The organism is Microlunatus endophyticus, assembly GCF_014646195.1.
GTDB classification, from domain to species: Bacteria; Actinomycetota; Actinomycetes; order Propionibacteriales; family Propionibacteriaceae; genus Microlunatus; species Microlunatus endophyticus.
In genome coordinates, this window is the sequence record NZ_BMMZ01000001.1 from 507,955 (window position 1) to 621,460 (window position 113,506).

The 113,506-nt window shown below is 67.0% G+C and carries 106 protein-coding genes, 1 tRNA gene and 1 pseudogene (2 of these 108 running past the window's edge); 63 read left to right on the forward strand and 45 right to left on the reverse strand.

What is annotated here, in order from left to right; all coding sequences use genetic code 11:
- Positions 1–296: the end of a diacylglycerol/lipid kinase family protein gene (locus IEY07_RS02565; RefSeq protein WP_188893578.1), read on the forward strand. It extends 637 nt beyond the left edge of the window; 296 of the gene's 933 nt are visible here — the last part of the coding sequence; the start codon falls outside the window, past its left edge; the stop codon is at positions 294–296.
- Positions 297–426: 130 nt separating this feature from the next.
- Positions 427–3,273, forward strand: coding sequence for a DEAD/DEAH box helicase (locus tag IEY07_RS02570; RefSeq protein WP_188893826.1), 2,847 nt, complete (start codon positions 427–429; stop codon positions 3,271–3,273).
- 18 nt (positions 3,274–3,291) lie between these two features.
- Here the strand turns inward: IEY07_RS02570 and IEY07_RS02575 are convergent, their stop codons facing one another.
- The 3 genes from IEY07_RS02575 to IEY07_RS02585 are packed head-to-tail and all read right to left on the reverse strand — an operon-like array spanning position 3,292 to position 5,758.
- Positions 3,292–3,729, reverse strand: coding sequence for a YdeI/OmpD-associated family protein (locus tag IEY07_RS02575; protein ID WP_188893579.1), 438 nt, complete (start codon positions 3,727–3,729; stop codon positions 3,292–3,294).
- 41 nt (positions 3,730–3,770) lie between these two features.
- Positions 3,771–5,288 (reverse strand): DUF222 domain-containing protein, encoded by a 1,518-nt coding sequence (locus IEY07_RS02580; RefSeq protein WP_188893580.1) that lies wholly within the window; start codon positions 5,286–5,288, stop codon positions 3,771–3,773.
- A gap of 59 nt (positions 5,289–5,347) precedes the next feature.
- On the reverse strand, positions 5,348–5,758 hold the full coding sequence (locus IEY07_RS02585) for a VOC family protein (RefSeq protein WP_188893581.1): 411 nt from the start codon (positions 5,756–5,758) through the stop codon (positions 5,348–5,350).
- A 63-nt stretch (positions 5,759–5,821) separates the two neighbouring features.
- On the opposite strand from IEY07_RS02585, the gene IEY07_RS02590 reads away from it, so the two are divergent.
- A complete protein-coding gene (locus IEY07_RS02590) occupies positions 5,822–7,438 on the forward strand; it encodes a polysaccharide pyruvyl transferase family protein (RefSeq protein ID WP_188893582.1) in 1,617 nt (538 codons plus the stop codon).
- A gap of 17 nt (positions 7,439–7,455) precedes the next feature.
- On the opposite strand, the gene IEY07_RS02595 is transcribed toward IEY07_RS02590, so the two are convergent.
- On the reverse strand, positions 7,456–7,917 hold the full coding sequence (locus IEY07_RS02595; protein WP_188893583.1) for a lamin tail domain-containing protein: 462 nt from the start codon (positions 7,915–7,917) through the stop codon (positions 7,456–7,458).
- 115 nt (positions 7,918–8,032) lie between these two features.
- On the opposite strand from IEY07_RS02595, the gene hisF reads away from it, so the two are divergent.
- The 7 genes from hisF to IEY07_RS02630 all read left to right on the forward strand — a co-directional run bounded on the left by hisF (position 8,033) and on the right by IEY07_RS02630 (position 15,716).
- Positions 8,033–8,794, forward strand: coding sequence for an imidazole glycerol phosphate synthase subunit HisF (gene hisF, locus IEY07_RS02600; protein ID WP_188893584.1), 762 nt, complete (start codon positions 8,033–8,035; stop codon positions 8,792–8,794).
- A 22-nt stretch (positions 8,795–8,816) separates the two neighbouring features.
- On the forward strand, positions 8,817–9,737 hold the full coding sequence (locus IEY07_RS02605; RefSeq protein ID WP_188893585.1) for a 2-hydroxyacid dehydrogenase: 921 nt from the start codon (positions 8,817–8,819) through the stop codon (positions 9,735–9,737).
- The gene (locus IEY07_RS02610) at positions 9,734–10,159 is read left to right on the forward strand and encodes an HIT family protein (protein WP_188893586.1); all 426 of its coding nucleotides are present in this window, start codon (positions 9,734–9,736) and stop codon (positions 10,157–10,159) included. Before IEY07_RS02605 ends, IEY07_RS02610 begins: the two co-directional genes overlap by 4 nt.
- Positions 10,138–11,439 carry a glycosyltransferase 87 family protein gene (locus tag IEY07_RS02615; protein ID WP_188893587.1) on the forward strand — a complete coding sequence of 434 codons (1,302 nt, stop codon included), beginning with the start codon at positions 10,138–10,140 and terminating at the stop codon, positions 11,437–11,439. Before IEY07_RS02610 ends, IEY07_RS02615 begins: the two co-directional genes overlap by 22 nt.
- A 10-nt stretch (positions 11,440–11,449) precedes the next feature.
- Positions 11,450–13,177, forward strand: coding sequence for a dihydroxy-acid dehydratase (ilvD, locus tag IEY07_RS02620; protein ID WP_188893588.1), 1,728 nt, complete (start codon positions 11,450–11,452; stop codon positions 13,175–13,177).
- A gap of 108 nt (positions 13,178–13,285) precedes the next feature.
- Positions 13,286–14,488 (forward strand): winged helix DNA-binding domain-containing protein, encoded by a 1,203-nt coding sequence (locus tag IEY07_RS02625; protein ID WP_188893589.1) that lies wholly within the window; start codon positions 13,286–13,288, stop codon positions 14,486–14,488.
- Between the two features lie 43 nt (positions 14,489–14,531).
- On the forward strand, positions 14,532–15,716 hold the full coding sequence (locus tag IEY07_RS02630; protein WP_188893590.1) for an enolase C-terminal domain-like protein: 1,185 nt from the start codon (positions 14,532–14,534) through the stop codon (positions 15,714–15,716).
- Here IEY07_RS02630 and IEY07_RS02635 read toward each other — a convergent pair whose 3' ends face one another.
- From IEY07_RS02635 to IEY07_RS02655, 5 genes are read right to left on the reverse strand one after another with little or no spacing between them, the layout of a single operon-like run.
- Positions 15,717–16,682, reverse strand: a complete 966-nt coding sequence (locus IEY07_RS02635) for an amidohydrolase family protein (protein ID WP_188893591.1) — start codon at positions 16,680–16,682, stop codon at positions 15,717–15,719. It lies immediately after the preceding gene.
- Positions 16,675–17,547: an aldo/keto reductase gene (locus IEY07_RS02640; protein WP_188893592.1), complete on the reverse strand. Its 873-nt coding sequence runs from the start codon at positions 17,545–17,547 to the stop codon at positions 16,675–16,677. Before IEY07_RS02640 ends, IEY07_RS02635 begins: the two co-directional genes overlap by 8 nt.
- Positions 17,548–17,591: 44 nt before the next feature.
- Positions 17,592–18,413, reverse strand: coding sequence for an ATP-binding cassette domain-containing protein (locus IEY07_RS02645; RefSeq protein ID WP_188893593.1), 822 nt, complete (start codon positions 18,411–18,413; stop codon positions 17,592–17,594).
- Entirely contained in the window at positions 18,413–19,435 is a 1,023-nt protein-coding gene (locus IEY07_RS02650) for an ABC transporter permease (protein ID WP_188893594.1), read from the reverse strand. Before IEY07_RS02650 ends, IEY07_RS02645 begins: the two co-directional genes overlap by 1 nt.
- Before the next feature lie 25 nt (positions 19,436–19,460).
- Positions 19,461–20,525, reverse strand: coding sequence for a substrate-binding domain-containing protein (locus tag IEY07_RS02655; protein ID WP_188893595.1), 1,065 nt, complete (start codon positions 20,523–20,525; stop codon positions 19,461–19,463).
- A 322-nt stretch (positions 20,526–20,847) separates the two neighbouring features.
- On the opposite strand from IEY07_RS02655, the gene IEY07_RS02660 reads away from it, so the two are divergent.
- From IEY07_RS02660 to ilvC, 3 genes are all read left to right on the forward strand, one after another.
- Positions 20,848–22,644: an acetolactate synthase large subunit gene (locus IEY07_RS02660; protein ID WP_188893596.1), complete on the forward strand. Its 1,797-nt coding sequence runs from the start codon at positions 20,848–20,850 to the stop codon at positions 22,642–22,644.
- Positions 22,641–23,201: an acetolactate synthase small subunit gene (gene ilvN / locus IEY07_RS02665; protein ID WP_188893597.1), complete on the forward strand. Its 561-nt coding sequence runs from the start codon at positions 22,641–22,643 to the stop codon at positions 23,199–23,201. Before IEY07_RS02660 ends, ilvN begins: the two co-directional genes overlap by 4 nt.
- A 110-nt stretch (positions 23,202–23,311) precedes the next feature.
- Positions 23,312–24,331 carry a ketol-acid reductoisomerase gene (gene ilvC / locus IEY07_RS02670; protein ID WP_188893827.1) on the forward strand — a complete coding sequence of 340 codons (1,020 nt, stop codon included), beginning with the start codon at positions 23,312–23,314 and terminating at the stop codon, positions 24,329–24,331.
- A 59-nt stretch (positions 24,332–24,390) separates the two neighbouring features.
- On the opposite strand, the gene IEY07_RS02675 is transcribed toward ilvC, so the two are convergent.
- From IEY07_RS02675 to IEY07_RS02685, 3 genes are all read right to left on the reverse strand, one after another.
- Positions 24,391–24,930: a hypothetical protein gene (locus IEY07_RS02675; protein ID WP_188893598.1), complete on the reverse strand. Its 540-nt coding sequence runs from the start codon at positions 24,928–24,930 to the stop codon at positions 24,391–24,393.
- 183 nt (positions 24,931–25,113) lie between these two features.
- On the reverse strand, positions 25,114–25,677 hold the full coding sequence (locus tag IEY07_RS02680) for an O-methyltransferase (RefSeq protein ID WP_188893599.1): 564 nt from the start codon (positions 25,675–25,677) through the stop codon (positions 25,114–25,116).
- 107 nt (positions 25,678–25,784) lie between these two features.
- Positions 25,785–26,834, reverse strand: coding sequence for a 3-isopropylmalate dehydrogenase (locus IEY07_RS02685; RefSeq protein WP_229669625.1), 1,050 nt, complete (start codon positions 26,832–26,834; stop codon positions 25,785–25,787).
- Positions 26,835–26,948: 114 nt separating this feature from the next.
- On the opposite strand from IEY07_RS02685, the gene IEY07_RS02690 reads away from it, so the two are divergent.
- The 4 genes from IEY07_RS02690 to IEY07_RS02705 all read left to right on the forward strand — a co-directional run bounded on the left by IEY07_RS02690 (position 26,949) and on the right by IEY07_RS02705 (position 31,546).
- A complete protein-coding gene (locus IEY07_RS02690) occupies positions 26,949–28,028 on the forward strand; it encodes a branched-chain amino acid aminotransferase (RefSeq protein ID WP_188893601.1) in 1,080 nt (359 codons plus the stop codon).
- 17 nt (positions 28,029–28,045) lie between these two features.
- Positions 28,046–28,525 (forward strand): NUDIX domain-containing protein, encoded by a 480-nt coding sequence (locus IEY07_RS02695; RefSeq protein WP_229669626.1) that lies wholly within the window; start codon positions 28,046–28,048, stop codon positions 28,523–28,525.
- Between the two features lie 247 nt (positions 28,526–28,772).
- Positions 28,773–30,386 (forward strand): citramalate synthase, encoded by a 1,614-nt coding sequence (gene cimA, locus IEY07_RS02700; RefSeq protein WP_188893602.1) that lies wholly within the window; start codon positions 28,773–28,775, stop codon positions 30,384–30,386.
- 35 nt (positions 30,387–30,421) lie between these two features.
- Entirely contained in the window at positions 30,422–31,546 is a 1,125-nt protein-coding gene (locus IEY07_RS02705; RefSeq protein WP_188893603.1) for an L-talarate/galactarate dehydratase, read from the forward strand.
- Here the strand turns inward: IEY07_RS02705 and IEY07_RS02710 are convergent.
- The 4 genes from IEY07_RS02710 to IEY07_RS02725 all read right to left on the reverse strand — a co-directional run bounded on the left by IEY07_RS02710 (position 31,543) and on the right by IEY07_RS02725 (position 34,757).
- Positions 31,543–32,097 (reverse strand): P-loop nucleotide/nucleoside kinase family protein, encoded by a 555-nt coding sequence (locus IEY07_RS02710; RefSeq protein WP_188893604.1) that lies wholly within the window; start codon positions 32,095–32,097, stop codon positions 31,543–31,545. The genes IEY07_RS02705 and IEY07_RS02710 overlap by 4 nt on opposite strands.
- Positions 32,094–32,744: a GNAT family N-acetyltransferase gene (locus IEY07_RS02715; protein ID WP_188893605.1), complete on the reverse strand. Its 651-nt coding sequence runs from the start codon at positions 32,742–32,744 to the stop codon at positions 32,094–32,096. The genes IEY07_RS02710 and IEY07_RS02715 overlap by 4 nt, the downstream gene beginning before the upstream one ends.
- A 7-nt stretch (positions 32,745–32,751) precedes the next feature.
- Positions 32,752–33,396, reverse strand: coding sequence for a GNAT family N-acetyltransferase (locus IEY07_RS02720; RefSeq protein ID WP_188893606.1), 645 nt, complete (start codon positions 33,394–33,396; stop codon positions 32,752–32,754).
- A gap of 74 nt (positions 33,397–33,470) precedes the next feature.
- Complete coding sequence (locus IEY07_RS02725) at positions 33,471–34,757, reverse strand: thymidine phosphorylase (RefSeq protein WP_188893607.1); 1,287 nt, start codon at positions 34,755–34,757, stop codon at positions 33,471–33,473.
- 22 nt (positions 34,758–34,779) lie between these two features.
- Here IEY07_RS02725 and IEY07_RS02730 point away from each other — a divergent pair, with 22 nt between their 5' ends.
- From IEY07_RS02730 to IEY07_RS02745, 4 genes are all read left to right on the forward strand, one after another.
- Positions 34,780–35,580, forward strand: coding sequence for a fumarylacetoacetate hydrolase family protein (locus IEY07_RS02730; RefSeq protein WP_188893608.1), 801 nt, complete (start codon positions 34,780–34,782; stop codon positions 35,578–35,580).
- 135 nt (positions 35,581–35,715) lie between these two features.
- Positions 35,716–37,239, forward strand: coding sequence for a glutamate--tRNA ligase (gltX, locus tag IEY07_RS02735; protein ID WP_373288792.1), 1,524 nt, complete (start codon positions 35,716–35,718; stop codon positions 37,237–37,239).
- Between the two features lie 16 nt (positions 37,240–37,255).
- Entirely contained in the window at positions 37,256–38,218 is a 963-nt protein-coding gene (locus IEY07_RS02740; protein ID WP_188893609.1) for a CPBP family intramembrane glutamic endopeptidase, read from the forward strand.
- Between the two features lie 42 nt (positions 38,219–38,260).
- A tRNA-Gln gene (locus IEY07_RS02745) sits at positions 38,261–38,332 on the forward strand.
- Here IEY07_RS02745 and IEY07_RS02750 read toward each other — a convergent pair.
- Positions 38,303–39,100 carry a nucleotidyltransferase domain-containing protein gene (locus tag IEY07_RS02750; protein WP_188893610.1) on the reverse strand — a complete coding sequence of 266 codons (798 nt, stop codon included), beginning with the start codon at positions 39,098–39,100 and terminating at the stop codon, positions 38,303–38,305. The genes IEY07_RS02745 and IEY07_RS02750 overlap by 30 nt on opposite strands.
- Before the next feature lie 204 nt (positions 39,101–39,304).
- Positions 39,305–40,027 carry an IclR family transcriptional regulator gene (locus IEY07_RS02755; protein ID WP_188893611.1) on the reverse strand — a complete coding sequence of 241 codons (723 nt, stop codon included), beginning with the start codon at positions 40,025–40,027 and terminating at the stop codon, positions 39,305–39,307.
- A 161-nt stretch (positions 40,028–40,188) separates the two neighbouring features.
- Between IEY07_RS02755 and leuC the strand changes: the two genes are divergently transcribed.
- The 3 genes from leuC (at position 40,189) to IEY07_RS02770 (ending at position 43,151) form a co-directional block, all read left to right on the forward strand.
- Complete coding sequence (gene leuC, locus IEY07_RS02760) at positions 40,189–41,601, forward strand: 3-isopropylmalate dehydratase large subunit (RefSeq protein WP_188893612.1); 1,413 nt, start codon at positions 40,189–40,191, stop codon at positions 41,599–41,601.
- A gap of 63 nt (positions 41,602–41,664) precedes the next feature.
- The gene (leuD, locus tag IEY07_RS02765; protein ID WP_188893613.1) at positions 41,665–42,273 is read left to right on the forward strand and encodes a 3-isopropylmalate dehydratase small subunit; all 609 of its coding nucleotides are present in this window, start codon (positions 41,665–41,667) and stop codon (positions 42,271–42,273) included.
- 167 nt (positions 42,274–42,440) lie between these two features.
- Entirely contained in the window at positions 42,441–43,151 is a 711-nt protein-coding gene (locus tag IEY07_RS02770) for an HU family DNA-binding protein (protein WP_188893614.1), read from the forward strand.
- Positions 43,152–43,252: 101 nt separating this feature from the next.
- Here IEY07_RS02770 and cofC read toward each other — a convergent pair whose 3' ends face one another.
- Positions 43,253–44,071, reverse strand: a complete 819-nt coding sequence (cofC, locus tag IEY07_RS02775; protein WP_188893615.1) for a 2-phospho-L-lactate guanylyltransferase — start codon at positions 44,069–44,071, stop codon at positions 43,253–43,255.
- Between the two features lie 66 nt (positions 44,072–44,137).
- Here cofC and IEY07_RS02780 point away from each other — a divergent pair, with 66 nt between their 5' ends.
- The 3 genes from IEY07_RS02780 to IEY07_RS02790 are packed head-to-tail and all read left to right on the forward strand — an operon-like array spanning position 44,138 to position 47,351.
- Positions 44,138–44,812, forward strand: a complete 675-nt coding sequence (locus tag IEY07_RS02780; protein WP_188893616.1) for a lysophospholipid acyltransferase family protein — start codon at positions 44,138–44,140, stop codon at positions 44,810–44,812.
- Complete coding sequence (locus IEY07_RS02785) at positions 44,809–45,804, forward strand: NAD(P)H-dependent glycerol-3-phosphate dehydrogenase (RefSeq protein ID WP_188893617.1); 996 nt, start codon at positions 44,809–44,811, stop codon at positions 45,802–45,804. The genes IEY07_RS02780 and IEY07_RS02785 overlap by 4 nt, the downstream gene beginning before the upstream one ends.
- A 35-nt stretch (positions 45,805–45,839) precedes the next feature.
- A complete protein-coding gene (locus IEY07_RS02790) occupies positions 45,840–47,351 on the forward strand; it encodes a hypothetical protein (protein ID WP_188893618.1) in 1,512 nt (503 codons plus the stop codon).
- On the opposite strand, the gene IEY07_RS02795 is transcribed toward IEY07_RS02790, so the two are convergent.
- Positions 47,323–48,435 (reverse strand): trans-sulfuration enzyme family protein, encoded by a 1,113-nt coding sequence (locus tag IEY07_RS02795; RefSeq protein WP_188893619.1) that lies wholly within the window; start codon positions 48,433–48,435, stop codon positions 47,323–47,325. The two genes, IEY07_RS02790 and IEY07_RS02795, sit on opposite strands and share 29 nt — an antisense overlap.
- A gap of 96 nt (positions 48,436–48,531) precedes the next feature.
- Here IEY07_RS02795 and IEY07_RS02800 point away from each other — a divergent pair, with 96 nt between their 5' ends.
- A complete protein-coding gene (locus IEY07_RS02800; RefSeq protein WP_188893620.1) occupies positions 48,532–49,665 on the forward strand; it encodes a D-alanine--D-alanine ligase family protein in 1,134 nt (377 codons plus the stop codon).
- Positions 49,666–49,678: 13 nt separating this feature from the next.
- Here the strand turns inward: IEY07_RS02800 and IEY07_RS02805 are convergent, their stop codons facing one another.
- Together IEY07_RS02805 and IEY07_RS02810 are read right to left on the reverse strand one after the other, a co-directional pair.
- The gene (locus IEY07_RS02805; RefSeq protein ID WP_229669627.1) at positions 49,679–50,170 is read right to left on the reverse strand and encodes a DUF3515 domain-containing protein; all 492 of its coding nucleotides are present in this window, start codon (positions 50,168–50,170) and stop codon (positions 49,679–49,681) included.
- A gap of 1 nt (position 50,171) precedes the next feature.
- Entirely contained in the window at positions 50,172–50,408 is a 237-nt protein-coding gene (locus IEY07_RS02810) for an Lrp/AsnC ligand binding domain-containing protein (RefSeq protein ID WP_188893621.1), read from the reverse strand.
- A gap of 86 nt (positions 50,409–50,494) precedes the next feature.
- Here IEY07_RS02810 and IEY07_RS02815 point away from each other — a divergent pair, with 86 nt between their 5' ends.
- The 3 genes from IEY07_RS02815 (at position 50,495) to IEY07_RS02825 (ending at position 53,490) form a co-directional block, all read left to right on the forward strand.
- Positions 50,495–51,466, forward strand: coding sequence for a thiamine-phosphate kinase (locus IEY07_RS02815; RefSeq protein WP_268239185.1), 972 nt, complete (start codon positions 50,495–50,497; stop codon positions 51,464–51,466).
- A gap of 205 nt (positions 51,467–51,671) precedes the next feature.
- A complete protein-coding gene (cobT, locus tag IEY07_RS02820) occupies positions 51,672–52,724 on the forward strand; it encodes a nicotinate-nucleotide--dimethylbenzimidazole phosphoribosyltransferase (RefSeq protein ID WP_188893622.1) in 1,053 nt (350 codons plus the stop codon).
- Between the two features lies 1 nt (position 52,725).
- Positions 52,726–53,490 carry an adenosylcobinamide-GDP ribazoletransferase gene (locus IEY07_RS02825; RefSeq protein ID WP_188893623.1) on the forward strand — a complete coding sequence of 255 codons (765 nt, stop codon included), beginning with the start codon at positions 52,726–52,728 and terminating at the stop codon, positions 53,488–53,490.
- Here the strand turns inward: IEY07_RS02825 and cobU are convergent.
- Positions 53,484–54,059: a bifunctional adenosylcobinamide kinase/adenosylcobinamide-phosphate guanylyltransferase gene (cobU, locus tag IEY07_RS02830; protein WP_229669628.1), complete on the reverse strand. Its 576-nt coding sequence runs from the start codon at positions 54,057–54,059 to the stop codon at positions 53,484–53,486. The genes IEY07_RS02825 and cobU overlap by 7 nt on opposite strands.
- A gap of 60 nt (positions 54,060–54,119) precedes the next feature.
- Here cobU and IEY07_RS02835 point away from each other — a divergent pair, with 60 nt between their 5' ends.
- Both IEY07_RS02835 and IEY07_RS02840 read left to right on the forward strand, forming a co-directional pair.
- On the forward strand, positions 54,120–54,830 hold the full coding sequence (locus IEY07_RS02835; protein ID WP_188893625.1) for a class I SAM-dependent methyltransferase: 711 nt from the start codon (positions 54,120–54,122) through the stop codon (positions 54,828–54,830).
- A 67-nt stretch (positions 54,831–54,897) separates the two neighbouring features.
- Entirely contained in the window at positions 54,898–57,519 is a 2,622-nt protein-coding gene (locus IEY07_RS02840) for a DNA translocase FtsK (protein WP_188893626.1), read from the forward strand.
- Between the two features lie 12 nt (positions 57,520–57,531).
- On the opposite strand, the gene IEY07_RS02845 is transcribed toward IEY07_RS02840, so the two are convergent.
- Positions 57,532–58,101, reverse strand: coding sequence for a TetR/AcrR family transcriptional regulator (locus IEY07_RS02845; protein ID WP_188893627.1), 570 nt, complete (start codon positions 58,099–58,101; stop codon positions 57,532–57,534).
- Positions 58,102–58,197: 96 nt separating this feature from the next.
- Here IEY07_RS02845 and IEY07_RS02850 point away from each other — a divergent pair, with 96 nt between their 5' ends.
- The 4 genes from IEY07_RS02850 to IEY07_RS02865 all read left to right on the forward strand — a co-directional run bounded on the left by IEY07_RS02850 (position 58,198) and on the right by IEY07_RS02865 (position 64,169).
- Positions 58,198–59,106: an SDR family oxidoreductase gene (locus IEY07_RS02850; RefSeq protein WP_188893628.1), complete on the forward strand. Its 909-nt coding sequence runs from the start codon at positions 58,198–58,200 to the stop codon at positions 59,104–59,106.
- A 442-nt stretch (positions 59,107–59,548) separates the two neighbouring features.
- On the forward strand, positions 59,549–61,390 hold the full coding sequence (locus IEY07_RS02855) for an ATP-binding cassette domain-containing protein (protein ID WP_188893629.1): 1,842 nt from the start codon (positions 59,549–59,551) through the stop codon (positions 61,388–61,390).
- Entirely contained in the window at positions 61,387–63,186 is a 1,800-nt protein-coding gene (locus IEY07_RS02860; protein ID WP_188893630.1) for an ATP-binding cassette domain-containing protein, read from the forward strand. Before IEY07_RS02855 ends, IEY07_RS02860 begins: the two co-directional genes overlap by 4 nt.
- Positions 63,183–64,169: a phosphotransferase enzyme family protein gene (locus tag IEY07_RS02865; RefSeq protein ID WP_188893631.1), complete on the forward strand. Its 987-nt coding sequence runs from the start codon at positions 63,183–63,185 to the stop codon at positions 64,167–64,169. Before IEY07_RS02860 ends, IEY07_RS02865 begins: the two co-directional genes overlap by 4 nt.
- A 28-nt stretch (positions 64,170–64,197) precedes the next feature.
- Here IEY07_RS02865 and IEY07_RS02870 read toward each other — a convergent pair whose 3' ends face one another.
- Genes IEY07_RS02870 through IEY07_RS02880 form a run of 3 tightly spaced genes read right to left on the reverse strand, consistent with a single transcriptional unit; the run spans position 64,198 to position 66,200 of the window.
- Entirely contained in the window at positions 64,198–64,761 is a 564-nt protein-coding gene (locus IEY07_RS02870) for a hypothetical protein (protein ID WP_188893632.1), read from the reverse strand.
- On the reverse strand, positions 64,758–65,981 hold the full coding sequence (locus IEY07_RS02875) for an MFS transporter (protein ID WP_188893633.1): 1,224 nt from the start codon (positions 65,979–65,981) through the stop codon (positions 64,758–64,760). The genes IEY07_RS02870 and IEY07_RS02875 overlap by 4 nt, the downstream gene beginning before the upstream one ends.
- Positions 65,982–66,035: 54 nt before the next feature.
- Complete coding sequence (locus IEY07_RS02880; protein WP_229669629.1) at positions 66,036–66,200, reverse strand: DUF6767 domain-containing protein; 165 nt, start codon at positions 66,198–66,200, stop codon at positions 66,036–66,038.
- Positions 66,201–66,374: 174 nt separating this feature from the next.
- On the opposite strand from IEY07_RS02880, the gene rimO reads away from it, so the two are divergent.
- From rimO to IEY07_RS02900, 4 genes are all read left to right on the forward strand, one after another.
- Positions 66,375–67,829 (forward strand): 30S ribosomal protein S12 methylthiotransferase RimO, encoded by a 1,455-nt coding sequence (rimO, locus tag IEY07_RS02885; protein WP_188893634.1) that lies wholly within the window; start codon positions 66,375–66,377, stop codon positions 67,827–67,829.
- Positions 67,826–68,512 carry a CDP-diacylglycerol--glycerol-3-phosphate 3-phosphatidyltransferase gene (pgsA, locus tag IEY07_RS02890; protein ID WP_188893635.1) on the forward strand — a complete coding sequence of 229 codons (687 nt, stop codon included), beginning with the start codon at positions 67,826–67,828 and terminating at the stop codon, positions 68,510–68,512. Before rimO ends, pgsA begins: the two co-directional genes overlap by 4 nt.
- A gap of 1 nt (position 68,513) precedes the next feature.
- Positions 68,514–69,122 carry a CinA family protein gene (locus tag IEY07_RS02895; protein WP_188893636.1) on the forward strand — a complete coding sequence of 203 codons (609 nt, stop codon included), beginning with the start codon at positions 68,514–68,516 and terminating at the stop codon, positions 69,120–69,122.
- 179 nt (positions 69,123–69,301) lie between these two features.
- The gene (locus IEY07_RS02900; RefSeq protein ID WP_308422907.1) at positions 69,302–69,592 is read left to right on the forward strand and encodes a helix-turn-helix domain-containing protein; all 291 of its coding nucleotides are present in this window, start codon (positions 69,302–69,304) and stop codon (positions 69,590–69,592) included.
- Here IEY07_RS02900 and IEY07_RS02905 read toward each other — a convergent pair.
- Positions 69,549–71,024 (reverse strand): MFS transporter, encoded by a 1,476-nt coding sequence (locus tag IEY07_RS02905; RefSeq protein ID WP_229669630.1) that lies wholly within the window; start codon positions 71,022–71,024, stop codon positions 69,549–69,551. The genes IEY07_RS02900 and IEY07_RS02905 overlap by 44 nt on opposite strands.
- Before the next feature lie 23 nt (positions 71,025–71,047).
- Positions 71,048–71,176: a hypothetical protein gene (locus IEY07_RS24425; RefSeq protein WP_268239180.1), complete on the reverse strand. Its 129-nt coding sequence runs from the start codon at positions 71,174–71,176 to the stop codon at positions 71,048–71,050.
- A gap of 57 nt (positions 71,177–71,233) precedes the next feature.
- Between IEY07_RS24425 and IEY07_RS02910 the strand changes: the two genes are divergently transcribed.
- Positions 71,234–71,866, forward strand: coding sequence for a TetR/AcrR family transcriptional regulator (locus IEY07_RS02910; RefSeq protein ID WP_188893638.1), 633 nt, complete (start codon positions 71,234–71,236; stop codon positions 71,864–71,866).
- Positions 71,867–71,931: 65 nt separating this feature from the next.
- Entirely contained in the window at positions 71,932–72,840 is a 909-nt protein-coding gene (locus IEY07_RS02915; protein WP_188893639.1) for an alpha/beta hydrolase, read from the forward strand.
- On the opposite strand, the gene IEY07_RS02920 is transcribed toward IEY07_RS02915, so the two are convergent.
- Positions 72,837–77,456 (reverse strand): ATP-dependent helicase, encoded by a 4,620-nt coding sequence (locus tag IEY07_RS02920; RefSeq protein WP_229669631.1) that lies wholly within the window; start codon positions 77,454–77,456, stop codon positions 72,837–72,839. The genes IEY07_RS02915 and IEY07_RS02920 overlap by 4 nt on opposite strands.
- A 37-nt stretch (positions 77,457–77,493) precedes the next feature.
- The gene (locus IEY07_RS02925) at positions 77,494–78,648 is read right to left on the reverse strand and encodes an AGE family epimerase/isomerase (RefSeq protein WP_188893641.1); all 1,155 of its coding nucleotides are present in this window, start codon (positions 78,646–78,648) and stop codon (positions 77,494–77,496) included.
- 43 nt (positions 78,649–78,691) lie between these two features.
- Here IEY07_RS02925 and pip point away from each other — a divergent pair.
- Together pip and IEY07_RS02935 are read left to right on the forward strand one after the other, a co-directional pair.
- Positions 78,692–79,632, forward strand: a pseudogene (gene pip, locus IEY07_RS02930) (prolyl aminopeptidase).
- A 53-nt stretch (positions 79,633–79,685) separates the two neighbouring features.
- A complete protein-coding gene (locus IEY07_RS02935) occupies positions 79,686–79,880 on the forward strand; it encodes a DUF3046 domain-containing protein (RefSeq protein ID WP_188893834.1) in 195 nt (64 codons plus the stop codon).
- A gap of 2 nt (positions 79,881–79,882) precedes the next feature.
- On the opposite strand, the gene IEY07_RS02940 is transcribed toward IEY07_RS02935, so the two are convergent.
- Both IEY07_RS02940 and IEY07_RS02945 read right to left on the reverse strand, forming a co-directional pair.
- The gene (locus tag IEY07_RS02940) at positions 79,883–80,422 is read right to left on the reverse strand and encodes a type 1 glutamine amidotransferase domain-containing protein (protein ID WP_188893642.1); all 540 of its coding nucleotides are present in this window, start codon (positions 80,420–80,422) and stop codon (positions 79,883–79,885) included.
- Between the two features lie 145 nt (positions 80,423–80,567).
- A complete protein-coding gene (locus tag IEY07_RS02945; RefSeq protein WP_188893643.1) occupies positions 80,568–81,890 on the reverse strand; it encodes a C1 family peptidase in 1,323 nt (440 codons plus the stop codon).
- 255 nt (positions 81,891–82,145) lie between these two features.
- On the opposite strand from IEY07_RS02945, the gene IEY07_RS02950 reads away from it, so the two are divergent.
- From IEY07_RS02950 to IEY07_RS02975, 6 genes are all read left to right on the forward strand, one after another.
- Positions 82,146–83,771, forward strand: a complete 1,626-nt coding sequence (locus tag IEY07_RS02950; protein WP_188893644.1) for a peptide ABC transporter substrate-binding protein — start codon at positions 82,146–82,148, stop codon at positions 83,769–83,771.
- A 112-nt stretch (positions 83,772–83,883) separates the two neighbouring features.
- Positions 83,884–85,509: a peptide ABC transporter substrate-binding protein gene (locus tag IEY07_RS02955; protein ID WP_188893645.1), complete on the forward strand. Its 1,626-nt coding sequence runs from the start codon at positions 83,884–83,886 to the stop codon at positions 85,507–85,509.
- 18 nt (positions 85,510–85,527) lie between these two features.
- Positions 85,528–86,451 (forward strand): ABC transporter permease, encoded by a 924-nt coding sequence (locus tag IEY07_RS02960; protein WP_188893646.1) that lies wholly within the window; start codon positions 85,528–85,530, stop codon positions 86,449–86,451.
- Positions 86,448–87,347, forward strand: a complete 900-nt coding sequence (locus IEY07_RS02965; RefSeq protein ID WP_188893647.1) for an ABC transporter permease — start codon at positions 86,448–86,450, stop codon at positions 87,345–87,347. The genes IEY07_RS02960 and IEY07_RS02965 overlap by 4 nt, the downstream gene beginning before the upstream one ends.
- The gene (locus IEY07_RS02970) at positions 87,344–88,408 is read left to right on the forward strand and encodes an ABC transporter ATP-binding protein (protein ID WP_188893648.1); all 1,065 of its coding nucleotides are present in this window, start codon (positions 87,344–87,346) and stop codon (positions 88,406–88,408) included. Before IEY07_RS02965 ends, IEY07_RS02970 begins: the two co-directional genes overlap by 4 nt.
- Complete coding sequence (locus IEY07_RS02975) at positions 88,401–89,402, forward strand: ABC transporter ATP-binding protein (RefSeq protein ID WP_188893649.1); 1,002 nt, start codon at positions 88,401–88,403, stop codon at positions 89,400–89,402. Before IEY07_RS02970 ends, IEY07_RS02975 begins: the two co-directional genes overlap by 8 nt.
- Here the strand turns inward: IEY07_RS02975 and IEY07_RS02980 are convergent, their stop codons facing one another.
- Positions 89,403–90,422 (reverse strand): LacI family DNA-binding transcriptional regulator, encoded by a 1,020-nt coding sequence (locus IEY07_RS02980; protein WP_188893650.1) that lies wholly within the window; start codon positions 90,420–90,422, stop codon positions 89,403–89,405.
- 235 nt (positions 90,423–90,657) lie between these two features.
- On the opposite strand from IEY07_RS02980, the gene IEY07_RS02985 reads away from it, so the two are divergent.
- Positions 90,658–91,836, forward strand: coding sequence for an aminotransferase-like domain-containing protein (locus IEY07_RS02985; protein WP_188893651.1), 1,179 nt, complete (start codon positions 90,658–90,660; stop codon positions 91,834–91,836).
- Here IEY07_RS02985 and IEY07_RS02990 read toward each other — a convergent pair whose 3' ends face one another.
- Positions 91,837–93,015 (reverse strand): alcohol dehydrogenase catalytic domain-containing protein, encoded by a 1,179-nt coding sequence (locus IEY07_RS02990; protein WP_188893652.1) that lies wholly within the window; start codon positions 93,013–93,015, stop codon positions 91,837–91,839.
- Between the two features lie 165 nt (positions 93,016–93,180).
- On the opposite strand from IEY07_RS02990, the gene IEY07_RS02995 reads away from it, so the two are divergent.
- A complete protein-coding gene (locus IEY07_RS02995) occupies positions 93,181–93,768 on the forward strand; it encodes a TetR/AcrR family transcriptional regulator (protein ID WP_188893653.1) in 588 nt (195 codons plus the stop codon).
- Between the two features lie 15 nt (positions 93,769–93,783).
- Positions 93,784–94,668: an alpha/beta fold hydrolase gene (locus IEY07_RS03000; RefSeq protein WP_188893654.1), complete on the forward strand. Its 885-nt coding sequence runs from the start codon at positions 93,784–93,786 to the stop codon at positions 94,666–94,668.
- A gap of 27 nt (positions 94,669–94,695) precedes the next feature.
- Here IEY07_RS03000 and IEY07_RS03005 read toward each other — a convergent pair whose 3' ends face one another.
- From IEY07_RS03005 to IEY07_RS03015, 3 genes are all read right to left on the reverse strand, one after another.
- Positions 94,696–96,150: an NAD-dependent succinate-semialdehyde dehydrogenase gene (locus IEY07_RS03005; RefSeq protein ID WP_229669634.1), complete on the reverse strand. Its 1,455-nt coding sequence runs from the start codon at positions 96,148–96,150 to the stop codon at positions 94,696–94,698.
- A gap of 39 nt (positions 96,151–96,189) precedes the next feature.
- A complete protein-coding gene (locus IEY07_RS03010; protein WP_188893655.1) occupies positions 96,190–97,119 on the reverse strand; it encodes a sulfotransferase in 930 nt (309 codons plus the stop codon).
- A 153-nt stretch (positions 97,120–97,272) separates the two neighbouring features.
- The gene (locus IEY07_RS03015; protein WP_188893656.1) at positions 97,273–98,643 is read right to left on the reverse strand and encodes an MFS transporter; all 1,371 of its coding nucleotides are present in this window, start codon (positions 98,641–98,643) and stop codon (positions 97,273–97,275) included.
- A gap of 389 nt (positions 98,644–99,032) precedes the next feature.
- On the opposite strand from IEY07_RS03015, the gene recA reads away from it, so the two are divergent.
- The 3 genes from recA to rny all read left to right on the forward strand — a co-directional run bounded on the left by recA (position 99,033) and on the right by rny (position 102,735).
- Positions 99,033–100,079: a recombinase RecA gene (gene recA / locus IEY07_RS03020; RefSeq protein ID WP_188893657.1), complete on the forward strand. Its 1,047-nt coding sequence runs from the start codon at positions 99,033–99,035 to the stop codon at positions 100,077–100,079.
- 163 nt (positions 100,080–100,242) lie between these two features.
- The gene (locus IEY07_RS03025) at positions 100,243–100,785 is read left to right on the forward strand and encodes a regulatory protein RecX (RefSeq protein ID WP_188893658.1); all 543 of its coding nucleotides are present in this window, start codon (positions 100,243–100,245) and stop codon (positions 100,783–100,785) included.
- Positions 100,786–101,106: 321 nt separating this feature from the next.
- Positions 101,107–102,735 carry a ribonuclease Y gene (gene rny, locus IEY07_RS03030; protein ID WP_188893659.1) on the forward strand — a complete coding sequence of 543 codons (1,629 nt, stop codon included), beginning with the start codon at positions 101,107–101,109 and terminating at the stop codon, positions 102,733–102,735.
- 15 nt (positions 102,736–102,750) lie between these two features.
- On the opposite strand, the gene IEY07_RS03035 is transcribed toward rny, so the two are convergent.
- The 6 genes from IEY07_RS03035 to IEY07_RS03060 form a co-directional block, all read right to left on the reverse strand.
- Positions 102,751–103,209, reverse strand: coding sequence for a hypothetical protein (locus tag IEY07_RS03035; RefSeq protein ID WP_188893660.1), 459 nt, complete (start codon positions 103,207–103,209; stop codon positions 102,751–102,753).
- A 127-nt stretch (positions 103,210–103,336) separates the two neighbouring features.
- Positions 103,337–104,227: an amino acid ABC transporter permease gene (locus tag IEY07_RS03040; RefSeq protein ID WP_188893661.1), complete on the reverse strand. Its 891-nt coding sequence runs from the start codon at positions 104,225–104,227 to the stop codon at positions 103,337–103,339.
- Positions 104,224–104,913, reverse strand: a complete 690-nt coding sequence (locus IEY07_RS03045; protein WP_229669635.1) for an amino acid ABC transporter permease — start codon at positions 104,911–104,913, stop codon at positions 104,224–104,226. The genes IEY07_RS03040 and IEY07_RS03045 overlap by 4 nt, the downstream gene beginning before the upstream one ends.
- 126 nt (positions 104,914–105,039) lie before the next feature.
- Positions 105,040–105,870 carry a glutamate ABC transporter substrate-binding protein gene (locus IEY07_RS03050; protein ID WP_188893663.1) on the reverse strand — a complete coding sequence of 277 codons (831 nt, stop codon included), beginning with the start codon at positions 105,868–105,870 and terminating at the stop codon, positions 105,040–105,042.
- Between the two features lie 17 nt (positions 105,871–105,887).
- Positions 105,888–106,685: an amino acid ABC transporter ATP-binding protein gene (locus IEY07_RS03055; protein ID WP_188893664.1), complete on the reverse strand. Its 798-nt coding sequence runs from the start codon at positions 106,683–106,685 to the stop codon at positions 105,888–105,890.
- 161 nt (positions 106,686–106,846) lie between these two features.
- Entirely contained in the window at positions 106,847–107,764 is a 918-nt protein-coding gene (locus IEY07_RS03060) for an aldose 1-epimerase family protein (RefSeq protein ID WP_188893665.1), read from the reverse strand.
- A gap of 131 nt (positions 107,765–107,895) precedes the next feature.
- Here IEY07_RS03060 and miaB point away from each other — a divergent pair, with 131 nt between their 5' ends.
- The 3 genes from miaB to IEY07_RS03075 all read left to right on the forward strand — a co-directional run bounded on the left by miaB (position 107,896) and on the right by IEY07_RS03075 (position 111,114).
- A complete protein-coding gene (gene miaB, locus IEY07_RS03065) occupies positions 107,896–109,428 on the forward strand; it encodes a tRNA (N6-isopentenyl adenosine(37)-C2)-methylthiotransferase MiaB (RefSeq protein ID WP_188893666.1) in 1,533 nt (510 codons plus the stop codon).
- A gap of 120 nt (positions 109,429–109,548) precedes the next feature.
- Positions 109,549–110,082, forward strand: coding sequence for a hypothetical protein (locus IEY07_RS03070; RefSeq protein WP_188893667.1), 534 nt, complete (start codon positions 109,549–109,551; stop codon positions 110,080–110,082).
- Between the two features lie 60 nt (positions 110,083–110,142).
- Positions 110,143–111,114 carry a CDP-alcohol phosphatidyltransferase family protein gene (locus IEY07_RS03075; protein ID WP_188893668.1) on the forward strand — a complete coding sequence of 324 codons (972 nt, stop codon included), beginning with the start codon at positions 110,143–110,145 and terminating at the stop codon, positions 111,112–111,114.
- 24 nt (positions 111,115–111,138) lie between these two features.
- Here the strand turns inward: IEY07_RS03075 and IEY07_RS03080 are convergent, their stop codons facing one another.
- On the reverse strand, positions 111,139–111,324 hold the full coding sequence (locus tag IEY07_RS03080) for an antitoxin (protein ID WP_188893669.1): 186 nt from the start codon (positions 111,322–111,324) through the stop codon (positions 111,139–111,141).
- A gap of 104 nt (positions 111,325–111,428) precedes the next feature.
- Between IEY07_RS03080 and miaA the strand changes: the two genes are divergently transcribed.
- The 3 genes in view from miaA to IEY07_RS03095 are tightly spaced (at most 28 nt apart) and all read left to right on the forward strand, a layout consistent with a single transcriptional unit that may run on beyond the window.
- Positions 111,429–112,394: a tRNA (adenosine(37)-N6)-dimethylallyltransferase MiaA gene (gene miaA / locus IEY07_RS03085; protein WP_229669636.1), complete on the forward strand. Its 966-nt coding sequence runs from the start codon at positions 111,429–111,431 to the stop codon at positions 112,392–112,394.
- The gene (dapF, locus tag IEY07_RS03090) at positions 112,387–113,262 is read left to right on the forward strand and encodes a diaminopimelate epimerase (RefSeq protein ID WP_188893670.1); all 876 of its coding nucleotides are present in this window, start codon (positions 112,387–112,389) and stop codon (positions 113,260–113,262) included. The genes miaA and dapF overlap by 8 nt, the downstream gene beginning before the upstream one ends.
- Before the next feature lie 28 nt (positions 113,263–113,290).
- On the forward strand, positions 113,291–113,506 hold the 5' portion of the coding sequence (locus IEY07_RS03095; RefSeq protein ID WP_188893671.1) for a hypothetical protein. It continues 195 nt past the right edge of the window; 216 of the gene's 411 nt are visible here — the first part of the coding sequence; the start codon lies at positions 113,291–113,293; its stop codon lies off the right edge, out of view.

The following is a 113,506-nucleotide window of genomic DNA, read 5'->3' on the forward strand; positions in this document are numbered from 1 at the left end:
ACACCCGGTCCTACGGCGGCGGCATCCAGATCTGCCCGGACGCCGATCCGACCGACGGGCTGCTGGACGTCACGATCATCCACCCGGTCGGTCATCCCACCCTGCTGCGGCTGCTGCCCAAGCTCTACACCGGCGGCTTCGTCGGCGAACCCTGTGTCGAGCTGTTGCGGGTGCACTCGATCACGATCGACGGGCTCGGCCTGGTCGGATTCGGCGACGGCGAGATGATCGGCGCCACACCGCTGCGGGTCGAGCAGGTGCCTGCGGCGCTGCGGATCTGCCGCCCCGAACTCTGAGTCGGGCCGATACCCGGCTCGTTGTGGCTGCCGGGGTACGTTGGCAACGATGTCCGCCATTGAAGAACCCGATCCTGCTCTGGATCGACGCAGCCCGGCCGACGCGTACGCCGCCTTCCGCGCAGGGCAGATGAGCCGGTCGCTGACCAACTTCGCCGAGGCGTACGGCTTCGCCTTCGATCCCTACCAGCGTGAGGCCTGCGAATACGTCGAGGCCGGGTCCGGCGTCCTCGTCGCCGCGCCGACCGGAGCCGGCAAGACCATTGTCGGTGAGTACGCCGTCTTCCTCGCCCTCGAGCAGGGCCGCAAGGCCTTCTACACCACCCCGATCAAGGCGCTGTCCAACCAGAAGTACGCCGATCTTGTCCGCCGCCACGGGGCCGACAAGGTCGGCCTGCTGACCGGCGACTCGTCGATCAACTCCGAGGCGCCGGTGGTGGTGATGACCACCGAGGTGCTGCGGAACATGATCTACGCCGGGTCCTCGACGCTGGCCAACCTCGGCTACGTCGTGATGGACGAGGTGCACTACCTGGCCGACCGGTTCCGCGGTGCGGTCTGGGAGGAAGTGATCATCGGGCTGGCCGACTCGGTCCAGGTGGTCGCACTGTCGGCGACCGTCAGCAATGCCGAGGAATTCGGCGACTGGCTGAACGAGGTCCGCGGCGAGGTGAAGATCGTCGTCTCCGAACGCCGGCCGGTCCCGCTCTACCAGCACGTTCTGGTCGGCAAGAAGTTGTACGACCTGTTCGCCGGTGTGGCGCCGACCGCGATCACCGGCGATCGTGGCCCTTCGTCGGGCGCGGGACGCGAGCGGCGGCCGGAGGTCAATCCGGCGCTGACCAAGGTCGCCCAGCAGGAGTCGCGGTCGGTGCGGGACGACTCCCGGCGGCCGCGGGGCCGCAGCGGCAAGGGCAAGCGCTCGGTGTCCTTCGGCAGCGGCAGGTACGGCGGTGCCGCCCACCGCAGCAACTTCGAGGACCGGGGCGACCGGCGGCGGGTAACCACCAGCAGGTACGACATGGTGGACGCGCTGGAGCGGGCGAATCTGCTGCCGGCGATCGTCTTCATCTTCTCCCGGGCCGGCTGCGACGGAGCCGTACGCCAGTTGCTCAGCTCCCGGCTGACGCTCACCAACGCCACCGAGCGGGCCGAACTGTCCGAGATCGCCGAGCGGCACACGGCCGGCCTGACCTCCGCCGACAAGCAGGCACTGGGGTATGCCACCTTCACCGAGGCGCTGGTCCGCGGCATCGCCGCCCACCACGCGGGCCTGTTGCCGGCCTTCAAGGAATGCGTCGAAGAGGCATTCGTCAAAGGCCTGGTGAAGATCGTGTTCGCCACCGAGACGCTGGCGCTGGGCATCAACATGCCGGCGCGGTCGGTGGTGCTGGAGAAGCTGGTCAAGTTCAACGGCGAGACCCACGCCGACATCACGCCGGGGGAGTACACCCAGCTGACCGGCCGAGCCGGCCGGCGCGGCATCGACGTGGAGGGCCATGCGGTGGTGCTCTGGCAGCCGGGGCTGGATCCGCGCGCCGTCGCCGGGCTGGCGTCCCGGCGTACCTATCCGCTGAACTCGTCCTTCGCGCCGACCTACAACATGGCCGTCAACCTGGTCGGTGCCGTCGGCCGCGAACGGGCCAGGACCCTGCTGGAGCAGTCCTTCGCGCAGTACCAGTCGGACCGTTCGGTGGTCGGGCTGGCGCGGAAGGTGGCACGGAACAACTCCGAGATCACCGAACTCTTCGAGCGGGCGTCCTGCGACCGGGGCGATTTCGTCGAATACGCCAAGCTGCGTGACGAGATCAGCCGGGTGGAGGCCGAGGCGGCCCGGGATCGCAAGCTCAACCGACAGTCGGAGGCGATCGCAGCACTGCAGCAGGTGCAGCGTGGCGACATCATCCGCATTCCCGCCGGCCGGTCGACCGGTTGGGCGGTGGTCGTCGATCCGGGCGTTGCCGGGCACCGGCAGGCGCCGCAGCCGCAGGTGGAGACCGAGGACGGTCAGGTCCGCCGGTTGGGGATGGTCGACTTCCCGACGCCGCCGCCGGTGGTCGGGCGGATCAAGGTGCCCAAGCACTATCACCCCAAGGACAAACAGACGGTACGCAACCTGCGGGCGGCGTTGGAGTCCCGGCTTCGTGAGCTTGACCCCGATCTTGAGCTCTATCGGCCGGCCACGATGGATCCGGAGGCTGCTCGGCGAGTGGCGGAGTTACGCGCCCAGCTGGAAGCCCATCCGTGCCACAACTGCCCGGACCGTGAGACTCACGCCCGCTTTGCCGCGCAGGCGATCCGGCTGCAACGGGAGAATGATCAGGCGGACCGGCAGATGGCCCGGCGGACCTCGACGATCGCCAACCAGTTCGACAAGATCTGCCAGGTGCTGACCTCCTTCGGCTACCTGGACCAGGATCGCGACCGGGTCACCGACGAAGGCCGGATGCTGGCCAGGATCTATGCCGAACTCGATCTCGTCACCGCGGAGTGCATCCGGGCCGGTGTCTTCGACGGACTCGAAGTGCCGCAGCTGGCCGCGGTGCTCTCGACGCTGATCTACGAGTCGCGGCGCAGTGATCATGATCGCTTCCGACCGCAGCTGCCCGACCGGAGGAGCGAGGACGCGATGGTCGTGCTGCGCCGGGTCTGGCGGGAGGTGTCGCTGGCCGAGCGGGACGTACGCATCGAGCGCGGCCCGGAGCCCGATATCGGGTTCGCCCGCGCCGCGTTCAGCTGGGCCGCCGGATGGCCGCTCGGTCAGGTGCTCCAGGACAACGACCTGACAGCCGGCGATTTCGTCCGCTGGGTGCGCCAGGTGATCGACTTCGCCGGTCAGATCGCCGATGCCGCCGGGGCGGGAGCGTTGCGCGATCAGGCTCGCAGAGTGGTGTCCTCGATGCGTCGCGGGGTGATCGACTTCGTGCCGGACGAGCCGGACGGTGCACCGGACCCGTACGTGGCCGACGACCGCTGACCCGGGCCTTCGGGTGACTCAGGACCGCAGGGCTTCGACGGCCTTGGCAACCCGGCGCTCACGAGTCTCCGGCTTCTTGGCCGCTTCGATCGGTTCGGCGATCTCACGCTTGGCGGTGAAGCTGAGAGCTTCCCAGCGACCCAGCGCTGCCTTGTCCCCGCCGAGGGCCGTGGCGAGATCGGCCGGGAGTTCGACGGTCCGTTCCTCGCGGTCGGGCTCGATCTGCAGGGTGTAGGTCTCGCCGGCGGTGAGGCCTGCTTCCTCGCGGCGCGCCTTGTTGATGCCCAGCAGGTAGCGGCCACCCATCCGCGCGATGGAGGTCCGGAAGTTGCTGCCGTTGACGGCGACCGTGACCTTGGGCCTGCCGCCGGAATCCAACTGCGCCACGAATTCATCCGGAATCACGAAGGCGGCGTTGTTGCCGGCGATGATCTCGAACGTCCCCGTGTAGTCCATGACATCGACGGTAGTGGACTCCGGCGCCACGGGACCAGCGATCAGGCTACGTCCAGGGCGTGCAGGTGTTGCATGCGGTCGGCGGCGTACCAGATCTCGCTGGCGAGCTGGTTGGTGGTGATGTTGCCGAGGTCGTGGGTGCCACTGTCGTTGGTGATCAACACGCGCCCGTATCGGGACTTCCACACGTAGGTGCCCGGGTCGGGTTGCCGCAAGGACATGTGCCCGATGGTTTTCGCCCGGTGTTCTCGGCGGGTGAGGGGGCCGAGATTGTGGAGCCCGGTCTGGCCGGGTGGTCCTGCCGGTGGCGGCAGATACGGGAGGGTGTGGTCGAGGTCGTTGCGCCGGTTGAGGCTGCCGGTCCAGGGGAAGCTGCTGGCCGGGGTTCGGGCCAGGATCGCCTCGCGCATCCGATCGGGCACTTCGTAGCGGTCGACGGGGGCGATGGTGGCGGGATCGAGCACGGGCTGCAACCGGATCGTGCAGCCGTCGCCGAGCCAGGTCTTGATCGTGGACAGCAGCGCGGGTCCGATCTTCTCCAACCGAGCGATCGAGTTTTCCGGCCGGGTGAAGGCGTCTGCGTTGAGGTGGATGTGCAAGGTGCCCGACGGGATCAGTTTGCTGGCGTCGATCCGGCCGACAACTTCGGCGACCAGCCGCTCATGGACAGGATCCGGCCGATCGTCGACTACCTTTGCCCCAGCCGGATCATGGGCGTCTGGGAACCGGTCGTCGAAGAGTTGGTCGAACAGGTCGGGTTGCTGGTGCTGGAGCAGGAGTTGGTTGGCCAGGATCGGGTTGGTGGTGAACAGGGCCATCGCCACCGACCGCCAGGCTTGCCGGGTGTCGGCGCCGCGGACGGGAACTCCGGCAGGCAGGTAGTCCTTGCGGGCCTGCAGGATGGTGGCGAGTTGGTTGATCGCCGCATCGGAGCGTTGGGCGTCGTCGGCGGGCATCGCACCCCAGAACTCGGTCAGATTGTCCTGATTGGGTTTGCCGAAGCGGACGTCGCGCTCGGCGAGCGCCTTCTTGGCGGCTTTGTCGCGGGCTTCCTGGTCGACACGCAGGATCTCGGCATCGAGCAGGTTGTCCAGCCGGGTCAGCGACAGGTTGGCCAGATGGCCGGCGATGCAGCGGTCGATCGATCCGGCCTGCTCCTGGCTGAGCCGGCGAGTCTTCTGCGCGATCCGGCGGGCCTGCCAGTCGGCGACCGAGCCGGCTTCGACCCGGGCCCACAGGCAGGGGAAGCGGAAATGCAGGTCGAGCGCATCAGTGATCAACGCCAGGGCCTGGCCGACACTCATCCGCGATTCCAGCGCGAGATCAGCTGCGGCACCCTCGGCGACATCGGGCGTGCCATCGCCACCAACGACGAGGCGGCGTTGATCGGCGCCGTTGTCGAGTTTGATCTCCAAGGGCAGTCCGTCGCCGGGATGTTTGAGCGCCCACTGGTCGGCGATCCGCAGCAGGTTACAACCGACAAGCATCTGCGCTCGGGCATTGTCGGCGGCCGCGGAAGCCAGCTCCGCGATGCTCCACTCCGACAGATCCCTTGCCATACACAGAATTCTATTGGTCGGCACCGACAGGATCGAGGACCAAGTGTTGTCCGGAACGCCTAAGTGTTGTCCGTTTCAGCGGCCACGATTTCCATCTCGAAACCATGATCATTCTCGAGGTAGGCGGCGTAGTGCTGTTGCCCGCCGGCGTACGGATGTCGATCGCCGAAGAGCAACCGCCAGCCGTGACGAGCACCCTCTCGGACGATCCGATCGACGACCTCTCGGTCAGCCGCCACGGCAAGGTGGTTGATGCCCGGACGCGTACGCCGGAACGTCTCCTGATCGAGATCGGGTGACTCCTCGATGACGACGTAGCTGCCGTCGTCCGCCCGCCAGGACCTGCCGCCGTCCCACCGCTGGTAGGGCTCCCAACCCAACTCGCCGAACAGCCAGCCCCAGGCCGGAAGCTGGCTGTTCAGGTCGGGTAGCCAGAGCTCGACGTGGTGGATGGACGCGTGGCTGTTCATCACGCCATGATCGCGTGTCTAGGATCGGAAGATGTCATTACGCCGATGGGCTGAGGACCGCTGATGCCACGCATCCTCATGCGAGCCAACAAGGACCCCTTCACCGTGATCCGGCCGGAAGCGGTCCTCGGCCAGCGGTTGATCGGCAACAACACCGGCAATCTGCTCTTCTCCGACTCCGTGCACGCGACGTTGTCGGTCCCCGACGCCACCATCGTGACGACCGCGGACCTGGACAGGTCCGGCGACGACGAAGCTTTCGCTGCTCGGATCAACGAGCAGTTCGATCATCTGGTCGTGCCGCTGGCCAACGCCTTCCGGACGACGTTCCTGAATCAACTCGACAACATCACCCGGACGATCGAGCGACTCGACATCCCCGTGACAGTTGTTGGGGTCGGTGCGCAAGGCGAGATGGACGGGATCGATCTCGAGCTGACGTCCGATCCGCAAGGTAAGGAGACCGTCCGCCGCTTCTGCTCGGCGGTCCTGGACCGCTCAGCGGCTATCGGCGTCCGCGGGGAGATCACCCGGAGATTCCTTGCAGGCCTCGGTTTCGGTGGCGATCAGGTCGAGATCATCGGCTGTCCCTCCTTGTTCCGCTTCGGGCCGGGCCTGACGGTCACGCGCAAGGTGGACCGGCTGACGTCGGATTCTCCGGTCGCCGTCAACATCACCCCGCATGTGCCGGGGATCGCCGAGATCGTCAACGCGAACGCCGACCGCTACCAGCAGTTGATCTTCGTCGGACAGGAGTACCCAGAGCTGCGGCTGCTGCTGTGGGGCGATCAGGGCAACGAGGGCTGGGATCGCTCGCTGCCGATGAACCCCGGACACCGGCTCTATCGTGAAGACCGAATCCGCGTCTATCTGGATCCACGGATCTGGTACGCGGCGATGGCCCAGCAGCACTTCGCATTCGGCACTCGCATCCACGGCAACGTGGCCGCCATTCTGGCGGGCACTCCGGCGGTGGTGCTGGCCCACGACTCCCGGGTGCTGGAACTCGCGGACTATCACGGTCTGCCACGGACCACCATCGCCGAGGTTGGCACCAATGTCGATGCGGCTGAGCTCTACGAGCGGGCCGACTTCACCGAGTTCCATCGCAGCCAGCCGGAGAACTTCGCGCGTTTCACGGCATTCCTGGAGCGAAACGATCTCGAGCACATCCACCAGCCCGGTCAGGCGAATCCGGACTACGAGCGGCGACTCGCCGAGGTGTCGTTTCCTGCCGGTGTCGGCAGCCTGGTGGGGACGGATGCCGACAGTCGCCAACGGGTTGCGGAGCGGCTGAACTGGCTGCGGCAGGGCGCAACCGTGGACCGGGCGCGACGCTGGGAGAGCTACCGTCCGACCTTCACTCTCACTCCGGCACGCGCTAAGCCGTTCAACGCGGACGCATTGGATGACGTACGCAAGCGCGCGACCCATAACCAGGACCGGATCGACCGGCTAACCGAACGAGCGCGCCGGCAACAGGACCAGATCAAGGAGCTGACTCGAATCGTCCAGAGGCAGCAGACCCAGCTCGCCGACGTCAAGCGGCGGGAGGCCCGACGCGAACGGGAGCGAAAACTGCAGGCCCAGCGCGACCGCAATCGGCTACCCGCCAAGGTGTCCCGACGACTGCGCCGGGCGCTGAGATCAGCGAGTCGCCGGATCGGAGTCCGCAGCTGAGCGCGCTGGCGTTGTGATCAACAGGTGACGTAGGCCTTGGAGTGCTTGCTCGGGAAGGTGCAGCTGTCCAGCCGCTTGCCGCTCTTGACCAGATATGCGGTGTCCCCGGTGTTGTTCCAGATGTAGTTGTGCTGGCCCCAGTAGAGACTCTTCGAGGTGTTCTTCCCGGGGCCGGTGTGCACGGTGACGCTCTTGCCCGCCTTCAGCGTGAACGAGCTCGGGAAGGTGTAGACGTGGCCCGACTTGTCCTTGATCTTGTACCCGGTGAGCTTGACCTTGGCCTTGCCGCCGTTGTGCACGACGACGTATTCGGCGTTGAGCGACTTGGTGCTGCGGTTGTCGCTGCCCGGTGAATCGGCGTACAGCTTGGTGAATTTGATCTTGCCGGCAGCGGAAGCTGCAGGCGTGTGGACCGCGCTCAGGGCGACAGCCGCCAGCAGGGCGGCGAGGACAGCGGTGATCGTGCGCAAGGGCTTCATGAGTCTCCAGTTCGGGTCGGGCCGGTACGACCCTAGGGTCGGCCGACAACGCCCGTGCGCCGTTTCGGCAACTCAGGACTTCGGTCCCGAACGCGGCGCCGGATAGGGTTGCCGCATGAGTCTGGCCGTGCGGGTGATCCCGTGTCTCGATGTGCATGCCGGCCGGGTCGTCAAAGGCGTCAACTTCGAGAATCTGCGCGACGCCGGCGACCCGGTGGAGTTGGCCGCGCTCTATGACGGCGAGGGCGCCGACGAACTCACCTTCCTCGACATCTCGGCCTCCTCGGAAGGCCGCGAGACGACGGTCGACATGGTGCGCCAGACCGCAGGCAGCGTCTTCATCCCGCTGACCGTCGGCGGCGGCATCGGCTCGGTCGCCGATGTCGATCGGATGCTGCGGGCCGGTGCCGACAAGGTCGGCGTCAACACAGCCGCGATCCATCGCCCCGAGCTGATCCGCGAGATCACCCGCCGTTTCGGCAACCAGGTGCTGGTGCTGTCGCTGGACGCCCGTCGGGATCCCGAGCAGCCCTCCGGATTCGGGGTCACCACCCATGGCGGACGCAAGAACGCCGGTCTGGATGCGATCGAGTGGGCGAGGAAGGCAGTCGATCTGGGCGTGGGCGAGATCCTGCTCAACTCGATGGACGCCGACGGCACCACCGGCGGGTTCGATCTGGAGATGATCCGAGCCGTACGGGCCGTGGTCGACGTACCGCTGATCGCCTCCGGCGGCGCCGGCAAAGCGGAGGATTTCCCGCCGGCGGTGGCGGCCGGAGCCGACGCCGTGCTGGCCGCAACCGTGTTCCATTACCGCACCTTGAGCATATCTGAAGTCAAGAAGGCGCTGGAAGAGGCCGGTTACCCGGTTCGCTGACGCTTCCTGGCAAGATCGACCCATGCGTGTGTGGGTGCCCTTCGAATCAGAGGCCGAGGCCCGGGACAAGCTCGGTGAGCTGCCGGACAACATCGAGCTCGACTTCTACACCGGCGGCGACTTCCCGTCGACCGCCGACGAGGTCGAGGTCTACGTGCACCCCTACCTCGGCGCGCACGACCCGTGGGAGCGGTTCGGCGAGCTGCCGAAGCTGAAGGTGGTGCTGATCCAGTCCGCCGGCTATGAGGACATCCAGCCGCACATCCCCGAGGGCGTCACGCTGTGCAATGCCGCCGGGGTGCACGACGCCAGCACCGCCGAGATGGCGGTCGGGCTGTCGCTGGCTCTGGGCCGGCACCTGGACGCCTACGCCCGGAACCAGACCAGCGGCACCTGGGAGCCGCAGTTCGGCCGGTCCCTTGCCGACCAGCGGGTCACGATCCTCGGCTACGGCCACATCGGCCAAGCCATCGAGCGTCGGCTGACCGGCTTCGAGGTTGCCTCGATCACCCGGATCGCCCGCCGGGCTCGTACGGAGCCGATGCCGGTCCGTCCGATCACCGATCTGGACGACGTGCTGCCGGAGACGGATGTGCTGTTCCTGATCACCCCGCTCACCCCGGATACCGAGAAGATTATCGACAAGCATGCCCTGGCGTTGCTGCCCGACGGTGCCCAGGTGATCAACGTCGGCCGCGGCCGGCTGATCGACACCGACGCGCTGGTCGCCGAGACCAGCTCCGGCCGGCTCACGGCCGGTTTGGACGTCACCGAGCCCGAGCCGCTGCCGTCCGACCATCCGTTGTGGACCAGTCCCGGCGTCCTGATCTCACCGCACACCGGCGGCGCCAGCAGCGCCTTCTTCCCCCGGTCGAATGCCCTGATCGCCGCACAGTTGCGCCGGTACGCCACCGGTCAGCCCCTGGAGAACGTGATCGAATGAGCCCTTCGACAAGTTCAGAGAACTGCATCTTCTGCAAGATCATCGCCGGCGAGATACCGTCCTGGAGGATCGACGAAGATGATCAATCCGTCTCCTTCCTGGACGTCGCGCCGTTCCATCGTGGTCATACGCTGGTGGTACCGAAGCGGCACGTCGAGAGCTTCATCGCCGATCCGCCGGCGCTGGCCGAGATCACTCCGGCGATCGACCGGGTGTCCCGGCTGTTGATCACCAAACTGGGCGCCGACGGCATGAACATGTTCTCCTCCGCGGGACCCGTTGCCGGTCAGGAGGTCTTCCATCTGCACGTGCATCTGTTGCCGCGTTACGCGGACACGCCCGGTCTGCGGAATCTCTTCGGCCCCAAGCCTGTGGCGACCGATGACGAGCTGGAGACGGTATGGCGACGACTGACCAGCTAGTGGCGCCGCCGCCGATGACCACGGCGCAGCGGTTCCGGCGGATGGTTGGGGAGATGGTCCCCGCCTACGTTGTCTCGTTGATCATGCTCCCGTTGATCATCGCGGGTGGCCGCTACTGGCCCTTCCGGCCGTCGACGATGGATCTGCAGGTCTACTTCTACGCGGTCCGCGCGATGTTGCACGGCGCCAACATCATGGAGTGGACCTCGCCCGGATTCCATCTCTGGTTCATCTATCCGCCGGCGGCGGCGATCGTCATGCTGCCGCTGGCGATCGGCCCGTTCATCGTCTGGGAGCTGCTCTGGATCGCCGGGCTGGTGATCGCCCAGAACGTGGTGATGATCCGCTGCGGGGTGCCGCGCGGCCTGCCGTTGGCGCTGTTCTCGATCGCCCTGGTGATCGGGATGGAACCGATCCGGACGACCATCGGGTACGCCCAGATCAACACCTTCCTGATGGTGCTGGTGGTCATCGACCTGCTGCCATCCGATCCGCGACGCAAGCGCAGATTCCCGGCCGGCATCCTGATCGGCCTGGCTGCGGCGATCAAGTTGACGCCGGCGATCTTCGTACTGATGCTGCTGATCGTCGGCAAGAAGAAGCAGGCACTCACCGCGATCATCACCTTCGCCGTCCTGACGGCGATCGGAACCGCCGTCCAGCCGGCCGCCACGGTCTCGTACCTGAAGAGCCTGGCCGGGGGAGACACGCACACGTCCGGTCCGGTCTACGTCGGCAACCAGTCCCTGCTCGGCGTCGTGCTCCGGCTCTTCGGTGACAGCCACCTGCACACCTACATCGGGTTGCTGATCTCGGTGATCGTTGCGGTGATCGCAGCCATCGTGGGAGCGCACTGGTGGAAACAGGGCGCCCACGTGCTGGCGATCGGTTTCGTCGGGCTCGGCAGCAATCTGGCCTCGCCGCTGTCCTGGACCCACCACTTCGTCTGGATCCTGCCGCTGGCCATCGCGGTGCTGTATCAGTTGCGTCGCCGGCCCTGGCCCGATGCGCGCGCCGATCACGTACCGATGCCACGCTGGTTGTTGATCGCCTCCGGTGCGATCGTGCTCTATGTCAGTGCCTGCCTGCCCCTGGCGCTGTTGCCGTACTACGCGGGTGCCGCCGATCACTACAACGCGTTGCAGGAACTGATCGCCAACTTCGGCCCGATCCTGATCACGCTGGTGCTGATCGTCGCGGCGGGCGGCATGATCGTACGATCCCGGCGCGTCTCGGCGAACGGGCGGACCGATGCGGAGCAGCTGATCGAGCAAGGGTAGTTTGACGCCCATGTCCAGCAGCACGATCGATACCAATTCACCCGCTTCCAGCGCCGGAGGCAACGCCCCTGACATCAAGCCCCGCTCCCGTACCGTCACCGACGGCCTGGAGGCGACCGCCGCCCGTGGCATGCTCCGCGCGGTAGGGATGGGCGACGAGGACTTCGCCAAGCCGCAGATCGGCGTCGCATCCAGCTGGAACGAGATCACCCCCTGCAATCTGTCGCTGGACCGGCTGGCCAAGGCCGTCAAGTCCGGAGTGCACGCGGCCGGCGGCTACCCGCTGGAATTCGGCACCATCTCGGTCTCCGACGGCATCTCGATGGGCCACGTCGGCATGCACTACTCGCTGGTCAGCCGCGAGATCATCGCCGACTCGGTCGAGACGGTGATGGAGGCCGAACGGCTCGACGGGTCGGTGCTGCTGGCCGGTTGCGACAAGTCGCTGCCCGGCATGCTGATGGCCGCCGCGCGCCTTGATCTTGCCTCGGTCTTCCTCTACGCCGGCTCGATCATGCCCGGCCAGGTGGACGGCAAGGACGTCACGATCATCGACGCCTTCGAGGCCGTCGGCGCCTGCGTGCGTGGCCTGATCAGCCGCGACGAGGTGGACCGGATCGAACGCGCGATCTGCCCGGGCGAGGGCGCCTGCGGTGGCATGTACACCGCCAACACGATGGCCAGTGCCGCCGAGGCGCTCGGCATGTCCATCCCCGGCTCCGCCGCGCCGCCGGCCGTCGACCGGCGGCGCGACGGGTTCGCGCACCGCAGCGGTGAAGCTGTGGTGAACATGCTCAAGAAGGGGATCACCGCGCGGCAGATCATGACCCGGGACGCGTTCGAGAACGCGATCGCCGTGGTGATGGCCTTCGGCGGCTCGACCAACGCGGTGCTGCACCTGCTGGCGATCGCCAACGAGGCCGGCGTCGAGCTGACCATGGACGATTTCGCCCGGATCGGCAAGAAGGTCCCGCACCTGGGCGACCTGAAGCCGTTCGGCCGATTCGTGATGAACGACGTCGACAAGATCGGCGGCGTCCCGGTGGTGATGAAGGCGCTGCTGGAGGCCGGCCTGCTGCACGGCGACTGCCTGACCGTGACCGGCAAGACCGTCGCCGAGAACCTGGCCGACATCAACCCGCCGGACGTCGACGGCAAGATCATCCGCGCGCTGTCCGAGCCGATCCACCCGACCGGCGGCATCACCATCCTGCACGGATCGCTGGCTCCCGAGGGTGCGGTCGTCAAGAGCGCCGGTTTCGACACCACAGTGATCGAAGGCACGGCGCGGGTGTTCGACGGCGAGCGGGCGGCGATGGACGCGCTGGAGGACGGCACCATCACCTCCGGCGATGTCGTGGTGATCCGCTACGAGGGTCCCAAGGGCGGTCCGGGAATGCGCGAGATGCTCGCCATCACCGGTGCGATCAAGGGCGCGGGGCTGGGCAAGGACGTCATGTTGATCACCGACGGACGGTTCTCCGGGGGCACCACCGGCCTGTGCGTCGGCCATATCGCCCCCGAGGCCACCGAGGGCGGCCCGATCGCCCTGGTGGAGAACGGTGACAAGATCATCCTGAATGTCGCCGAGGGCACTCTGGAGGTCGACGTCCCGGCCGAGGAGTTGGACAAGCGCCGGGCTGCCTGGACACTGCCGGAGCGCCCCAAGCCGCACGGCGTGCTGGCCAAGTACGCCAAACTGGTGAAGTCGGCCAACGTGGGTGCCGTCTGCTCCTGAGTCGCCCCCGAGCCTGTCCGTCCGATCCCCGAGCTTGTCGAACGGCCCTTGATTTCCTTCGACAAGCTCAAGGCTCTGATTGTCGGAGCCGGCTGCCAGGATGGCGCCATGCAGCGGATCAGTGTGCAGCAGCGGCGCGCGATGTTGGCGCGCCGGCAGCGGTTGGCCGGCCCCGCGCCGACCGACGTTGAGGACCTGGTCCGGTCGCTGGTCTGTCTGCATGCCACCGACCCGGCCAGCATCTACCTCTCCGCCTGGGCGCGGATCCCCGGCTTCGCGCGTGCTGATCTTGATCGCGCGCTGTACGCCGACCGGACGGTGATCAAACAGCTGGCCATGCGCCGGACACTCTTCGTGATCGATCGCGACGACCTCATCGACGTGCAGCCTGCGGGCGCCGCACGGGTCGCGGGATCGGAATCCCGCAAGATGATCAAGATGGTCGAGGAGGCCGGCGTCGCCGCCGACGGTGCCCGCTGGCTCCGCCGGGCATCACAAGCGGTATTGAAGGCGCTGTCGGATGGCAGGGAGGCGACTTCGACCGAGCTGGCGGCCGAACTGCCGATCTTGCAGGGGACCGTACGGGCGGGCTCCGGCAAGTGGTCCGCTGATGTGCCGATCTCGCCGCGGATCCTGACCATCCTGGGCGCCGAAGGCCGGGTCGTCAGGGCGACCAATCGCGGGCCGTGGTACACGTCTCGGCCGCGCTGGGCGAGCATGGAGTCCTGGCTGGGCCAGTCCCGGTTGAACCAGTCCTGGCAGCCCGCCGATACTGCGACCGCGCACCGGCGGATGGTGCAGCGCTGGCTGCAGTCCTTCGGGCCGGGTACGGCAATGGATCTCAAGTGGTGGTTGGGTTCAACCGTCGCCGCCGTGAATCGGTCGCTGGCCGAACTCGACCCGGTCGAGGTCGATCTTGACGGCCGGCCTGGCTACCTGCTGGCCGACGATCTTGATCAGCTCACCGATGATCAGCCGCCCGAGCCCTGGATCGCTCTGCTGCCCGCGCTCGACCCAACGCCGATGGGCTGGACCGACCGGGACTGGTATCTGGGTGATCACAAGAAACTCGTCTACGACACCAACGGCAACGCCGGGCCCACGATCTGGTGTGACGGCCGGATCGTCGGGGGCTGGTGGCAGGATCCGGCCGGCACCGTGATCGTACGGCTGCTGGAAGAGATCGGCAGCGACGCGGCCGCAGCGGTGAACGCTGAGGCCGCCGACCTCACGGATTGGCTCGGTGGCAAGGTGGTCATGCCGCGGTTTCCCTCACCACTGGCGAAACTCGTCGGCGACCAGGCTCCTTGATCGGCCGGCCCGGATTCGGCCGCGAAGCGAAGGGAATCGAGCGTTGCGCACGCTGAAGATCACCGCTGTCGAGGTCGAAGCGGTGAAGGGACCGCATCCCGACCTGCCCGACGGGCGGCAGAAGCAAGTCAGACCGCTGACCCTGTACGCCGAGCACCGGCCACCGCAGCAGCAGCCGACTCCGGCCCGCCCCGCCGAGTTGACCTCGCTCTATCTGCGGATCAGCACCGATCAGGGCATCAGCGGTTTCTACGGTCCGATCGAGTACGACGCCGCCTGGCCGATCCTCGACCAGTTCGCCGACTTCCTGATCGGCCAGGACGCGCTCGCCGGCACCATCCTGTGGGACAAACTCGAGCGCCTCGACCGGCACGCCCGGCACGGGCACCTCAAGATCGCGATCAGTGCGATCGACAACGCGCTGTGGGACCTGCGGGGCAAGGCGTACGACGCCCCGGTCTGGCAGCTGCTCGGCGGCGCCTCCCGGCAGCGGATCCCCGCCTACGTGAGCACCCTGGGGACGTCGCTGCGGCCGGAGGATGTCCGCCGTACGGCGGCGGAACTCAAGGCGGCCGGATTCGACGGCCAGAAATGGTTCTTCGCCGACGGTCCCGGTGACGGCCCGGACGGGCTGACCCGCAATGTCGAGCTGGCCAGGATCGTACGGGAGTCGGTCGGCCCGGATTTCCCGATCATGTTCGACGCCTTCATGGGGTGGGATCTGGCCTACGCCCGGGCCTGGATCGAGCGGGTTGGTGACCTTCGGCCGACCTGGCTGGAGGAGGTCTTCCTGCCCAACCGTGTTGATGCCTTCATCGAGCTGCACCGCAGCACCGGCCAGCCGCTGAGCGCGGGGGAGCACCTCTACGACCGTCCGGACGTGCTGGGCTTCCTGCAGGCCGGGGCACTCGCGGTGTTGCAATGCGATCCGGAGTGGTGCGGCGGTGTCACCGAGCTGGTCCGGATCTGTGCGCTGGCCGACAGCTTCACCGTGCCGGTGATCCCGCACGGGCACGGACTGCACGCCGCCCTGCATGTGGTGGCGAGCCAGTCACCGGCGACCTGCCCCAAGGCCGAATACCTCTACCGCATCATGCCCAATCGTCACCACTTCGAGTTGCATCCACTGACGCCTGAGGGTGGCTCCTTCGCGCTGCCGCAGGGCCCCGGTTTCGGGATCGAGCTGGACGAATCCAAGATCACCTCGCGGGAGCTGCTGCGACGATGATCAGTCCTGGTTCTTGAGCGCCCGGTCGATAAGTGCCCCGGTGTAGTCGGCGAAGGTGCCCAGCTCGCCGTCGGTCAGCCAGGCGTGGACCAGGGCACCGGCCGTCCGCTGGTCGAGGCCGAGACCGTTGGCGAAGATCGTCGCAGGGATCACCTGCGCTCGTTCCATCGGGTCGAACGGCAGGTCAAGTGGCTGCACGTCCGGCCGGCTGTCGAAGAACAGCCGGCGCGCGTTGCCGCCGAGGAAGTCCCGGCGCTGCTCGGCCGTCGGCCCCAACACGTCCACCCAGGCCAATGCCGACGCGAGGGTCTCGTTACGCCAGGTCAGCACCGGCGACTCCGACCCCCACAGCACCCGCCGCCAGCCGCAGGACTCGATCAGCCGCTCGGCGGCGGGCAGGATGCGATCGGCGGGGTAGCCGCCCTGCCGGGAGAAGATCACCGACACCTGCGGACGGGCGAACAGCTCTCCCACCGGACCCGACCGGAGCACGGCCGGTGCGGGCAGCCCGCCGAAGTGGCCGAGCACCAGGCGGCTGTCCGGATGGTGGTCCAGATGGTCATTCAGCACGGTCGCGGTCGCTGGCTCGCCGGAATTCGCGCAGACCAGCGGGACCCGGCCGTGACCGGCGATCAGGCCCAGTAGCCAGGACCGCTCGGCGATATCGGCGCCGGACAGCCGGATGCCGCTGAAGCCCGCTGTCAGTTGAATGATCACCGATGCCTCCAGCTCGTCGCGACCACTCCCCAGCGGCACTCCGATGCCGCAGAACCGCCCGTCCGGCCGGGCCAGCCCGTCGTGGATGGCGGCCAGATCCGGGCTGCTGTCGAAGGAGCACAACGCGGCTGCCGCGATGCCCGCCGACCGCATCCGAAGCTCGTAGTCGGCCAGCGACTGGAAGCGCGGCAGACCGATATGGGCGTACGCGTCGACGATGTCGGCGACCGCCGGACCGGTCTCAGACATAGCGCTCGTGCAACGCGTCGAGATCGATCCGGCCGGCCGTGTCCGCGACCAGCGCGACGTTAGCCAGGACCTCCTGGGGCGTCCGCATCCCCACGAGCACCACGTCGACCAGCGGATTCGACAGCACGAACTGGATCAGCGCAGGCGTGTAGTCGAAGGTGTTGGCCGGATTCACTGACTGGATCCAGCGTTGCAGGATGCCCGAGGTGGTACCGCGCATGGTGATGATTCCCAGACCATGATCGTCGGCGGTGATCATCGACCCGAACGGCCGGGACGGCTCGTACGGGTGCTGGTAGATCAGGTTGTAGCAGAGCTGGACGGTGTCGAAGGCGCCACTGCGGATGAACCGGTAGACCGCCTCGTTGGAATCCTCGGAGCTGAATCCGATCCTTCCGACCAACCCCTCGTCCCGGAGCCGGGTGAGCGCCTCGACCAGACCGCCCCGGGCCAGCAGCCGCTCGGCGTCGTCGGGGGAGTAGGAGGAGCCGTGCAGTTGCAGGAGGTCGACCCGCTCCCGGCGCAATCGCTGCAGACTTTCGGTGACGCGCGCCTCTGCCTGGTCTCCCGGTGTGCCCGGATCGATCTTGGTCGCCAGGAAGATCGGATGGCCGCCGGCCGAGTCGACGCCCTGCAACGCTTCGCCGAAGACGCGCTCACCGAGTCCGGCACCGTAGCCTGGTGCGGTGTCGAAGTAGTTCACGCCGCTGTCCAGGGCAGTCTCGATCGCGGCCACCGATCGGGCGTGCACGACCGGATCAGCCGGATCGAATTCCTGGACGTAGTCGGCCAAGCCGAGCGCGGCGCCGCCGAACCCCAACCTGCTGACGACCGCACCCGTGCCGCCCATCGTCGTGTATTCCATGATCGACAGTCTGGCCGATCGGATACGGCCACCGTTGGCCGGGCTCAGCGGAGCGTCTGCTCCTGCGGATCGATGGTCTTGGCGCCGGTCATGATCGCGACAGCCTCCTCCATGCTGTGGCTCTGCGGAGTGATCACGCCCGCTACCCCGCCGAGACGCTGGATCTGGATCCGATCGGCGGTCTCGAAGACGTCCGGCATGTTGTGGCTGATCAGGATCACCGCCAGCCCCTTGTCCCGCAGGTCCCTGACCAGCTTGAGCACCTGACCGGTCTCGCGGACGCCGAGCGCTGCAGTCGGCTCGTCGAGGATCACCACCTTGCTGCCGAAGGCTGCGGCCCGGGCGACCGCGACGACTTGGCGCTGGCCGCCCGACAGCGTCTCGACCGCCTGATCGATGTTCTGCAGAGTGGTGATGCCGAGCTCGCTGATGAATTGCCTGGCCTGGTCCCGCATCGCCTTGCGGTCAAGCATCCGCAGCCCCGATCCCAGCAGGCCGCGGCGACGGATCTCCCTGCCCAGGAAGAGGTTGCTGGTCACGTCGAGGGCGGGCGCGACGGCGAGATTCTGGTAGACGGTCTCGACGCCGGCGTCGCGCGCCTCCTGGGTGCTGGTGAACCGTCGTGGGCGGCCGTCGATCATGATCGTTCCCTGGTCGGGTTGTACGGCACCGGACAGGCATTTGATCAAGGTCGACTTGCCGGCCCCGTTGTCGCCGATCACCGCCAGCACTTCACCCGGATAGAGCCGCAGATCGACGCCGCGCAGGCCGACCACCCGGCCGTACAGCTTGACCAGCCCGGTTGCCTCCAGCACCGGTCGGTCACCTGTGTCGGTGCGCTGCGCCTCGGTCGTCGTTGCGGTCATCAGCCTCGCACCCTTCTGATCCACTGGTCGATCGCGACCGCCAGGATCACCAGGATCCCGGTTGCCAGCACCTGGTAGTTCGGATCGACGCCCGCCAGCGCGAGACCGCTGTTGAAGGTCTGCACGATCAGGGCGCCGATCAAGGTCCCGACGACGGAGCCGCGGCCGCCGAAGAGGCTCGTGCCGCCGATCACGACAGCGGTGATCGACAGCAGGTTGTAGTTGAGGCCTGCATTGGGATCGGCGCCACCGACCCGGCCGGCGACGATCCAGGCTGCCACCCCCGCGCAGAGACCGGCGACGGCGTAGGCGCTGAAGAGCACTTTGCGGGTGGAGATACCGGCCAGCTGGGCGGCCTCGCGGTCGTCACCGGTGGCGTACAGATGCCGGCCCCAGGCGGAGGTGTGCAGGATGAAGCCGAGCACCAGGAAGAGCAGCAACATCAAGATCACGCCCCAGGTCACACTGACCGGGCCGAGCCGCAGGCTGCTGCCGGTGACCAGCAGGAAGGCGCCGGGATTGAGGGTGATGGTCTGGCCCTGGGCGTAGAGCAGGGAGAGTGCGGTGAAGATCGAGAAGGTGCCCAGGGTGACGATGAAGGGCGGCAGGTTGATCCGGGTGACCAGGAAGCCGTTCAGCAGGCCCGTCGCGATGGCGACGACGATGCCGATCAGCAGCGCGATCACTCCGGGGACCCCGTCGAAGGCGAGCTTGGCCATCACCAGCGACGCCAGCACCATCGCCATCCCGATCGACAGATCGACGCCGGCGGTCAGGATGATCAAGGTCTGGCCAGCCGCCAGGGCACCGACCACGGCCATCTGCTGGACCAGCAGCGACAGCGCCTGAGGTCGCAGGAATCCCTCGGAGATGATGCCGAAGACGATGATCGCCAGGACCAGCACGATCAGCGGGCTCAGGGCGGGATTGCGGTGCAGCAGATGCTGGATCTGCTCCACCGGGCCGCGCCGGCGACTCAGCAGGTCGTCGACCTCGGCCGGTTCTACTGCCTGGGTGGTCATCGCTGTCCTCTCCGCTGCAGTGCCTTCAGCCCCAGCATTTCTTGCCTGCCTGGGCTGGTGTCTGACTCGGCACACCGGGCACGCTCTTCGCGGTTGCCAGGGCGGTGCCGGTGTCGTAGAAGTCCTTGCCCTTGGTCTTGGCGGGTGGTGCTCCACCGCGGGCGATCTTGGCGACGGCGTCGACGCCGAGCCGCGCCATCTTGCCCGGGTACTGGACGGCGTCGGCGTCGAACTGGCCGTTGCGCACCATGGTGATCCCGTCGCAGCTGCCGTCGATCACCACCAGCAGCACCTTGCCCGCCTTGCCGGCTGCCTTGAGCGCGGCGTACGCGCCCTCGCCTGCGGGTTCGTTCATCGCGTAGACGACGTTGATGTTGGGATTGGCCGACAGGCACTGTTCCATCGCCTGGCGACCGCCGTCGATCGCGCCTTGGGTCGGCCGATGGCAGACGATCTGGTACTGCCCGCCCTTGCCGCCCTTGTAGTGGCCGGTCTTCGGCTCGAGGCCGTTCATCGAACCGGGCTTGTTGGGAATGCCCATCCCGTCCAGGAATCCGTGGTCGCGGCCGGTGTCGACCTCGACGACCTGGTCGTTGTAGAGGTCGAGCATGGCGATCGTCGCCTTCCGGCCGTTGAGCCGGGCGGCGGCGTACTTGCCGATCAACAGGCCGGCCTGGTGGTTGTCGGTGGCGAAAGTGTTGTCGGCGGTGTCGACCGGAGTCAGGGGAGTGTCGACCGCGCTGACATAGATGCCGGAGTCCCTGGCCTGCCGCAGGGCGGCGTTGATCGCGTTGCCGTTGCTGGTCACCAGGATCCCTTTGTCGCCGCGGGCGATCGCGGTGTAGATCTCGTTGATCTGGTTCTGGGTGTCGCCGTCCTGGGTGCCGGCGGCGACGGTCAGCCTGACGCCGTCCTTGGCGGCCTCGGCGCGGGCCGCCTGTTCCATCGCGACGAAGTACGGATTGGTTGTCGTCTTGACCAGCAGTGAGACGCCGGGGCGGGGATCGCCTCCGTTGCACGCGGTCAGGATGCAGCAGAACGCCACGGCCAGCGACAGCATCCAGCGCGGGCCAACTCGCGATCGGGCCATGAGCACTCCGATTCGTCGTCGATTCGGGTCGTCACCAACGTCGTAACGCCTTCGGTAACCCGCTACGGTCATGTCAAACGTTTATCCAGCCGAATGGGCCTGTGTGGCCCAGATGGCAAGACGTCGCGTATCAGAAGTTGACACTGACAAAGGATCGCGGCAGGCTTGGGATCGTGCGCAATGCATTCATGATTCTCGTACTCAGAAAGCGCGTCGGCTGAGCTCAAAGCTCCCACCGATGCGCTCCCTCGTCTGCCACCCGGCGGCGGGGGTTTTTTGTTGCCGGGATTCATGACAAACCACCGAGGCAGGAGTGAAGGACATGGCTGAGGAGCGGTCCGAGAACAGCTCGGCCGAACCCGATGCTGCGGGTGCGGCCCCGTCTGAGAGCGTGTTGACCGGGGCACAGGCGTTGGTCCGGTCGCTGGAGCGCGTCGGAGCCGAAGTCGTATTCGGGATCCCCGGGGGGACGATCCTCCCCGCGTACGACCCCTTGTACGACTCCGAAGCCGTACGGCACATCCTGGTCCGCCACGAGCAGGGCGCAGGACATGCCGCCGAAGGCTATGCGATGGTCACCGGCAAGGTGGGCGTCTGCATGGCCACCTCCGGCCCCGGTGCGACCAATCTGGTCACCGCGATCGCCGATGCCTACATGGACTCGGTGCCGATCGTCGCGATCACCGGCCAGGTCTCGGGCCCGTCGATCGGGACCGACGCCTTCCAGGAAGCCGACATCACCGGCATCACGATGCCGATCACCAAGCACAGCTTCCTGGTCAAGGATCCCGCGGACATCCCGCACGCGATCGCTGCCGCCTTCCACATCGCCTCCACCGGCCGGCCTGGCCCCGTGCTGGTCGACATCACCAAGGACGCCCAGCAGGGCACCGCGCCCTTCCGCTGGCCCAAGCGGCTCGAGTTGCCGGGCTACCGACCGGTCACCAAGCCGCACAACAAGCAGATCCGCGAAGCGGTGAAGTTGATCACCGGCGCCCAGCGTCCGGTGTTCTACGTCGGCGGTGGCGTGGTGAAGGCCCGGGCGGCCGAGCCGCTGCGGCGGCTGGTCGAGCTGACCGGGATCCCGGTCGTGACCACGCTGATGGCGCGCGGCGTCTTCCCAGACAGCCATCCGCTCAACTACGGCATGCCGGGGATGCACGGCACGGTCGCCGCGGTCGGCGCCCTGCAGCGCAGTGATCTGCTGATCTCGCTGGGTGCCCGCTTCGACGACCGGGTGACCGGCGAACTGTCCAGCTTCGCACCGCTGGCCAAGATCATCCACGCCGACATCGATCCGGCCGAGATCAGCAAGAACCGCCAGGCCGATGTGCCCATCGTCGGTGACTGCGCCGAGGTGATCACCGAATTGCTCAGCGTGCTCGAGTCCGGTGCTGTCGATCTCGATTTCGAAGCCTGGAAGCGATATCTGGACGACCTGGCGACCAACTACCCGACCGGCTACGACGAGCCGACCGACGGCACGCTGTCTCCGCAGCATGTGATCAAGCGGATCGGCGAGCTGACCGGACCGGATGCGTACTACGTCACCGGGGTCGGGCAGCACCAGATGTGGTCGGCGCACTTCCTGCCCTTCGAGAAACCCGGCCACTGGCTGAATTCCGGTGGTCTCGGCACGATGGGCTACGGGGTCCCGGCGTCGATGGGCGCCAAGGTCGGTCAGCCAGATGCCACCGTCTGGTGTATTGACGGTGACGGCTGCTTCCAGATGACCAATCAGGAGCTGGTCACCTGCGCTCTGGAAGGGATCCCGGTCAAGATCGCGGTGATCAACAACCAGAGCCTGGGCATGGTGCGGCAGTGGCAGACGCTCTTCTACGAGGGTCGTTACTCCAACACCGATCTGAAGACCAACCGGGTCCCGGACTTTCCCAAGCTCGCCGAGGCGATGGGCTGCGTCGGCCTGCGCGCCGAGACCGCCGACGAGGTCGACGCGGTGATCGACAAGGCGCTGTCGATCAACGACACGCCGGTGGTGGTCGAATTCGTTGTGCACAAGGACGCCATGGTCTGGCCGATGGTTGCGGCCGGCACCAGCAACGACGAGATCAAGATCGCCCGTGATCTGGCTCCCAACTGGGAAGGGGACGTGCTGTGACCACTCGGACGCTCTCGGTGCTGGTGGAGAACAAGCCCGGTGTCCTGGCCCGGGTGGCCGGGCTCTTCTCCCGGCGCGGCTTCAACATCGACTCGCTGGCAGTCGGACCCACCGAACATCCCGACACGTCGCGGATCACGATCGCGACCGATGTCGACGATGCCGTGCTCGAGCAGCTCACCAAACAGCTCAACAAGCTGGTCGAGGTGCTCAAGATCGTTGAGCTCGACCCGGACTCGATCCGGTCCGAGCTCATCCTGGCCAAGGTCCGCGCCGACCAGCACACCCGTGGCCAGGTGCTGGAGATCCTCCAGCTGTTCAAGGCGAAATCCGTCGACGTCACCGCCGACACCATCACGATCCAGGCCACCGGAAACCCGGACAAACTCAACTCCCTGCTCGAGATGCTGGAACCGTACGGCATCCGTGAGCTGGTGCAGTCCGGGCTGGTGGCCCTGGGACGCGGCAGTCGGTCGATCACCGACCGCGCCCCCAGGACGGATCGCAATCCCGACCGGGCCACCGATCGGAGCAAGGCCATCCGCGCGATCTCCTAGTTCGCCCGGCGAGCGTCGGTCATACGATTCAGGTGGTCGTACGATCCCGATGGCCGCAGCAACATCTCACGCAATCGAATCTCAGGAGTTGGAACCAAGTGCCCGCAACAATGTTCTACGACGACGACGCCGACCTCTCGGTGATCCAGGGACGCAACGTCGCAGTCCTCGGCTTCGGCAGCCAGGGTCATGCGCACGCGCTGTCCCTGCGCGATTCGGGCGTCGACGTCCGGGTCGGCCTGCCGGAGGGCAGCAAGAGCCGCGCCAGGGCCGAGGCCCAGGGCCTGCGGGTGCTCACCCCGTACGAGGCGTGTGAGGAAGCTGACCTGATCATGGTCCTCACCCCCGATCCCAGCCAGCGCAAGGTCTACGAGGAGGCGATCGCCCCGAACCTGGTTCCGGGTGACGCGATCTTCTTCAGCCACGGCTTCAACATCCGCTACGGCTACATCAAGCCCCCGGACGGTGTCGACGTCGTGATGGTCGCGCCGAAGGGGCCGGGTCACCTGGTCCGCCGCGAGTACGCCGAGGGTCGTGGCGTGCCGGTGCTGGTCGCAGTCGAGCAGGATGCCAGCGGCAAGGCCTGGGATCTCGGCCTCGCCTACGCCAAGGGCATCGGCGGCCTGCGTGCCGGCGGCATCAAGACCACCTTCACCGAGGAGACCGAGACCGATCTCTTCGGCGAGCAGGCGGTGCTCTGTGGTGGCGCCAGCCATTTGATCATGGCCGGCTTCGAGACGCTGACCAACGCCGGCTACCAGCCGGAGGTCGCCTACTTCGAGTGCCTGCACGAGCTCAAGCTGATCGTCGACCTGATGTATGAGGGCGGCATCGCCAAGCAGCGCTGGAGCATCTCCGACACCGCCGAGTACGGCGACTACGTGTCCGGCCCGCGGGTGATCGATGATCACGTCAAGGAGTCGATGAAGGGTGTGCTGGCCGACATCCAGGACGGCAAGTTCGCGCAGCGGTTCATCGACGACCAGGACGCCGGTGCGCCGGAGTTCAAGCGTTTCCGCGAGGAAGCCGAGCAGCATCCGATCGAGAAGGTCGGCAAGGAGCTGCGTAACCTGATGGCCTGGGTGAAGAGCCACGACGACGACTATGTCGAGGGCAGCGCGGCCCGCTGATCACAGTCTGAAAACGTCCGTGTCCGGCGCCTCACGGCGCTCGGGCGCGGACGTTTCCGTTATCGCGACTGCTCGTGGATGTTCAGGACCAGGGCGCCGTTCGCGCGGTAGCCGGTGCTGATCTCGTACAGCGTGTCCGACAGCGGTGAGGAGTCCATCGGGTCGGAGGCGTCGTTGGCCCGTACACACAGCTTCTTCACCCCTGTGGTGTCCATCGAGGTGGGGTGGTCGGCGATGCAGTCGCCGAACGACTTCTGCAGCTCGGCCAGTGTGTGCTTCTGGTCGGCGACCGGGATCTCCACCAGCGCGTCGAGGGTGAAGTCGTGGGTCGACTCGTAGTGGGAACTGAGGATCTTGGTGCCGGTCGGCAGCGTCAGGTCGCCCCACCACTCGATGTCGGCGCGCGTCAGGTGATCGCAGGTGTAGCCGGTGAAATCATTGGTGCAGGTGGTTCCACGGCTGGTGACGAAGGAGAAGTACGGCACGCCCCAGCCTCCCGCGTACTTGCTGAGGATGAAGAACGGGGTCGCGGCGAGGACGATCATGACGCCGATGCCGATCAGGATGCGCGCGGCCCGACGCCGCCTTTCCCGGGCCATTGAGCCCACCTCTCGTCTGCCGAACCCCTGGAGTCCTCATGATGCCAAGAACAGGGTGCCCCGGGCCAGCGCTGTTGCCGAGCCGTGTCACCGGCGAGCGGCGGCGGGGACAATCTCTGCTGGAATTACTGGGGAGTTCGCCGCGGCAAACCTTCGGTGCGCTTCGGGTCCGGCGGATCCCGCTCACCGTTTGACGGCGACCAGGACAGAGGTGTCGGTGGCGACCATCACGTCGGCGCTGGTGAAGCGCTCGTCGGTCAGCCACTCCTGGCGCAGCTGGTCCACCCGTCCGGAATCCATCGGCGGCCAGTCGGCGCTGGGGGTGAAATCGTCGATCACGATCATCCCGCCCGTCTCCAGCATCCCGACGATCTCCTCGCGCGGCGAGTGCCGCGCGCTGTCGGCGTCGATGAAGATCAGCGAGAAGGGTGCGTGCTCGGCCAGCGACGCCCAGTCGGCGTGCATCACCTCGATGTCGTCGGCGGCGAACATCTCCATCACGCCGTGGGCCAGCTCCGGATCGAGCTCGGCGGTCAGGACCCGGGTGGACTTCGGTGCACCGGTACGCAACCAGGCTGCCCCGACTCCGCACCCGGTCCCGCATTCGGCCATGGTGCCGCCGCGGGTGGCGGCCAGCGTGGCCAGCAATCGCCCGGTCTCGGTGCGCGAGGTCATCACATACCCGTGCTGCAGTGACATCCGCAGCGCGCGGGTGACGATCTCAGGTAGGTCCGGGGGAGCGCTCACCCGTCAAGTGTCGCACTCGACGACCAGAACGTCCAGAATACGAGACTTGCGTCCCAGAATACGGTCGCGAATAGTCGGGGCCCCTAGTATTTCGGGAGCACCAAGACTCAGACGGCCGACGCGATCGCGTCCCCGATCTCGGACGTGCTGCGCTTGGTCCCGGCTGACCGTCGGCTGACATCGGCGAGCACCGCCTTCTCGATCCGGCCGGCCTCTTCGGCCAGCCCGAGGTGATCAAGAAGCAGACCAACAGACAGGATCGTCGCCGTGGGGTCGGCGATGCCCTGGCCGGCGATATCAGGAGCAGAACCGTGCACGGGCTCGAACATCGAGGGGAATGCGCCCTCCGGGTTGATGTTCCCGCTCGCCGCCAGCCCGATGCCGCCGGTCACCGCACCAGCCAGGTCGGTGATGATGTCGCCGAACAGGTTGTCGGTCACGATCACGTCGAACCGCGCCGGATCGGTGGCCATGAAGATTGTCGCCGCGTCGATGTGCAGGTAGTCGGTGGTGACATCGGGATACTCCGCCGCGACCGTCTCGAAGATCCGGTTCCACAGCCCGCCGGCATGCACCAACACGTTGTGCTTGTGCACCAGCGTGATCTTGCCCCGGCGCCGCGCTGCCCGGGCGAAGGCGTCACGGACGACGCGCTCGACGCCGTAGGCGGTGTTGACACTGACCTCGGTGGCGATCTCGGCAGGGGTGCCGGCGCGGACCACGCCGCCGTTGCCGACGTACAGCCCCTCGGTGCCCTCGCGGACCACGACGAAGTCGACCTCCTTGCCGGCGGTCACCGAGTCCGCGAGCGGCGTCGGAACGCCGGGGTAGATCCGGCTGGGCCGGAGATTCACGTAATGGTCGAAGGCGAATCTGATCTTGAGGATCAGTCCGCGCTCCAGGATGCCGCTGGGCATGGTCTTGTCACCCGGCGCAGCACCCACCGCACCGAAGAGGATGCCGTCGGCCGCGGCGAGCTCGGTCAGCACCGAGTCGGGGAGCACCTCGCCGGTCCGCTTCCAGCGTTCCGCCCCGAGGTCGTAGCTGGTGAGGGAGAAGCTGCCGGGAGTCACAGCCTGCAAGACCTTCAGGCCCTCGGCCACCACCTCCGGCCCGATCCCGTCGCCGCCGATCACTGCCAGATTTCTGCTCGTCACCCGGGCATCGTAGCCAGCCCTTGGCGGATCGAGAGCCCCCATCTCGACCACCAATCACCCAACGACAAAACCAACCCATCAACCAGCCAGAGAGTGAGTGCTACCGTGCCGAGCATGTTCGAGGTCCATCCCAATCCACAGCCGCGCAGCGAGGCCGAACGCGCGGCGATCCTGGCCAACCCGGGCTTCGGGCAGCATTTCAGCGACAATATGGCGCTGGCCACCTGGACCGCCGAGCAGGACTGGCATGACCGCGAGGTGAGTGCCTACCGCCCGTTCCAGTTGGATCCCGCTAGTGCGGTGCTGCATTACGCCCAGGAGATCTTCGAGGGACTGAAGGCCTACCGGCACGCCAACGACTCGATCTGGCTGTTCCGGCCGGAGAAGAACGCGGAGCGCTTCGCGAAGTCGGCGACCCGGCTCGCGCTCCCGGTGCTGCCGGCCGAGGATTTCCTGTCCAGCATCGAGACCCTGGTCACCACCGACCAGGCATGGGTGCCCGGCGGGGGCGAGAGCAATCTCTACATCCGGCCGTTCATGTTCGCCAACGAGGTCTTCCTCGGCGTGCGGCCGGCGAAGACGGTCACCTACTGCTGCATCGCCGGCCCGGCCGCCGCCTACTTTCCCAATGGTGTCCAGCCGGTCAACATCTGGCTGTCCACGCGGTACGTCCGCGCCGCCGGGCCGGGCGGGATGGGCGCTGCCAAGACCGGCGGCAACTACGCGGCCAGCCTGGTGGCCCAGCAGGAGGCGTACGAGAACGGGTGCGAGCAGGTGCTCTTCACCGACGGCGCCGAGCGCAAGTGGGTCGAGGAACTCGGCGGCATGAACGTCTACCTGATCACTGCCGACGGCAAGTTGATCACTCCCGCCCTGGAAGGGACGATCCTCGAGGGCGTCACCCGGGACTCGGTGCTGACCCTGGGCACCGAACGCGGACTGCAGATCGAGGAGCGCAAGATCGCGGTCGAGGAAGTGTTGCAGGGCATCGATTCCGGGCTGATCACCGAGATCTTCGCCTGCGGGACCGCAGCTGTGATCAACCCGGTCGGTTCGATCAAGACCGAACAGAAGTCGTACGTCGTGAACAACGGGCAGTCCGGCCCACACACCGACGGTCTGCGCCGGACGTTGCTCGACATCCAGTACGGACGGGCTGAGGACACCCACGGCTGGATGCACAAGGTCTGCTGAGGATCGGGTCACCGATAGTGCCGATCAGTCGCTGGGATGTCGCGGCCCGTGTCTGGAAGCGATTGCACGGGCCGGCCCAGTGGCGGATCCTCTGGTTGAAGCACGCCACCTTCATGATCGGTGTCACCGGTGCCGTCCTCGATGATCATGATCGGGTGCTGTTGCTGAAACACCGGTTCTGGAAGGACAACCCGTGGGGTACGCCGTCGGGCTACCTGGAGCGCGGGGAGACGATCGAGGAGGGCTTCGCCCGCGAGGTCGCTGAGGAGACCGGCCTGGCGGTCGGCGATGTCCGGATCGTCAAGATCAACTCTGGCTTCCGGCTCCGGGTTGAGGTCGGAGTGGTCGCCCGGGTCGCCAGTGGGGCCGAGCCGCGGGTTGACGGTGTCGAGGTCGAACAGGCGCAGTTCTTCCCGGTCCAGGAACTGCCGGACGACCTCCGCAAGAGCCAGCGCGCGGTCATCGACCAAGCGCTCCGTGAGGGACGCGGCACGTAATGCGGTGGTTGGCGTGGACGCAACTTCGGCGGTAGCCGGAGGCGGAAGTCTCAGCATCCGGACCAGATGCTGGCGCGGCCGGGACGTCGGGTGCCTATACTGCCGGTATGGCATTCCAGGCCATCATCATTAGCTAGCGCGCTGCAGCTGTCCGACAGCATTCAGCGCGCCAACCTCCTGTGCTCTCCCGCCGGGAGGTTTTTTCATGCCTCCAGCCGCCAGCCATCGCAGCCACTCAGAAGGAATCATGTCAACCACAGCCTCGGCCCCGTTCGAACGGCCCGCCGAATTCCACGTGTACGACACCACGCTGCGCGACGGTGCCCAGCAGGAGGGTCTGCGGCTCTCGGTGGCGGACAAGTTGCAGATCGCCGGACTGCTCGACGAGTTGGGCGTGAACTACATCGAAGGTGGCTGGCCGGGCGCGAATCCCAACGACACAGCGTTCTTCGCCGCGGCGGCCGCCGGCGAGGTGACGCTGAAGAATGCGACGCTGACCGCCTTCGGCTTCACCCGCCGGGTCGGCGGCACGGCTGCCGACGATCCGCTGACGGCGGCCCTGCGGGACTCGGGAGCAGGCGTTGCCTGCGTGGTGGCCAAGAGTCATGATCAACACGTGGTCCGGGCGCTGCGGACGACGCTGGAGGAGAACCTGGCGATGATCACCGACACGGTGTCGCACCTGGTCGCCGAGGGGCAGCGGGTCTTCCTGGACTGCGAGCACTTCTTCGACGGCTTCCGGGACAACAAGGCGTACGCCCTGGAGGTGGTCCGGACGGCCATGGACGCCGGCGCCGAGGTCGCCGTGCTGTGCGACACCAACGGCGGCATGTTGCCGACCTGGGTCGGCGAGATCGTCGCCGAAGTGGCCCAGGCGACCGACGCCAGGCTGGGAATCCACGCCCACAATGACACCGGCTGCGCGGTGGCCAACACGATCGCCGCCGTCGACGCCGGTGCGATGCACGTCCAGGGCACCATCAACGGTTACGGGGAGCGGACCGGCAATGCCGACCTGGTCCCGATCGTGGCCAATCTCGAGCTGAAATACGGCTGGCAGCTGCTGCCCGCCGGATCGCTGGCCGAGGCGACGCGACTATCCCATGCGATCGCCGAGGTGACGAATGTTCCACCGAGCACTCGTCAGCCCTATGTTGGCCTGTCGTCCTTCGCCCACAAGGCGGGGCTGCATGCCAGCGCGATCAAGGTCGACCCGAATCTCTACCAGCACATCGATCCGGAGCTGGTCGGCAACGACATGCGGATGCTCGTGTCCGACATGGCAGGCCGGGCCAACATCCAGATCAAGGGTTCGGAACTCGGGTTCGACCTGTCCGACCGGGACCTGGCGGCGAAGATCACCGACAAGGTCAAGGAACGCGAGGCGGACGGCTACACCTACGAGGGAGCCGATGCCAGCTTCGAGCTGCTGCTGCGCGCCGAACTTGATCAACTGCCGGAGTACTTCGTCGCCAGGTCCTGGCGGGTCTTCACCCAGTCCGGCACCGACGGCGTGACCGACACCGAAGCCACCATCCGGCTCGAGGCCGGGGGGCACAGCACCCGGGTGGTGGGTGAGGGCAACGGCCCGGTCAACGCTCTTGATCATGCTCTGCGGGAAGCCCTGCTGCCGGTCTATCCGGTGGTTGATCACTTCGAGCTGAGCGACTACCGGGTGAGGATCCTCGACCAGGGGCACGGTACCGACGCGACCACCCGGGTGCTGATCCAGACCACCAACGGACTGCGTACCTGGACGACGGTCGGGGTCGGGCAGAATGTCATCGAGGCATCCTGGGAGGCACTGAGCCAGGCCTATACCTATGGGTTGTTGCATTCCGAGGTCGAACCTGCCTCGTGATCGCCGGCCGAGAGGCAGCCTGATAGACAGGCTGCATGGCTGACACGATCGCGTCGCTCACGCTCTCGTCCGTACGGCTGCCCCTGGTGACGGCGATCAGCGACGCCAAGGTGCTCACCGGACGGCAGAAGCCGATGCGTGAGGTGATGTTCCTCTTCGCCGAGATCACCACCGAGTCCGGAGACGGCGGGATCGGCTTCTCCTACTCCAAACGCGCCGGCGGGCCGGGCCAGTACGCCCACGCCTGCGAGATCGCCCCGGAGGTGATCGGCGAGGATCCGTCCGATATCGGCAAACTGTGGACCAAGCTCGTCTGGGCGGGCGCGTCGGTCGGCCGCAGCGGGTTGTCGGTCCAGGCGCTGGCGGCGATCGACGTCGCGCTCTGGGATCTGAAGGCCAAGCGTGCCGGGCTCGGACTGGCCAAACTGATCGGCGCCCACCGCGATGGCGTCCGCACCTACAACACCTCGGGCGGCTTCCTGCAGGCACCGATCGAGGAGGTCGTGGACAACGCGCTGCGGTCGTTGCAGGCCGGTATCGGAGGTATCAAGATCAAGGTCGGGCAGCCGGACTGGCGGACCGACCTGAAGCGACTGACCGCGGTGCGCGAGGCGATCGGTGATGACGTGCCCCTGATGGTGGACGCCAACCAGCAGTGGGACCGCGCGACCGCGACCCGGATGGGGCGGCGGCTGGGGGAATTCGATCTGGTCTGGATCGAGGAGCCGCTGGATGCATACGACGTGGAAGGGCACGCTGAGGTGGCGCGACGGCTGGACACCCCGATCGCGACCGGCGAGATGCTGACGAGCGTCGGGGAGCACCTGAAACTCATCGACGCCGGCGCAGCCGATGTGCTGCAGCCGGACGCACCGCGGGTCGGCGGGATCACCCAGTTCCTCAAGGTCGCCGCCCACGCCGAACAACGCCACCTCGACCTGGCGCCGCATTTCGCGATGGAGATCCATCTGCACCTGGCCGCGGCATATCCGGGCAACGATCCCTGGGTCGAGCACTTCGAGTGGCTGGATCCGCTGTTCGACGAGCGGCTGGAGACCCGGGACGGCCGGATGTGGCTCCCGGACCGCCCAGGGCTCGGCATCACGTTGTCGGATCAGGCCAGGGCCTGGACGGTGGCGAAGACGGAGTTCGTCCGCTAAGCGGGGAAGGCGATCACCGGCCGCTCGGGCCGCAGGCCGAACACCTGGATGATCGTCCCGGCGCTCGCCGCTGGCTCGCTCCGGTCGGTGTCGATGATCAGATCAGCGGGTGGCTGTTCCACCGGCGAAGAATCCTCCCGGCCGGCGCGAAGCACTTCGAGATCGCTCAATTTGCCGGCTTCGATCCTGCTGGCATTGCCGATCCTGGCTTCCTGGGCCTGCTCGCTGACCGTGAGCCTGACCGAGCAGACTCGGCCCCCCTGGCTCTCGACGGCATCGCGCAGTCGATGCGGGAATCCGAACGGGACGGTGGACTCCGGAGCGAAGGTGAAGATCAGCGAGCGACCGATACGGGCCGCATCGGTGATCACAGAGAGCCAGATCTGCTCGCGCAGCCGGACGAACGGCTCGGAGCCGAACGGGAAGACCGTGGTCAGGAGGTTGACGGTCAGGTGGTTGTGGAAGACCGGATAGCCCAGCCGGGCCTCCAACGCTCGCGCAGTGGTCAGCTTGCCGGCCGCCGCCGGCCCGTGCAGGAAGATCAGATTCACCTAACCGTCAACCCCAGAAAGACACGCAACGACTCAGCGCCGGTGACAGTGATCATCTCGTCGCCCCTGATGAAGTCGCCGGGAGTCAGCACCAGTCGCTGGAGCCCGGCGAGATCACCACGGCGGACCAGGTGTTCGGTGCCGTTGGGTCGATAGCCGACCTTTCGGCTGACCGCCAGGGAGGCCTGATTGTCCAGGAATGCACCGGAGGTGATCTCTGTCGCATCCAACTCGTCGAACACGAAGGCGCACATCGCCCGCCGCATCCGGGTGCCGATGCCCTGGCCGTGGAATCGCTTGGCCAGCCAAGAACCGGTCTCGCCCGTCCTGGTGATTGCGAAGTCGTTGGTGGAAAACCCCTGGATGCCGACGAGTTGACCATCGCGTCGGGCACCGAACTCCAGGCTGAAACGCGCAGCGGAGAGCGCGGATCTGACCTGCCAGTGATGCCGTACGAAGTTGGCGGGCAACTCGCACGGGTCGACGTCGGTCCAGGGAAAGGAGAAGGGCATCAGCGCGGGATCATGGATGCCCGACAGCGCAAGATCAACAAGTTCCGGCAGGTCCTCGTCACGGACGACCCGCAGTGTCAGGTCGCCAGCGGTGACCGCGACGGCGAACGGCGGCCAGATCTCCTCGAGCCGCATCGGTGTCTCACTCCTCGATCTTGAGGAATCGGCGTACGGCCTCGGCGCCGCGGACCGTGAGCGGATCGCCGCGGTTGAATGTCTGGGGAATCAACCGCAGGAGTTGATGATCGGCGGCGACGCCGTTGCGGACCGTACGCTGCAGACCATTCGGCTGGTAGCCGACGTTGCGGCTGACTCCCAGCGACGGTGCGTTGTCGGTGAACGCGCCGGACGTGATCTCGACTGCGCCGAGCTCATCGAAGGCGAAGGCGCAGACCGCCTGCCGCATCCGCGTGCCAATGCGGTTGCCGTGGAATCGTCGGCCCAGCCAGGAGCCGGTCGAAGCTGAACGGGTGATCATGAACTGCTTACCCTTGATGTCCTGGGTGCCGACGAGCTCGCCGTTGCGGCGGACCGCGAACGGCAGCGTCCACTCGTCGACCGACGTCTGGCTGCGGCGAGCCCACACGAAGCGGACGAAGTTCGCCGGCAGGTCGTCCCGGGGTGCGGCGGTCCAGGGAACCCCGAAGGGCATGAAGTCCGGGTCATGGATCCCGTCCAGCACCAGATCGACGAAATCCGGTAGGTCGTCATCGGAGATGATCTTGAGCTCCAGGTCACCGGCAGTGATCACCAATTGGTCCGGCGGCCAGATCTCGGCGAGTTCCATATCCCCACTGTGCCGATGAACGCCGGGCTTGTCGACGGGGTTTCGGATATACGATCCCTGAGCCTGTCGAAGGGTCAGGCTCCGATCCGGTCGATGATCAACGGTTCAGTGTCGGGTTGCTGGTCACCGACCTCCCAGGCGCCGTCCAGCGCCGCGCGGGCCCGGGGGATCAGGGAGGCGTCGTCGGTCTGCAGCGTGAAGAGTGGTTGGCCGGCGGTGATCTTGTCGCCCGGCTTGGCGTGCAGGATCACTCCGGCAGCGGCCTGGACCGGGTCCTCCTTGCGGGCGCGTCCTGCGCCGAGCCGCCAGGCGGCGATGCCGACGGGCAGCGCGTCCAGCCGGGTCACGTAACCATCCCCGCCGGCCAGGACGGTCTCCGTCTCCCGCGGCCGGGGGAGCGGGGCATCCGGATTACCGCCTTGCGCAGCAATCATGGTGCGCCAGACGTCCATGGCCCGGCCCGAGTCGAGCACCTCGGCCGGATCGACGTCGTCGATGCCGGCCAGACCGAGCATCTCGCGGGCCAAGGCGAGTGTCAGGTCGATGACGTCGGCCGGTCCGCCGCCGGCCAGCACCTCGACCGATTCGGCGACCTCGACCGCATTTCCGGCTGCCCGTCCCAGCGGCGTCGACATGTCGGTGACCAGCGCCACCGTCGGCAGCCCGGCGTCGGCGCCGAGCCCGACCATCGTCCGGGCCAGCTCCTTCGACCGGTCGAGCTCGGTGATGAAGGCACCGCCGCCGGTCTTGACGTCCAGGACCAGGGCGCCGGTCCCTTCGGCGATCTTCTTGCTCATGATCGAGGAGGCGATCAGCGGGATCGACTCCACCGTCGCGGTGACGTCGCGGAGCGCATACAGCTTGTGGTCGGCCGGGGCCAGACCCGATCCGGCGGCACAGATCACCGCACCGATCTCGTCCAGTTGCCCCAGCATCTCCTCGGTGCTCAGTGCGGCACGCCAGCCAGGAATCGCCTCCAGCTTGTCCAGGGTCCCGCCGGTGTGGCCAAGTCCGCGACCGGACAGTTGCGGTACCGCGGCACCGCAGGCGGCGACCAGCGGCGCCAGGGGCAGGGTGATCTTGTCGCCGACGCCGCCGGTCGAGTGCTTGTCGACGGTCGGCCGGCCCAGCCCGGAGAAGTCCATCTGCTCGCCGGTGTTGATCATCGCTGTCGTCCAGGCCGAGAGTTCGGCGCTGTCCAGCCCACGGAAGAACACGGCCATGTTCATCGCGGCCATCTGCTCGTCGGCGACGGTACCGGTGGCGTACCGGCTGATCAGCCAGTCGATGGCAGCCGTGCTGAGGGTGCCGCCGTCCCGCTTGAGCTTGATCAATTCGAGGGCGTCGAATGCTTCGGCCATGGGTGGACGATAGCCTCACCCCATGCGCATTGCTCGATTCTCCGCAGGTTCGGATCCGCAGTACGGCATCGTCGAGCTCGCCGTCGACGGCGGTGAGCACCCGGACACCGTCTCGGCGCTGACGGGTGATCCGTTGGCGACCAAGGTGCAGCTGACCGGTCAGCGCTTCCCGCTGGCCGATGTGCGGTTGCTGGCGCCGGTGATCCCTCGCAGCAAGGTGGTCGGCGTCGGGCGCAACTACGCCGAGCACGCGGCCGAGCTGGGCAACGAGATTCCCGAGACCCCGTTGATCTTCTTGAAGCCGAACACCTCGGTGATCGGGCCGGAGGAGGCGATCGTCTATCCGACCTACACCCAGCAGCTGAGCTATGAGGGCGAGTTGGCGATCGTGATCGGCCGGATCTGCAAGGAGGTCCCGGCCGAGCGTGTGCCGGAAGTGATCTTCGGTTACACGATCGCCAATGACGTCACAGCCCGGGACCTGCAGGGTCCGGACAAGCAGTGGGCGCGGGCGAAGGGCTCGGACACCTTCTGCCCGATCGGGCCGTGGATGGTGACCCATCTCTCGATCGAGGAGGCGGAGAATCTGATGATCACCACGATGGTCGACGACGAGCGCCGTCAGCACGATTCGACCAGTCTGATGTTGAACAAGATCGTCGACCTGGTCGTCTACATCAGCAGCTTCACCACGCTGCTGCCCGGGGATCTGATCCTGACCGGTACGCCCGCCGGGGTCGGCGGCATGGAGGCCGGCCAGCGGGTGTCGGTCGAGGTGGAGGGCATCGGCACACTGTCGAATCCCATCGTCTCCGCCCAATAGCGCGAGGAGTCACTAATTCCCTCATGCGTGCGGCGTGTCGTGCTGCCTGTGGATCCAGCGCCGACGACACGCCGCGCGGATTGAGGGATATGTGACCCCTCGGCGTGGCGGAGGGCGCCGGTAGAGTGGACCGTCGTGAGTTCTGACCCCGCACTGCTGACCGAGGATGATGTCCTCGGCGATCTCGATCCGACCGCCGTACGCGTCCGGTTCCCGCCGTCGCCGACCGGCAACCTGCACGTCGGCAACGTTCGCAGCGCGCTCTTCAACTGGGCGTTCGCGCGGCACTACGGCGGCAAGCTGGTACTGCGGATCGAGGACACCGACGTTGCCCGCAACCAGGAAGGTTCGCTGGAGGGGCTGATCTCGGCGTTGCGCTGGCTGGGTCTGGACTGGGACGAGGGACCTGAGGTCGACGGCCCGTACGGCCCGTATGTCCAGACCGAGCGGTTCGACGTCTATGCGGGCGTCGTCGGGCAGTTGCTGACGGGCGGCTACGCGTACAAGTGCTTCTGTACGCGGGAGGAGATCGAGGAACGGCACAAGGCGGCCGGACGGAGCGGTCCGGCCGGATACGACGGCTTCTGCCGGGATCTGGCTGCCGACGACGTGGCAGCCAAAGAAGCCGCCGGCACGCCCGCGGTGATCCGGGTCCGGGTGCCTGACCAGCCCATCGATTTCATCGACCTGGTCCGCGGCCCGGTGCATTTCGAGGCTGCCAACGTCCCTGACTACGTCATCGTCCGCGCCGACGGCTCGCCGCTGTACACGTTGACCAACCCGACCGACGACGCGCTGATGGGGATCACCCACGTCCTGCGCGGGGAGGACCTGCTGTCCTCGACGCCGCGTCAGATCGTGCTCTACGAGGCGTTCGCGCAGCTGGGTGTCGGCTCGGGTCGCATCCCGCGATTCGGACATCTGCCGACCGTGCTGGGAGAGGGCAACCGACGACTTTCCAAACGAGACAAGGGATCCGGGCTGGCCGAATACCAACAGGCGGGCTATCTGCCGGCCGGGTTGCTGAACTACCTGGCTCTGCTGGGGTGGGCGATCGCCGACGACCGGGACATCTTCACGATGGACGAGATGGTGCAGGCGTTCGACATCCGCCGGGTGAATGCGAATCCAGCCCGGTTCGATCCGAAGAAGTGTCTGGCGATCAACGCCGAGCACATCCGGCTGCTCAACGAGGCCGAGCTCACCACCCGGATGACGCCGTATCTGGTCGACGCCGGTGTTGTGGCCGATCCGCCGACCAGCGACCAGGTCGAGATCCTCACCCGGGCCACCCCGCTGGTGCAGGAGCGGATGAACACCCTGTCCGAATCCGTTCCTCTGCTGGATTTCCTCTTTGCCGACGACAACCGCATCGAGATCTCCGAGGATGCCGGGCTGAAACCGGACTCGCTGCCGGTGCTGGATGCGGCCGCCCGGGCGATCGCCGAGCTCGATCCGTTCAGCCACGATCAGATCGAGGCCGCGTTGCGGGCGGCACTCATCGACGGTCTCGGACTCAAGCCGCGCAACGCCTTCGGCCCGGTCCGGGCGGCGATCACCGGCAAGCGGATCTCGCCGCCGCTGTTCGAGTCGATGGAGCTGCTCGGCAAGACCTCCAGCCTGAACCGGATCTCCCGCGCCCGGGCGACGGTTGCGTGAGGACCGGCGTAACGCGATGAGCACGACGCCCAGCACCAGGTCGTACGGATTCGACCTCCAACCGCCGACCGGTGTCAGCTATCCGCAGTTGCTGCGCACCCAGACCTACGTCTGGTGGCGGTCGCTGCTGGGCGTGGTGGTCGCCTTGTCGCTGTACTTCCTGATGGTCGCCCTGATCAGCCAGGCAGTGATCCTGCTCGGCTTCACGATCACGTCTCCTGGCGGGACCTTCAACGCCTACTATCAGAAGTCGGTCGCGTTCGGCACCGCCTTCGGGGTGCTCGGCACCAATCTCGGAATCGCCGCACTGACCCCGATCGCTTTCGTCGTGATCATGGTCGTGCACCAGCTCCGGCCACGGTGGCTCGGCTCGGTCCGGCCGCGGCTGCGCTGGCGGTATCTCTTGATCAGTGTCGGCATCGCGGCCGTCACACTGGCGATCAACCTGGTGCTGTCGGTCGTCACCCAACCGGGCACCCACATCGCACCGATCCCGAACGCCTGGGTCTACATCGTGATCATCCTGATCACCTCACCGTTGCAGGCGGCGGGGGAGGAGTATCTGTTCCGCGGCTATCTGCTGCAGGCCTTCGGAAGCGTGGTGCGGACGCCGTGGTTCGGAGTGATCGTCTCGTCCTTCGTCTTCGCCCTCTTCCACGGGACCCAGAACCTTCCGCTGTTCCTGGACCGGTTCGCCTTCGGGCTGCTGGCCGCGATGCTGGTCTGGCGGACCGGCGGGATCGAGGCCGGGATCGGAGCGCACGTGATCAACAACGTGTACGCATTCGGTCTCGGCACCCTCACCGGGACGCTGTCGCAGACCCGCGGCGTGCAACAGATCGGCTGGGCCAGCGCCGGCTTCGACGTAGGCAGTTTCGCCCTCTTCGCCGTGCTCGCCTGGCTCGCGGGCCGGGGGCTGAAGCTGCGGACGGTGACCGGCCCGCCTGCCGGTTTGGGTGTGGCCGGGGGAGTGCAGTAAAGTTCTTCCTCGTTGCCCGGGCGTTCGCGGCCGGCAATCCCATGGGGTATGGGGTAATTGGCAGCCCGACTGATTCTGGTTCAGTTAGTTCAGGTTCGAGTCCTGGTACCCCAGCAATTCCCGCTCGGCGCGGCGTACGGCATCGCCACATTCGGTCCGGATCCGGGCCATCACCTCAGCCAAGTCGTCCGGTCCGTCGATCCGCTCCGCGAACACCGCGTCGAGATGATCAAGGCCGGCCTCGGTCAGCAGCCTCTTGTCGTTGGTGATCCATCGGCCGCGGGCCGCCAGCACCGCGTGTGCGCCGGCAGCGGCTGCCTGGGCGGCGAGTCCAAGAGCCATCGCCGTACGACCTGGGGGCACGTGATTGGCCGACGCGTAGTCGAGGGTGCCGGTCGCCCAGCCCCACCACGCCCCGGGAGCCTCGGCCCGCAACCGTTCGGGGTAGTCCGGTCGGGGGAGGGATCCGCGCAGCGTCTGATTGAGGGCGAGTTCGGCGAGCAGCAGATAGCTGGGGATGCCGACCACATGGAACATCAGCCGCTCCACGACGAAGCGGCCACTCTCGGCCTCGGCCAGCTGATGGTCGATCACCCCGAGATCGCGATAGTGCACGTCGACCTTGCGACCGTCGATGCTCAGCCAGGCGCCGCCGTTGTAGAGCCCGCCGCCCCAGCCGCCGATGTCGAACACCTCGCCCGGCCAGCCGATGTCACGCAGGGTCCGCGGTTCGAAGCTGCCGCGATAGTAGATCGCCAGATCCCAGTCGCTGTCCGGGCGGGCAGTGCCCTGGGCCCGGGATCCGCCGAGCGCCACTGCCTCGACTCCCGGCAGCGCGGCCAGCCGATCGGCGACATGATCAACGAAGTCGGCGTCATCCATGACACCTGAGCGTCGCAGTGTCCGTGGTCGGCGCGCCACCGAATTCTCGATGGTCGCACTGAGGCCGGGAGGCCGGTGGGTCGCGAAAGTCGTGACAAGTCGAGTTTGCGGTCGCGTACGCGTCGATCGGGGCGCGGAAGTCGTGACGACTCGAGTTTGGGGTCGCGTACGGCCTGGCTGGGGCCGGGATTGATCCGGGAGCGGCTATTCGGTGCCGGTCCGGCGCAGCACCTCGGACAGCCGCTCGGCGGCCGCGATCACCGCCGGTGCATGCAGTCGGCCGGGTTGACGGGATAGTCGCTCGATGGGGCCGGAGACGCTGACAGCCGCGATCACCTTCCCCGAAGGGGACCGGACCGGCGCCGAGACCGAAGCCACACCGGCCTCGCGCTCGCCGACCGAGTGGGCCCAGCCACGGCGTCGTACGGCCGCCAGGGCCACCGCCGAATATCGCGAGCCGCGCAGGCCGCGCTGCATCCGCTCCGGCTCCTCCCAGGCCAGCAGGATCTGGGCGGCGGACCCAGCGGTCATGGTCAACTGCGAACCGACCGGAACCGTGTCCCGCAGCCCGGACGTACGTTCGGCCGCCGCGACGCAGACGCGATAGTCACCCTGCCTGCGGAACAGCTGGGCCGACTCGCCGGTGATGTCGCGGAGCCGGGCCAGAACCGGGCCCGCGGTCGCCAGCAGCCGGTCCTCACCGGCCGCCGAGGCCAGCTCGCCGAGCCGCGGGCCGAGCACGAAGCGGCCTTGCAGATCGCGGCCCACCAGACGATGGTGTTCCAGTGCGACCGCCAGTCGGTGGGCGGTCGGGCGGGCCAACCCGGTGGCCGCGACCAGCCCGGCCAGGGTCGTCGGTCCGGTCTCGAGGGCCCCGAGGACCAGGGCCGCTTTGTCCAGAACGCCGACACCGCTAGAGTTGTCCATGTCTTGATATTGCCGTCTCGAATTGTGGAATGCAAGTCCTGGCAGGCAATAACTCCGATCAAGATCAACAATGCTGGATCAACACAGGATCACCATGCTGGACCGACGCCGACCGGTGCGTGGGTCCACGAGATCATCATGGCCGTAGGGAGCAAACACCGATGACTACTGCGAAGACGTTGAGTGAGAAGTTGTGGGACGCCCACACCGTCACCTCGGACGAGAACAACGATCTTCTCTACATCGATCTGCACCTCGTGCACGAGGTCACCAGCCCGCAGGCCTTCGACGGTCTCCGGCAGGCCGGTCGCCCGGTTCGCCGGCCCGATCTCACCCTGCTGACCGAGGACCACAACATCCCGACGGTCGACGTCGACAAGCCGATCGCCGATCCGGTCTCGCGGACCCAGGTGGAGACGCTGCGCAAGAACGCCGAGGAATTCGGGCTACGGATCCACAAGCTCGGCGATCTTGATCAGGGCATCGTGCACATCATCGGACCGCAGTTGGGACTGACCCAGCCCGGCACGACGGTGGTCTGCGGCGACTCCCACACCTCGACCCATGGCGCTTTCGGGGCACTCGCCTTCGGCATCGGCACGTCAGAGGTGGAGCACGTGCTGGCGACCCAGACGCTGCCGCAGCGCAAGCCGAAGACGATGGCCGTCAACGTCAACGGCGACCTGCCCGCGGGAGTCACCGCCAAGGATGTGGTGCTGGCGCTGATCGCGAAGGTCGGCACCGGTGGGGGTCAGGGCTACGTCGCCGAGTACCGCGGGTCGGTGATCGAAGGGCTGTCCATGGAAGCCCGGATGACGATCTGCAACATGAGTATCGAGTGGGGCGCCAAGGCCGGGATCATCGCACCGGACGAGACGACCTTCGAATATCTGAAGGGCCGCCCGCACGCGCCGCAGGGCGCGGATTGGGATGCGGCGGTCGAGTACTGGAAGACCTTGCGTACCGACGAAGGCGCCACCTTCGACGTCGAAGTCGATCTTGACGCTGCCGAGTTGTCGCCGTTCGTGACCTGGGGAACCAACCCCGGCCAGGGCGTGCCGCTGTCCGCGTCGGTGCCCGATCCGGAGACCTTCTTCGACGAGTCCAGCAGGACCGCTGCCGAGAAGGCCCTGGAATACATGGATCTGAAGGCCGGTACGCCGATGCGCGAGATCGCGGTTGACACGATCTTCCTCGGCTCCTGTACCAACGGCCGGATCGAGGATCTGCGAGCCGCGGCCGATGTGATCAAGGGCCGCAAGATCGCCGATTCGGTACGCATGCTGGTCGTTCCCGGGTCTGCCCGGGTCCGGCTGCAGGCCGAGTCGGAAGGACTGGACGTGGTCTTCAAGGAGGCCGGCGCCGAGTGGCGCGGCGCAGGATGCTCGATGTGCCTGGGCATGAATCCCGACCAACTCGCACCGGGTGAGCGCAGCGCCTCCACCTCCAACCGGAATTTCGAAGGCCGACAGGGCAAGGGCGGTCGTACGCACCTGGTCTCCCCGGTGGTGGCCGCCGCAACAGCGGTCACCGGCACGCTGACGGCTCCGGCCGATCTTCCGGATGCCGGCTGATCCGCCCACTACGGCCACCGTCGACCACTCACCGTCGACCCACCCAACGAGGAAAGCCAGAACATGGAAAAGTTCACCAGCCACACCGGAACCGGACTGCCGCTGCGGCGCAGCAACATCGACACCGACCAGATCATCCCGGCCGTCTACCTCAAGCGGGTCAGCCGGACGGGTTTCGAGGACGGTCTTTTCGCTGCCTGGCGGCAGGATCCGCAGTTCGTCCTGAACCTGCCGCAGTACAAGCTCGCGACGATTCTCATCACCGGACCGGATTTCGGCACCGGATCGTCCCGTGAGCACGCCGTCTGGGCCCTGCAGGACTACGGATTCAAGGTCGTCATCGGCTCCCGGTTCGGTGACATCTTCTCCAACAACTCCGGCAACGCCGGTCTGCTGCTGGCCAAGGTCAGCCATGAGGACGTCGAGCAGCTGTGGAAGATCGTCGAGAACCACCCCGAGACCGAGATCACGGTTGATCTTGAGGCCCGATCGATCACGGCCAGTGACGGCTTCACCACCTCGTTCACGATCGACGACTACACCCGCTGGCGGCTGCTGGAAGGCCTGGACAACATTGGCCTGACACTGCGAGCGGAGGACAAGATCGCTGCCTATGAGGCGAATCGCCCCTCCTACAAGCCGACCACGATCCCGGTCCAGACGGGCAGCTGAGGGCCCAAAAACCGCCGTTAACCGGCGTTAACAGCCCCGAAATCGCCGAATTTCCTTACGACACGGCGTTTCGGGGCTTGTGGTCGTTGTCTGCATGGTTCAGTTTCCCTAGCGTTAGCTGTTGTAGTCGCACCGTGCGGCACAGAAGCGTTCGAAGAAGGGAAGCTGTGAACAAGGCTGAATTGATCGAGGCGCTTGCCGCCCAGTTCGACGGCAGTAAGTCCCAGGCAGCCAAGGCGCTCCAGGCGGTGACCGAGACGATCACCTACACCACCGCTCGCGGTGAGAAGGTGTCGATCACCGGCTTCGGCGTCTTCGAGAGCGTGCGCCGTCCGGCTCGGATCGTCCGCAATCCCCGTACTGGCGAGCGCAAGCGCGCCAAGGCTACGTCGGTCCCGAAGTTCCGCGCCGGCTCCGACCTCAAGGCGTACGTGTCCGGCGAGAAGAAGCCGCCGCGGCTGACGGCCAAGAAGGCCGCCGCACCGGCTGCCAAGACGACGGCCACCAAGACGACCGCGACGAAGGCGACTGCCACCAAGGCCACTGCCACCAAGGCCACTGCCACCAAGGCCACCGCCACCAAGGCTGCTGCTACGAAGAAGGCTGCAGCGACCAAGGCTCCTGCCAAGAGGACGACCACCAAGACCGCCGCAACCAAGACGGCGGCCACCAAGACGGCCGCAACCAAGACGACTCCGGCAAAGAAGACGACGGCTCGCAAGGCCACACCGGCCAGGACTGTCGCCAAGAAGACCACGCCGGCGAAGAAGGCGCCGGCCAAGAAGACCGTTGCCAAGAAGGCCCCGGCCACGAGGACCACCGCAAAGAAGACGGCTGCGAAGAAGGCGCCCGCCAAGCGCACAGCCAAGAAGGCGTGACCTGGCCTACGCCAAGATCACGGAAGCAGGCCCGGACGGTTCCACCGTCCGGGCCTTCCTTGTTTCCGCAGTCGTTTCCCACACTCGGGTCTCGGCCGATGCTAGAGCCAAGCCGACACCAGACGGTGCCCGTCGGTGACCGCATGCACCCGCTGCCCGGGGCGAAGGAATCTGATCTGCGGGTCGAGAGCGGTTTCGGCCAGCGGCATCCGGACCCCGGAGTCGGTGATCACCGTCAGCGCTCCCGCTCCATCCGCGTCGTCGAACCCCGGGCCGGCGACGGTCGCGCTGACGTAGCCGCCGAGCCGGTCACCGGTGATCAGCGTCGCAGTGTGGGCGCCGACCCCGAGTCCGATCACGGCATCGAGATCCTCGACCGAGTCCACATCGCTGCTCAGCCGGGGATCCGCATCCGGTACGGGTACGGCTCCTGACATCCGGTGTGCTTGCGCCGACGGCCCCTGGAATCGCGGATCCAACCGACCCGCCTCGGCGATCAGCAGGGTGGTGCCGTAGCCGGTGTGATCGGCGACGAAGCACCGGGGGAGTTCGGCAGTGCGCACCAGCAGGTCTTCGAGCACTGCGGCAGTCAGAGCGGGCAGGTCCCCGACGGCCGCCAGCACCCGGGTGAACCGTTGTTCTCGTAGCAGTCGATCACCTGTTGCCAGTGCCGCATTCATCCCGGCCGGCTCGGGTTCGGGGACCAACCGCGCCGCGATGCCCGCCCGGTGGAGTTGCACGGAGAGCTCGGGATCGCCGCCGACGACGACGAGTTGATCGGTTGCTGCGGCCAGAGCGGCCAGCGTGTCGAGCGCCATGGACCGGGACAGTCGTCGACGCAACGGTACCGGCAGCGCGCCGAGTCGGGATTTGGAGATCCCCGCTGGTTTCAGTGCTACCACCGATCCGACGCCGTTCATGTGATGATCTTGTCAAACCCAGCACGGCAGCACCCGATCGGCCACCTGATCGGGTTAGCTTGGGGCGTGGATCTTGCTCCCGTCGTACCCCTGCTGAAACCGGCCGCCCGGCTGGTGATCGCGACGGTCGAACGCCTCATCCGGCCCGACTGGCGCGATGTCTCCAAACTCCCGGACGGTCCGGCGATCGTTGTCGTCAACCACATCTCCAATGTCGACCCCGTGCTGGTCGGGGCCTTCCTGGCCCGCAGCGGCCACTGGCCGAGGTTCCTGGCGAAGGACTCGCTCTTCGACGTACCGGTGCTGGGCAGGATCCTGACAGCGATCGCCCAGATCCCGGTCCACCGCGGCTCCGTCGACGCGGCCGACGCCCTGCAGCATGCGGTCGCCGCGTTGGCCGACGGTGGTTACGTCGTGATCTACCCGGAGGGGACGATCACATCCGCCCCAGGGTTGTGGCCGATGAAGGGCCGGACCGGCGCAGCCCGGCTCGCCGCCCGCACCGGCGCGCCGGTGATCCCCGTCGGTCAATGGGGTGCCGAAAAGATCCTCTACGGCAAACGACTCGGCCTCCCCGCTGTCCTGCCGCGGAAGCTGATCACGATGATGGTCGGCGATCCGATCGACCTGGAAGGGCTGTCGGCCGACCAGGCCACCGAGCGGATCATGGCGCGGATCACCGAGCTGGTCGGCCGGGTGCGCGGCGACGAGCCGCCGGTGGCGTACGATCCCGACAAATGAGCACGGTGGCGGTGATGGGATCGGGGTCCTGGGGGACCGCAATGGCGCTGACCCTGTCCGACAACGATCACCGGGTCACCATCCGGGCCCGTCGGGCGGAGGTCTGCGACAAGATCAACAATGATCATCGCAACCCCGACTACTTCACCGACCTCGAGCTGCCGCCCTCGCTGCGGGCCGAACGCGATCCCCAGATCGCCATGCAGGACGCCGAATTCGTGGTCCTGGCAGTGCCGTCGCAGTCGTTGCGCGAGACCCTGTCCCAATGGCAGATCTCCGATCAGGCAGTGATCGTCAGCCTGGCGAAGGGCATCGAGCTCGGCAGCGGCCTGCGGATGAGTCAGGTGATCATGGAGGTGACCGGCGCCGGTCCGGAGCGGATCGCCGTCCTGACCGGGCCCAATCTCTCCCACGAGATCGCCCGCCGACAACCTGCTGCCGCGGTCGTCGCCAGTGTCCGGGAGGAGACGGCGATCGCTGTCCAGCAGCTGTTCCACACCGCTACCTTCCGGCCCTACACCAACACCGACGTGATCGGTTGCGAGCTGGGTGGCGCGACCAAGAACGTGATCGCCCTGGCCGTGGGCATGGCGGCCGGGATGGGCTACGGCGCCAACGCCACTGCGTCTTTGATCACCCGCGGCCTGGCCGAGATCATCCGGCTCGGCGAGGCGATGGGCGCCGATCCGCATACCTTCTCCGGGCTCGCCGGGATCGGGGATCTTGTCGCCACCTGCTCCTCGCCGCTGTCGCGCAACCGCACCTTCGGCGAGGAACTCGGCCGCGGCCGGACCGTCGCTGAGATCGCCGGATCCACCCGGCAGGTCGCCGAGGGCGTCAAGTCCTGCTTCTCGATCAAAGCACTCGCGGAGAAGCACCACGTGGAGATGCCGATCACCTATGCCGTCTGCGCGGTGATCGAAGGATCACTCGACCCGCGATCACTGGTCCAGGCACTGCTGGCGCGGGCGCCCAAACCCGAGCGTTACTGAGTCGGCCTGACCCGTGGTCACGGTACGTTGCGGCGGTGACGTCCCCCACCGCCGCAGACCGCACTTCCGTCAGTCCGCACCGGGAGGATCGCTGGAGTCCGTGGGGGTGGCTGGCTCTGGCACCCGCTGTGGTGTTGTTGGCGTGGCAGTTGGTCGTGCCGGCTGTCCGTACGGTCCGGTGGAGCTTGAGCGCGACACTGGATTACTTCACCGCCCCGCAGGCCACCGGATTCTCCACGCACAACTTCGCCGCGCCCCACGTCTTCGTCGACTCAGTGCTGGTGGGGCTGGCACAGGGCTGTCTGTTGCTGGCCGGCGGACTGATCATCGGTCCCGTGATCGGGATCCTTGCCTCCCGATCGACGGCGCGGGTCGGCACGTTCATCCGCATCCTGTTGGCGCTCTTCCTCGTCAGCTACGCCCCGGTGGGTGTCCTGCTGACGCTGCCCACGCAGCAGCTGCGATCCCATCCGGTGATCATCACTGTCGTTGTCGGCTACCTGCCGATCGTCATTGCTGTCACGGCGCTCGCCCAGCTCTCCACGCGGAGGCTGAGCGTCTCGTTGATCATTGGTGGCGTGACCGTGCTCGGCTGTCTGGCCTGGGGTCTGCAATCGTTCGATCTCTCGGCCCTCATGGTTTCCCGGGATCCGGGGTCGGGTGAATTCCTGTACCGCAACCTGGTGAATCTCCAACCCGGTCGCGCGGCGGCACTGGCGGTGGTGCTCCTGGTCATCCTGTGGGTGTTCGGGGCAGTCGCAGGCCTGCTCTTGGTGGCGTCGAAGATCCGATTCGATGTCCACGAATCGCCCGCTCCGGGTCGGCTGCTGCCGGGAATCGTCGCGGCGACCGTGGGCTGCGTTGTCGCGCTGGCATTGATGATCGCGCAACGGAACTGGGTATCGGCCCTGTTCGACATCGGATCGTTGCCCCCGGGCATGACCCGGCCGGAGGCGGCACGATCGGTGATCGACAGTTGGCTGCCACCGCTGGTCGCGCTGCCGGCCCAGTTGTGCGTTGCCGGGCTTGCCGCCTTCGGTATCGGGTGGCTCCGGCCGGCGGGCCGGTACAGCCGGTGGCTTCTGATGATCTTCGCCCCGTGGCTCCTCGTCGGCCTCACCCCGCTGCTGCCGGAGCACTTCCTCCGGCTGATCTCGGCGGGTCGCCTGAACTCGTTCATCGCACTCGTCCCGCCGGTCTGGGTCGCAGTGCCGGCGATCTTCGCACTCACCCCGCTGTTCTCGGCGCTTCGCCGTAGATTCCGGGCCGGGCCGTTGTTCGGCGGCCTGTTGTTGACGGCGCTGCTGCTCGTGATCCCTGCGGTGCAGTCGATCCAACTGGGTCTTGTGGCCAGTTCGAACGTCCGTAAAGCACCTGCCGGAGTGCAGCTCATGATCGAGTGGATCTCGGGAAGGTACGGCACGGGCGATCATGCCGGCGTCTGGCTGCTCCTGCCCCCGCCTCTATTGGCAATCCTGGCCGCCGCGGCGGTGGTCGCCGTTCTGCTGGTGCGAACGATCAGGATCGAGCGAGGTCCAGAGCTGTGAGCAGATCGCTCGCGAGATCGTCGACGTGTTCGACACCGACCGACATCCGCACCAGCCCCGGCGGCACGGAAGGCAGCTCCGACGGCCAGCGCCGGCGGCGCTCCAGGGTCGACTCCACACCGCCGAGGCTCGTCGCGTGTACCCACAAGCGCAGGTTGCCGATGAAGCGGTCGGCACTCTCGGCATCAGTGAGATCGATGGCGAGCATCGATCCGAAGCCGGGGTAGCGGACCCGATCGACCAGTGGGTGATCGGCCAACAGACCGGCCAGTACCTTGGCGCTGGCCTCGGCCTGGCGCAGCCGGACCGGCAGCGTACGGATCCCGCGCAGGACCAGATACGCCTCCAGCACGCCCGGGGTCGCGCCGTGCAGCTTGCGGGCGCTCTCGGCACGAGCGACAAGCTCGGCATCGGTGTCGGACCCGAAGACCAGGATTCCGCACAGCGCATCGGAATGCCCGGACAGGAACTTGGTCGCCGAATGCAGCACGATGTCAGCTCCCTGCGTCAGCGGCTGCTGCAGCAGCGGGGTGGCGAAGGTGTTGTCCACCAGCAGCAGGCATTCCGCCGGCAGTGCGGCGGCGATCGCGGGAAGGTCGGCGACATCCATGGTCGGGTTGGCCGGGGTCTCGATCCAGACCAGTTCGGCGCCGTCGGCCGCCCGCAGCACCGCAGCGGTATCGGCGATGTCGACCGTACGGACCGTCAGGCCGTGCCGCTGCCGGTACTCATCGGCCAGGCCGGCGACTCCCAGATAGCAATGCTCTGGAATCACGATCGTGGCGTCGGCGGGCACGGCAGCCAGCACGGCAGCGGCGGCGGCCATCCCACTGGCGAAGGCCAGCGCCCGGGACCCTCCCTCGAGGGCAGCAACCGTATCCTCCAGCGCGCTCCAGCCGGCATTGCCGTAGCGGCCGTAACCGACGAGGTCGGTCGTGCTGCCGCCGATATAGGTCGAGGCGGGCACGATCGGCTGGTTCAGCGGCGCGTCGGGCACCCGGTCGGGCCGTCCGGCGGCGACGGCGAGGGTCTCGGGCTTCCAGTTCGGATGGCCGCCGATGGCCTGGTCTCGGTCGTTCTGCATAGGTCACAGTCTGCGATATGCGGCTGCCACGGCTGTGCGCGGCTACGACGTGCAGGCTCAACAGCCATGTAAGGTCGCGATGACGAAGGAGGGCAGATGGCAAGGATCCGGGTCGCGTTGGTGTTCGGCGGCGCGAGCGAGGAGCATCCCGTGTCCTGTCTGACGGCGCACGGCGTCGCCGCTGCCCTCGACCCGGAGCGCTATGACGTCGTCGGGGTGGGCATCACCCGTGACGGACGCTGGGTGGTCGTGCCGCGTGAGGAGATCATCGCCCTCGACGTACAGGACGGACAGCTTCCCGAGTTGACGACCAATGGCCTGACCGGATCCGGATCACAGGCGATCCTGTTGCCGGGCACCACGGGCAGCCAGCTGGTGCGGCGTGCCGAAGGCGGGGCGGCGCTGGCCGAGGTCGGCCCGGTGGACGTCGCCTTCGCCCTGCTGCACGGCCCGTTCGGCGAGGACGGCACGATCCAGGGGCTCTTCGAGATGATGGGCACCCGCTATGTCGGCTCGGGAGTGCTGGCCAGCGCCGTCGGCATGGACAAGCACTACATGAAAACCGTCTTCGCCGCCGCCGGACTGCCGGTCGGGCCGTACGCGGTGATCACCCCGGCCGACTGGCGCCGCGATCCGGCCCAGGCGCTGAAGTCGGTGTCCTCGTTGAACTATCCGCTCTACGTCAAGCCGGCCCGCGGCGGCTCCAGCATCGGGATCACCAAGATCATCGACGAGTCCCAGCTGGAGGCGGCGATCGACTACGCCCACCGCTTCGACCCCAAGATCGTGGTCGAGGAGGGGCTCGAACACGCTCGCGAGCTGGAGTGTGGCGTGCTGGAGTCGCTGGACGGCGGCCTGCCGCAGGTCAGCGCCGTGGCCGAGATCAGGATGCACAACGACTCAGGCTTCTACGACTTCCAGGCCAAGTACCTGCCGGAGGAGCAGGTCGATCTCGACGTACCCGCCCAGCACCTGGATGCCGACGTGGTCGCGGAACTGCAGGCACTGGCCTCGCGGGCGTTCGAGTCGATCGGCGGCGAAGGCCTGGCCCGGGTGGACTTCTTCCTGACCGCTGAAGGACGCCCGGTGATCAACGAGATCAACACGATGCCCGGCTTCACCGAGCACTCGATGTTTCCGCAGGTCTGGGCTGCCAGCGGTATCGACTATCCGAGTCTGGTCGATCGGTTGCTGCAGCTGGCCGTCAAACGGCCGACCGGCCTGCGCTGATCATGACCGCTGATCAGACGCAGGGTTGGACCACCGGCAGCTGATCGCTGATCGCCTTCGACAGGTCGACCAGCGGATCCGACGGAACGTACTTCTTCGGCACCATCACCTGGGCGTACACCTTCCGCCCGATCGTGGTGAAGCGGTAGCCGGCGGCCTGTTTCTCGGAGAACCAGCCGACGCCGTTGACTTCGAAGCATTCACTCGCCGCATTCAGTGCCGGAGGTTTGGGCACGCCGCAGGACAGGGTGATCGCCGGATCGCCCCAAGCCGCGGTGTACGGCGACGGATGGGCGATCTCACGGCGCTTCTGGCTGTCGACGACGTCGGGGGTGTGGGAGACCAGGTCCCGGCAGATCGTCCGGGCCTTCGCCTGCGGCGTCGGTGCGGTCAGGTCCACCGGACCGGAACAGGCGGCCAGCACTGCGACGGCGGCTGCGACTCCGGCCAGAGCCGGGAGACGTCCGAGCCGGAACAACCCGGTCGGATGAGATTGTGGCGACAACTCAGATGTGCACCACCGGACAGGTGACCGTGCGGGTGATGCCGGCGACGGTCTGCACCTTGGCGACGACCAGCGAGCCGAGCTCGTCGACGCTGGCGGCCTCGGCGCGCACGATCACGTCGTACGGGCCGGTGACGTCCTCTGCCAGCGTCACGCCGGAGATGTCGCGGATCTGCGCTGCGACATCGGCCGCCTGGCCGACACCTGTCTGAACCAGGATGTACGCCTGCACGGACATAGTGACCCACCCTCCTGAAGTACGCTCTGGCGGGGATCACGCTACCTCAGAAGATTGACCGTCATGGATGGAGAGAGTCCTTGAGCCTGTTCAGCCAGCCGACGACCCCGGGCGGACCGACGCTGGCCGAGGTCGGCGAATTCGGGTTGATCGACATGATCACCGCAGGGCTGCCCGAGCGCTCCGACGTGCTGATCGGGCCTGGCGACGACGGCGCCGTGCTGACGATCGACGGACCCGTGGTGTGCTCGGTCGATCTGCTGATCGAGGGCGTGCACTTCAAGACCCAGTGGTCACCGGCGGAATCCGTCGGGCGCAAGGCGATCGCGGTCAACGTCGCCGACATCGAGGCGATGGGTGGCACCGCGACCGGTGCCGTCGTCGGATTCGCGGCGCCACCGGACACCCCGCAGGCCTGGGTGCTGGATTTCGCCCGCGGGCTGCGCGCCGAGTGTGACACGACCGGAGTGGCCCTGCTCGGCGGCGACATCACCCGCTCGGACGAGATCGCGATCTCGGTCACGGTCTTCGGCACCCTGGAGGGTCGGGCCGCCGTCACTCGTTCCGGCGCCCGGCCCGGCGACGTCGTCGCGCTCTGCGGACGATCGGGCTGGGCGGCCGCCGGTTGGGCGGTGCTCGGCCGCGGATTCCGCTCCCCTCGGGCCGCGGTGACGGCCTACCAGGTGCCGGAAGTGCCGTACGGGCAGGGAAAAGTTGCTGCATTGGCCGGCGCGACATCCATGATCGACATCTCCGACGGACTGCTGGCTGATCTTGGTCACATCGCCGAGAGGTCCGGGGTGTCCATCGACGTTCACCGTGATGCCTTCGAGGTGCCGGATCCCTTGCACGCCGTCGCCGCGGCGACCGGGTCGGACCCGTACATCCTGATCCTGACCGGTGGCGAGGACCACGGGCTGGCAGCGACGTTCGCGGACGGCGACGTCCCGCAAGGCTGGACGGTGATCGGAACGGTCGACGAGCCGGCGGACGGTCCGGCCGTCACTGTCGACGGTGCGGCCTGGGACGACAGCACTGGCTGGGACCACTACCACTGAAGTCGACCCGTCGGCGCTGTCGAAATCGGCGGTCTTCATGTGTCGTCGTCCTTGACAGGACTCTCTGTCAGACTCGATCCACGAGGAAGGAACGACTGCAGCATTGCCGGCGCCCCGGGTCCGGGACGGTCGGCTGTGCTGGTCCCGTACCAGTGGCCGGGCGGGCAGAGTTGGCCACGACCATCACCGAGCATCAGGAGCGCCGATGACCGATACCGCCCCACCCGTGGCTGTGCCCACGCCGATACCGGCGCCGGATCAGCGCGCCGAACGCCTGGCCCGCGAGCACCTGGACGGCCTGGCCAAGCCGCTGGGCTCGCTCGGCCGGCTGGAGGATCTCGCCGCGTGGATCTCGGCCTGCCAGGGCAGCGTCCCGGCGCGGCCGCTGGACCGGGTCCGGGCGATCGTGCTGGCCGGCGACCACGGGGTCGCCGAGCACGGGGTCTCGGCCTATCCGCGCGAGGTGACGCCGGCGATGGTTCGCACCTTCGTCGCGGGCCGGGCCGCCGCGACCGTGCTCGCCGCCCAGCATGGGGTCGACCTGCGGATCTACGATCTCGGTGTCGATGACGACCTGTCGGGCGTACCCGAGGAGGTCACCCGCTACAAGGTCCGCCGGTCGTCGGCACCGTTGCACCTGACCGACGCCCTGACCGAGGGTGAGGCACGGCGGGCGTGGGATGCCGGCGTGGCGATCACCGAGCGGGTGATCGCGGACGGCACCGACCTGCTGATCGTCGGTGATCTGGGAATCGGCAACACCACCCCGTCGGCCTGCCTGATCGCCGCCTCCCTCGGCCTGCCTGCCGAGCTCGTGACCGGCGCCGGGACCGGGGTGGCCGGCGAGGCGCTGCAGCACAAGACCGCGCTGGTCGCCACCGCACTGGAGCGGGTGGGCGAGCGGGCGCAAGACCCGTGGCAGCGATTGGTGGCGCTCGGTTCCGCCGATCTGGTTGCCGGGGTGGCGACCATGGTCACTGCGGCAAACGCCGGGGTGCCGATCCTGCTCGACGGCCTGATCGCGGTCGCCGAGGCGGTCACCGCCGAAGATCTCGCGCCCGGGGTGATGGCCTGGTGTCGCGCCGGGCACCGGTCGACCGAACCCGGGCAGCGGCTGGCACTGGAGAAATTCGGCCTGGTACCGGTCGTCGACGCCTCGATGCGGCTGGGGGAGGGGAGTGGCGCCCTGGCCGCGGTCCCGCTGGTCCGGTCCGCGGTGCTGCTGATGGGCTCGATGGCGCTGCTCTCGGATCTCTAGGGTGCGCTCGCTGTTGTCCGCGGTCGGGCTGCTGACCGTGTTGCCGGTCCGCGGTGGCCGCTTCGACCGGCGGTCCGCGGCCGCGATGATGCTGTGGGCGCCTGTCGCGGTGCTGCCGGTCGCGGTCGCGGTGGCGCTGGTCAGCTGGGCCGCACGGCTGCTCGGACTGCCGGCGCCGGTCGCCGGCCTGATCGGTTTCGCCGTGCTGGCGCTCGGCACCCGGGCGTTCCATCTGGACGGGCTGGCCGACACCGTCGACGGTTTCGGTTCCGGCTGGGACCGAGACCGGGCGTTGACGATCATGCGCAGCGGTGACGTCGGCCCGATGGGTGTGATCGCCTTGATCATCGTCGGCGGGCTGCAGGCGTACGGCTTCGGTGCGCTGGCCGCAGATCTGCCCGGTGCGGTCACCATTGCGGTGATCATCTGTCTGTCCCGGACGGCGCTGGCGCTGGCCTGCAGTCATGGTGTGCCGTCGGCCCGGCCGGACGGGCTCGGGGCGACGGTCGCCGGCAGCGTGCCGGTGCCGGCGTCCGTGATCATCGCGCTGGCGTCGATCGTGATCATGGCCGGCGCCGGGATTCTCGATCATGGTCCGACCGGTGCTCAGGCAGGGGTGATCGGCGGGCTGGCGGGCTACGCAGGTTGCCTGGTGCTGGTCCGGCATGCGGTCAAGCGGCTCGGCGGTGTCAGTGGGGACGTCTTCGGCGCCGCGGTGGAGATCACCGCGACGATCATGGTCGTTGCGATGCTGGTGCGCTACTGATCGATGCGCCCGGCAGGTGCCGGGACGATCATCGGGCGGCCGGCCACCATCAGCACGAGTTGATCACTGATCGCGGCGATCGTCCGGTTGACCTCGCCCAGCAGGTCGGCGAAGATCCGTCCCGAGCGATAGGCGGGGACGACGCCCCAGCCGACCTCGTTGCTGACAGCCACGATCGGCCGATCGCAGGACTGCCAGGCCGAGACCACTGCCTGTAGCCGATCATCGAACTCCGGTTTCCAGTCCGCCGTCGGCGCGTCCCACCCGTCCAGTTCGTCGATCACCGCGGTGGTCCAGGTGCCGAAACAGTCGATCAGCACCGTCCCGGTCGCCGAATCCAGGACGGAGCCGAGGTCCAGGGACTCGATGGTCGTCCAGTCGGACGGCCGTCGGGCCCGGTGGTCGGCAACCCGGGCAGCCCACTCCGGATCGTCGGCGCTCGGCTGCGGTCCGGTCGCGACATAGCTGACCGCAGCGCCCAGGGATTCGGCGAGCCGTTCGGCGTAGGTGGACTTGCCCGACCGGACGCCGCCGGTAATCAGAAATGTTCGCGCCGTACGCTCAACCACGGCGCCGAGCCTAGCCATCCCGGCCGGGCCGATCCCGATCACCAGGAAACAGGGGAGCCCATGCAGACCTTCGGAGCAGCCGCAGCCGCCTACCAGCAGGGCAGGCCCGACTATCCCCGGGAATCGATCGACTGGCTGCTGGACGGTGTCGCCTCCGAGGGCCTGGTGGTCGATGTCGGTGCCGGCACCGGCAAGCTCACCCGGGTGATCGCAGCGACCGGCCGTCCGGTCGTTGCGGTCGACCCGGATCGGAAGATGCTCGAGCAGATCACCGGCATCGAGACCCGGCAGGGCAGCGGTGAGCAGCTGCCGTTCGAGGACGCTGCTGCGGCGGCGATCACCTTCGGTCAGGCCTGGCATTGGGTGGACCCGGTCCGCGGATCGGCCGAGGTCGCCCGGGCGCTGCAGCCCGGCGGGGTTCTCGGGCTGATCTGGAATGTCCGGGACGAGTCGTACGACTGGGTCCGTGAATTGGGCAAGGACATCCACGGAGCGGCCGACCACGGGTTGATCGCTGCCGAAGGTCCGCCGGTGGCCGCGCCGTTCGGGTCCCCGGAGCGGCACGAGACCAGCTGGACCCGGCCGATGAGTCCGGACGACATCGAGGCGATGATCCGGAGTCGCAGTTACGTGATCCAGGCCGAACCGCAGGTCCGCGACCGGATCCTGGGCAACGTACGGGAGCTGCTGGCGGGCCATCCGGACACCGCGGGACGTGAGCTGATCGAGATGCCGTACGTGACCCGAACCTTCCGCTACCGGCGGCCGTGAGGCGACGGGTAGCGGTTCGGCGTGTAACGGGAGTGACGGACGGGGCGGATGGCGTACCTTAGGGTCCATGGCGACCCGCGCACCTTCCCCGGCGCGGACTCGTACCTCAAACTCCGCGAACACTTCGCGGAGCAGGTCGACTTCGCGTTCGTCCGGAAGCAAGAACACCCGTAAACCGGCTGCCCGGCCGCGCCCGTCCGGCAAGGGCGGCGGCCGCAAGCCGGTCAAGCCGCAGCGTCCTTCGGCTGGTTCGCTGCTCGGCCGCGGGCTGCGCGGCGCCTGGATGGGGATCGCGCATGCGGTCGGTCGCGGCACCCGCAGCGTCGGGAACGGCCAGGAGGACATCGATCCCGCGCTGCGGCGTGACGGTGTCGGGCTGCTGCTGCTGGGGATGGCGATCGTCTTCGCCGCCCAGTTCTGGTGGGGGCTGCCCGATCCGGTCGGGCAGTGGATCCAGATCGGCGTCACCAGTGTCCTGGGGACCCTCGCCTACGCGTCGCCGATCCTGCTCATCGGGATGTCCTTCCGGACCCTGCGGCATCCGGACCGCAACGGACCGGCCGGTCGGCAGTTCGTCGGCTGGAGCGCCGCCCTGCTCGGCCTGCTCGGCCTGATCAATCTCGCCCAGGGCCTGCCGCGGCCGAACGATCCGGACAAGCTCCGGCAAGCCGGTGGCGTGCTCGGATTCATCTCGTCGTCGCTGTTGCACGACCTGCTGAAGACCAACTGGGTCGCCGCGCCGCTGCTGGTGCTGCTGCTGCTCTTCGGCCTGCTGGTGATCGTCGGTATCCCGCTGCACGAGATGCCGGCGCGGATCGAGGATCTCCGCGACCGGCTGCTGCCCGGCCGAGTGATCGACGGCGAGGTCGTCGAGGATCTCGAGTACGGGACCGATGAGCCGTACGAGACTCCGATCTTGACCGATGGCAAGGAGACGGAGAAGCCCAAGCGCGGCCGGAAGAAGAAGGACCCGAAGCCGGAACCGGATGAGATCGGTGACAGCGTCTCGCTGGTCGAGGACGCCGGCGAAGAGACTGTTGCACCGTGGGACAGCGTCGAGCCGGTGGACGAGCCGGTCGTGGACGGTGCTCCCGAGTCGAAGAAGCCGGTGACCGCGGGACTACCGCCGGACTTCCACGTGCGTGGTGAGGACGAGGAGTCCGAGCCGGAGCCGCCGCAGCACACTCCTGCGCCCCAGCGGGTCGAGCAGCTGCAGCTCTCCGGGGACGTCCAGTACCTGCTGCCGGATGCCGGGGACCTCAAGCAGGGTTCGGTTCCGCGGGCCCGGACCGATGCCTCCGATGCGGTGGTCGGTCGGCTGACCGGTGTCCTGGAGCAGTTCAACATCGACGCCCGGGTCACCGGCTACAGCCGTGGCCCGACGGTCACCCGCTACGAGGTGGAGCTCGGGTCGGCGGTGAAGGTCGAGAAGGTCACCGCCCTGAGCAAGAACATCGCGTACGCGGTCGCCAGCAACGAGGTCAGGATCCTGTCACCGATCCCGGGTAAGTCCGCGATCGGCATCGAGATTCCCAACACCGACAAGGAGATCGTCTCCCTGGGTGACGTGTTGCGGTCGAGCACGGCACGCAATGATCATCATCCGATGACCGTCGGCCTCGGCAAGGACGTCGAGGGCCGGTTCGTGGTCACCAACCTGGCCAAGATGCCGCACCTGCTGGTCGCCGGCGCGACGGGCGCCGGCAAATCCGGTGTGATCAACTCCATGATCACCTCGGTCCTGATGCGAGCCACCCCGGACGAGGTGCGGTTGATGCTGGTCGACCCGAAGCGGGTCGAACTGTCCATCTACGAAGGCATTCCGCACCTGGTGACGCCGATCATCACCGCGCCCAAGAAGGCGGCCGAGGCGCTGCAGTGGGTGGTGCGCGAGATGGACATGCGCTACGACGATCTCGCCCACTTCGGCTTCCGGCACGTCGACGACTTCAACAAGGCCGTACGGGCCGGTGCGGTCAAGCCGCCGGAGGGATCCGAACGCAAGCTGGAGCCGTACCCCTATCTGCTGGTGATCGTCGACGAGCTCGCCGACCTGATGATGGTCGCCCCGCGCGATGTCGAGGACTCGGTCGTCCGGATCACCCAGCTCGCTCGCGCCGCCGGCATCCACCTGGTGCTGGCGACGCAGCGACCCAGCACCGATGTCGTCACCGGTCTGATCAAGGCGAACGTGCCCAGCCGGTTGGCGTTGACGACCTCGTCGATGACCGACTCGCGCGTCATCCTGGACAGCCCCGGCGCTGAGAAACTGGTCGGTCAGGGTGACGGACTGTTCCTGCCGATGGGGGCAGGCAAGCCGATCCGGATCCAGGGCGCCTGGGTCAGTGAGACCGAGATCCGCAAGGTCGTCAAGCACGTCACCGAGCAGCTGCAGCCGCAGTATCGCGACGACGTCATCCAGGCGCCGACCGCGACCAAGGTCGCCGAGGACATCGGCGATGATCTTGATCTGGTGCTGCAGGCGGTGGAGCTGGTGGTTACCCTGCAACTCGGCTCCACGTCGATGCTGCAGCGCAAGCTGCGGGTCGGCTTCGCCAAGGCGGGGCGGCTGATGGACATCCTGGAGACCCGGGGCATCGTCGGGCCGTCGGAGGGTTCCAAGCCGCGCGACGTGCTGGTCAAGCCCGATGATCTTGACGCGGTACTGGAGAATCTCCGCGCCGGCTGACCCCAGTAAAGGTCAGCCCGGGACGGCGAAGCTCCGCAGCTGGGCCAGGACGTCGTCGATGATCTGCGCCATGGTCCGGGTCTCGTCGGCCCGGACCCACTGGGTGAAGGCGATTCCGAACGCGGTCGCGCCGGATTCGGCTGCCAGCGTTGCTGTCGGCTCGGTGACACCTCGGGCATGGAGTGCCGCGGCGAGCGTGGCCGCGGCCTCTGATCGCTTGTGCAGTTCGCGTTCGGCCAGGGCCGGATTGGCGTCGATGATCTGCTTGCGGATCCGCGAGTAGGGACGGCGGTCCTCGCCGAAGCGTTCTGCCACGGCGGCTAGTGCCGACGAGATCATCTCGAAGGCAGAGGCATCCTCCCGCGCGGCTCCGACGCCGTCGGTGTAGGCCTGCAGGTAATCAGCCTGGCCGTCGAAGAGCACCTCGCGCTTGTCGCCGAAGTGCCGGAAGAAGGTGCGCTCCGTCAGGCCGACCGACTGTGCGATCTCCGCGGCGGTGGTCTGTTCGAACCCGTGGGCAGCGAACAACTCGAGGGCGGCCGCTCGCAGCCGCTCCTTCGTACCCGGTTCCCATCGCACCACGGAGCCATTCTAGGTGATGACAGCGGCTGACATGGTCGTGCTACTCTGATGTCTGTGGCTGACGTCAGTCACAGACATCGTCCGAGGAGTAAGTAGATGCACGTCTTCGTTACCGGAGCCACCGGCTGGATCGGCTCCGCAACAATCAATGAGCTGCTCGCCTCCGGGCACCGGGTGACGGGTCTGGCCAGGTCCGACGCCTCCGCGGCGAAGCTGGAGGCCAAGGGTGCCGAGGTGCTGCGCGGGAATCTCGGTGATCTCGAGGTGCTCCGCCGTGGTGCCGAGAGCGCCGACGCCGTCATCCACCTTGGCTTCAACCACGACTTCTCCGATATCGCCGGCGCCGGGCGCACCGACCGCGCCGCCGTCGACACCCTGGGCAACGTCCTGGTCGGTACGAACCGGCCGTTCTTCGTGGCGTCCGGACTGGCCGGGATCCAGCAGCCGGTGACCGAGGATCAGGTCTCTCCGTTCGTCGGTCCGGACGCCCCGCGAGGAGGCACGGAGGCGCTGGCTCTCGACTTCGCCGAGCAGGGCGTACGGAGTGCGGCACTGCGGTTCGCGCCGACGGTGCACGGCACCGGTGACCACGGCTTCGTCGCTGAGCTGGCCCGGGTTGCCCGGGAGAAGGGTGTCTCGGGGTATCCGGGCGACGGCACCAACGCCTGGGCCGCCGTCCACGTGACGGATGCCGCCCGGATGATCCGGCTCGCGCTGACCGACGCACCGGCCGGTGCCCGGTTGCACGCAGTCGGGGAGACGGCCGTGCCCACCCGGCAGATCGCCGAGGCGATCGGCCGCGCCTTCGATCTGCCGGTCGCGTCCATCCCTGCCGGTCAGGTCCTTGATCATTTCGGCTGGATCGGCCGGTTCTTCGGGAGCCCGATGACGGCGACCAGCCTCAACACCCAGCAGCTGCTGGGCTGGACGCCAACCGGGCCGGGGTTGATCACCGACATCGACAACGGCGCGTACGCACTGGATGCGGTGCCGCTGGCCGGCTGACTCGTCGGTCGCGAGCAGGTACATATGCGGTCCAGATCGCCGGAACGGGTGGTTTCCCGGGTTCCTGGCGATCTGGACCGCTGATGTTCATGCGCCGCTGCTGGATATCCTCGAAAACCTCGTTGACGCCGTTGCCGTCTGACGGCTAATCTCCCCTTTCTGGATCTGGTTGCACCTGGACGGTGCGACCGCCGCCCGTTGGCTGGCCATCCACTCTTCGAAGGGTGATTTGGCGTGCCACGGTTGCGATTCGACTCCCCGTTTTCGCGAGGTCAGTCGCCTGCGCGCTCGCGCAGGTGTGATCTGCATCACACAAGTCGTGCATTGCTGGTCTGGGGTGTGCTTACCTTTCCCTACCCGGGCATTGGCAGCCTCCCGTTCCTGACGGGCGGCGCGGAATCCGTCTCTTCGTTCCCCGATCTCATTGCGAGGTGTACTTGTTGTGCCCGGAAACTCTGCCGTGCCCGGAAACTCCCTGGTGGCCAGATCGCGGCTGCTCCTGCACGTCCGGATGTTGACCCACGTCGCACCCGGATTGTCCGCGATCGCGGGAACGCTCGCGATCCTGCGCTCGGCGGCGGTCATCGTCGCCATGATCAGTTCCGGCCGGCTGGTCGGTGCGCTGTCGGTGACCAGGGTCGAACCGGCTCGCGCCTGGCAGTGGCTGGCGGTCTGCTCGATCTCCTTCGTCCTCGGTGCGGTGTTCAGCGCGATCTCGCGTGGGGTCGAGGAGTTGATCAGCGCCCGCTATCTGTCCGGCTATCAGGATCTGTTGCTGGACACGGCGGTAACGCCGAACACGGTGGAACGTCTGCAGTCCGATGCCGGTGCCACGGCGCTGGACCAGGCCGCCGGCGCCTTGCAGCATTGGCTCTTCCTGCGGGGCGTCGGCGGTGTCTGGGGCATGATCGCCCATCGCGTCGCCGGGTTCGGGGCGTTGATCATCGTCGCCGGCTGGCGCTGGTGGATCGGCCTTCCGCTGCTGGCCGGCTGGCTGGTGATGTCGCGGGCCAGTGCCCGGTGGCGCAGCATCGTCTTCGACGACACCGAGCAGAAGGCGGTGCCGCTGAGGCATCGCGCGGACTATCTGAGCCGGCTGCTGGCAGGACGATCGGCCGCAAAGGAGATCCGGCTGTTCGGGTTGGCGGACTGGTTGCTCGGGAGCTATCGCGAGCTGTGGCGTACGGCCATGAGGATGGTCGCCGGCCGTCGCGGTGACGGTGCCAGGCGGATGGCGCTGCCCATGCTGGTGTTGCTCCTTCTGAACGCGATCGCCTTCGCGGTGCTGATCACCGATGCTGCCCACGATCGGGTCTCCGTGGCCTCGCTGACCATCCTGGTCCAGGCCGTGCTCGGGATGAGTGCACTGGGTCGGCAGGACGACGACGAGACCTCCACCGGGCGGACGGCGACCGAGCTCTCCCGACTGGTCGCATTCAGGAGCACCCTCGGGTTGCCGTTTCCGGTTTGTGCGGCCGAGCGGCCGATACCTGTACGGGCGTCCGGGGCGGCCCGGATCGAGATCCGCGGCCTGCGGTTCGGCTACCCGGGCGGTGCCCCGGTACTTGACGGAGTCGATCTTGTGGTGGAGCCCGGGGAGTGCCTGGCGGTCGTCGGTGTGAACGGGGCGGGCAAGTCCACATTGCTGAGTCTGATCTGCGGTCTGTGGAGGCCCGATGCCGGCACGATCACGATCGACGGCCGTGATCCGATCACGGATCCGGCAGTACGGCAGCGGATCGCACCGATCTTCCAGTCCTTCCTGCGGCTCCCGTTGTCGGCTGCCGACAACATCACTGCCGGCAATGCCTGGCGGTCCGGCACCTCCTGGCAGCAGGCTGCTGCGATCTCGGGGGCAGATCAGGTGATCGCCGAACTTCCCGCGGGAGCGGCCACGCCCCTGTCGGGCCAGTTCACCGGCGGCACGGAGCTGTCCGGCGGTCAGTGGCAACGGGTCGCACTTGCCCGGGCAATCGCTGCGATCGATGCCGGGGCAGGGATTCTCGCCCTGGACGAGCCCAGTGCGGCGTTGGACGTACGGGCCGAGGTCGCGCTCTTCGATTCGGTGCTGCGCCACCGTGACCGAACGACAACCTTGTTGATCACTCATCGGCTCTCGTCGGTGCGTTATGCAGATCGGATCGTCGTGCTCGGCAGTCCGGACGAGGACGGCGGGGCACGGGTGATCGAGCACGGCCGGCACGATGAACTGATCGGGCTCAACGGCAGGTACGCCGAGATGTTCCGGCTGCAGGCATCCCGATTCGGCCAGGTGACCCGATGAAGCTGATCAGGGCGCTGCGATTGCTGGTATCGACGTCGGTGAGGATCGCGCCCGCCTCCTCGATCGGCTGCCTGGCCGAGACGGCTGGTGTGATCGTGTCGCTGCTGAACTCGTGGATGCTCGCCGTCCTCGTCGCTGCCGCCGCCCGCGGGGATGTTGATCGGATGATCCTTGCGGCCGTTGTTCTGGTCGGGCAGATCGCTGTGTCGCGAGTGCTCTTCCTGGTCGGGATGAATGCCCGGATGAACCAACTGGAGATCGTCGGCCAGGAGTTCGCGGGACGGATCGCCTACATCACCGCGACGCTGCCGACCCTCGAGCCGCTGGACGACCCGAAGTATCTCGATCAACTGCATATCCTGAAGGAGCAGCAGGGTGCGCTGGGTATGGCTGTGAACACCCTGCTCAACCAGCTGAACAGTCTGGTGGGCGTGATCTGCGTGCTGACCCTGGCGACCGCTGCCGATCCGCGGATGCTGTTCGTCGCCGCGGCGAGCCTTCCGACCGTGCTCGCCGGCCCGGTCGTCGCCCGCTGGCAGGCGCGGACCGAGGCTGCCAGCGCCGAACCGGGGCGGCTGGCCCAGGCATTGCTGGGGCTGGGCATCGCCCCGGCCCATGCGGGGGAGTTCCGGGTCTTCGGGTTGGCCGGCCCGCTGCGTGCTCGTCAGGCTGCGGCCAGCCGGGCCTGGCGCGCACCGATGCTCGGGCTGGCGATCAAGGAATCGACCCTGACGGCTGCCACCCAGGTGGTCTTCTTCGGTGCTGCGGCTGTGGTGATCGGGTGGATGGTGCATGACGCGTTGGCAGGCACGGTCGGGATCGCGGCGATCACGCTGTCGATCCTGTTGGTCACCCGACTGCAGAATGTCAGCTCGGAAATGCGGGCGATCATCGGCCAGGCGGCCTCGATGAGCCGGACGGCCGGACGCTACCTCTGGTTGGTGGAACTCGCCGATCGCCTGGCGGTCGACCGGCCGACCGAGCTCACGCCGTCGGGATCCGGGCTGCGGCTGTCCGGCGTCTGCTACCGCTATCCCGGTGCCGATCATGATGCGGTGCGGAGTGTCTCACTGGAGCTGACACCGGGCACGGTGTTGGCGGTGGTCGGTGAGAACGGCGCGGGAAAATCAACCCTGGCAGAGCTGATCGCCGGGATCCGCACGCCGACCTCGGGCCGTGTCGTGTGTGCCGGGATCGATCAGGCGGCGGTCGATCCGAGTGCCTGGCGGCAGCAGGTCTCAGCGGCATTCCAAGATCACGTACGGTTCGAGTTCCTGGTGTCGGAGACGGTCGGGATCGGGGATCTGCCCGCGAGCGCGGATAGCGATCTGGTCCTGCAGGCCGTGCGGGCAGGCGCAGCGGAGGGAGTGGTGGCGGCGGTGCCGCGTGGTTTGGACACCCAACTCGGCTCCGCGTGGCCGGACGGCGTCGACCTCTCCGGCGGCCAATGGCAACGGCTGGCGATCGCCCGCAGCATGATGCGTCGTACGCCGCTGGTCCGGGTGCTCGACGAGCCCACCGCAGCGCTTGATGCGCTCACCGAACATCAGCTGTTCGATCGGTATGCCGAGGCGGCGCGTACGGGCCGGGTGTCGGGAACGATTACGATCCTGGTCACCCACCGGTTCTCCACCGTCGCGGCGGCCGACCTGGTCATCGTGCTCGATCACGGGCGCATCGTCGAGCAGGGTGCGCATGATCAACTCATCGCCGCGAACGGGCGCTATGCCGAGCTCTACAACCTGCAGGCGCGGGGCTATCGACCCACTACCGAACCAGAGGAGACGATTTCATGATCACGACCGATCGACCGATCAGCATCTTGCGGAGTTGGACGACCATCCTGGGTGCGGCACCGCAACTCGGGGCGGAGCACACCGGCCGCGAACTGTGGCCGGTGACCGCCGAAGACGGCTTGCACTACTTCCTCAAACGGCTCGGGCCCTGGCGTAATCTCCCGGTGGCCGACGAGGCCCGGGTGCTGCGCTGGCTGGCACGAGAGGGCATCGCGGTTGCCGAGTTCGTGATCACTGACGATGCCCGGCTGTCCGCTGGCGAGGTCGAGGACTCGTTCGTCCTGATCCCGAAGATCGCGGCGGATCCGCTGGAGCCCCCGGAAGTGCTGGCCACCGAGGAGCGCGTCGGCGTCAAGATCGCCGAGCTGCATCAGTCCTTGATCGGCTATTCGTGGCCGGTCAACTCCTATGCCGAGAATCTTGCCGGAGCGGCGGCTGGTGATCTGCTGCTGCCGGACGATGTCGCCGCGGCCTACAGCGAGCGTCGGGATGCGGTCGTGGGCAGTGTCACGGGCCTGCCGACCCAATTGGTACACGGTGATCTCACGCCGGACAACGTCCTGCTATGCCGTCCGAATCTGGTGGCCGGCTTCATCGACTTCGATCATCTGCCGATCGCGCCGCGGGTCTGGGAGCTCTCGCGCTACCTGTCCCGGCGGATCCGGCTGCGCTGGCAGGGCGACCATCCGGGGTCCGATCGTGCGGCGCATATCGCTCCGCTGATCGCCGGCTACCACAGCGTCAGCCCATTGACCGAGCAGGAACTGGATGCACTGCCAGCAATGATCATGATCTGCAACCTGATCGAGGTCAGCTACGAACAGCAGATCGCCGACGGACTGCTGGAGCGGCGGATGCTGCCAGACCACCACGAACAGCTCGCTGACACGATCGAGGCGACCCGTTGGCAGCTCGCCAACTATGGAGCAGTCGAGGAGTCGGTCCGATCGGCTGCTCCTCTCCGTGGCCAAAATCCGAGCTAAGTGCTGATTTTCGGCCGCGGCTCAGCACTTAGCTCGGAGTTTGTTGCTCCAGCACGTATCCGAAATGCCTCAGCACCGCGGTTGCGACCTCACTCGGCCGCAGCTTGTCGGTGTCGATGATCACCTCGTCCAGATCGGCGGCGGCGAGGCGCTCGCTGAGCTCCAGGTGTCGCTGCGCGTGCCAGTCGTATTTCGCGGATTGGGTTTCGGTGTACCGGCCCATCAAACGGGTCTCGGTGATCGCCGGACTGGCCACCAGCCGTACCGGGCGCACGGTCAACTCCAGCGCATCGTTGTAGCGCTCGAGGTCCTCCCGACCGGCGATGACGCCGCTGATCACCAGCCGGCGGGGTCCCGCAGACTTGTAGTTCGCCCAGACGACGGCCATGTTCTTCGCCTCGATGATCTTGTTGCCTCGGTCGGGATCTGCGGGCGGCCACGAGCGGTGGTACCAGTCGACGTCCATCAGGCTGAACGGATGTCCGGCATCGGCCAGCAGATCCGCGATGTGATCAAGTGTCGCGGACTTGCCGACGCCGTACGAGCCGTTGAGGAAGATCGCCCAATCGTCGTTGATGGTCGGTGACGTCATTCACCGGATTGTACGGACGGACCCGCGAACGTCCTCCTGCCGGCGGCAACCAGCACGATCGCGGCCGCGAGTACCGGGAGGCCGAGCAGGAACGGTGCATGCAACCCGAGATGGTGGGCGCTGATGCCACCGAGGGCCGCGCCGGCCACGGTTGCGGTCGCTGCTGCGGTGCGGGTGATCCCATTGACCCGACCCAGAAGCTCCGGCGGAGCGGTGCGTTGCACCGTCGTACGGGCCTGGACGTTCCAGATCGCGAAGGCCATGCTGCTGGACGCCAGCACTGCTGCGGTTGCGATCACCGAACTCGTCGTCCCGAGGAGGAGCTGGCCGATCGCGGCGAGGGCCAGGCAACCCAGGGCCGTGATCCTGGCGCCGAGCCGGTTGATCAAGCGAGCGGCGAGCGCGCCACCGGTCAACCCGCCCACCGCGCCGATCGCGAGCAGCACCCCGTGCCACGCCGCAGGAACCTGCAGGACCTGCTGGACGTACAGCACCAGGAGCGTGAACCAGGCGCTGTCGGTCATCGCCAGTGCGACCGTCGTCGCCGGAACCGGCCAGAAGCTCCGGTGGTGCCGGAACCAATCCAGCCCGGCAGCGACTCCGCTGCGGATCACCGGCGGCACAGCTCCGCCGCGGTGCCCGGCCTGCCGGAGCACGGGGATGCCGGCGACCAGGACGACCGCCAGTGCCAGCGTTCCGCCGTTGACGGCGAACGGAAGGACCGCGGCGACGCCGAAGAGAAAGCTGCCCAACGGTGGCCCGACGAACTCGTTCCCGGCGATCTCCGCGGTGATCAGCCGTCCGTTTGCGCGGTCCAGTTGATCAACGCTGACGAGCGACGGGACCAGTGTCCCTGCGGTTGTGTCCCGCAACACCTCGGCCAGGGCCGACGCGAAGATGACGACGTACAAGACGCCGATGCCCGCCCGGCCGGAACTGATCATGCCGATCAGCCCGAGCAGCAGCAACAGCCGTACGGCGTCGACGACGACGATCAGCCGTCCCCGGTCGAAACGGTCGGCGATCGAGCCCGCTGTCAGCCCGAGCAACAGACCGGGCACTTCACCGGCGATGGTGGCTCCCGAGATCAAGATCGGGTTGTGGGTCATGGTTGCGGCCAGCAGCGGGAACGCCGCCAACCGGACGCCGTCACCCAGGTTCGACAGTGCCGTGGCCGACAACAGTCTCCGGTACGGCCCGCCGAGAGCCAGCGTCGCCATCCGCGCCTCCCGTTAGCACTCTCACCCCGAGAGTGCTAACGGTAGCAGTCGGGATCAGTGCCGACGGGCCTCGCGGCGGTTGGCGAGCGTCAACTCGTGCAGGGCGTCGCGTAACTGCGGATCGGATTCCACGAGATAGACCAGCCCGCAGTCCTGCGGGCCGGTCGCACCGGGAAAGCACAGATTGCACGGTTCGTCCCGGATCGGGCACCGTGGCACGGGCCGCCCCGCCGGGTGCCTAGGTGGGATTCCATCGCGATCATCGACCACGTACGTGACGCTAAGCCGCCCGCTCGACCTGCAGCAGAGGCGTTCGTCATGATCGTTCGGGTCCGTGGTCCGGGAGTGGTGGATGCGACCAATCGACAGACCAGTTGCCATACTGGCTCATTGATGAGCACTGACATCGCCGATTCCGGCCTCACCGCGGTCCATCTGGTCACCCTGGGCTGTGCGCGCAACGAGGTGGACTCCGAAGAACTCGCCGGACGGCTCGCAGACGGCGGGTTCCGGCTCGTCGACGACCCTGCCGAGGCCGACGCGGTGATGGTGAACACCTGCGGGTTCATCGACAGCGCCAAGAAGGACTCGGTCGACACTCTGCTGGCCGCCGCGGATCTCAAGGCCGACGGCAAGGCCCAGGCGGTCGTGGCGGTCGGGTGCATGGCGGAGCGATACGGCAAGGAACTGGCCGATTCGCTGCCGGAAGCCGACGCGGTGCTCGGCTTCGACGACTACGCGACGATCGCCGACAAGCTCAACGCCATCCTGCACGGCCAGCAGCACATCTCTCACGTGCCGACCGACCGGCGCAAGCTGCTGCCGATCAGCCCAGTGGAGCGACGCGCCTCGGCCGGATCGCTGCTCGCGACCCCCGGCATGCACACCGCACCCGACCTTCCGGACGGCATCGCCCCGGCCAGTGGTCCGCGGACCTTCCGCCAGCGGCTGGGCTCCGGACCGAGCGCTCCGTTGAAGATGGCCTCCGGCTGTGACCGGCGGTGCGCCTTCTGTGCCATCCCGCGGTTCCGGGGCGCGTACGTCTCTCGGACCCCCGACGAGATCGTCGCCGAAGCCCGCTGGTTGGCCGATCAAGGGGTCCGCGAGGTGTTCCTGGTCAGTGAGAACTCCTCGTCCTACGGCAAGGACCTCGGCGACATCCGACTGCTGGAGAAACTGCTCGGCCAACTGTCCCGGATCGAGGACCTGGACTGGATCCGGGTGTCCTACCTGCAGCCGGCCGAGACCCGGCCCGGGCTGGTCGAGGCCATGACCGGGATCGACAAGGTGGTGCCGTACTTCGATCTGTCCTTCCAGCACGCCTCCGCTGCGGTGTTGCGGCGGATGCGCCGCTTCGGCGACCCGGACTCCTTCCTGGCTCTGATCGACTCGATTCGGGCACGCGCCCCGCAGGCCGGCATCCGGTCCAACGTGATCGTCGGCTTCCCGGGCGAGACCGAGGCGGACGTGCAGACACTTGCCGATTTCCTGACAGCGGCAAGACTTGATGCCATCGGGGTGTTCGGATATTCGGACGAGGAAGAAACCGAGGCGGCCGGCATGAGCGGCAAGATCGACGCCGATGAGATCGAGGCACGTCGTGCCGAGCTCGCTGATCTTGCCGACGAACTCGTCGCCCAGCGGGCCGAGGATCGGATCGGTGAACATGCCAGGGTGCTGATCGAGTCGGAGGAGGACGGCTGGCTGATCGGCCGGGCCGAGCACCAGGGTCCCGAGGTCGACGGCAGCGTACGAGTTGATCAACGCGGCGCGGCTGTCGGGGATATCGTCGATGTCGTGATCACGGACAGCGACGGAGTCGATCTTGTCGGGAGTGCCGAGCGATGAGTTCGCCGGCCGGACAGGACGATGCCCACAACACCAATCAGCACGATCCCGATCGGCAGCGCGCCGATCAGCAGGGCAGCACCTCGACCTGGAATGTGCCGAACGCCCTGACGGCATTCCGTCTGGTGCTGGTGCCGTTGTTCGCGATCGTCCTGCTCAGCCACCCGCACGACACCGGCTGGCGGATCCTGTCCACCGTGATCTTCGTGCTCGCGATCTTCACCGACTTCTTGGATGGCCGGATCGCCCGCAAATACCACATCATCACCACCTTCGGAAAGCTCGCCGATCCCATTGCCGACAAGGCGTTGACCGGCATGGCCTTCATCGGCTTGTCGATCATCGGCGAGCTGTGGTGGTGGGTGACCATCGTGATTCTGGTCCGCGAATGGGGTATTACCCTGCTGCGTTTCGTCGTGCTGCGCTACGGCGTGATGGCTGCCCGCAAGGGCGGCAAGATCAAGACAGTGCTGCAGGCAGTAGCGCTCGGGTTGTTGTTGCTGCCGCTGCCGCACTGGCTTTTGCCGCTGGGCTGGGTGGTGATGGCTGCCGCATTCGTCGTCACCGTGGTCACCGGTGTCGACTACCTGCTGGAGGCCAACCGGATGCGACGTGCGGCGCTGCGCGGGGCTGCCCCGCCGGCGGCAGGGACAGAAACCTCGGATCGACCGGACGGAAGCTGACATGACCGACACCGCCACACGACAGATCGGGACCGACCACGATGGTCTCGACGAGTTGACCGCGGGGACCGGGGGCGTGGCGGTGCTGTCCGACCCTGATCTGCACGAGCTGGTCACCGGGCTGATCGAGCGCCTGGGCGCCCGCGGCGAGACGATCGCCACGGCGGAATCGCTCACCGGTGGCCTGATCGGTGCGACTCTGACCAGTGTTTCCGGCGTCTCGGCGATCTATCGCGGCGGCGTCGTGAGCTACGCGACCGATCTGAAGGCGACGCTGGCCGGCGTCCGGGAGACCACGTTGGCCGAGCACGGAGCGGTCGCCCCACTGACAGCGGTCGAGATGGCCCTCGGCGTCGCCCAGCGCTGCGACGCGACCTGGGGGGTCGCGGTGACCGGGGTCGCCGGTCCGGATCCGCAGGAGGGCCATCCGGCGGGCACCGTGTTCACCGCCGTGGCCCGCAAGCCGCCGGCCAGCACCGACTGGGATGACCAACAAGCCGACAGCGTGGTGTGCGTCCGGGAGTTGTCGCTGAGCGGTGACCGGGCAGCGATCCGGGACCAGACCGTACGCGCCGCCCTGCGCCAGCTGCAGCAGGTCTGTCTGGGCTGATCCGGGGCCGGTTCTGGGCCCGATCGGGCACGGGTCGGCCTGTCGCGGAATGTTTCCCGGGCCGGCCTGCGTTGTCGTAGGCGAAAGTTCGGTTGCGGCAATTGTTGATGACCGAGGGAATACCGCGAGGAGTGGTTCGGAGGGTGGGTACAGTATCTGCCATGGGTGAGGTCCAAACGGTGAAGCCGGTCCTCGTACGAGAGTTGATCGGCGAGACCCTCCGTGAAGAGCGCACTCTGCAGGGCAAGACCCTTCGCGAGGTGTCCAAAGCCGCTCGGGTGAGCCTCGGCTATCTCTCCGAAGTGGAGCGGGGCCAGAAGGAAGCCTCCAGCGAGTTGCTGGCCGCGATCTGCGGCGCCCTCGACGTGCCGCTGTCGGTGATCCTTTCCGTGGTGAGCGAGAAGCTCAGGATCCACGAGAAGATCGTCATGCCGCTGCCGGTTCGTCCGCTGGCTCGGGCCGCTGCCTGACCCTGCGGCGCAGCAGGTCGATCAACGCCAGCAGCAGTGCAGCCAACACCAGGCCGATGGTGGTGTGCATCGCGTGCGAGAACGCCCCGGCGAAATCTCCCCTGGTCTGGCCGAGCCGGGAGAAGAACTGTGCCAGCACTACAGCCACCCCGATCGCCGAGCCGACCCGCTGGGTTGTCTGCAACATCCCGCCGCCGGTGCCGGCATGGACCGGGTCCACATCGGCCAGCGTCAACGTGACGTTGGGGGATACGACCATCCCGCCGCCCAGGCCGGTGAGCAGCAGCGCCGGCGCCAGCTTCAGGCCGACCATCCCGGACAGGTGCGGGACGAGCAGATCGATGCTGGTCAGGCCGATCGCCACTACGACCATTCCGATCACCACCAGCAGTCGCCCGAAGCGTTGGACCAGCCGTCCGCTCATCCAGGCAGAGAAGGCCGAACCGACCGCGAACGGCATCTGGGTCGCGCCGGCCTGTAGCGCGCTGTAGTGCAGCCCGGTCTGCAGGTAGAGCGTGGTGATCAGGAAGATCGAGGTGAATCCGGCGAAGTAGAAGGTGCCCAGGCTGATCCCGAAGACGTACGACGGCAGCTTCAGTAGGCCGAGCTCCATCAAGGTCTCCTTCTCCCGGGAGCGCCAGAACCGCTCCCAGAACACGAAGATCACCAGGCCCGCGACGGCAGGGGCGAGCAGCCACCAAGGTCGTGCGGACAGAGCTTCGCCCTGGCCACCGGAAACCACCGGATACAGGATCAGCAGCACCGACGCGGCGAAGATCAGGACACCGATCGGGTCCAGGGACTGCCGTCGGCCGGGCTGGCCGGCGGGCAGCACCCGCCGGATCAGGATCAGCAGGGCGATTCCGACCGGGACGTTGACGTAGAAGACCAGTCGCCAGCCGAAATCCGGACCGCCGAGGCGCACCAGCAGGCCGCCCAGCAGCGGTCCGATCGCTGTGGAGACTCCGATCGTCGCTCCGAACAGGCCGAAGGCGCGGCCTCGCTCGGGCCCGCGAAAAAGGTTCTGGATGAAGCCGGACACCTGCGGCGAGATCAGGCCGCCGCCGACGCCCTGGACGATCCGCGCGACGGCGATCCAGGTCGGACCCGTCGCGGCACCGGCAGCGGCACTGGCCAGGGTGAAGACCGTGACTCCGATCGCGAACATCAACCGCCGGCTGCGGGCGTCGCCCAGCCGGCCGGCCGGGACGAGCACCACCCCGAAGGCGAGCGCGTAACCCGCGACGACCAGCTGGATCTCCCGGTCACCGGCATGCAGCCCGGCCCGCAGCGACGGGAGTGCGACGTTGACGATGCTGACGTCCAGCAGCGTCATGCCACCGGCGATCAGGCAGACAGCCAGGGCGCGCCAGCGGCGCGGATCGGCGCCGGGTTCTGGGGTCCCGGGGCTCTCGGCGGAATCGCGGGGCACCGCTCCACCGTACGCGAACGGGCTCAGCCCCGCAGTCGGAGACGGGCAGCGCCGACGATCCCGGCAAGTCCGGCGAGGGCGAGGAGAAAGGACGAGCGGCTGTGGCAGGAGAAGGCTTGGAGCAGGCCGGACCACGGCATCCACACAGTCACGAGCCGCAGGGTAGTTGTTGGTACGAGTAGCGGGGGCAGTTTGGCAGAATCGGTCGGGTGAGCACGTCCTCCACCGATCGTGATGAGCCCGCCGGCAAGCCGGGATACCGGCGATCGGCAGGGACCGTACGGGGGCGGCTGCGCCGGCAGGAACTGCTGGAACGGGTCACCGACGACTTGGCTGCCAACGGCCTGTCCGACTTCTCGCTGCGCCGCGCGGCCCGGGCTGCGGGGACCACCCACAAGGTGCTGCTCTACCACTTCGACGGCATCGAGGACCTGACCGCCCAGGCACTGCTGCGGCTGCGCTCCCGACGGATCTCCAATGTGCTGGCGACGGCCGCCGAGGGTCACGCGACGCTGGCCGACCGGGTCCGGGCGATCTGGCCGGTGCTGGCCGACGACGAGACCGGCCTGCGGGTGATCGACCAGTCGATCGGGCTGGCCATGTACGACCCGGAGCATTACCGGCATCTGGCCCGCGAGGCGGCCGAGCAGTACATCACGCCGCTGGAATCACTCTGCCCGCCGGACTGGACGGTCGGGCGCAAGCGTGAGGTTGCGGAGCTGATGCTGGCGACCCTGCGCGGCTTCCTCGTCGAGTGGCGGACCAACCGGGAGACCGACCGGATCGAGGCCGGACTCGCGGCGCTGATCCGCGCCCTGGACCGGGAGGAGTCGGCCGGCTGAACTCGTCGGCCGAATTCTTCTGGCACCCCTCGACAAGATGTGAACCACGTGGTTCACTTTTACTCATGACTTCGATCGAGGTACGACAGCGGGTGCGGTTCGCTGGTGGCAGCGACACAGTCGTGGGCTGGCACTATCCCGGCACCAACGGTGCCTGTGTGGTGATGGCGCCCGGCGGAGGCGCCACGAAGGAACCGGGCACCGACCGGTTCGCAGCCCGGTTTCATGCTGCGGGCTACAGCGTTCTGGCCTTCGACTTCCGGCATCTGGGGGAGAGCGGTGGCACGCCTCGGCAGGTGATCCGGATCCGGGAGCAGGTTGCCGATCTGGAGGCCGCGATCCAGCATGCAGCGTCGCTTCCGGAAGTGGATTCGGCCCGGATCGCCTGTTGGGGTTTCTCGCTGGCCGGCGGCCACTTGTTCAGGATCGCCGCACGCACTCCCGGTGTCGCCGCGGTGATCAGCCAATCGCCGCTGGCCGACAACCTGGTCGCTTCACCCAAGGCGCTGCGCTACGAGTCGCCCGGCGTCGCCCTGCGGTTCCCGCTGATCGCCGCGGCGGATGCGATCGGCGGTCTGTTCGGTCGCGTTCCGCACGTGATCCCGCTGGCGGGTCCGCGCGGGACGGTTGCGATGCTGAGCACCCCGGACGCGTTGGACGGCGCCGCCGCTCTCGATCCGGACGGTCGCTATCCCGAGTGGAAGCAGACCATCGCTGCCCGGTCGGTGCTTCCGCTGATGGCGTACCGTCCGGGTCGGGACGCAGCCAAGGCCCGGTGCCCGATGCTGGTGGTGATCTGCGAGCAGGACCTGACGGCGCTCGCCGCACCGGCACATAAAGCAGCCGCCCGGATCCCCGATGCTGAAGTGCTGTCTGTGCCCGGCGGCCACTATGCGCCATTTCTTGATCAACACGAGGTCGTGGTGGCAGCTGAGCTCGACTACCTCCAGCGCCGGGTGTTGCAGACGGTCTAGGTGAGCGCGCGGCGGCTGTCCGGACGGAGCCGGAGGCCCTGCGGTGTCATCGTGAAGCCCGACTCCTGCAGCAGTCCGGTGAGCCGGCCGGTTTCGAAGATCTGTTCCCCGTTGGCACGCTCGATGGTCACCCGGCCGAGCTTGCCGTCGCGTACGGCTCCGGCCAGGGCGGCCACCGCCGGACCGAGGATTCGGTCGTCCTCGATGAAGGTCAGCAGCGTCCGGCCGCCGCGCTCGACGTAGAGCGTCAGCAGACCGTCGACCAGGACGACGAGGGCGCCGGCCTTGCGGCCCGGCCGGTGGCCGGCGCGGTCGGGCCAGGGCAGGGCGGAGCCGTACGCGTTGGCCGGGTCGGTCGCGGCCAGCACCACGGCCGGCGGCTGGTCGAACTCGGTCTCGCGCTGATGATCACGAAGCCGGTCGATCGCTCCGGTGACCGCGAACTGTGCGGCGCCGAGTCCGTCGATGAAGTAGCCGCGACGGCACTGCCCGGATTCCTCCATCGTCGACAAAGCCCGGTAGGCCGTACCGAAGCCGCCTTCACCACCCTCGGCCAGGACAGAACCGCGGGTCAGGACGCCGTAGCGGTCCAACCGCGTGAAGAGGTCGCCGGCAAACCTGACCCGCGCTTCGATGTTCGGCCGCCGCACCGCGGACCAGCGGCCGGCGGTCGTCGGCGAGCTCATCCGGAAGCCAGGTCGCGGTGGCCTGCGCGTCAGTCCGCCGCCCGGCCCGAACCGAGCTCGCCCGGAGACTCGGGCTCTCGGCTGGGATGGCCGCTTGAGTACGCCGTCGGTGGACAACGCCCGGATCGGGGCGAAGGTATCGCAGCTGACGTGACCGGCCCAGACCAGATCCCAGAGGGCGTCCACGTAGGACTGCCGCCTGCTGTCCAGTGCCGGTCCGACCTCGGCCGGGACCAGATCGTCGAAGAAGAAGCCACCGCCGGAGGAGAACCGCTCGAGCATCTCCGCCGCCAGCGGGCCGGGTGGGTCCTTCGCGTCGGGCAGATCGTTGTCTCGCGGGTAGAACCGGACCCAGCCGTCGCTGTCGCCGATGGCGCCGTCTCCGACCCACGTCACCTCGCCCGAAGAGGTCAGCTCGTCGAGCATGGCCGGCGCGTAGTCGGCGACCCGGGCCGGCAGGATCACCGACTCGATCATGCTCGCCGGCAGCGGATAGCCGGCCAGTTGCTCGAGCACCGACAACACCGCCTCGGTGCCGCGGACGCCGGAGCCGACGCCCTGCCAGTCGAGGAGGAAGCGTTGGTATGCCACCTGGTCGACTGGCTCGATACCGTGCCGGAGTCTGGCCAACGTCCGGCGCTTGATCAACGCGAGATTGCGCTGGTGGCAGTATTCGCGGTCTTCGGATTCGCTGCTGCCACCGGGGGTGAATCGTCCGGTGATCACGGTCCGATCATCGACCAGCGTGCGTAGGGCGGCCGCGATGACGCCGATTCCGAGTCCGTACCGCTCTGCGATCGTCCGCGGTCGGAAGGGTCCGTGGGTGCGGGCCCAGCGGAGCACAAGATCACGGATCGGGTCTGCTGCCTCGTCGGCTTCGGTGACCGCCCCGGGCGGCAACGGGATGCCCAGACCGTCGCGCAACCGGGCGAGATCCTCGACGACGGCGAATCGTGGCCGGCCGGCGATCCTAACCTCGGCGATCCGTCGGGAGCTGAGCAACCCGGCGAGTGCCGTGTCAAGATCAAGTTCGGCTGATCGTGCGGCGAGCTCGCCACGGTCGTACGGTCCTGCGGTCCGGATCAGATCGAACAGCTGCTCGCTGCCATGGGCCTGACGGTCCTCACTCAGCGACTGTAGATCGCGCTCCACCTCGGTGATCACGTCGGTGTCCAGGAGCTGCTCCAGGCCGTCCTTGCCGAGCAACTCGGCCAACAACCCCGCGTCCAAGGACAGCGCGGCGGCCTTCTTCTCCGCCAGCGGCACATCGCCCTCGTAGACGAACTCGCCGACGTAGCCGAAGAGCAGGGACTTGGCGAACGGTGACGGTTCCTTGGTCTCGACTTCCAGGATCCGGATCTGGCGGGATGCGATCCGGCGCTGGACGTCGAGCAGCGATTCGAGGTCGAAGACGTCGGTCAGGCATTCGCGCATCGTCTCCAGCACGATCGGGAACTCCGGATACCGGGAGGCCACGCCGAGCAGCTGGGCCGAGCGCAGCCGCTGCTGCCACAATGGCGACCGGGACCGGGGATCCCTGCGGGGCAACAACAAGGCGCGGGCGGCGCACTCGCGGAAGCGGGCGGCGAAGAGCGCCGATCCGCCCACCTCGTCGGTGATCAACTGCTCCAATGTCTCCGGATCGTGGATGATCAGGTCGGCACCCGGCGGCTCGGACTCGGTGTCCGGGATCCGCAACACGATGCCGTCGTTGGTCGCGGTCGCCGCCGCCTCGGTGCCGTAGCGTTCGCGCGCCGCCGCCTCGATCGCCAGGGCCCAGGGCGAGTGGACGGCGGAGCCGAGCGGCGTGTGGATACAGACCCGCCAGTCGCCGAGCTCGTCGCGGAACCGCTCGATGATCACCTGCGTGTCGGTCGGCAGTCCACGGGTGGCCTGCTGCTGATCATGGAGATAGCCGATCAGGTTGTCCGCGGCCCAGTCGTCCAGCCCGGAGGACTGCAGCAGCGGCTTGGCTTCGGCTGCCGGCATGGCGGAGATCTCGCGGACGAAACCACCGAGCGCCCTGCCCAGCTCCGCCGGCCGGGACGGAGCATCACCTTTCCAGAAAGGCAGTCTGGCCGGCACCCCCGGGGCAGGGGAGACCTGGACCTGATCATGGGTGATCGCCTCGATCCGCCAGCTGGTGGTGCCCAGGGTGATCACATCCCCGACCCGGGATTCGTAGACCATCTCCTCGTCCAGCTCGCCGACCCGTCGGCCCGCGCCCTCACCGACCAGGAAGACGCCGAACAGCCCTCGATCGGGAATCGTGCCACCGGAGGTCACCGCGAGCCGCTGGGACCCGCGCCGGCCCTGGAGCAGACCGCCGCCCTTCAGGTCCGCGGTGCGGTGCCAGATGATCCGGGGCCGCAGCTCGGCGAAATCCTCGCTGGGGTAGCGGCCGCTGAGCATCTCCAGCACCGCTTCGTAGGCACTGCGTGGTAGCTCGCGGTAGTCGTGGGCACGGCGGACAAGATCAAACAGATGATCGGCTTCGATGCCGCCGCCTTCGGCTTCGCCCGCGTCGGCGACAATCGCGACGATCTGCTGGGCCAGCACGTCCAGTGGGTTGTGCAGCTCGGCGACCTCTTCGATCTTGCCCTCGCGCATCCGGGTCGCGACCACCGTCGACTCGATCAGATCGCCACGGTGGTTGGGAAAGAAGACCCCGCGAGAGATTGCGCCGACCTGGTGGCCGGCACGGCCGACGCGTTGCAGGCCGCTGGCCACCGACGGCGGTGACTCCACCTGGATGACGATGTCGACCGCGCCCATATCGATGCCCAGTTCGAGGGAGGAGGTCGCGACCACGCACCGCAGCCGGCCGGACTTGAGATCGTCCTCCACGATCGCCCGCTGTTCCTTGCTGACCGAGCCGTGGTGGGCCTTGGCGATCAGCGGCACCCCCTGGCCGTCGCGGTCGGTGCCGTCGAAGCCCTTGGCAACACCGGACTGGGCCATCAGCTGCGCCGGCGGCTCGACATCGCGCGGCACGTCGACGCCGAGCCGTTCGGCGTACAACTCGTTGAGGTGGGACGTCAACCGCTCGGCGACTCTGCGGGCGTTGGCGAAGACGATGCTGGAGCGATGCTGGAGAATCAGATCCAGGATGCGGCCCTCGACATGGGGCCAGATCGACGGTGGTCCGACCGCCTCACCGGCCAGCTTGTCGCTGTCCAGATCCGACATGTCCTCGACCGGGACGACGATCTGCAGATCCCAGTTCTTCTCGGCCTCGGGTGCGACCACGCGGACCGGATGCGGACCTCCGAGGAACGCGGCGACTCGCTCGGGAGGCCGTACTGTCGCCGACAGCCCGATCCGTTGGATGGGTTGGCCGGTCAGCTCGGCCAGCCGTTCGAGTGAGAGGGCCAGGTGCGCACCGCGTTTGGTGCCGGCGATGGCGTGCACCTCGTCGACGATCACGGTGTCGACATAGCGAAGCGTCTCGCGGGCACCCGAGGTGAGCATCAGGAACAGCGACTCGGGAGTGGTGATCATGATGTCCGGGGGCCGGGTGACCAGCTTGCGGCGGTCCGAGGCACTGGTGTCACCGGAGCGGACGCCGACCTTGATCTCGGGGATCGCCTCACCCAGTCGCTCGGCCGTGCGCGAGATGCCCGCCAGCGGAGCGCGCAGATTGCGCTCGACGTCGACGGCCAGTGCCTTCAGCGGGGAGACATAGAGCACCCGGCAGCGCTCTCTGGCCGGCGGCTGCTCGCGTCCGGCCAACTGGTCGAGTGCCCAGAGAAAAGCTGCCAGGGTCTTGCCCGACCCGGTCGGTGCGATGACCAGGGCATTCTCCCCGGCCGAGATCGCCTGCCAGGCGCCGCTCTGAGCCGCGGTCGGGGCGGCGAACACCTCGGTGAACCAGGTGCGTATAGGCGCGCTGAATCCCGCCAGGGCCTCGAACCGGTCATCCGTACGCACTCGACCATCTTGCCGCGTGCCACCGACAGTCCCCAGCTCACGCCCCGGCCGGGATCCCCGATGACAGCAACTCGGCCCGCTCGGCAAGAGACTGGCCGGCAGGCACGGCATTGACCAGGACGCCCTGGATAGCGTGGTAGATGTCGGGTTTCCCGACGAAGAGTGTGCTCGCCGGTCCGCCGTCCGGGCCGATCTCGTGGTGCCAGCTGCCGTGCTCGGTATCGCAGAACAGGCCGGCGGCCAGGGCCCGATAGCGGTCCAGGTGGCGGGCTGCCTCGGTGTTCTGGTCTGCGGCCAGGACGGCCGCCGAGGCGACGGCCTCGACGTGCACCCAGTGCAGCCGCACCTCGGCAACCGGCGTGCCGTCGGGTTCCATCGTGTAGACGAATCCCCAGTCCTCGCGGAATCCGCGCTGGGCCGCGTCGAACAATCCGCCTGCGGCTTCGCCCAGCCAGTCCGGAGCCTCGGGTCCAAGGGCTCGGCGGAGCTCGAGCAGCAGCCGCGACCACTCCAGCTGGTGACCCGGAGTGACACCGTACGGCCGGAACTCGTCCAGCGGGCGGTCCCGGTTGAAGTGCGGCAGCGGCGTCAGGTCGGCGGCGAAGTGCTCCGGTAGCATCCAGCCGGCGGCTCGCGCCGCGTGGTTGATGAAGGTGTCCGCCAATCGCAGCGCCCGCCGAGCCCAGCGCTGGTCGCGGCGTAGATGATCAGCGGCGAGCATCGCCTCGACCGCGTGCATGTTTACGTTGACGCCGATGTAGTCCTCGGTGTCGGAGGCCTGGTAGCGAACATGATCAGGACTGATCAGGAAATGTCGTTGCCACCGATCGATCGCCTGGTGCAGCAGATCGTCGGCCCGGCTGATCCCCGCCTCGGTGGCGGTCGCTGCGGCGGCGACGGTGAAACACAGGTCGTAACCACTGACGATCGAAGGCAGCGTCCGGGAAAGATGATCAACGGCGTGGCGGGCCAGTGCCGCATAGTCGTCGTCTCCGAACAGGATCGACCCGACCGCGAAGCTGATACCCATCCGCGCGGTGATCATGGTCTCGGCTCCGGAGCCGGCCAGCCCGCCGTGATCATCGAGTCGTCCGAAGCCTTCGGGCAGACGCGCAGGGACGGCGAATTCGAGCAACTCCCTGATGTGGCCCTGTGGGTCACGCCATGGATCGCCCGGCAACTGAGTGGACACCCGACCATCATCCAGCTGCCTGATCGGTCCGTAGGTTGGGGGCATGCAGTTTCCACCCATCGAGCCGTACGACTCCGGCCTGCTCCGCGTCAACGATCACGACGAGATCTACTGGGAGACCTCCGGAAATCCCAACGGGGCACCGGTGCTCTATCTCCACGGCGGACCAGGCGGGGGACTCGGTAGGGGCGGCTATCGTCGGCGCTGCGATCCGGACCGGCATCTGATCATCGGACTCGACCAGCGCGGATGCGGCCGGTCACGGCCGCTGGCGATCGATGTACTGGACCGGATCGGCGGCAACACCACTCCGGCGCTGATAGCCGACATCGAGACGCTTCGCGGGTATCTCGGTGTCGAGCAATGGCTGGTGACGGGCGTTTCGTGGGCTGCAGCCTGGCCCAGGCGTACGCGATCGCCCACCCGGATCGGGTGAGCGGACTGGTGCTGATGGCCGTCACCACGACGAGCCGCGACGAAGTCGATTGGATCACCGAGGGCGTCGGCCGCATCTTTCCCGAGGCCTGGAACGAATTCGACCTGGCTTCAGGGCGAGAGAATGGCGAGCGGCTCGTCGAGGCATACGCCCGGCGCTTGGTCAGCACCGACGCAGAGGATCGGTGGGCGGCGGCCCAGGCTTGGAACGCCTGGGAGGACGTGCACATCTCCCTGAGCCCGGGATGGCAGCCGAGCAGCGGACCAGTGGATCCTGTCCGGGCGCGCAACTTCGCGACGCTGGTGACGCACTACTGGTCGCACGACGGATTCCTTGTCGGTCACCAGTCGATCATGAACCGGCTGGATCGGATCGCGGAACTGTCTGCGGTGCTGATCCACGGCAGACGGGACGTCAGCGGACCTGCGATCACACCGTGGCTGTTGCACCAACAGTGGCCGGCCAGCGAATTGATCATCATCGACGAGGGCCACGGTGGGGAGATCATGATCGAGGCGACGGTAGACGCTATCGCGCGACTGACCTGATTCCGTCCCAAGAGGTTGGATCGCCGATGCCGACACGTAGGCTGGGCGCCATCATGCGCGAGACGGAATTCTGGGAGCGGATGCGCACCCACCTCGGCCCGGTCTACAGCCAGGTCTGGGCCAGCCAACACAACCTCAGCGAGCTCGGCGACCGGACGGTCGACGAGGCGATGGCGGCCGGGATCGACTGCAAGACCATCTGGCGCGCCGTCTGGGAAGCGCTCGAACTCCCCGCCAGCGAGCGCTGAGCTCAGACCTCGATGGCGTCACTGATGGCGCCGACGAAGTCCCTGAGGTCGTCGGGCGTCCGCGAGGTGATCAAGGTGAAGCCGCCGGTGTTGTCGACGACGACCGACTCGTCCGACCACGAGCCGCCCGCGTTGCGGATGTCGGTCTGCAGGGAGGCGTACGAGGTCAGCGACTTGCCCTTGACCGCGCCGGCCTCGAGCACCGCCCAGGGGCCGTGGCAGATCGCCGCGACCGGGCGTCCGGTGCCGGCGAAATCCCTGATGATCGAAAGGGCCGTGTCGTCCTGGCGCAGAGTGTCGGCGTTCAGGGTGCCGCCGGGAATGATCAGGACGTCGTAATCACCGGGATCGACCTCGTCCAGGGACGCTGTGGGCTGCACCACCTTCCCGGGGTCCTTGTCACCGACCAGGGTCTGGATCGGGTCCTTGGACTGGGCGGCGACGGTCACGTCGACTCCCTGGGAGCTCAACTTCTCGACGGGAACGACCAACTCGTCCTGTTCGACGCCGTAGTTCGTGCTGATCGTGAGTGCTTTGGCCATGTGCGGCTCGTACCCGGCCGGGAGGGTCTCGAAAACCTGCCGGAGATGAGTCTCTGATCCGCACCAACGACCGAGATCCGCACCAGCTGCAGCCGGTGCGGATCTCGGAATGTGGCGCGGATGTGCGGATGTCGCCGGGTTCGGCTCAGCGACCGGCGAGTGCGCCCATCGGATCCCAGGCGGGCAGCACGACGGGCTCGGTGTCGAGGGCGGCCAGCACCTCGGCCGGCAGCAGCGACTTGGGTGCGGCGATCTCGAAGACGTACTCGGAGTACCACGAGTCGTTCATGGTGTAGAAACCCTTCTCGGCGCTCTCGTCGCCCCACGAGTTCTCCACCCGCCACTTGCGCGGCGTACCGTCGACAAGATCAACGCCGGTGAACAGCATGGCGTGGGTCATCATCGTCTGGTGGTACTCCAGCCGAGCAGCCTTGTCCAAGCTCAGCTCGGTGTTGTAGACGCCCTCGAGGTCCAACAGCTTGGCGTCCCAGAAGCCACGCTCACGGTCCATCATCTGGCCGACGTCGCAACCGAACCAGACTGGCTGACCGCTCACGATCAGGTCCGCGGTGAGCTTCTTCATCAGCTCGACGTCGACGTTGAGGTAGACGACCTCAGGAGCATCGACGACATTGCCGAGGAGTTCGACGGTGTAGGTCTGGTTGGTCTTGTTGCGGGGGTCGTTCACCAGGCAGATGTAGTCGGCAGGGTCGATTGTCAGGTACTTGTCACGGAATTCCTGCGGGGTCAGCCAGCCGTCGCGATGGAACTGCTTGTCCTTGTCGGTCCACTGCCAGAAGAGCTTCTCCGGCGGGGTGCCGAGATGCATGCACAGCGCCCGCCAGACCGTGCTCAGAGCGGTCTCGGCGAGCTCGGCGCGGGCATCGGGGTCAGTGGCCACTCGGATGTCGCGGGCGGCGGTGTGCAGGATCTTGCGCAGCGAGGAGTTCATCTGCCGGGTGCCGGAGGAGCTGATCGTCTCCGGCATTGCCGACTTGGGCACTAGGCCGTGCTTGGCCACGACGGCGACGAACATGTTCCACTGGCCGCCGTCGCCCATGCAGTCCTGCAGCAGCGTGGCCAGCGTCCGGTCGTCGGTCGGGCGGTCGGCGAGGTCGATGACCGACTGCAGGAAGTAGTTGGCGCGTTCGATCTTGTCGAAGAACATCGCGTAGTTCTGGCTGAACTCGAAGTCCTTCACGCCGAGCTTGGCGGCGGTACCGGCACGCAGCAGATTCAACCCGGCGAACAGCCAACACCGTCCGCTCTGCTTCTGGTTGGTTGCGCCCCAGTCGTCTAGCTTGTGCGACATGGTGGTGTCGATCGAGGTCAGCACCTCGCGGTCGAGGGCGACATCCTTCAGTTCGGAGGCGGTCAACGCGTTCTGGAGCAACTTCGCGGTCGGGTCGGCGCTGAATTCCTTCCGCAGTCGATCAAGGTCGGGTGTGGTGATGGGTTTCGCGGACATGGAGCGGGTGATCTCCTCGGCAGGTAGCGACAGGACGTAGCAACAGACCATGCCAACAGCACATGGCGACAAAACGGCTCACCTTTGACGCTAGTCGATCAGTCCAGCCCTCCACAAGCACACATGTAACGGTTAGATTAATCGTTTTGCCTCATCTTGTTGCTTCCATTGACACGTGCCGGGGCCATCGACAAATCTCCATCACCAGACGCGCCCGGGGTCCATGCGGCGCGCACGGACTGAAGGACATGTTTGATGCGCAAGTTCCGGCTCGCTGTGCTGGTCCTGGCCGCCGCTTCGGCGATGGCGATGTCAGCGTGTGGCGGCTCGACGTCGGGAAGCTCCGGCTCCCAGACAGCCACGAAGAAGATCACGATCGCGATCGCCGCCGAGGAGATCCCTTACATCAATCCGCTGAATGACAACGGCAGTCCCGGTATCCAGGTCGCCCAGGCGCTCTTCGCGCCGCTGGTGCGGACCAATCCGGCTACCGGGAAGCTGCAGGATGTGATCGCACAGTCGGTGACGCCGAATTCGGACAGCACCGTCTGGACGATCAAGATCAAGTCTGGCCTGCAGTTCGACGACGGTGAGCCGCTGACCGCCCAGGACTACGTCGATAGCTGGAACATGACCTCCCAGGAATCCCGCGGCTGGGAGAACGCCGGATTCTTCTCCAAGATCAAGGGTTGGGATGCGATGAATCCCGAGGTGGCAGACGGGAAGAAGCCACCCTCCAACCTGCCGAAGAAGCTCAGTGGTCTGAAGGTGGTCGACAAGACCACATTCCAGGTCACCCTGGCCCAACCGTTCTCGCAGTTCGGCCTGACGCTGCAGTATCTGGGCGCCGCTCCGATGGCCGCGAAGGAGCGCGAGGACCCGGACGCGTACAAGCGCAAGCCGATCGGCATGGGACCGTACAAGCTGAAGACCTCGCCCTGGAAGACGGGTACGGATCTTGATCTTGTCAAGAGCCCGACCTACAAGGGCCCGTTCGCGCCACAGGCTGACGAGGTGGTCTTCCAGTTCATCCCCAATGCGGAAACCGCCTACAACGACTTCCTGGCCGGCAACATCGACTTCACCGGCGTCCCCGCGAGCAAGATGGGCACGTACAAGCAGGATGCGCCGAACCAGTGGGTCGAGTCACCGGTGGCCGGCAACGTCTACTACCTGAGCTATCCGTTGTGGGACAAGCAGTACGCCAGCGCCGACGTCCGCAAGGCGATCTCGATGGCCATCAACCGGGATACTTTCGCCAAGCTCGTCGGGCCGGCGACCGCGGCGCACGGCTACATCGAGGCCGGTCTGGACGGCTACCGTGCCAACTCCTGCGGAACCTCGTGCCAGTACGACCCGGCCGTGGCCAAGACCCTGTTGAAGCAGGGCGGTGGCTTCTCCGGACCGCTCAAGATCTATTACGCCAACGACTCGTCGACCGGTCAGGTGTATGCCCAGGCCATCGGCAACATGATCCGGCAGAACCTCGGGATCAAGGTCACCTACATCGGCAAGACGTCCTCCGACATCTCCGATCTTGCCGATGATCGCAAGCTCGACGGCCTGCGCTTCTCGGGCTGGGGCCACGACTATCCCTCGATCGAGGACGACATCACTCCGATGTTCGCCTGCTACGGCGACGCCAACTTCTCCCAGTACTGCAACAAGGCGGTCGACGCCGCGCTGGCGAAGGGCAACAGCGAGTCCGACGAGCAGGCGGCGATCAAGGACTATCAACACGCCGAGGACCTGGCGCTGGCCGACCTGCCGCTGGCACCGCTCTACAGCGTCTCCGGGGTCGACCTCTACTCGAAGCAGATCAAGCCCCAGGTGTCGAAGTACACCGGCATCTCCGGGTTGTACGCGACCTTCACCCCTTGAACGCGAGGGCTGACACCGAACACCTGACATCCGTTTCCCTGACTTCTCCCGTTCTCACGATTTCTCCCGCCCGACCGGAATCTGTGCCGGGCAGCACCCCGAAGGAATGCTTATGCACAAGTCCCGACTCGCTGCCGCATCCATCATCGCGGCTACAGCGTTGGTGGCCTCCGCCTGCGGTTCCAGCACCAGCGGTTCGAACTCCGACGCAAGTGTCAAGAAGCTGACGATTGCCGACGCGGCCGAGGCGCCGACCTACATCAACCCGTTGAACGACAACGGCGCGACCGGTCTCGGTGTCGCCCAGGCGCTGTTCGCACCACTGGTCCGGACCAACCCGGCCACCGGCAAGGTGCAGAACGTGATCGCGCAGTCGGTGACGCCGAATTCGGACAGCACTGTTTGGACGATCAAGATCAAGCCGGGACTCCAGTTCGACGACGGTGAGCCGTTGACCGCCCAGGACTACGTCGCCAGCTGGAACATGACCTCCCAGGAGGCGCGCGGCTGGACCAACTCCGGCTTCTTCGCCAAGATCAAGGGCTGGGACAAGATGAATCCGCTGTTGCCCGAGGGTAAGAAGGCGCCGTCGAATCTGCCCAAGAAGCTCAGCGGGCTGAAGGTGATCGACAAGACGACCTTCCAGGCGACCTTGTCGGTGCCCTTCTCCCAGTTCGGCCTGACACTGCAGTATCTCGGTGCGGCGCCGATGTCGGCCAAGGAACGCAAGGATCCCGACGCGTACAAACTCAAGCCGATCGGCATGGGCCTGTACAAGGTCAAGGGCGGCGTCTGGAAGGTCGGCACGGACCTCGATCTCGTCAAGAGTCCGACATACAAGGGACCGTTCGCGCCGCAGGCCGATGAGGTGGTGTTCAAGTTCATCCCGAATGCGGAGACCGCTTACAACGACTTCCTGGCCGGCGACGTCGACTTCACGGGCGTGCCGTCGACCAAGATGGGCTCCTACCAACAGGACGCGCCGGGCCAGTACGTGACCTCCCAGACCGGTGATTTCCTCTGGTACCTGATTCCGCCGCTGTGGGACAAGGACTACCAGAGCGCCGATGTGCGCAAGGCGCTGTCGATGGCGATCAACCGCACGACCCTCTCCAAGCTGGTCGGTACCGCCACTCCGGCGACTGAGTACGTCCAGCGTGGTGTCGACGGTTTCCGCGAAGGGACCTGCGGCACCGCCTGCAACTATGACCCGGCCGGTGCGAAATCCCTGCTGCAGCAGGCCGGCGGCTTCAAGGGCGGCCCGCTGAAGATCTACTACTCGACCGATTCGGCCACCTCACAGACCTATGCCCAGGCGATCGGCAACATGTTCCGGCAGAATCTCGACATCAAGGTCACCTACGTCGGCAAGACCTCCTCCGAGATCAACGACCTCGCCTCCGACCACAAGGTGGACGGCGTCCGGATCGGTGGCTGGGGATTCGACTACCCGTCGATCGAGGACGATCTCACTCCGATCCTTGCCTGCCAGGCCGATTACAACCCTGAGGGCTACTGCAACAAGAAGGTCGACGCATTGCTCGCCGAGGGCAACTCCCAGTCCGACTCGCAGAAGGCGATCGGCATATACCAGCAGGCCGAGGACCTGGCGATGAAGGATCTGCCGAACATCCCCCTCTACGAGACCAAGAGCATCTACCTCTACTCCAAGAGGATCAAGCCGCTGAATTCCAAGTACACCGGCATTTCCGCGCTGTACTCGACCTTCACCTCCTGAGGACTCGCTGACCCACCGATGCTCGGATACATCCTTCGACGGATCGCCGCTGCGATCCCGATCGGCCTGATCGTCACCTTCGGGGTGTTCGCGCTCGTCTTCCTGATGCCGGGTGATCCCATCCGGGCCCTGGCAGGAGACAAGCCCTTCCCCCCGACGGTGATGGCGGCCAAACGTGCCCAGTTCCACCTCGACGACCCGTTCTTCGTCCAGTACCTACTGATGATGCGGGACACCTTCACCGGACATTTCGGCACCACGTTCGCCGGTGCCGACATCGGCGAGCAGCTGAAGCTGCGGATCCCGGTCACCCTCCGACTGGCCCTGCTGTCCTACTTCTTCGAGTGGTTGTGCGGTCTGCTCTTCGGTATCTACGCCGGCTTCCGCCGCAACGGCATCGTCGATCGGCTGCTGCTGCTGGCCACACTGCTGATCCTGGCGATCCCTTCGCTGGTGTCGACCTTCACGGCGCAGTACGTCTTCGGCGTCAAGCTGAAGTGGCTTCCGGTGTCGGGGATCCTGGACGGCTTCCCGACGTCGTACCTGTTGCCGGCCATGGTGATCGGAGTGCTCGGCTTCGCCGGGCTCGGCCGGTTGACCCGAACGTCGGTGGTGGAGACCGTGAATGCCGATTTCGTCAAGACGGCACGCTCGAAGGGATTGTCCGAAGGCAGGATCCTCTGGCGACACATCCTGCCGAATGCGCTGCTGCCGGTGATCACCTATCTCGGTCTTGATCTTGCCGGCATGTTCGCCGGCGCGATCATCACCGAGAGCATCTTCAATCTGCCCGGACTGGGTCAGTTCCTGTTCCAGTCCATCCAGATGAAGGAGGGCGGAGTGGTGGTCATCCTCACGACGCTGGCATTCGTCTCCTTCATCGTGATCAACCTGCTCGTCGACGTCCTGTACGGCGTCGTTGACCCGAGGGTGCGCGCATGACACAGATAGCTGTTGCAGCCGAAGAGGTCGAGATCGCCGACCTGGCCGAGGGCCGGGCGCCGACCACCCGCGAGCTGTTGATCTCGCTGCTGAGGAAGCCGGCTTTCGATGTCTGCGCGGTGCTGCTGCTGCTGTTCTTCGCGATGGCGGCGGTGCCACAGATCTTCACCTCGGTCGACCCGACCGTGTGCGATCTCGGCAAGAGCATGCATCCGGCGAGCGCGGGCCATCCCTTCGGATACGACGTCCAGGGGTGTGACTACTTCTCCAATGTCATCTACGGGGCGCGACCGTCGGTCCTGGTGAGTGTGGTGGCCAGTTTCGGCATGTTCCTGCTGGCCGGTGTCCTTGGCCTGCTCGCGGGCTACTTCCCGGGTTTCGTCGACGCATTGATCTCCCGGACCGCCGACGTGCTCTTCGCTCTGCCGGGCATGGTCGCACTGATCGTGATCCTGAACGCAGTGCCGCATCGCAACATCTGGATCATCCTCGGGGTGATCCTGATGATCGGTTGGCCGGGCGGGATGCGGCTGATGCGCTCGACCGTATTCTCGGTCCGCAACAAGGAGTACGTCCAGGCGGCGCGAGCGATCGGCGTACCGGCCTGGCGGATCCTGACTCGACACGTTTTCCCCAATGCGATGGCTCCGCTCCTGGCGATGACCACGCTCGGTGTGGGAGGCATGGTCGGGCTGGAAGCGGCGCTGACCTTCCTGGGCGTCGGGCTGCCGCCGGGCACCATCTCCTGGGGGAGTCAGTTCGGCATCGCGGCGTCCTACCGCGAGGCCCCGCACCTGTTTGTCTGGCCGTCGATCTTCATCTCGGTGATGACCATCTCCTTCATGATCATCGGCGACTCCATCCGCGACGTCTTGGATCCGAAGCTGCTGAAATGACCGTACACACAACTACTGAGCCGATTCTCGAGGTCAAGGACCTGACAGTCGAGTTCGAAACCGCCAGGAAGCCGCTGACCGCGGTCGACAACGTCTCGTGGTCGCTGTATCCCGGACAGACACTGGCCATCCTGGGCGAATCCGGGTCCGGAAAGAGCGTCTCGACCCAGGCGGTCGCGGGCATCCTGGACATGCCGCCGGGCCGGATCGTCTCCGGCTCCGCGAGCTATCGCGGCCAGGATCTGCTCCAGATGCCGCGTAAAGCGCGGCGGAAGATCGTCGGGGACCGGATCACCATGGTCTTCCAGGACAGCCTGTCGGCCCTCAACCCGGTGCAGTCGGTCGGTGCCCAGATCGCCGAGAGCTATCGGGTGCATCGCGGGCTGGGTCGGCGGGAGGCCAGGGAGCGGGCGATCGAGATGCTCGCGAAGGTCCGGATCCCGGCGCCCCATCAACGGGTGCACGACTATCCGCACCAGTTCTCCGGCGGCATGCGCCAGCGCGTCATGCTCGCCATGGCGCTGGCGCTGGACCCGGACGTGCTGATCGCCGACGAGCCGACGACCGCGCTGGACGTGACCGTTCAGGCGCAGATCCTCGAGCTCCTGGCGGAGTTGCAGTCACAGACCACGATGGCGGTGGTTCTGATCACCCATGACCTGCGGGTGGTCGAGGATGTCGCCGACCACGTGGTGGTGATGTACGCCGGTCGGGTGGTCGAACAAGGTCGCCGCGACCAGGTCCTGACCCACCCGGCTCATCCGTACACCGAAGGCCTGCTCAAGTCGATGCCCTCGGCCGAGCTCAAGGGCAGCCAGTTGGCCACCATCGCGGGCACGCCGCCGTCGCTGACCTCGATCCCGAGCGGCTGTGCCTTCCGGACCAGGTGTGCGTACGCATTCGAGGAGTGCAGCGTGATCAAACCGGAGTTGATCAAGATCGGCAGCGGAAGTCCCGACACGGCCGCCGCCGGACGGTCGGCAGCCTGCCTGCTGGATCTCGACCAGCGCGTCAGCGGCCTCGGGACCGGCGCGCGGGAAGTGAGTGCCGCCCATGTCTGAGTCCCCGGCGATCTTCAGCGTCCGCGGCGTCACCAAGCACTACCCGATCAGATCCTCCCGGGGACTCGGCAGGCGGTTCAGCGTGCGGGCCGTCGACGGAGTCGATCTCGATCTCCGCAAGGGCGAGTCACTGGGAATCGTCGGTGAGTCCGGTTGTGGCAAGTCGACCTTGATCAGGTTGATGGCCGCCCTCGAGAAACCGACAGACGGCCAGGTGCTGTACGACGGAGTCGACGTGAACAAGCTCGGCATCGGTGCGCAGCGGCGGTGGCGCAAGCGCGTCCAGGTGGTGTTCCAGGATCCGTACTCGAGCCTGAACCCGCGGATGCGGGTCGGCGACATCATCGCCGAGCCACTGGAGGTGCACCCGGATGCCGTGGGCAGCGAGGGCGTCCGGGCCAGGGTCCGGGAGTTGTTGCTGATGGTCGGGATGCGCGCCGACGACATCAACAAGTACCCGCACCAATTCTCCGGCGGTCAGCGGCAGCGGATCGGCATCGCCCGCGCGATCGCGGTCAATCCGGAGGTGCTGCTGTGTGACGAGCCGGTGTCCGCACTCGACCTGTCGATCCAGGCCCAGGTGGTCAACCTGTTGATGCGGCTGAAGGAGGAGTTGGGCCTGACGATCGTCTTCGTCGCGCATGATCTTTCGGTCGTCCGGCACGTGTCGGACCGGGTCGCGGTGATGTACCTGGGCAAGGTCGCCGAGCTCGGCACCGACTCGCAGGTCTACACCGCACCGGGACACCCGTACACGCAAGCATTGCTCTCCGCAGAGCCGGGCATCGACGACTCGGGACGAGAACGCATCATTCTCGCCGGTGACCCGCCGTCGCCGGTCGCACCGCCGTCGGGTTGTCGCTTCCACACCCGGTGCCTGCACGCCGAGGAGCGCTGCTCGGTCGAGGAACCGCTGCTGCGGGTGCTGCCGAGCGGTCAGCAGTCCGCCTGCCATTTCGCCGAACGGGTCCAGTCGGCAGCCGTCCCTGGTTGATCAGCTCGTCTGGCGCAGGTACAGCTGCCAGGGGAAGTCCCACCGGGAGGGCCGCCGCGGATGATCATCGAGGGCGACATCGATGATCAACTGGGCGACCTTGGAAAACAGGTCGGCCGGACCAACGGAACTCAGCGCAGGGTGCATCAGAGCTGCCTCCGCGGTGTTTCCGACGCCGATCACCTCGAGCTCGTCGGGGATCGAGATTCCCAACCTGTTAGCGGCATTGACGACGTTGATCGCAGCGAAGTCGGATGAGGCGAAGATCGCCGTCGGTGGGTTGTCACGGTCGAGCATCCGCTCCGCCGCCTCGTAGGCGCCCGCCTGGTCGCGGGTATAGCGCTGCAGGTCACCGGGACGTTGCTCGATGCCTGCGCGGGCCAGCCCGTCGATGTAGGCGTCCTCGCGCTTCCACCCCTTCCGGGTGATATCGCTGTAGGCCAGGCAACCGATCCGGGTGTGGCGGGCGACCAGATGCTCGATCGCCAGCTCGCAGCCGGGGCGTTGGGCGCTCCTGATCACGTCGAAGCCTTCCGGCTCGAGGGTGTCGGAGAAGACGATCAGCTTGAGTCCGCGCCCGACCAGGCCCTGGATCCGAGGAAGATCTTCCTCCTCGGCGCCGTCGATGAATGCGGCATCGACCGGCTGGCCGTCGAGGACCTCGCCCCAGTCGCCGTCGGCGAGAATGAGCGGCTGCAGATGCAGCCCGGCCGCGGCGGCATTGACCGCCTCGCTGATCGACTGGCTCCACGGATCGGAGAGCTGGGTCAGCGACAGCAGGACCAGACCGGAACGACCCGTACGGATAGCCCGCGCGGCCTGGTTCGGGCGGTAGCCGAGCTCTTCGGCCGCAGTACGGACCCGGGCCGCGGTTGACTCGGATGCGGCGATCCTGCCGCTGGGCCGGCCGGACAGGACGAATGACACCGTGGCTACCGAAACTCCGGCGCGCTGGGCAACCATCTTCATGGTCGGCCGTCGATTGCCGGTCTTGCTGCTCGCCGCCCGCGTTGCCGTCACGCGGTAAGAGTAACCGGCAATGGCGGTGGCGTCCTGGCAATTGACCGACACCTGACCGAGACGTGACGATGGGTCATTTCTCTTGCAGAGCAGGGGGTCGGGCGTGCCAGCCGGTACGGCTGCGGAAAGGAGGTCCACCAGGTGGAAATCCAACTCCCTGCCGCCTGGGGGGTGTCAAGCAGCAGCACTGCGATACACAGACACTGTCCGCGGTCCGGGGCGACGGGAGATGATCATGGATCTGTTGGCGAAGCGGACCCAGCGGCTGCTGGGCTCGGTGATCGATTCATCGACCTCGCTGGTGCAGAGGCAACGCCACGACGTCATCCGCTTCGCCGTCGGCAGCCCCGCCGCGGAAGCGATCCCTACCGCCATCTTCGATGAGCTGGCGCCGAAAGCCTTCACCGCGGACGCGTTCGACTACGCGGCCACCGACGGCGATCGGCAGTTGCGCGCGGCACTGCTTGAGCTGTTGTCCCGGACTTCGGAGGCCACTACGGGGGAGCGGTTGACGATCACGACCGGCGGCATGCAGGGACTGGACCTCTTCGGCAAGCTCTTCATCGAGCACGGTGATCTTGTAGTGATCGAGTCGCCGACCTACACCAATTGCACGGCCACTGCGTTGTCCTACGGCGCGGAGCTGTTGGAGGTGTCGACCGACGGCGACGGGATGATCATCGATGAGCTCGAGGCCGCCGTCGAGCGTGCTGGTCGTGCGCCGAAGGCGATCTATGTGATCCCGACTTTCCAGAATCCGGCCGGCACCACGATGAGCCTGGAGCGACGGCTGCGACTGATCGGGCTGGCGCGGCGGTGGAACTCGATGATCATCGATGACGACCCGTATGGAATGTTGCGCTTCCAGGGGCAGGAGATTCCGAACATCCGTGCGCTGGCCGACGCCGATCCGCTGGTCTACGCCGTCCGGACGTTTTCCAAGATCATCGCGCCCGGCCTGCGGGTCGGCTGGGTGGACACCGATCCCGAGATCCACCAGTGGCTGATCAACGCCCGGCAATCGATGGACACCTGCACCAACCTGCCGAACCAGCGACTGGTGGCTGCTTTCCTGAGTGCTGGCTATCTCGATGATCATCTGCAGCTCCAGCGGGAGCGGTACCGCGAACGCAAGATCGCCATGCAGTCGGCGCTGGCCGAGCACTTCGGGTCGCGCGCGTCCTGGACGGATCCGGACGGCGGCTTCTACCTGTGGGTGACGTTGCCAGGTGTCGACACCCAAGCTCTCTTCCCGGTGGCGTTGACCGAAGGGGTCGCGTACATCCCTGGGCCGGCCTTCTCGCCGTCGGGGCGGTTCCCCGACGCGCTGCGACTGTGTTTCGCCTCGATGCCGCCGGATCGGATCCGGGAAGGTATCGCACGGCTGCGGCGGGCCGTCGACCAGCTCCCGTGATCACGCTCCGGGCTTGAGGACGACCTTGAGGCAGTCGTCGGTCTTCTCCTGGAACATCTGATAGGCATCAGGCGCCGCGTCCAGGGGCAATCGATGGCTGGCCAGACCCTCCAGATCCAGCGGATCCGCGGGATCGCTCACCAGGGGCATCAGGTCGTCCACCCAACGCCTGACGTTGCACTGGCCCATCCGGATCTGCAATTGCCGATCGAAGAGGTCCATCAGCGGCAGCGGGTCGGTCTTGCCGCCGTAGACGCCGGACACCGAGACGGTGCCGCCGCGGCGGGCGGTCTCCAGCGCCAGGGTCAGCCCGCCGAGTGCGTCGACGCCCGCGGTGGTCATGACTTTGCGGCCGACCGCATCCGGCAGCGCGCCCACCATCCGGTGGGCGAGTTTGGCCGGGGACCCGTGAGCCTCCATGCCGACTGCGTCCACTGTCGCATCGGCGCCCCTGCCCTCGGTCCGGTCGAGGATCGCGCTGATCGTGTGACTGTCGAGATCAAGGACCTCGATGCCGTGGGCGGCGGCGACATCGCGGCGGTGGGGTACCGGATCAACGCCGATCACCGGATGCCCGAGATGCCGGGCGATCCGCGATGCCAGTTGACCGACGGGGCCGAGTCCGATCACCGCCACTGTGGCCTGCGGATCGGGATCGGCGTAGGCGATCGCCTGCCAGGCCGTCGGAAGGATGTCGGACAGGTAGAGGAAGCGCTCGTCCGGTGGCTCCGGGTCTACCTTGATCGGACCGTAGTTGGCGAACGGAACCCTCAGCCGCTCGGCCTGTCCGCCGGGTACCGACCCGTAGAGCCGTGAATAGCCGAAGAGGGCCGCGCCGGTGCCATGCTCACGCACCTGGGTGGTCTCGCACTGGGACTGCAGCCCGTGCCGGCACATCCAGCAGGTGCCACAGGAGATGTTGAAGGGCACCACCACCCGGTCACCGGGTTGCAGCTCCTCGACCGCCGGTCCGGCCTCCAGAACGGTGCCCATGGCCTCGTGTCCCAGGATGTCCCCTGGGTCCATGAACGGCCCGAGAACCTCGTACAGATGCAGATCCGAGCCACAGATCGCGGCCGAGGTCACCTCGATGATCACGTCGTCGGGCTCGATCAGCTCCGGTTCGGCGACCTCGCGTACGGCGACGTCTCGTCGACCCTGCCAGGTTACGGCTCGCATGGTTGGGCTCCTTCGGATTGCGCGCTGACGGCCGGATGCTGTGCCGACCGCCGGATGCGGTGCTGTTGCGCTGTTGCGGTGAGCGGTGCGTACCCCGGGGACCATCGAAGAAAACGGCCGGGCGGTGTTTCCAACCTTGCAGAACGATCGTGCTATTTTTGGGTCATGGCCAAAGGAGAAGAGACCCGCGACGCCATCCTCCACCAAGGCGTGGAGACGGCGTACCGGGTCGGTCTCGGCGGCCTGACGATCGGCGAGTTGGCCCGCAGCACCGAACTGTCCAAGAGCGGTCTGTTCGCCCACTTCCGGTCCAAGGAGTCACTGCAGTTGCAGGTCCTCGCACGCGCCCGCGAGGAGTTTGTCGCTACCGTCCTGCGGCCGGCCGTGCGGGTGCCGCGCGGCGAGCAGCGGGTGCGAGCACTGTTCGACAACTGGCTGTACTCGGGCGTGCACCGGACGGCAGGTGTGTGCCTGTATGTGAAGGCTCTCAGCGAGTTCGAGGAACAGACCGGCGCCGTCCGGGATCAGGTCCTGCAAGGTCACCGCGATCTCTACGACTCGGTCAGTCAGATCTTTCGGACCGGTATCAGCGAGGGCCAGTTCCGGTCCGACGCGGATCCGATGCAGTTCGCCTTCGAGCTCAACGGGCTGTTGCTGGCCGCCTACAACTGGGTGCGGGTGGTCGGGCCCGAAGACGCCGAACGGCGTGCCCGGCACTACTTCGAGACGCTGCTCGAGACAGCGCGGGCCTGAAAAGGGGGATGCCCGATGACAACCGACTTTGCCCTGAAGAAAAGCACGACCGTTCGTACGCCACCACAAATCCGCGCGATCCGGATCGCGTTCGCCGTCCTGGAGCGGGTGACACCGCGGCAGGGATCGCGCTGGGCGCTCCGGCTGTGGTGCACGCTGCCCGGCAACCCGGGTCGACGCCGCGACGAGCGGCCCCACGACGGCCGGCGGTCCACCGTGCTGCTGCACGGCCGGGCCGTCGCCGTTGAGACCTGGGGCAGTGGTGAGCCGGTCTATCTGATGCACGGCTGGGACGGGTGGCGCGGACAGCTCGGCCGCTTCGTCGGGCCGCTGGCCGCCGCCGGAGTTCGGGTCGTCGCGCTGGATGCTCCCGGTCACGGGGATTCCGAGCCGGGCGGTCTCGGCAAGGGGCGGGGCAACGGCGCCGAGTTCGCCGAGGCCCTGATCGCGGTTGCCGCTGTGCACGGTCGTCCGCGAGCGGTGATCGCCCACTCCTTCGGCTGCGCGACGACCGCGACGGCCGTACGCGACGGGCTCGGCGTGCGCCGATTGATCTTCGTCGCGCCGGGCGTCGACCCGCTGACCTACGTCCGGGGGCTGCAGGCCGCATTCGGCTTCGGCCGGCGCACGATCTCGGAGATGATCACCAGGATCGAGAAGCTGGCCGGGCGCCCGCTGGCGGATTTCGATCCGCGGACCATGATCACCGGGCAGCCACCGACCTTGATCATCCACGACCGCCAGGACAAGGAGGTGCCGTACGCTGAGGGCGAGGGCCTGGCAGCTGCCTGGCCGGCCGCGGAGTTGATCACGACCGACGGGCTGGGGCACCAGCGGATCCTGCGGGACGATGATGTGGTCCGTCGGGCCGTCGAATTCGCAGCGCGCCGATCAGTCTGACCGCCAGGGCACGCGGGCCGTACGACGCTAGACGGCGATGCCGATGTACTTGGTCTCCAGGTACTCGTCGATCCCGACGGCACCGCCTTCGCGACCGAGGCCGGACTCCTTGACCCCGCCGAACGGCGCGTACGGATTCGACACCAGTCCCGAGTTGAGCCCCACCATGCCGAATTCCAATGCCTCGGCGACCCTGACGGCCCGGCGGAGGTCGTTGGTGAAGACGTAGCCGACCAGTCCGTACCGCGTCGCGTTCGCCCGGGTGACCACCTCGGTCTCGTCGGAGAACGGCGTCAGCGGCGCAACCGGCCCGAAGATCTCCTCCGCATTCAGATCCGCATCGTGGGGCACCTCGGTGAGCACGGTCGGGCTGAAGAAATAGCCGTCGCCGTGGACCGCGGATCCGCCGGTGACCACCGCGGCACCGCGGCCGACGGCGTCATCGACCAGCCGCCCGACCTTGTCCACGGCGGCTTGGTCGATCAGCGGTCCCACCGCGACACCCTCATCGGTTCCGCGGCCCAGCTTGAGCGCCTTCATGGCGTCCGCCAGTCGTTGGCTGAACGCCGTCATGATCGACTCCTGCACAAAGATCCTGTTGGCGGCCGTACAGGCCTCGCCCATGTTGCGCATCTTGGCGACCATCAGGCCGGCGACCGCCTCATCGAGATCAGCGTCGTCGAAGACGATGAAGGGCGCATTGCCGCCGAGCTCCATGGAGGTTCGCAACACTTTGTCCGCGGCCTGTTCCAGCAGCAGCTTTCCGACCCGGGTCGAGCCGGTGAAGGAAAGCTTGCGGGCCAGCCCCGATCTGATCATCGGCTCCATCACGGCATTGGCATCGGTGCAGGTGATCACGTTCACCCCGCCCGGCGGCAGACCGGCTTCGGTCAGGATCTCCACCAGCGCAAGCATCGACAGCGGCGTCTGGGCCGCCGGCTTGATCACGCTGGCGCATCCCGCGGCGATCGCTGGGCCGAGTTTGCGGGTGCCCATCGCCATCGGGAAATTCCACGGCGTGATCAAGATGCAGGGGCCGACGGGCTGCTTGGTCACCAGCAGTCGCGAACCGCCCGCGGGTGCTGTCCGGTAGCCTCCGTCGATCCGCAGTGCCTCGCCGGCGAAGTGTCGGAAGAACTCCGCCGCATAGGTGATCTCGCCCCGCGCCTCAGCCAGCGGTTTGCCCATCTCCAAGGTCATCAGCAGGGCAAGATCGTCGATCCGCTCGTGCAGCAGATCGAAGGCCTTGAGCAGGATGTCAGACCGCTCCCGCGGCGTCAGGGCCGCCATCGCGGGCTGGCACCGTGCCGCGGCCTGCAAGGCAGCCATGCCGTCCTCGGGAGCGGCGTCAGCGACCGAGCACAACACCAGGCCGGTAGCCGGATCGGCGACGTCGAAGGTGGCTGCACCATGAGCATCGGCCCACGAACCGCCGACCAGGAGTTGCTTCGGCACGGCATCGATGACTGCTGCTTCATCCATATCGGGCAGCTTAGGCGCCTGCCCGAGCGCCACCAACGGTCAGGACTTCCAGGAGACCTTGAAGCCGTAGGTCGCCAGCGCCGGCAGCGTCAATCCGGTCATGGTGATCTTGCCGGGTGTCGCCATCGTGTTGCGCCACTCGTCGTCCAGTCTCAACTGGGTCTCGCCCCGGACGAAGCGGATCGGGTTTCCGGCCACGGTGTGATCGTCGGTGAAGGTCACCCGGCCGTCGGTGGGCAGCGACGGAGCGACACCGATCATGTCGAAAACGCCGGTCAATGCCGTCGATGGATCGGAGATGAGGTCCTCGTAGTGCAGCACGGTGTAGCCGGCGGCCAGCGGTCTGAGACCGCTGATCAGCGCGTTGATCATGTCCCATTCGGCGCCTGTCTTGAGCAGGCTGTAGCGATTCATGTTCGCGCCGCTGCCGGGGTTGAACTTCCTGCGTTGCCAGGAATGTGCGACGGCGCGACTGTCGCGGACCAGATGGATGACATAGAGATCGACATCGTCCATCGCCGCCAGGACGTAGCCGTGTGACGGATCCTTCGTCGAGTCAACGATCACCTCGCACCCCGATTCGGCGAGGATGCCGTCGTAGAGCCTGCTCAGCAGATCCTGATGGATGGCAAGATCACGTCCCCACCGGCCGCTGTGCAGAGGCCGGGCGGCGAGCCGCGGGATCAGCCACCAGCGGTCCACGCGCTGTTTGCGGGCAAGGACCTCGGCGAGGTCGATCGGATCGCCCTCGCTGAACACCCGTTGGCTGACCGATGCCCAGAACGGGCAGTCCAGGAACCGAGCCCCGCACCCACAGAGCCGGTTCTCCGCGTACCCCTCGGCGAAGATGTGGCGGATCTCGCCGCCGGAGAACAGGGACGGGCTGCTGTGCCCCAGGATCCGGTCGAGCAACGTGCTGCCGCTACGCCCGTAGCCCCCGACGAACAGAATCTTTTTGCGCGCTGACATAGCGCTCCTCGTGGCCGGGACGGTGAACCTGCCTCGACGGTGAGGCGAACCGACCCCTTCCTACCGAACCCGTCGGGAGCCCGTCAAGAGCCGCCGCTATCCCTGTAAATCCCCTTGAGTAACAGGGATTTCCGGTTCTGGATCCCGCCCAAGTCAGGACGCGTCGGCGGAGATGATCTTTCCGGACTTGGAGCGCGTGGTCTCCGGGATCTTCGTGCCGCGCAACGAGGCGCCTGCGGTCTCCTTCATCGAGAACCAGGCGATCACACCGACGACACAGGCGGCCATCATGAAGAACGCCGGGAAGATGTCGATCTTGGTCCAGCTGATCATGGCGTCATTGATCAGCGGCGCAGTGCCGCCGAACAGCGACGTCGCGATGTTGTACCCGATCGCGAATCCGGCATAGCGGACCTGGGTCGGGAACATCGCCGGGAAGGTCGCCGAGATCGTCGAGAGCTGCGGCACGTACAGCAGGCCGAGGACCATGAACGCGACGATCGTCAGTCCGAAGTTGATCGGCATGATCAGATACATCGGGATTGCCACGACGAACAATCCGATCATGGAGAAGAGCCACAACGGCTTGCGGCCGACCCGATCGGAGAGCGCACCGGACAGCGGCAGGAAGCACATCATGAACAGCTGTCCGACGGAGGCGAGCACCAGTGCCTGTGTCTCACTCAGGCCGAGTCGGGTCTGGACATAGGTCGGCATGTACGACAGCAGCGTGTAGTTGACCACATTCAGCGCGATCACCAGGCCGGAAAGGGTGAGGATGGGTCGCCAGTATCCGGTGACGAGGTCCTTCAACGCTGTCGTCGCCTTCTCCTCGGTCTGGCCCTTCTCGTCGAGATCTCGGAACGCCGGAGTCTCGTCGAGCCGCGACCTCAGGTACAGCCCGATCAGGCCCAGCGGCAGCGCGACGAAGAACGGGATCCGCCAGCCCCAGGTCTGCATGAAGGAGCCCGAGGTGGACAACTGCAGGGCCAGGGTGACCAGGCTGCCGCCGGCGAAGCCGCTGAGAGTCCCGAATTCCAGAAAGCTTCCGAAGAAGCCGCGTTTGCGGTCGGGGGAGTATTCGGCCATGAAGGTCGCGGCGCCGCCGTATTCGCCGCCGGTGGAGAATCCTTGGATCATCCGCAGCAGGTACAGCAGCAGGGTGGCGATCCAGCCGATCTTCGCGTAGCTCGGGATGAGGCCGACGCAGAAGGTCGAGCCGGCCATCAACAAGATGGTCGTCGCCAGCACCCTGCGCCGGCCGATCCGGTCGCCGAGGGGTCCCCAGACCAGGCCGCCGATCGGGCGGATCAGGAACGAGATCGCGAATGCGCCCAGTGTGACGGCGATGGAATCCCCGGGCGCCAGCGCTTTGGCGATGTAGGTGGCAACCACGGAGTAGACGCCGTAGTCGAACCACTCGGTGAAGTTGCCCACTGCCGCCGCAGCGATGGCTCTCCGGAGGATGGGCGGGGACGCGTCGGCGATAGCCTGGTTGGTCGACCCTGGTGCTGCGGGGCTCATCTTCGGACCTTTCCTTCTGCACGTCCACGGCCGCTGTCCGCGGACGGGTCGTGCTTGTTGATCGGTTTGCGATGGGCGGCTCGTCGTCACGACGATCGGAGCGTCGGCGATCAGGACCTCGATTCGGGGCCCGGTCCCGGCGCACGGTCACGGGACCGTACGCCCATCAACCGCCGATCGCGAATCGACAGATGGTGATCCGGGCGTGTCGGGCTTGGCCGTTCGAACAGATGTTCGGTAAGTTATCCACCGTTCGACTGCGCCGTGGAGCGATATCCACAGACGGCGTGGAGTGCTGAACAAGTGTCAGCGCCCGTGCTTAGTGTCTGGATGTAGGCACGGGACTGTGCAGGACGAGGCACACGACAAGGGTTTTGAGAGGACACACAATGGCCGTCACCGATCGGGACAAGGCGCTGGACTCGGCGCTCGCACAGATCGACAAGCAGTTCGGCAAGGGTTCCATCATGCGGCTCGGCGACGAGGACCGGCCGCCGATCGCCGTCATCCCCACGGGTTCGGTCGCTCTCGACCTGGCGCTGGGCGTCGGTGGACTACCACGCGGTCGGGTCGTTGAGATCTACGGACCGGAATCCAGTGGTAAGACCACTCTGGCGCTGCACGCGGTTGCCAATGCGCAGGCGGCGGGCGGCATCTGTGCCGTCATCGACGCTGAGCACGCACTGGATCCGGTGTATGCCGAGAAGCTCGGCGTCGACACCGACGCGCTGCTGGTGAGCCAGCCGGACAACGGCGAGCAGGCATTGGAGATCGCCGACATGCTGATCCGTTCCGGTGCTCTCGACCTGATCGTCATCGACTCCGTTGCCGCGCTGACCCCGCGGGCTGAGATCGAGGGTGAGATGGGTGACAGTCACGTCGGTCTGCAGGCCCGGCTGATGTCCCAGGCGTTGCGCAAGATCACCGGCGCCCTGAACGCGGCCGGTACCACCGCGATCTTCATCAACCAGCTGCGAGAGAAGATCGGTGTGATGTTCGGCTCTCCGGAGACGACCACCGGCGGCAAGGCGCTGAAGTTCTACGCCTCGGTGCGGCTGGACATTCGCCGGATCGAGACCCTCAAGGACGGCCAGGAGATGGTCGGCAACCGGACCCGCGTCAAGGTCGTCAAGAACAAGGTCGCCCCGCCGTTCAAGCAGGCCGAGTTCGACATCTTGTACGGCCAGGGCATCAGCCGTGAAGGCAGCCTGCTGGACATGGGCGTCGAGACCGGCATCGTCCGCAAGGCAGGTGCCTGGTTCACCTACGACGCCGATCAGCTCGGCCAGGGCAAGGAGAACGCTCGCACCTACCTGCGGAACAATCCCGAGGTCGCGGACGAGCTGGAGCGCAAGATCAAGGACAAGCTCGGCATCGGCCCGGCCTCCGACATCCCCGAAGGCGTCGATCCGGTAACCGGCGAGGTCGAGTTCTGAGTCGATGATTCCGGAAGGTTCGCCTCCGTCGGCAGAGCGGCACCGGACCGCGGCAGCGGCACTGGCGCAGGCGGAGCGCATCGCGCGCGAAGCCTCGTCAGGCCGCCCGTCCCGGGACGGGACTGCTGGAGGGCCAGATCGGGCCGAGCCGGATCCACGGGATGTGCGGGGCCGCAGGCAGAGCGCCCGGACCCGCCGTAATCCCGCTGCCGACAACGGCCCGGATGGACAGCCCGGACCGGAGGCAGATCCGCAGTCGGTCGCCCGGGACATCGTGCTGCGGAAGTTGACAGCCCAGCAACGCTCGCGCAGCGAACTGGCGAAGGCGCTCAAGGAGCGCGACGTCCCCGATGACGCGGCCGGCGAGGTGCTGGACCGGATGGAGGACGTCGGCCTCGTCGACGACACCGCCTTCGCTGAGTCCTGGGTCCGGTCGCGGCAGTCGCGACGTGGCCTGTCTCGGCGTGCGCTGCGTCAGGAGCTCGTGCAGAAGGGCGTCGACCGCGACGACATCGACGACGCGTTGTCGGCGGTCACCCCCGAGGACGAGGTCGCGGCCGCCACAGCGCTGGCCCAGAAGAAGCTGCGGGCGATGGCAGGACTCGAGCGGGACGTGAAGTATCGGCGTCTTGCCGGCGCCCTGGCCCGCAGGGGATTCTCGGCCGGCCTGACTTCGCAGGTGCTGGCCTCGGTGCTCGAGGACTGAGAGCGTGTTACCGAGCGGGGCGATGTTGGTCGCCCGGTGTTTGAATCTTGACCACTTTCTGGCGGCGACCTAGTCTTCGGATCGAGGGATTTGACAGCATTCGCGACTGCGGGTGCTTCTGATGATTGAAACGAAACCGGTCATCGACCGGGCTGAGATAGCCACTACTGTCGCGTCACATACGAAAGCGAGTCGTAACACCCGTCACTGACGCCACACCGGATAGCACCGCACCCTGACGTCCCGTCGGGTGTCGGAGTGACTTGTCGAACCCTCGACGAGGTGCACGCCTGTGCGCCGGGAGTGAGAGGAGCGGCGGTCATGTCCAACCTGTTCGAGGTGCTCGTGCTGATCGGACTGGTCGTGCTCATCGTGCTCGCCGTCGCCGCGATCTTCACCCGCCGCCATCGGGCCGGAGTGCATGCGCCCGAGTCGGGCACCGCCGATGCCGGAGCCGAGGTCGATGCTCGTGCGCGCGAGAGTGTGCTGGACGCCCGGCGAGCCGAGGTCGATCGGCACGCGGCCCAGGCCCGTTCGGAGGCAGAGCAGCTGCGATCGGAGGCCGACGCCTATCACCGTGACGTCCGCGGTCGCGCGGACGAAATGTTGCGGGAGGCCCAGACCGCGCGGGCCGAGCTCCGCGACACCCGAGCAGAGCTGGACCGGCGCGAGCAGCGGCTGACCGAACGGGAGACCCGCCTCGACGATGAGGGCAAGGCTCTGCACGATCGGGCCCAGCGGCTGGACCAGCTCGAAGCCGATCTCAACAGCCGGCAGGAGACCCTGGCGGCCGCCGACACCGAGCGGCTGCTCGAACTGGAGCGCGTCGGCGGACTGACCGGCGAGCAGGCCAAGAGCGAGTTGATCTCGGCGGTGGAGCACGACGCCAAACGGCAGGCGATGATCCTGTCCCGCGACATCGAGACTCGCGCCCGCCGGGAGGCCGAGGACCGAGCCCGCGAGATCGTCGTCACCGCGGTCCAGCGGATCGCCTCCGACCAGACGTCGGAGTCCGTCGTCTCGGCGGTGCACCTGCCCGGCGACGACATGAAGGGCCGCATCATCGGCCGCGAGGGCCGCAACATCCGGTCCTTCGAGCAGGTCACCGGCGTCAACGTCCTGATCGACGACACGCCGGAGAGCGTTCTGCTGTCCAGTTTCGACCCGGTCCGACGAGAGACGGCGCGGATCACCCTGGTCGAGCTCATCGAGGACGGGCGGATTCACCCGGCGCGGATCGAGGAGGTGCACGAGCGGAGCAAGGCCAAGATCGCCGACCAGGTGATGCGGGCGGCCGAGGATGCTCTGGCCGAGGTCGGCATCGCCGACCTGCATCCTGATCTGGTCCCGATCGTCGGCACGCTGCGCTACCGGACCTCGTACGGCCAGAACGTGCTCAAGCACCTGGTCGAGTCGGCGCACATCGCGTCCGTGATGGCCGCCGAACTCCACCTCGACGTGGCAACCGTCAAGCGTGCGGCGTTCCTGCACGATATCGGCAAGGCGCTGACCCACGAGGTGGAGGGTTCCCACGCCCTGATCGGCGCCGATCTCGCCCGCCGCTACGGCGAGCATCCCGACATCGTGCATGCCATCGAGGCCCACCACAACGAGGTGGAGCCGACCACGGTCGAGGCCGTGCTGACCCAGGCGGCAGACGCGATCAGCGGTGGCCGGCCAGGCGCGCGGCGGGAGAGTCTTGAGGCCTACGTGAAGCGGCTGGAGCGGTTGGAGCAGATCGCGCAGGCGCACGACGGGGTGGAGAAGGTCTTCGCGATGCAGGCCGGCCGCGAGGTCCGGGTGATGGTCGCCCCGGACGTGGTCGATGACATCGAGGCGCAGGTGCTGGCCCGCGACATCGCCAAGCAGATCGAAGAGGAGCTGACCTACCCCGGCCAGATCAAGGTCAGTGTGATCCGCGAGTCCCGGGCGGTCGAGACCGCTCGCTGACTCCGGGAGATCCGCTCAGGCGACCTTGGTCTTGGTCCAGGCGTGGCCGTTGGCATTGGCATACAGGAAGACGTAGCCGTCGGTCTCGTGCGGACCGTCCTGGTCGTTGGTGCGCACTTCGTAGTAGACCTTGTAGAACGCGTTGAACTTCCGGTAGTTGGCCCAGGCGTACTTCCCGGTCCTGGACTCGTAGATCTCGACGATCGGACCGCCCGAGTTCTTGACGAAATGCGGTCCCTTGATCGTCGTGATCTTGCCCTTCTTGTAGCAGAAGGTGGCGTAGGCCGAGACACTGTATGCGCTGGTGAAGCTACCGGACTTGGCCTTCTTGTGGACGCGTTTGCAGCCTGTCGGCCATTTGGTCCGGCCGCCCGGACCTGGATCGGTGTTGATGGCCGAGGCCGGTGCGGCACCGGTGCTCAGTAGGAGTGAAACCACCGCGAACGTCGTGGTGATCACTGTCAAGACCTTCATCCTGACCTTCATCCGGGTTGCCCCTCTCGTTCGGACGTCGGGTGTCTCCCGATGTCCCAACGGTGGCCGAGTCCCGCGGCCAGATCTGCGAATCCGGTCAAAGTCGGTCAAGGCAGGGCATCCGGGTTTACGACGCGCCCGCCTTCGCCGCCTCGGCCGGGTTGTCGATCAGCTGATCGGCCGGCGGCCCGCCGACCCGGCCGCGACGCTGCAGCGAACGCTCCAGCGCCTGGGCGACCCGGGACAGGGTGTAGTTGATGACGATGAACATCGCCGCCATCACGAGCATCGTCGGAATCAGGTTGCCGTAGTTGGTGGCGAAGGTCTGCCCACCGCGGACCAGGTCGTAGTAGCCGATGATGTAGCCGAGGGCGGTGTCCTTCAGAACCACGACGAGTTGGCTGACCAGCGACGGCAGCATCGCGGTGACCGCCTGCGGCAGCAGGATCAACCACATCGCCTGGCCCTCGGACAGTCCGATCGCCAGGCCGGCCTCCCGCTGGCCACCGGGCAACGAGCCGACGCCGGAGCGGATCAGCTCGGCAATCACCGAGGAGTTGTAGAAGACCAGCCCCACGACGACACCGAAGAACGGCTGGTTGTCCGCCAGATGCAGCACGTACAGCGCGAAGTAGTACGCGAACAGCATCATCACCAACACCGGTACGGACCGGAAGAATTCGACGAAGACGCCGCAGATCGCGGACAGGACCCGGTTGGTCGACAACCGCCCGATCCCGAGCAGTACGCCGCCGACCACCGACAGCACGATGGACAGCCCGGCGGCCTTCAGCGTGGACAACAATCCCGGCAGCAGATAGTCCGCCCAGGTCGAACCTTGCAGGAACGGCGTCCACTTCGCCGCAGTGAGCTGACTGTTGCGGGGATTGGCCAGTCCCTTGATCACCAGACCGAGCAGCACCAGCAGCACGACGACCGCAGCCACCGTGACGATCAGATGCCTGGTGCGCGCCCTCGGCCCGGGCTCGTCGAAGAGCAGCGTCGTGGGAGCACTCATCGCTGCACCGCCACACGTCGCGACAGGTAGGTGAAGAACGCGCCGACGGGCAACGTCAGGACAACGAAGCAGATGGCGACCAACAGGAAGATCGCGTACAACAGGTGCGGGCTGAATTCGATCATGTTCTTCATCTGGTACGCGATCTCCGCGACACCGATCGTCGAGACCACGGTGCTGTTCTTGGTCAAGGCGACCAGGGTGTTGCCGAGGGGTGCGATGGCGCCACGGAATGCTTGGGGGAGGATGACCTCGGTCAGCGACGGCACGAATGACAGCCCGATCGCTCTGGCCGCCTCCGCCTGTCCCAGCGGGACGGTGTTGACACCGCTGCGCAGCGACTCCGCGACGAACGAGGCGTGGTAGACCGAGAGCGCGACGACGCCCCATCGGAAGTTGTTGTCAGCGATCGAGGTGGGGGAGTGCGGGTCGGCCAAACTGATGCTGAGGGTGTTGAGGACGCCGAAGGCGAAGAAGAAGACGATCAACGTCAGCGGCGTGTTCCGGATGACATTCACATATGCCGCGCCGAACCAGCGCAGGACGCCGACCGGGGACACCCGGCAGACGGCGACGATCGTCCCGATGATCAACGCCCCGAGTGCGCTGATCGTCGTGAGCCTGACCGTCATCCAGAATGCCAGCAGTACGTGATACCTGGTGATCAAATCGGCGAGCTCGCCCACCTGTCCTCCTTCGCTGCGATCACGATCTGCCGTGACCATGGCGGATGCGGCCGGCCGTCGCGACGGCCGACCGCGTCCGATCGATTCCTCAGGGCGTGATCAGCGCCGCATCCTGAGCTGCGATCCTTACGTGCAGGGAATGTGCTTCGGCGGATTCTTGGATGCGTCCGGCTTGAAGTCGGCCGGACCGAAGTTGTTGTCCAGCGCCTTCTGCCAGGACCCGTCGTCGACCATCTTGTCCAGGGCGTCGTCGATCTTGTTGCACAGCTCGGTGTCGCCCTTCTTGATGCCGATGCCGTAGTTCTCCTCGGTGAACGGCTTGCCGACCACCTTCAACTTGCCCTTGTACTGCTCCTGTGCCGCGTATCCGGCCAGGATGGTGTTGTCGGTCGTCATCGCGTCGAGGGTGCCGTTGATGATCGGGTCGACGCACTTGGAGTAGGTGTCGTATTCCTGCAGCTGCACCTTGTCGGCGAATTTCTCCTTGACAGTCGCCGCCGAGGTGGAGCCGGTCACCGAGCAGAGCTTCTTGCCGTTCAGGCTGTCCGGTCCGGTGATCGAATTGTCGTCGGCACGGACCAGGAGGTCCTGACCCGCGATCAGGTACGGCCCGGCGAACGACACCTTCTGCTTGCGCTCGTCGGTGATCGAGTAGCTCGCGATCACCATCTTGACCTGGCCGCTCTGAAGCAGGGTCTCCCGTTGCGCCGAGGGGGACTCCTTGAAGGTGACCTTGTCGTAGCCGAGGGCCTTGGCGACGTAGTTGGCGACGTCGACGTCGAAGCCCTTGTAGTCGGACCCGACCTGCTGACCGATCCCCGGCTGGTCGAATTTGATGCCGATCGTGATCGAGTTGCTGTCGTCGCCACCGGCGGAGTTGTCGCTGGCACAGGCGGCCAGTGAGATCGCGAGCAACGATGTCGCCGCGGCTGCGGCGACCTTGTTGGTGGTGCGCATTGGAGTTGATCTACCTTTCAGTGGGTCAGAATCTTGCTCAGGAAGTCCTTCGCCCTGGCAGTGGTCGGACTGGTGAAGAAGGCTTCCGGCGCCGCTTCCTCGAGGATCTCGCCGTCGGCCATGAAGACGACCCGGTCGGCGGCGGTGCGGGCAAAACCCATCTCGTGCGTGACGACGATCATGGTCATGCCCTGTTGTGCGAGCTGGATCATGACATCCAGCACTTCGTTGATCATCTCCGGGTCGAGTGCCGAGGTGGGCTCGTCGAACAGGATCACCTTGGGATCCATGGCCAACGCCCGGGCGATGGCCACCCGCTGTTGCTGGCCGCCGGAGAGCTGGGCGGGGTATTTCTCCGCCTGGTTGCCGACGCCGACCCGGTTGAGCAGCTCCATGCCGTGTGCACGAGCCTCCTGTTTGCTCTTCCTGCGCACCCGTACAGGGCCGAGCGTGACGTTCTCCAAGATCGTCTTGTGGGCGAACAGGTTGAACTGCTGGAAAACCATCCCGACATCGGCGCGGAGCCTGGCCAGCGCTTTTCCCTCGCTCGGCAGGGGAGACCCGTCGATCATGATGCCGCCGGACTGGATGGTCTCCAGCCGGTTGATGGAACGACACAAGGTCGACTTGCCGGATCCCGACGGGCCGATCACGACGACGACCTCGCCGCGACCGACGGTCAGGTTGATGTTCTTGAGGACATGAAGGTCACCGAAGTACTTGTCGACGTCGGTGAGCACCACGAGCGGCTCGCCGACAGCGACCGACGTATGCGGCGTCGGCAGCAGGTCATCGGCCGGGTTGGACTCGGTCATAGCGCTGACCCTAGACGAGCAGCGTCAGCAAGGCCGACATATTGGTGTTGAGATTCGGTTACGACACAAGTTCGGTTGGTACCGAAGCGGAGATTGTGACAAGGCAACCCTGGGGCTGCTCCGCACACAGACGCCAGGGCTGCCGAGGGCTCCCGGCTGGCTCAGCGACCCGAGACGCCCCAGCTGCCCTCGTACACGTCACCCGGGTGCAGGACCACCAGACCGGTCGCGGTCACCTCGGTGTTGAATGCGTCGGGACCGCAGGTCATCGGCTCGATCGCGATGCCGAGGTCGCGGCGGTCGTCGCCGGTGTAGATCTGTGTCCACTGGTGCGAGCCGTCGGCCCAGATGGTTGTCCGGCGGTCGCCGAGTGCCAGTTCGATTCGCCAGACGCCCTGGTCGTCGGTGGCCAGATCAGTGAAGGCCGTGTCCAGGTTGCGGGCGCCGAGCGGCGAACCGTCACGCAGGTCCTCGGGCAGGCCGTCGACCGGCCGTACCGCGACCGGCAGCAGCCGGTCGTCGACGTCCAGGTAGGAAACGGCAGGCACGGTGAGCTCGATCTCGTCCACGCTCTGCTCCCCGACGGTGAAATACGGGTGGGCGGCGTAGCCGAACGGCACGGTCCGATCGCCGGTGTTCTTCGCCTGTACCGTGACGCTCAGCCCGTCGGCCGAGAGCCGGTGGGTGATGGTCGCCAGCAAGGTGGTGTCCCAGCCCTTCTGCGGGAAGACGGTGATCTGCTGGACGACCGTGTCGTCGGTGTGGCTGACCAGTTCCCACCCCGACCAGCGCACCAGACCGTGGATCGCGTTGTGCCGCTCCGGCTCGCTGAGCGGCAGGTCGTACTCGGTGCCCTCGAAGACGTAGCGTCCGTCCCGGATCCGGTTCGGCCAGGGCAGCAGTTGCTGACCGTGCCCGCCGGAGATCCGGTCCCCGGGCCCGAATCCGGCCAGGATGTCGCGGCCGTCGACACTCAGGTGCCGCAAGGTTGCACCCACCTCGGTGACCACGGCACGGTACGGGCCACTGCTGATCTCGTACTGCTGTCCGGTGGGGCTGCTGGTGGCGCTGGCGGTCATGACCGTGACTCTATCCGTGAGCGACATCCGTGAGCGACATCCGTGAGCGACGGTGTCCTCGACTCCGGCCAATGACCCGATCGTGCGCGTGATTCCCCGCTCGGGGTACCTGCGGATTACCCTTGGCGATCATGTCGGTGGATATTCAGGCGGACGCGCGGACGTACCAGATCCGTACCCACGGCTGCCAGATGAACGTGCACGACTCCGAGCGGCTCGCCGGCCTGCTCGAGGAGGCCGGCTATCGGCCATCGACCGGTGACGAGGCCGATGTCGTGGTCTTCAACACCTGCGCGGTGCGGGAGAACGCCGACAACCGTCTGTACGGCAATCTGGGCCAGCTGCTGGCCGTCAAGAAGGTCAATCCCGGTATGCAGATAGCCGTCGGCGGCTGCCTCGCGCAGAAGGACCGCGGCCGGATCACCGAGAAGGCGCCCTGGGTCGACGTGGTCTTCGGCACCCACAACATCGGTCAACTGCCGCGACTGCTGGAGCGCGCCCGGATCGAGCAGGAGGCCCAGGTCGAGATCGCCGAATCCCTCGAGCGATTCCCGTCCACCCTGCCGACCCGACGCGATTCCGCCTATTCGGCCTGGGTGTCGGTCAGCGTCGGTTGCAACAACACCTGCACGTTCTGCATCGTGCCCGCGCTGCGTGGCAAGGAGACCGATCGCCGCCCCGGCGACATCCTGGCCGAGATCAGGATGCTGGTCGATCAGGGAGTCCAGGAGATCACCCTGCTGGGCCAGAACGTGAACGCGTACGGGGTCGAGTTCCGAGACCGTGAGGCGTTCAGCAAGCTGCTGCGGGCCTGCGGCGACATCGACGGTCTGGAGCGGGTCCGGTTCACCTCGCCGCACCCCAAGGACTTCACCGCCGACGTGATCGCGGCGATGGCCGAGACGCCGAATGTGATGCCGCAGCTGCACATGCCGCTGCAGTCGGGTTCGGATTCGATCTTGAAGTCGATGCGCCGGTCCTACCGCAGCGAGAAGTACCTGAAGATCATCTCCGATGTCCGGGAAGCGATGCCGGATGCGGCGATCACCACCGACATCATCGTCGGCTTTCCAGGGGAGACCGAACGGGATTTCCTGGACACCATGGAGGTCGTACGGCAGTCGCGCTTCGCCAGCGCCTTCACCTTCCAGTATTCGATCCGGCCCGGCACGCCGGCGGCCACGATGGCCGACCAGGTGCCGGCCGAGGTCGTCCAGGAACGCTACGAGCGCCTGGTCGACCTGGTCAACGACATCTCCTGGGCCGAGAACCGCAACCTCGAAGGTCAGCGGGTCGAGGTGATGTTCGCCGATGGCGAGGGCCGCAAGGATTCAGCGACCCACCGGATGTCGGGGCGGGCTCAGGACAACCGCCTCGTGCACGTCGCGGTCGGTGACGATCCTGGTCTCGCTCCGCGGCCCGGAGACATCGGCGAGGTGATCATCACCCACGCCGCTCCGCACCATCTCAACGCCGATGCGCAGGACGGTGGTTCGGCGTTGATCACCTTGCGACGGACCCGCGGCGGAGACGCCTGGCAGGCGCGTCAGCAGGCTGACGACGATCAGCTCAGCGGTCATGGGTCGGCAGTCAGTCTCGGGATGCCGACGATCGGCGTGCCCGCGCCGCTGCCGGCCGCCGCGGCCTGCGCGATCACCGACTGAGCAGCCAGACCGATCGCCGCGGTCCGACGGCGCCGTGATCACCCCCGGCCGTCCCAGATGTGACAGCGCCGCAGACGCTGCTCGCCGGAGATGACCCGGGGCTCGGCGATGATGGACGCCATGGGCGAGATCAGCGGCTTCGACTGGTGGTTCCGGGACCGGGACTACGTGCTGCGGGAGAATCTGGAATCCCTGGAGGCGAGCTCCGCGGCGGCGGCCAGCCGTAGTGCCCGACTGTCCAGCCAGCTGTCCCAGCTGCAGGGCAGCCTGGAGCATCGGCTGAACGCACTGTCCTCGGCCTTCGACGCCTATGTGCAGCTGGGCGATGTCCGCGAGCAGCTGGCCGCCTTCAGCGAGGCGGCGACGATCCGCCGCGAGGCACTGGTCGCGATCGGTGACCTCGGCGACGGCAGGCCGGCAACCCCGGTGGACGACCGCGGCACCGACTACTGGGTGGCCGCCGCCACCAACGCCATGATCGCCAGGATCTCTGGTGCACCCGACGCGGCCGGGGCGGCAGCCGTCTCCGGCGCCGAGCCGGAGGCCCGGCTGTTCCTGGTGGCAGCGGCAGGGGCGCTGGGCCACGGAGCCGAGGTCGCACACGCGCTGCCGGCCCTGCTGCACAGCGAGGACGGCAGGCTCGATGATCATTAACGCGACCTGTGGCAGGCGGTCGTCCGGGGTGACTTCGGCCCAGGGCTGATCGGTACCGTATTGGCCGGCTGGCATGATCAACTCGCGGCCGCCGGCGAGTCCGACTGGTGGAACTGGGCCACCGACCGGGGCGCCGCGGCCGGTCAGGATGGGATCGACTGGATCCTCGGGCAGGCGCAGGATCGGAGCACTCCGGCGGACCAGCCGCCGGCCGTCCCGGGCGATGATCAACCGGCCGCCGGCGGCAGCCTGCGTGGCCTGGTACTGGAGTTGATCAATTCCGGTTTCGGCGACGAGAAAGCCCTGCTGGCGACCGCACGCAGCCTGCGGGCACGGATCGAGAATCCCGGCGCTCCCGTTGCCACCAACAACGATCAGCCGGTCGGCGTCGGGGCGGTCGAAGTCGTCCGATCCACCTACCTCAGCGTGCAGGACCCCGATACGAGGGCGGTGATCTTCGCCGCACTCCTGCCGTTCCTTGCCGCGGCGGCGGAGGCACAGGCACCGCGGTTGCTGTCCCAGGAACCAGCAGTGGTGACGGTCCGGCTGGCCGGCCGTTCGGTCGGCGTCACCGCGACCGGGCCGGATCCCGCGGCGCTGCGCGCAGCGAGCGGACCGGCCGAGCAGTGGTCGGATCCCGCGGAATCCAAGCCCGGCTTGTATGCGTTCACCGTTGTCGCCATCGCCTGTGCCGTGATCGGGATCGTGCTGATCCTGATCGGCGTGGTGGTCTGGCTGGCGGTGATCCTACTGCTCGCGGCGGTGGTGACCGGGATCCTCGCGATCCGAGCGCTCCGCGCGGGTCGGCAGCAGGAGGAGGGGCGGCAACTGGCGGCCGCGGACCGGGATCGGACGATCAGTGAGGCGAAGGAGCGCGCCGGTCAGATCGACCAGGCGCAGCGTGAGGCGACCCGCAAGACTGCTGACCAGCTCGACCGGATCCGCCTGCTGGTGTCCGAACAGGCGCCGCAGGGCGAACCGGCCGTTCCAGCCGAGCAGGCAGACCAGCGGATCGCCGGGTCGATCGGCTGACCGACCCGGCGACGTACGGCGGTGCTACTCGCCGTCGTCCTTGAGGTACTCGTCCGCCTTGTCCTTGGCGATGTCGGCGCCCTTGTCGATCTGTTCGGTGTATTCGCCGCCGGTCTTGTCGTCGGCGAGGTCGGCGGCCTTGTCGACCGCGCCGTCGACTGCTTCCGGTTTGCGGCCGAGGAGATCCTTGGCCCTGTCGAAGATACCCATGACACGCTCCTGCCTGCTGGGATTGACCCAGGGGCGTCCGGCGTGGCGTCCCTGACACCAGCCATACTTGCCCATTGCGAGTGATAGCGGAAGGTGCATCGGCTGTGCAGCAAGGGACCCAACCCAACCCGACGGGCATCCTGGTGCCGGTGCTGGTGGGCGCGACGGCGTCGGGGAAGACCTCGCTGGCCGTGCGGCTGGCCCAGCGGCTGACGGCCGACGATCGCCCGGCGGAGATCGTCAACGCCGACGCCATGCTGATCTATCGCGGTATGGACATCGGCACGGCCAAACCGTCGGTGGCCGAACGGGGCGGCGTACGCCATCACCTGATCGACATCCTGGACGTCACCCAGACCGCTTCGGTCGCAGAATTCCAGGCCCGTGCCCGGGACGCGATCGCGGACTGCCGGCGGCGCGGCGTGGTCCCCGTGGTGGTCGGCGGATCAGCGCTGTACGTACGGGCGGTTGTCGACCGGTTCGAATTCCCCGGCACTGATCCGGTCGTACGGGGCCGTCTTGAGGACGAGCTCGCCCGGATCGGTCCCGAGGCGTTGCACCGACGCCTCGGCGAAGTCGATCCGCCGGCGGCGGCAACCATCGAGCCCGGCAATGGCCGGCGGATCGTACGTGCTTTGGAAGTGATCGAGCTGACCGGCACTGCGTACGCTGCCCGGCTGCCCGAGCACACCTACGCCCTGGACGGCGTCGTGCAGATCGGTCTGGACGTGCCGAGACCGGTGCTGGACCAGCGGATCGCCGACCGGGTGCAGCAGATGTGGAGCGCCGGATTCGTGGACGAGGTCCGCCGGCTCGAGCGTGCAGGGCTGCGGGACGGCGTGACGGCCAGCCGCGGGCTGGGCTATCGGCAGATCCTGGACTTCCTGGACGGCATGATCACCGAGGCCGAAGCCAGGGATCGTACGATCGCGGCGACCCGGAGATTCGCCCGACGCCAGGACGGCTGGTTCCGCAAGGATCCGCGGATCAGCTGGTTCGATCCGGACGACGACCGGCTCGTCGATGCAGTGGCAGCGCTGCTGGCCCGGCCGGAGCGCTCAGATGGATGATCGTCGGGTCGGCTGGCACACTGGAGCTGTGGCCAGCAGTCGATCGATCGGTTTCGCCAAGGGGCACGGGACTGAGAACGATTTCGTGATCATCGCCGACCCTGAGGGCGAACTGAAGTTGTCCGACGACGACGTTGCCTTCATCTGTGATCGCCGGGCCGGGATCGGCGCCGACGGCGTGCTGCGTGTCGTGAGGTCGCAGTACGTCCCCGACTGGGGCGGTGACCAGGACCTGTGGTTCATGGACTACCGCAACCACGACGGCTCGACCGCCGAGATGTGCGGCAACGGGGTCCGGGTCTTCGCACGCTATCTGATCGAGAACGGGTTGGCTGACGGCCCCATGATCAACATTGCGACCCGGGATGGCGTGAAGCCGACCGAAGCGCTGGGCGACGGCCGATACCGGGTGGCCATGGGTCCGGTGATCGTCGACCAGCCGGAGGTGGCAGTTCAGCCTGCAGGGCTTGAGATGCCGTTGCCTGCGCGTGCTGCCGACGTCGGCAACCCGCATGCGGTGTCCTTCGTCGATGATCTTGAGAAGCTGGACCTGCGGACGGCTCCGACCTGGTCGCCGGTCTTGCGCTTCCCGGACGGGGTCAACCTGGAATTCGTCCGGCGGATCGGCCCGCGACACATCGCGATGCGGGTGTTCGAGCGCGGATCCGGCGAGACTCGCTCCTGCGGCACCGGCACCTGCGCGGCTGCTGCTGCCGCGGCCGTCGAGGCGGGCCAGACAGAACGCCCGGTCAGCTATCGCGTCGACGTACCGGGCGGAACGGTCGAGGTCGAGCTGCATGATCACCAGAGCTATCTGACGGGGCCGGCCGTGATCATCGCCACCGGCGAGTTGATCTTGCCGGGGTGACACCCGAAGGGCCGTAGGATCGGCCACCATGACACAACCGCCGGGCCAGCAACCGTGGCCTGCACCCACCGGACAGCTGGTGCTGAATCTCGAGTCGACCTGGGGCAGCAGGTCGATGATCACCCCGCAGCTGCGGATCAACGGCCAGTCGGCCCCGGTGCGCTGGGGACATAACGAGATCCCGGTATTTCCCGGGCGGCTGGACGTCGAGATCACGTGCACCTATCTGTGGGAGTACGGACGC

Bases quoted from the DNA above. Each gene is read 5' to 3' on its own strand.
- IEY07_RS02570 (WP_188893826.1), top strand. From the start codon at position 427: ATGAGCCGGTCGCTGACCAACTTCGCCGAGGCGTACGGCTTCGCCTTC.
- IEY07_RS02575 (WP_188893579.1), bottom strand. From the start codon at position 3,729: ATGGACTACACGGGGACGTTCGAGATCATCGCCGGCAACAACGCCGCC.
- IEY07_RS02580 (WP_188893580.1), bottom strand. From the start codon at position 5,288: ATGGCAAGGGATCTGTCGGAGTGGAGCATCGCGGAGCTGGCTTCCGCG.
- IEY07_RS02585 (WP_188893581.1), bottom strand. From the start codon at position 5,758: ATGAACAGCCACGCGTCCATCCACCACGTCGAGCTCTGGCTACCCGAC.
- IEY07_RS02590 (WP_188893582.1), top strand. From the start codon at position 5,822: ATGCCACGCATCCTCATGCGAGCCAACAAGGACCCCTTCACCGTGATC.
- IEY07_RS02595 (WP_188893583.1), bottom strand. From the start codon at position 7,917: ATGAAGCCCTTGCGCACGATCACCGCTGTCCTCGCCGCCCTGCTGGCG.
- hisF (WP_188893584.1), top strand. From the start codon at position 8,033: ATGAGTCTGGCCGTGCGGGTGATCCCGTGTCTCGATGTGCATGCCGGC.
- IEY07_RS02605 (WP_188893585.1), top strand. From the start codon at position 8,817: ATGCGTGTGTGGGTGCCCTTCGAATCAGAGGCCGAGGCCCGGGACAAG.
- IEY07_RS02610 (WP_188893586.1), top strand. From the start codon at position 9,734: ATGAGCCCTTCGACAAGTTCAGAGAACTGCATCTTCTGCAAGATCATC.
- IEY07_RS02615 (WP_188893587.1), top strand. From the start codon at position 10,138: ATGGCGACGACTGACCAGCTAGTGGCGCCGCCGCCGATGACCACGGCG.
- ilvD (WP_188893588.1), top strand. From the start codon at position 11,450: ATGTCCAGCAGCACGATCGATACCAATTCACCCGCTTCCAGCGCCGGA.
- IEY07_RS02625 (WP_188893589.1), top strand. From the start codon at position 13,286: ATGCAGCGGATCAGTGTGCAGCAGCGGCGCGCGATGTTGGCGCGCCGG.
- IEY07_RS02635 (WP_188893591.1), bottom strand. From the start codon at position 16,682: ATGTCTGAGACCGGTCCGGCGGTCGCCGACATCGTCGACGCGTACGCC.
- IEY07_RS02640 (WP_188893592.1), bottom strand. From the start codon at position 17,547: ATGGAATACACGACGATGGGCGGCACGGGTGCGGTCGTCAGCAGGTTG.
- IEY07_RS02645 (WP_188893593.1), bottom strand. From the start codon at position 18,413: ATGACCGCAACGACGACCGAGGCGCAGCGCACCGACACAGGTGACCGA.
- IEY07_RS02650 (WP_188893594.1), bottom strand. From the start codon at position 19,435: ATGACCACCCAGGCAGTAGAACCGGCCGAGGTCGACGACCTGCTGAGT.
- IEY07_RS02655 (WP_188893595.1), bottom strand. From the start codon at position 20,525: ATGGCCCGATCGCGAGTTGGCCCGCGCTGGATGCTGTCGCTGGCCGTG.
- IEY07_RS02660 (WP_188893596.1), top strand. From the start codon at position 20,848: ATGGCTGAGGAGCGGTCCGAGAACAGCTCGGCCGAACCCGATGCTGCG.
- ilvC (WP_188893827.1), top strand. From the start codon at position 23,312: ATGTTCTACGACGACGACGCCGACCTCTCGGTGATCCAGGGACGCAAC.
- IEY07_RS02675 (WP_188893598.1), bottom strand. From the start codon at position 24,930: ATGGCCCGGGAAAGGCGGCGTCGGGCCGCGCGCATCCTGATCGGCATC.
- IEY07_RS02690 (WP_188893601.1), top strand. From the start codon at position 26,949: ATGTTCGAGGTCCATCCCAATCCACAGCCGCGCAGCGAGGCCGAACGC.
- cimA (WP_188893602.1), top strand. From the start codon at position 28,773: ATGTCAACCACAGCCTCGGCCCCGTTCGAACGGCCCGCCGAATTCCAC.
- IEY07_RS02705 (WP_188893603.1), top strand. From the start codon at position 30,422: ATGGCTGACACGATCGCGTCGCTCACGCTCTCGTCCGTACGGCTGCCC.
- IEY07_RS02715 (WP_188893605.1), bottom strand. From the start codon at position 32,744: ATGCGGCTCGAGGAGATCTGGCCGCCGTTCGCCGTCGCGGTCACCGCT.
- IEY07_RS02720 (WP_188893606.1), bottom strand. From the start codon at position 33,396: ATGGAACTCGCCGAGATCTGGCCGCCGGACCAATTGGTGATCACTGCC.
- IEY07_RS02725 (WP_188893607.1), bottom strand. From the start codon at position 34,757: ATGGCCGAAGCATTCGACGCCCTCGAATTGATCAAGCTCAAGCGGGAC.
- IEY07_RS02730 (WP_188893608.1), top strand. From the start codon at position 34,780: ATGCGCATTGCTCGATTCTCCGCAGGTTCGGATCCGCAGTACGGCATC.
- IEY07_RS02740 (WP_188893609.1), top strand. From the start codon at position 37,256: ATGAGCACGACGCCCAGCACCAGGTCGTACGGATTCGACCTCCAACCG.
- IEY07_RS02750 (WP_188893610.1), bottom strand. From the start codon at position 39,100: ATGGATGACGCCGACTTCGTTGATCATGTCGCCGATCGGCTGGCCGCG.
- IEY07_RS02755 (WP_188893611.1), bottom strand. From the start codon at position 40,027: ATGGACAACTCTAGCGGTGTCGGCGTTCTGGACAAAGCGGCCCTGGTC.
- leuC (WP_188893612.1), top strand. From the start codon at position 40,189: ATGACTACTGCGAAGACGTTGAGTGAGAAGTTGTGGGACGCCCACACC.
- leuD (WP_188893613.1), top strand. From the start codon at position 41,665: ATGGAAAAGTTCACCAGCCACACCGGAACCGGACTGCCGCTGCGGCGC.
- cofC (WP_188893615.1), bottom strand. From the start codon at position 44,071: ATGAACGGCGTCGGATCGGTGGTAGCACTGAAACCAGCGGGGATCTCC.
- IEY07_RS02785 (WP_188893617.1), top strand. From the start codon at position 44,809: ATGAGCACGGTGGCGGTGATGGGATCGGGGTCCTGGGGGACCGCAATG.
- IEY07_RS02795 (WP_188893619.1), bottom strand. From the start codon at position 48,435: ATGCAGAACGACCGAGACCAGGCCATCGGCGGCCATCCGAACTGGAAG.
- IEY07_RS02800 (WP_188893620.1), top strand. From the start codon at position 48,532: ATGGCAAGGATCCGGGTCGCGTTGGTGTTCGGCGGCGCGAGCGAGGAG.
- IEY07_RS02810 (WP_188893621.1), bottom strand. From the start codon at position 50,408: ATGTCCGTGCAGGCGTACATCCTGGTTCAGACAGGTGTCGGCCAGGCG.
- cobT (WP_188893622.1), top strand. From the start codon at position 51,672: ATGACCGATACCGCCCCACCCGTGGCTGTGCCCACGCCGATACCGGCG.
- IEY07_RS02835 (WP_188893625.1), top strand. From the start codon at position 54,120: ATGCAGACCTTCGGAGCAGCCGCAGCCGCCTACCAGCAGGGCAGGCCC.
- IEY07_RS02840 (WP_188893626.1), top strand. From the start codon at position 54,898: ATGGCGACCCGCGCACCTTCCCCGGCGCGGACTCGTACCTCAAACTCC.
- IEY07_RS02850 (WP_188893628.1), top strand. From the start codon at position 58,198: ATGCACGTCTTCGTTACCGGAGCCACCGGCTGGATCGGCTCCGCAACA.
- IEY07_RS02860 (WP_188893630.1), top strand. From the start codon at position 61,387: ATGAAGCTGATCAGGGCGCTGCGATTGCTGGTATCGACGTCGGTGAGG.
- IEY07_RS02865 (WP_188893631.1), top strand. From the start codon at position 63,183: ATGATCACGACCGATCGACCGATCAGCATCTTGCGGAGTTGGACGACC.
- IEY07_RS02870 (WP_188893632.1), bottom strand. From the start codon at position 64,761: ATGACGTCACCGACCATCAACGACGATTGGGCGATCTTCCTCAACGGC.
- IEY07_RS02875 (WP_188893633.1), bottom strand. From the start codon at position 65,981: ATGGCGACGCTGGCTCTCGGCGGGCCGTACCGGAGACTGTTGTCGGCC.
- rimO (WP_188893634.1), top strand. From the start codon at position 66,375: ATGAGCACTGACATCGCCGATTCCGGCCTCACCGCGGTCCATCTGGTC.
- pgsA (WP_188893635.1), top strand. From the start codon at position 67,826: ATGAGTTCGCCGGCCGGACAGGACGATGCCCACAACACCAATCAGCAC.
- IEY07_RS02895 (WP_188893636.1), top strand. From the start codon at position 68,514: ATGACCGACACCGCCACACGACAGATCGGGACCGACCACGATGGTCTC.
- IEY07_RS02915 (WP_188893639.1), top strand. From the start codon at position 71,932: ATGACTTCGATCGAGGTACGACAGCGGGTGCGGTTCGCTGGTGGCAGC.
- IEY07_RS02935 (WP_188893834.1), top strand. From the start codon at position 79,686: ATGCGCGAGACGGAATTCTGGGAGCGGATGCGCACCCACCTCGGCCCG.
- IEY07_RS02940 (WP_188893642.1), bottom strand. From the start codon at position 80,422: ATGGCCAAAGCACTCACGATCAGCACGAACTACGGCGTCGAACAGGAC.
- IEY07_RS02945 (WP_188893643.1), bottom strand. From the start codon at position 81,890: ATGTCCGCGAAACCCATCACCACACCCGACCTTGATCGACTGCGGAAG.
- IEY07_RS02950 (WP_188893644.1), top strand. From the start codon at position 82,146: ATGCGCAAGTTCCGGCTCGCTGTGCTGGTCCTGGCCGCCGCTTCGGCG.
- IEY07_RS02955 (WP_188893645.1), top strand. From the start codon at position 83,884: ATGCACAAGTCCCGACTCGCTGCCGCATCCATCATCGCGGCTACAGCG.
- IEY07_RS02960 (WP_188893646.1), top strand. From the start codon at position 85,528: ATGCTCGGATACATCCTTCGACGGATCGCCGCTGCGATCCCGATCGGC.
- IEY07_RS02965 (WP_188893647.1), top strand. From the start codon at position 86,448: ATGACACAGATAGCTGTTGCAGCCGAAGAGGTCGAGATCGCCGACCTG.
- IEY07_RS02970 (WP_188893648.1), top strand. From the start codon at position 87,344: ATGACCGTACACACAACTACTGAGCCGATTCTCGAGGTCAAGGACCTG.
- IEY07_RS02975 (WP_188893649.1), top strand. From the start codon at position 88,401: ATGTCTGAGTCCCCGGCGATCTTCAGCGTCCGCGGCGTCACCAAGCAC.
- IEY07_RS02985 (WP_188893651.1), top strand. From the start codon at position 90,658: ATGGATCTGTTGGCGAAGCGGACCCAGCGGCTGCTGGGCTCGGTGATC.
- IEY07_RS02990 (WP_188893652.1), bottom strand. From the start codon at position 93,015: ATGCGAGCCGTAACCTGGCAGGGTCGACGAGACGTCGCCGTACGCGAG.
- IEY07_RS02995 (WP_188893653.1), top strand. From the start codon at position 93,181: ATGGCCAAAGGAGAAGAGACCCGCGACGCCATCCTCCACCAAGGCGTG.
- IEY07_RS03000 (WP_188893654.1), top strand. From the start codon at position 93,784: ATGACAACCGACTTTGCCCTGAAGAAAAGCACGACCGTTCGTACGCCA.
- IEY07_RS03005 (WP_229669634.1), bottom strand. From the start codon at position 96,150: ATGGATGAAGCAGCAGTCATCGATGCCGTGCCGAAGCAACTCCTGGTC.
- IEY07_RS03010 (WP_188893655.1), bottom strand. From the start codon at position 97,119: ATGTCAGCGCGCAAAAAGATTCTGTTCGTCGGGGGCTACGGGCGTAGC.
- IEY07_RS03015 (WP_188893656.1), bottom strand. From the start codon at position 98,643: ATGAGCCCCGCAGCACCAGGGTCGACCAACCAGGCTATCGCCGACGCG.
- recA (WP_188893657.1), top strand. From the start codon at position 99,033: ATGGCCGTCACCGATCGGGACAAGGCGCTGGACTCGGCGCTCGCACAG.
- rny (WP_188893659.1), top strand. From the start codon at position 101,107: ATGTCCAACCTGTTCGAGGTGCTCGTGCTGATCGGACTGGTCGTGCTC.
- IEY07_RS03035 (WP_188893660.1), bottom strand. From the start codon at position 103,209: ATGAAGGTCTTGACAGTGATCACCACGACGTTCGCGGTGGTTTCACTC.
- IEY07_RS03040 (WP_188893661.1), bottom strand. From the start codon at position 104,227: ATGAGTGCTCCCACGACGCTGCTCTTCGACGAGCCCGGGCCGAGGGCG.
- IEY07_RS03050 (WP_188893663.1), bottom strand. From the start codon at position 105,870: ATGCGCACCACCAACAAGGTCGCCGCAGCCGCGGCGACATCGTTGCTC.
- IEY07_RS03055 (WP_188893664.1), bottom strand. From the start codon at position 106,685: ATGACCGAGTCCAACCCGGCCGATGACCTGCTGCCGACGCCGCATACG.
- IEY07_RS03060 (WP_188893665.1), bottom strand. From the start codon at position 107,764: ATGACCGCCAGCGCCACCAGCAGCCCCACCGGACAGCAGTACGAGATC.
- miaB (WP_188893666.1), top strand. From the start codon at position 107,896: ATGTCGGTGGATATTCAGGCGGACGCGCGGACGTACCAGATCCGTACC.
- IEY07_RS03070 (WP_188893667.1), top strand. From the start codon at position 109,549: ATGGGCGAGATCAGCGGCTTCGACTGGTGGTTCCGGGACCGGGACTAC.
- IEY07_RS03080 (WP_188893669.1), bottom strand. From the start codon at position 111,324: ATGGGTATCTTCGACAGGGCCAAGGATCTCCTCGGCCGCAAACCGGAA.
- dapF (WP_188893670.1), top strand. From the start codon at position 112,387: ATGGATGATCGTCGGGTCGGCTGGCACACTGGAGCTGTGGCCAGCAGT.